This window comes from Streptomyces sp. NPDC104814, assembly GCF_055583185.1.
This window is the reverse complement of sequence record NZ_JBVJOL010000012.1, coordinates 55,903-170,056: the sequence shown is the minus strand read 5'-3', so window position 1 is coordinate 170,056 and position 114,154 is coordinate 55,903. Positions and strand designations below refer to the sequence as shown.

The 114,154-nt window shown below is 71.3% G+C and carries 97 protein-coding genes and 4 tRNA genes (2 of these 101 running past the window's edge); 53 read left to right on the top strand and 48 right to left on the bottom strand.

The genetic code is table 11. From position 1 onward, the window contains the following. From ACZ64A_RS31955 to ACZ64A_RS31925, 7 genes are all read right to left on the bottom strand, one after another. Positions 1–559, bottom strand: partial view of an MFS transporter gene (locus tag ACZ64A_RS31955; protein ID WP_469815369.1) — the 5' end (the start) only. 947 nt of this gene lie to the left of the window's left edge; 559 of the gene's 1,506 nt are visible here — the first part of the coding sequence; the start codon lies at positions 557–559; the stop codon falls past the left edge of the window. Positions 560–605: 46 nt separating this feature from the next. Continuing rightward, positions 606–2,801, bottom strand: a complete 2,196-nt coding sequence (locus tag ACZ64A_RS31950; RefSeq protein ID WP_469815368.1) for an ArnT family glycosyltransferase — start codon at positions 2,799–2,801, stop codon at positions 606–608. After that, positions 2,798–4,144, bottom strand: coding sequence for a bifunctional glycosyltransferase family 2/GtrA family protein (locus ACZ64A_RS31945; protein WP_469815366.1), 1,347 nt, complete (start codon positions 4,142–4,144; stop codon positions 2,798–2,800). Before ACZ64A_RS31945 ends, ACZ64A_RS31950 begins: the two co-directional genes overlap by 4 nt. A 14-nt stretch (positions 4,145–4,158) precedes the next feature. Further along, positions 4,159–5,715 (bottom strand): ATP-binding protein, encoded by a 1,557-nt coding sequence (locus ACZ64A_RS31940; protein ID WP_469815365.1) that lies wholly within the window; start codon positions 5,713–5,715, stop codon positions 4,159–4,161. Beyond that, positions 5,712–6,452 carry a response regulator transcription factor gene (locus tag ACZ64A_RS31935; RefSeq protein ID WP_469815364.1) on the bottom strand — a complete coding sequence of 247 codons (741 nt, stop codon included), beginning with the start codon at positions 6,450–6,452 and terminating at the stop codon, positions 5,712–5,714. The genes ACZ64A_RS31940 and ACZ64A_RS31935 overlap by 4 nt, the downstream gene beginning before the upstream one ends. A 140-nt stretch (positions 6,453–6,592) precedes the next feature. Further along, entirely contained in the window at positions 6,593–6,973 is a 381-nt protein-coding gene (locus ACZ64A_RS31930; protein WP_469815363.1) for an antibiotic biosynthesis monooxygenase family protein, read from the bottom strand. 168 nt (positions 6,974–7,141) lie between these two features. Next, a complete protein-coding gene (locus ACZ64A_RS31925) occupies positions 7,142–8,014 on the bottom strand; it encodes a DUF2797 domain-containing protein (RefSeq protein ID WP_469815362.1) in 873 nt (290 codons plus the stop codon). Between the two features lie 199 nt (positions 8,015–8,213). Here ACZ64A_RS31925 and ACZ64A_RS31920 point away from each other — a divergent pair, with 199 nt between their 5' ends. Beyond that, positions 8,214–8,984, top strand: coding sequence for a GAF and ANTAR domain-containing protein (locus tag ACZ64A_RS31920; protein ID WP_469815361.1), 771 nt, complete (start codon positions 8,214–8,216; stop codon positions 8,982–8,984). Positions 8,985–9,020: 36 nt separating this feature from the next. Then, a complete protein-coding gene (locus tag ACZ64A_RS31915) occupies positions 9,021–9,758 on the top strand; it encodes a GAF and ANTAR domain-containing protein (RefSeq protein WP_469815360.1) in 738 nt (245 codons plus the stop codon). Positions 9,759–9,893: 135 nt separating this feature from the next. On the opposite strand, the gene ACZ64A_RS31910 is transcribed toward ACZ64A_RS31915, so the two are convergent. Beyond that, positions 9,894–9,966 (bottom strand) — tRNA-Arg (locus ACZ64A_RS31910). A 215-nt stretch (positions 9,967–10,181) separates the two neighbouring features. Continuing rightward, positions 10,182–10,272: transfer RNA gene (locus ACZ64A_RS31905), tRNA-Ser, on the bottom strand. Between the two features lie 159 nt (positions 10,273–10,431). On the opposite strand from ACZ64A_RS31905, the gene ACZ64A_RS31900 reads away from it, so the two are divergent. Beyond that, positions 10,432–10,929 (top strand): SSI family serine proteinase inhibitor, encoded by a 498-nt coding sequence (locus ACZ64A_RS31900; protein ID WP_469815358.1) that lies wholly within the window; start codon positions 10,432–10,434, stop codon positions 10,927–10,929. A 359-nt stretch (positions 10,930–11,288) separates the two neighbouring features. After that, positions 11,289–16,433: a response regulator gene (locus ACZ64A_RS31895; RefSeq protein ID WP_469815357.1), complete on the top strand. Its 5,145-nt coding sequence runs from the start codon at positions 11,289–11,291 to the stop codon at positions 16,431–16,433. Between the two features lie 53 nt (positions 16,434–16,486). Here the strand turns inward: ACZ64A_RS31895 and ACZ64A_RS31890 are convergent, their stop codons facing one another. Next, positions 16,487–17,065 (bottom strand): TetR/AcrR family transcriptional regulator, encoded by a 579-nt coding sequence (locus ACZ64A_RS31890; protein ID WP_469815355.1) that lies wholly within the window; start codon positions 17,063–17,065, stop codon positions 16,487–16,489. A gap of 129 nt (positions 17,066–17,194) precedes the next feature. Between ACZ64A_RS31890 and ACZ64A_RS31885 the strand changes: the two genes are divergently transcribed. Continuing rightward, complete coding sequence (locus ACZ64A_RS31885; protein ID WP_469815353.1) at positions 17,195–18,460, top strand: MFS transporter; 1,266 nt, start codon at positions 17,195–17,197, stop codon at positions 18,458–18,460. Between the two features lie 104 nt (positions 18,461–18,564). Here ACZ64A_RS31885 and ACZ64A_RS31880 read toward each other — a convergent pair whose 3' ends face one another. The 3 genes from ACZ64A_RS31880 to ACZ64A_RS31870 form a co-directional block, all read right to left on the bottom strand. Then, the gene (locus ACZ64A_RS31880) at positions 18,565–20,208 is read right to left on the bottom strand and encodes a long-chain fatty acid--CoA ligase (RefSeq protein ID WP_469815463.1); all 1,644 of its coding nucleotides are present in this window, start codon (positions 20,206–20,208) and stop codon (positions 18,565–18,567) included. Between the two features lie 158 nt (positions 20,209–20,366). Further along, a complete protein-coding gene (locus ACZ64A_RS31875; protein ID WP_469815352.1) occupies positions 20,367–20,915 on the bottom strand; it encodes a SigE family RNA polymerase sigma factor in 549 nt (182 codons plus the stop codon). Between the two features lie 271 nt (positions 20,916–21,186). Continuing rightward, the gene (locus tag ACZ64A_RS31870; protein WP_361637974.1) at positions 21,187–21,513 is read right to left on the bottom strand and encodes a hypothetical protein; all 327 of its coding nucleotides are present in this window, start codon (positions 21,511–21,513) and stop codon (positions 21,187–21,189) included. A 382-nt stretch (positions 21,514–21,895) separates the two neighbouring features. Here ACZ64A_RS31870 and ACZ64A_RS31865 point away from each other — a divergent pair, with 382 nt between their 5' ends. Next, complete coding sequence (locus ACZ64A_RS31865; protein ID WP_469815351.1) at positions 21,896–22,765, top strand: bifunctional DNA primase/polymerase; 870 nt, start codon at positions 21,896–21,898, stop codon at positions 22,763–22,765. A 113-nt stretch (positions 22,766–22,878) separates the two neighbouring features. On the opposite strand, the gene ACZ64A_RS31860 is transcribed toward ACZ64A_RS31865, so the two are convergent. Next, positions 22,879–22,965 (bottom strand) — tRNA-Ser (locus tag ACZ64A_RS31860). A 63-nt stretch (positions 22,966–23,028) separates the two neighbouring features. Continuing rightward, complete coding sequence (locus ACZ64A_RS31855; protein ID WP_469815349.1) at positions 23,029–24,573, bottom strand: S1C family serine protease; 1,545 nt, start codon at positions 24,571–24,573, stop codon at positions 23,029–23,031. Between the two features lie 280 nt (positions 24,574–24,853). On the opposite strand from ACZ64A_RS31855, the gene ACZ64A_RS31850 reads away from it, so the two are divergent. The 3 genes from ACZ64A_RS31850 (at position 24,854) to ACZ64A_RS31840 (ending at position 27,669) form a co-directional block, all read left to right on the top strand. Further along, positions 24,854–25,681, top strand: coding sequence for a glycerophosphodiester phosphodiesterase (locus ACZ64A_RS31850; protein ID WP_469815347.1), 828 nt, complete (start codon positions 24,854–24,856; stop codon positions 25,679–25,681). Between the two features lie 178 nt (positions 25,682–25,859). Beyond that, positions 25,860–26,498, top strand: a complete 639-nt coding sequence (locus ACZ64A_RS31845; protein WP_469815345.1) for an ATP-binding protein — start codon at positions 25,860–25,862, stop codon at positions 26,496–26,498. Positions 26,499–26,703: 205 nt separating this feature from the next. Beyond that, positions 26,704–27,669, top strand: a complete 966-nt coding sequence (locus tag ACZ64A_RS31840) for a DUF5926 family protein (protein WP_469815344.1) — start codon at positions 26,704–26,706, stop codon at positions 27,667–27,669. A 244-nt stretch (positions 27,670–27,913) separates the two neighbouring features. Here ACZ64A_RS31840 and ACZ64A_RS31835 read toward each other — a convergent pair whose 3' ends face one another. Both ACZ64A_RS31835 and ACZ64A_RS31830 read right to left on the bottom strand, forming a co-directional pair. Further along, positions 27,914–28,585 (bottom strand): hypothetical protein, encoded by a 672-nt coding sequence (locus tag ACZ64A_RS31835; protein WP_469815343.1) that lies wholly within the window; start codon positions 28,583–28,585, stop codon positions 27,914–27,916. A gap of 56 nt (positions 28,586–28,641) precedes the next feature. After that, the gene (locus ACZ64A_RS31830; RefSeq protein WP_469815342.1) at positions 28,642–29,316 is read right to left on the bottom strand and encodes a bifunctional DNA primase/polymerase; all 675 of its coding nucleotides are present in this window, start codon (positions 29,314–29,316) and stop codon (positions 28,642–28,644) included. Positions 29,317–29,945: 629 nt separating this feature from the next. On the opposite strand from ACZ64A_RS31830, the gene ACZ64A_RS31825 reads away from it, so the two are divergent. Next, complete coding sequence (locus tag ACZ64A_RS31825) at positions 29,946–31,340, top strand: PP2C family protein-serine/threonine phosphatase (RefSeq protein WP_469815341.1); 1,395 nt, start codon at positions 29,946–29,948, stop codon at positions 31,338–31,340. A gap of 109 nt (positions 31,341–31,449) precedes the next feature. Then, on the top strand, positions 31,450–32,934 hold the full coding sequence (locus ACZ64A_RS31820; RefSeq protein ID WP_469815339.1) for an aminopeptidase P family protein: 1,485 nt from the start codon (positions 31,450–31,452) through the stop codon (positions 32,932–32,934). A 35-nt stretch (positions 32,935–32,969) separates the two neighbouring features. On the opposite strand, the gene ACZ64A_RS31815 is transcribed toward ACZ64A_RS31820, so the two are convergent. Beyond that, positions 32,970–33,416 (bottom strand): ATP-binding protein, encoded by a 447-nt coding sequence (locus ACZ64A_RS31815; protein WP_469815337.1) that lies wholly within the window; start codon positions 33,414–33,416, stop codon positions 32,970–32,972. A gap of 203 nt (positions 33,417–33,619) precedes the next feature. Between ACZ64A_RS31815 and ACZ64A_RS31810 the strand changes: the two genes are divergently transcribed. The 9 genes from ACZ64A_RS31810 to ACZ64A_RS31770 all read left to right on the top strand — a co-directional run bounded on the left by ACZ64A_RS31810 (position 33,620) and on the right by ACZ64A_RS31770 (position 43,449). Next, positions 33,620–34,420 (top strand): hypothetical protein, encoded by an 801-nt coding sequence (locus tag ACZ64A_RS31810; RefSeq protein ID WP_469815335.1) that lies wholly within the window; start codon positions 33,620–33,622, stop codon positions 34,418–34,420. A 145-nt stretch (positions 34,421–34,565) separates the two neighbouring features. Beyond that, entirely contained in the window at positions 34,566–35,306 is a 741-nt protein-coding gene (locus ACZ64A_RS31805) for a YcnI family copper-binding membrane protein (protein WP_469815334.1), read from the top strand. Between the two features lie 84 nt (positions 35,307–35,390). Beyond that, positions 35,391–36,047 (top strand): SCO family protein, encoded by a 657-nt coding sequence (locus ACZ64A_RS31800; RefSeq protein WP_469815332.1) that lies wholly within the window; start codon positions 35,391–35,393, stop codon positions 36,045–36,047. After that, the gene (locus tag ACZ64A_RS31795; protein ID WP_469815330.1) at positions 36,044–36,535 is read left to right on the top strand and encodes a copper chaperone PCu(A)C; all 492 of its coding nucleotides are present in this window, start codon (positions 36,044–36,046) and stop codon (positions 36,533–36,535) included. The genes ACZ64A_RS31800 and ACZ64A_RS31795 overlap by 4 nt, the downstream gene beginning before the upstream one ends. A gap of 10 nt (positions 36,536–36,545) precedes the next feature. Beyond that, positions 36,546–38,474, top strand: coding sequence for a copper resistance CopC/CopD family protein (locus ACZ64A_RS31790; protein WP_469815328.1), 1,929 nt, complete (start codon positions 36,546–36,548; stop codon positions 38,472–38,474). A gap of 7 nt (positions 38,475–38,481) precedes the next feature. After that, the gene (gene efeB / locus ACZ64A_RS31785) at positions 38,482–39,786 is read left to right on the top strand and encodes an iron uptake transporter deferrochelatase/peroxidase subunit (RefSeq protein ID WP_469815326.1); all 1,305 of its coding nucleotides are present in this window, start codon (positions 38,482–38,484) and stop codon (positions 39,784–39,786) included. Positions 39,787–39,902: 116 nt separating this feature from the next. Continuing rightward, positions 39,903–40,838: a prephenate dehydratase gene (gene pheA / locus ACZ64A_RS31780; RefSeq protein WP_469815324.1), complete on the top strand. Its 936-nt coding sequence runs from the start codon at positions 39,903–39,905 to the stop codon at positions 40,836–40,838. Positions 40,839–41,377: 539 nt separating this feature from the next. Further along, positions 41,378–42,655 carry a serine--tRNA ligase gene (serS, locus tag ACZ64A_RS31775; RefSeq protein WP_469815322.1) on the top strand — a complete coding sequence of 426 codons (1,278 nt, stop codon included), beginning with the start codon at positions 41,378–41,380 and terminating at the stop codon, positions 42,653–42,655. Then, positions 42,652–43,449 (top strand): HAD family hydrolase, encoded by a 798-nt coding sequence (locus ACZ64A_RS31770; RefSeq protein ID WP_469815320.1) that lies wholly within the window; start codon positions 42,652–42,654, stop codon positions 43,447–43,449. The genes serS and ACZ64A_RS31770 overlap by 4 nt, the downstream gene beginning before the upstream one ends. A 290-nt stretch (positions 43,450–43,739) precedes the next feature. Here the strand turns inward: ACZ64A_RS31770 and ACZ64A_RS31765 are convergent. From ACZ64A_RS31765 to ACZ64A_RS31740, 6 genes are all read right to left on the bottom strand, one after another. After that, positions 43,740–43,826: transfer RNA gene (locus tag ACZ64A_RS31765), tRNA-Ser, on the bottom strand. 262 nt (positions 43,827–44,088) lie between these two features. Continuing rightward, positions 44,089–44,436 carry an SGM_3592 family protein gene (locus tag ACZ64A_RS31760; protein ID WP_469815462.1) on the bottom strand — a complete coding sequence of 116 codons (348 nt, stop codon included), beginning with the start codon at positions 44,434–44,436 and terminating at the stop codon, positions 44,089–44,091. Next, positions 44,385–45,104, bottom strand: coding sequence for an ABC transporter permease (locus tag ACZ64A_RS31755; RefSeq protein WP_361630397.1), 720 nt, complete (start codon positions 45,102–45,104; stop codon positions 44,385–44,387). Before ACZ64A_RS31755 ends, ACZ64A_RS31760 begins: the two co-directional genes overlap by 52 nt. Before the next feature lie 10 nt (positions 45,105–45,114). Then, entirely contained in the window at positions 45,115–46,026 is a 912-nt protein-coding gene (locus tag ACZ64A_RS31750; RefSeq protein ID WP_469815318.1) for an ABC transporter ATP-binding protein, read from the bottom strand. Next, positions 46,023–46,931: an ABC transporter permease subunit gene (locus ACZ64A_RS31745; RefSeq protein WP_469815316.1), complete on the bottom strand. Its 909-nt coding sequence runs from the start codon at positions 46,929–46,931 to the stop codon at positions 46,023–46,025. The genes ACZ64A_RS31750 and ACZ64A_RS31745 overlap by 4 nt, the downstream gene beginning before the upstream one ends. Next, positions 46,921–47,901 (bottom strand): ABC transporter ATP-binding protein, encoded by a 981-nt coding sequence (locus ACZ64A_RS31740; protein WP_469815461.1) that lies wholly within the window; start codon positions 47,899–47,901, stop codon positions 46,921–46,923. Before ACZ64A_RS31740 ends, ACZ64A_RS31745 begins: the two co-directional genes overlap by 11 nt. A gap of 273 nt (positions 47,902–48,174) precedes the next feature. Here ACZ64A_RS31740 and ACZ64A_RS31735 point away from each other — a divergent pair, with 273 nt between their 5' ends. The 5 genes from ACZ64A_RS31735 to ACZ64A_RS31715 all read left to right on the top strand — a co-directional run bounded on the left by ACZ64A_RS31735 (position 48,175) and on the right by ACZ64A_RS31715 (position 53,490). Next, positions 48,175–49,017 (top strand): M24 family metallopeptidase, encoded by an 843-nt coding sequence (locus ACZ64A_RS31735; protein ID WP_469815314.1) that lies wholly within the window; start codon positions 48,175–48,177, stop codon positions 49,015–49,017. Beyond that, positions 49,014–50,771, top strand: a complete 1,758-nt coding sequence (locus ACZ64A_RS31730) for an SDR family oxidoreductase (RefSeq protein ID WP_469815312.1) — start codon at positions 49,014–49,016, stop codon at positions 50,769–50,771. The genes ACZ64A_RS31735 and ACZ64A_RS31730 overlap by 4 nt, the downstream gene beginning before the upstream one ends. 163 nt (positions 50,772–50,934) lie before the next feature. Then, a complete protein-coding gene (locus tag ACZ64A_RS31725; RefSeq protein ID WP_469815310.1) occupies positions 50,935–51,498 on the top strand; it encodes an RNA 2'-phosphotransferase in 564 nt (187 codons plus the stop codon). 68 nt (positions 51,499–51,566) lie between these two features. Further along, entirely contained in the window at positions 51,567–52,478 is a 912-nt protein-coding gene (locus tag ACZ64A_RS31720) for an LLM class flavin-dependent oxidoreductase (protein WP_469815308.1), read from the top strand. Between the two features lie 124 nt (positions 52,479–52,602). Then, a complete protein-coding gene (locus tag ACZ64A_RS31715) occupies positions 52,603–53,490 on the top strand; it encodes a Cof-type HAD-IIB family hydrolase (protein ID WP_469815307.1) in 888 nt (295 codons plus the stop codon). Positions 53,491–53,759: 269 nt separating this feature from the next. Here the strand turns inward: ACZ64A_RS31715 and ACZ64A_RS31710 are convergent, their stop codons facing one another. The 4 genes from ACZ64A_RS31710 to ACZ64A_RS31695 form a co-directional block, all read right to left on the bottom strand. Next, entirely contained in the window at positions 53,760–54,815 is a 1,056-nt protein-coding gene (locus ACZ64A_RS31710; RefSeq protein WP_469815305.1) for a M23 family metallopeptidase, read from the bottom strand. 152 nt (positions 54,816–54,967) lie between these two features. After that, positions 54,968–58,471 (bottom strand): thiol reductant ABC exporter subunit CydD, encoded by a 3,504-nt coding sequence (gene cydD / locus ACZ64A_RS31705; protein ID WP_469815303.1) that lies wholly within the window; start codon positions 58,469–58,471, stop codon positions 54,968–54,970. 12 nt (positions 58,472–58,483) lie between these two features. Continuing rightward, the gene (gene cydB / locus ACZ64A_RS31700; protein WP_469815301.1) at positions 58,484–59,488 is read right to left on the bottom strand and encodes a cytochrome d ubiquinol oxidase subunit II; all 1,005 of its coding nucleotides are present in this window, start codon (positions 59,486–59,488) and stop codon (positions 58,484–58,486) included. 20 nt (positions 59,489–59,508) lie between these two features. Beyond that, the gene (locus ACZ64A_RS31695) at positions 59,509–61,017 is read right to left on the bottom strand and encodes a cytochrome ubiquinol oxidase subunit I (protein WP_469815300.1); all 1,509 of its coding nucleotides are present in this window, start codon (positions 61,015–61,017) and stop codon (positions 59,509–59,511) included. A 211-nt stretch (positions 61,018–61,228) separates the two neighbouring features. Here ACZ64A_RS31695 and ACZ64A_RS31690 point away from each other — a divergent pair, with 211 nt between their 5' ends. Continuing rightward, a complete protein-coding gene (locus ACZ64A_RS31690) occupies positions 61,229–61,624 on the top strand; it encodes a cyclophilin-like fold protein (protein ID WP_469815298.1) in 396 nt (131 codons plus the stop codon). Between the two features lie 175 nt (positions 61,625–61,799). Here ACZ64A_RS31690 and hisC read toward each other — a convergent pair whose 3' ends face one another. Beyond that, positions 61,800–62,879 (bottom strand): histidinol-phosphate transaminase, encoded by a 1,080-nt coding sequence (hisC, locus tag ACZ64A_RS31685; protein WP_469815296.1) that lies wholly within the window; start codon positions 62,877–62,879, stop codon positions 61,800–61,802. A gap of 468 nt (positions 62,880–63,347) precedes the next feature. Between hisC and ACZ64A_RS31680 the strand changes: the two genes are divergently transcribed. The 3 genes from ACZ64A_RS31680 to ACZ64A_RS31670 all read left to right on the top strand — a co-directional run bounded on the left by ACZ64A_RS31680 (position 63,348) and on the right by ACZ64A_RS31670 (position 66,982). Further along, positions 63,348–64,463 (top strand): LacI family DNA-binding transcriptional regulator, encoded by a 1,116-nt coding sequence (locus ACZ64A_RS31680; protein ID WP_469815294.1) that lies wholly within the window; start codon positions 63,348–63,350, stop codon positions 64,461–64,463. A gap of 304 nt (positions 64,464–64,767) precedes the next feature. Beyond that, positions 64,768–65,901: a metallophosphoesterase gene (locus ACZ64A_RS31675; protein ID WP_469815292.1), complete on the top strand. Its 1,134-nt coding sequence runs from the start codon at positions 64,768–64,770 to the stop codon at positions 65,899–65,901. 217 nt (positions 65,902–66,118) lie between these two features. After that, a complete protein-coding gene (locus ACZ64A_RS31670) occupies positions 66,119–66,982 on the top strand; it encodes a hypothetical protein (protein ID WP_469815291.1) in 864 nt (287 codons plus the stop codon). 276 nt (positions 66,983–67,258) lie between these two features. Here ACZ64A_RS31670 and thiC read toward each other — a convergent pair whose 3' ends face one another. Continuing rightward, positions 67,259–69,043: a phosphomethylpyrimidine synthase ThiC gene (thiC, locus tag ACZ64A_RS31665; protein ID WP_469815289.1), complete on the bottom strand. Its 1,785-nt coding sequence runs from the start codon at positions 69,041–69,043 to the stop codon at positions 67,259–67,261. 242 nt (positions 69,044–69,285) lie between these two features. Between thiC and ACZ64A_RS31660 the strand changes: the two genes are divergently transcribed. Then, a complete protein-coding gene (locus ACZ64A_RS31660; RefSeq protein ID WP_469815288.1) occupies positions 69,286–70,791 on the top strand; it encodes a YibE/F family protein in 1,506 nt (501 codons plus the stop codon). A gap of 172 nt (positions 70,792–70,963) precedes the next feature. Here the strand turns inward: ACZ64A_RS31660 and ACZ64A_RS31655 are convergent, their stop codons facing one another. The 4 genes from ACZ64A_RS31655 to ACZ64A_RS31640 form a co-directional block, all read right to left on the bottom strand. Next, positions 70,964–71,410, bottom strand: coding sequence for an SsgA family sporulation/cell division regulator (locus ACZ64A_RS31655; protein ID WP_469815286.1), 447 nt, complete (start codon positions 71,408–71,410; stop codon positions 70,964–70,966). Between the two features lie 100 nt (positions 71,411–71,510). Continuing rightward, entirely contained in the window at positions 71,511–72,236 is a 726-nt protein-coding gene (locus ACZ64A_RS31650) for an IclR family transcriptional regulator (protein WP_469815285.1), read from the bottom strand. Between the two features lie 332 nt (positions 72,237–72,568). Further along, positions 72,569–72,781 carry a DUF5326 family protein gene (locus tag ACZ64A_RS31645; RefSeq protein WP_361630335.1) on the bottom strand — a complete coding sequence of 71 codons (213 nt, stop codon included), beginning with the start codon at positions 72,779–72,781 and terminating at the stop codon, positions 72,569–72,571. Positions 72,782–72,932: 151 nt separating this feature from the next. Then, complete coding sequence (locus ACZ64A_RS31640) at positions 72,933–73,250, bottom strand: cupin domain-containing protein (RefSeq protein ID WP_361630332.1); 318 nt, start codon at positions 73,248–73,250, stop codon at positions 72,933–72,935. A 57-nt stretch (positions 73,251–73,307) separates the two neighbouring features. On the opposite strand from ACZ64A_RS31640, the gene ACZ64A_RS31635 reads away from it, so the two are divergent. The 6 genes from ACZ64A_RS31635 to ACZ64A_RS31610 all read left to right on the top strand — a co-directional run bounded on the left by ACZ64A_RS31635 (position 73,308) and on the right by ACZ64A_RS31610 (position 78,086). After that, entirely contained in the window at positions 73,308–73,685 is a 378-nt protein-coding gene (locus tag ACZ64A_RS31635; protein WP_469815282.1) for a phage holin family protein, read from the top strand. 6 nt (positions 73,686–73,691) lie between these two features. Further along, a complete protein-coding gene (locus ACZ64A_RS31630) occupies positions 73,692–74,183 on the top strand; it encodes a low molecular weight protein-tyrosine-phosphatase (RefSeq protein WP_469815280.1) in 492 nt (163 codons plus the stop codon). Beyond that, on the top strand, positions 74,180–75,352 hold the full coding sequence (locus ACZ64A_RS31625) for a cystathionine gamma-lyase (protein ID WP_469815278.1): 1,173 nt from the start codon (positions 74,180–74,182) through the stop codon (positions 75,350–75,352). Before ACZ64A_RS31630 ends, ACZ64A_RS31625 begins: the two co-directional genes overlap by 4 nt. A gap of 230 nt (positions 75,353–75,582) precedes the next feature. Next, positions 75,583–76,488, top strand: coding sequence for a LysR family transcriptional regulator (locus ACZ64A_RS31620; protein WP_469815276.1), 906 nt, complete (start codon positions 75,583–75,585; stop codon positions 76,486–76,488). Between the two features lie 108 nt (positions 76,489–76,596). Continuing rightward, positions 76,597–77,079 (top strand): NUDIX domain-containing protein, encoded by a 483-nt coding sequence (locus ACZ64A_RS31615; RefSeq protein WP_469815274.1) that lies wholly within the window; start codon positions 76,597–76,599, stop codon positions 77,077–77,079. Positions 77,080–77,219: 140 nt separating this feature from the next. Continuing rightward, positions 77,220–78,086 carry a GNAT family N-acetyltransferase gene (locus ACZ64A_RS31610; RefSeq protein WP_469815272.1) on the top strand — a complete coding sequence of 289 codons (867 nt, stop codon included), beginning with the start codon at positions 77,220–77,222 and terminating at the stop codon, positions 78,084–78,086. 75 nt (positions 78,087–78,161) lie between these two features. Here the strand turns inward: ACZ64A_RS31610 and ACZ64A_RS31605 are convergent, their stop codons facing one another. Both ACZ64A_RS31605 and ACZ64A_RS31600 read right to left on the bottom strand, forming a co-directional pair. Beyond that, complete coding sequence (locus ACZ64A_RS31605; protein ID WP_469815270.1) at positions 78,162–78,584, bottom strand: GlcG/HbpS family heme-binding protein; 423 nt, start codon at positions 78,582–78,584, stop codon at positions 78,162–78,164. A 157-nt stretch (positions 78,585–78,741) separates the two neighbouring features. Beyond that, a complete protein-coding gene (locus ACZ64A_RS31600; protein WP_469815268.1) occupies positions 78,742–79,950 on the bottom strand; it encodes an MFS transporter in 1,209 nt (402 codons plus the stop codon). Positions 79,951–80,094: 144 nt separating this feature from the next. Here ACZ64A_RS31600 and ACZ64A_RS31595 point away from each other — a divergent pair, with 144 nt between their 5' ends. Then, positions 80,095–80,559 (top strand): MarR family winged helix-turn-helix transcriptional regulator, encoded by a 465-nt coding sequence (locus ACZ64A_RS31595; protein WP_469815266.1) that lies wholly within the window; start codon positions 80,095–80,097, stop codon positions 80,557–80,559. Between the two features lie 23 nt (positions 80,560–80,582). Continuing rightward, complete coding sequence (locus tag ACZ64A_RS31590; RefSeq protein WP_469815265.1) at positions 80,583–81,035, top strand: GNAT family N-acetyltransferase; 453 nt, start codon at positions 80,583–80,585, stop codon at positions 81,033–81,035. A gap of 160 nt (positions 81,036–81,195) precedes the next feature. Here ACZ64A_RS31590 and ACZ64A_RS31585 read toward each other — a convergent pair whose 3' ends face one another. Together ACZ64A_RS31585 and dnaB are read right to left on the bottom strand one after the other, a co-directional pair. After that, the gene (locus ACZ64A_RS31585) at positions 81,196–82,581 is read right to left on the bottom strand and encodes a serine hydrolase domain-containing protein (RefSeq protein ID WP_469815263.1); all 1,386 of its coding nucleotides are present in this window, start codon (positions 82,579–82,581) and stop codon (positions 81,196–81,198) included. Between the two features lie 73 nt (positions 82,582–82,654). Then, positions 82,655–84,133 carry a replicative DNA helicase gene (dnaB, locus tag ACZ64A_RS31580; RefSeq protein ID WP_469815261.1) on the bottom strand — a complete coding sequence of 493 codons (1,479 nt, stop codon included), beginning with the start codon at positions 84,131–84,133 and terminating at the stop codon, positions 82,655–82,657. A 460-nt stretch (positions 84,134–84,593) separates the two neighbouring features. Between dnaB and ACZ64A_RS31575 the strand changes: the two genes are divergently transcribed. Beyond that, on the top strand, positions 84,594–85,931 hold the full coding sequence (locus ACZ64A_RS31575; protein WP_469815259.1) for an MATE family efflux transporter: 1,338 nt from the start codon (positions 84,594–84,596) through the stop codon (positions 85,929–85,931). Between the two features lie 204 nt (positions 85,932–86,135). Here the strand turns inward: ACZ64A_RS31575 and rplI are convergent, their stop codons facing one another. The 4 genes from rplI to rpsF form a co-directional block, all read right to left on the bottom strand. After that, positions 86,136–86,582: a 50S ribosomal protein L9 gene (gene rplI, locus ACZ64A_RS31570; RefSeq protein WP_361630287.1), complete on the bottom strand. Its 447-nt coding sequence runs from the start codon at positions 86,580–86,582 to the stop codon at positions 86,136–86,138. Positions 86,583–86,600: 18 nt separating this feature from the next. Next, entirely contained in the window at positions 86,601–86,837 is a 237-nt protein-coding gene (gene rpsR / locus ACZ64A_RS31565) for a 30S ribosomal protein S18 (protein ID WP_003949403.1), read from the bottom strand. Positions 86,838–86,918: 81 nt separating this feature from the next. Further along, positions 86,919–87,497: a single-stranded DNA-binding protein gene (locus ACZ64A_RS31560; RefSeq protein ID WP_469815257.1), complete on the bottom strand. Its 579-nt coding sequence runs from the start codon at positions 87,495–87,497 to the stop codon at positions 86,919–86,921. A gap of 77 nt (positions 87,498–87,574) precedes the next feature. After that, positions 87,575–87,865, bottom strand: a complete 291-nt coding sequence (gene rpsF, locus ACZ64A_RS31555) for a 30S ribosomal protein S6 (RefSeq protein ID WP_014673750.1) — start codon at positions 87,863–87,865, stop codon at positions 87,575–87,577. 274 nt (positions 87,866–88,139) lie between these two features. Here rpsF and ACZ64A_RS31550 point away from each other — a divergent pair, with 274 nt between their 5' ends. From ACZ64A_RS31550 to ACZ64A_RS31540, 3 genes are all read left to right on the top strand, one after another. Then, complete coding sequence (locus ACZ64A_RS31550) at positions 88,140–88,454, top strand: hypothetical protein (RefSeq protein ID WP_469815255.1); 315 nt, start codon at positions 88,140–88,142, stop codon at positions 88,452–88,454. Positions 88,455–88,623: 169 nt separating this feature from the next. Next, complete coding sequence (femX, locus tag ACZ64A_RS31545; RefSeq protein WP_469815253.1) at positions 88,624–89,745, top strand: peptidoglycan bridge formation glycyltransferase FemX; 1,122 nt, start codon at positions 88,624–88,626, stop codon at positions 89,743–89,745. An 87-nt stretch (positions 89,746–89,832) separates the two neighbouring features. Next, positions 89,833–90,864, top strand: a complete 1,032-nt coding sequence (locus ACZ64A_RS31540) for an alanine racemase (protein WP_469815251.1) — start codon at positions 89,833–89,835, stop codon at positions 90,862–90,864. A gap of 82 nt (positions 90,865–90,946) precedes the next feature. On the opposite strand, the gene ACZ64A_RS31535 is transcribed toward ACZ64A_RS31540, so the two are convergent. Continuing rightward, complete coding sequence (locus ACZ64A_RS31535) at positions 90,947–92,449, bottom strand: glycosyltransferase family 87 protein (protein WP_469815250.1); 1,503 nt, start codon at positions 92,447–92,449, stop codon at positions 90,947–90,949. A gap of 130 nt (positions 92,450–92,579) precedes the next feature. Beyond that, positions 92,580–95,285, bottom strand: a complete 2,706-nt coding sequence (locus tag ACZ64A_RS31530) for a transglycosylase domain-containing protein (RefSeq protein WP_469815248.1) — start codon at positions 95,283–95,285, stop codon at positions 92,580–92,582. A gap of 385 nt (positions 95,286–95,670) precedes the next feature. Between ACZ64A_RS31530 and ACZ64A_RS31525 the strand changes: the two genes are divergently transcribed. The 4 genes from ACZ64A_RS31525 (at position 95,671) to ACZ64A_RS31510 (ending at position 99,467) form a co-directional block, all read left to right on the top strand. Next, a complete protein-coding gene (locus ACZ64A_RS31525; protein WP_469815246.1) occupies positions 95,671–96,348 on the top strand; it encodes a PadR family transcriptional regulator in 678 nt (225 codons plus the stop codon). Positions 96,349–96,392: 44 nt separating this feature from the next. After that, on the top strand, positions 96,393–97,475 hold the full coding sequence (locus ACZ64A_RS31520; RefSeq protein ID WP_361630263.1) for an inositol-3-phosphate synthase: 1,083 nt from the start codon (positions 96,393–96,395) through the stop codon (positions 97,473–97,475). A gap of 87 nt (positions 97,476–97,562) precedes the next feature. Continuing rightward, the gene (locus ACZ64A_RS31515; protein WP_469815244.1) at positions 97,563–98,825 is read left to right on the top strand and encodes an MFS transporter; all 1,263 of its coding nucleotides are present in this window, start codon (positions 97,563–97,565) and stop codon (positions 98,823–98,825) included. Positions 98,826–98,942: 117 nt separating this feature from the next. Then, on the top strand, positions 98,943–99,467 hold the full coding sequence (locus tag ACZ64A_RS31510; RefSeq protein WP_469815242.1) for an LppU/SCO3897 family protein: 525 nt from the start codon (positions 98,943–98,945) through the stop codon (positions 99,465–99,467). A gap of 99 nt (positions 99,468–99,566) precedes the next feature. Here ACZ64A_RS31510 and ACZ64A_RS31505 read toward each other — a convergent pair whose 3' ends face one another. Continuing rightward, positions 99,567–101,033 carry a CCA tRNA nucleotidyltransferase gene (locus ACZ64A_RS31505; protein ID WP_469815240.1) on the bottom strand — a complete coding sequence of 489 codons (1,467 nt, stop codon included), beginning with the start codon at positions 101,031–101,033 and terminating at the stop codon, positions 99,567–99,569. Between the two features lie 255 nt (positions 101,034–101,288). Between ACZ64A_RS31505 and ACZ64A_RS31500 the strand changes: the two genes are divergently transcribed. The 7 genes from ACZ64A_RS31500 (at position 101,289) to trxA (ending at position 111,132) form a co-directional block, all read left to right on the top strand. Further along, a complete protein-coding gene (locus ACZ64A_RS31500) occupies positions 101,289–103,694 on the top strand; it encodes a DUF6049 family protein (RefSeq protein ID WP_469815239.1) in 2,406 nt (801 codons plus the stop codon). Positions 103,695–103,738: 44 nt separating this feature from the next. Next, positions 103,739–106,060 carry a murein biosynthesis integral membrane protein MurJ gene (gene murJ, locus ACZ64A_RS31495; protein WP_469815237.1) on the top strand — a complete coding sequence of 774 codons (2,322 nt, stop codon included), beginning with the start codon at positions 103,739–103,741 and terminating at the stop codon, positions 106,058–106,060. A gap of 136 nt (positions 106,061–106,196) precedes the next feature. Next, positions 106,197–107,918: a protein kinase family protein gene (locus ACZ64A_RS31490; protein WP_469815235.1), complete on the top strand. Its 1,722-nt coding sequence runs from the start codon at positions 106,197–106,199 to the stop codon at positions 107,916–107,918. Between the two features lie 27 nt (positions 107,919–107,945). After that, on the top strand, positions 107,946–108,671 hold the full coding sequence (gene sigM / locus ACZ64A_RS31485) for an RNA polymerase sigma factor SigM (protein ID WP_469815233.1): 726 nt from the start codon (positions 107,946–107,948) through the stop codon (positions 108,669–108,671). After that, on the top strand, positions 108,668–109,663 hold the full coding sequence (locus tag ACZ64A_RS31480; RefSeq protein ID WP_469815231.1) for an anti-sigma factor family protein: 996 nt from the start codon (positions 108,668–108,670) through the stop codon (positions 109,661–109,663). Before sigM ends, ACZ64A_RS31480 begins: the two co-directional genes overlap by 4 nt. A gap of 126 nt (positions 109,664–109,789) precedes the next feature. Then, complete coding sequence (gene trxB / locus ACZ64A_RS31475) at positions 109,790–110,761, top strand: thioredoxin-disulfide reductase (protein WP_469815229.1); 972 nt, start codon at positions 109,790–109,792, stop codon at positions 110,759–110,761. Between the two features lie 44 nt (positions 110,762–110,805). Beyond that, positions 110,806–111,132 carry a thioredoxin gene (gene trxA, locus ACZ64A_RS31470; protein WP_469815227.1) on the top strand — a complete coding sequence of 109 codons (327 nt, stop codon included), beginning with the start codon at positions 110,806–110,808 and terminating at the stop codon, positions 111,130–111,132. Positions 111,133–111,195: 63 nt separating this feature from the next. Here trxA and ACZ64A_RS31465 read toward each other — a convergent pair whose 3' ends face one another. From ACZ64A_RS31465 to ACZ64A_RS31455, 3 genes are all read right to left on the bottom strand, one after another. Beyond that, complete coding sequence (locus ACZ64A_RS31465; RefSeq protein WP_469815225.1) at positions 111,196–111,813, bottom strand: GNAT family N-acetyltransferase; 618 nt, start codon at positions 111,811–111,813, stop codon at positions 111,196–111,198. A 302-nt stretch (positions 111,814–112,115) separates the two neighbouring features. Continuing rightward, positions 112,116–113,213, bottom strand: a complete 1,098-nt coding sequence (locus tag ACZ64A_RS31460; RefSeq protein WP_469815223.1) for a ParB/RepB/Spo0J family partition protein — start codon at positions 113,211–113,213, stop codon at positions 112,116–112,118. Next, positions 113,210–114,154, bottom strand: partial view of a ParA family protein gene (locus ACZ64A_RS31455; protein WP_469815460.1) — the 3' portion only. Its footprint extends 129 nt past the window's final position; the window shows 945 of its 1,074 coding nt (coding positions 130–1,074); its start codon lies beyond the right edge, outside the window — the gene reads right to left on this strand; the stop codon is at positions 113,210–113,212. Before ACZ64A_RS31455 ends, ACZ64A_RS31460 begins: the two co-directional genes overlap by 4 nt.

Here is a 114,154-nt window from a genome sequence, read left to right as displayed (position 1 = left end):
CCAGGGCGAGCACCGCGACCGGCAGGTTGACCAGGAAGATGGCGCCCCACCAGTAGTGGTTCAGCAGGAAACCGCCGATGACCGGTCCGGCGGCGAAGCCGAGGGAGTTGACCGCGGCCCAGATGCCGATGGCCTTCGGCTGCTGCTCGGGGGTGAAGATCTGCATCACCACGGCCAGCGTGGTCGTCACGAGCAGCGCGCCGCCGACGCCCATGCCGGCCCGGGCGGCGATCAACTGGGCGGTGGAGTCGGCGAGTCCGGCGGTCAGTGACCCGGCGCCGAACAGGACGAGCCCGGTGACCAGCATCTTCTTGCGTCCGTACCGGTCGGCGGCGTTGCCCGCGGTGAGCAGCAGGCCGGACTGCACGAGCGAGTAGGCGTTGATCATCCACTGGATGTCGGAGGTCGACGCGTCCAGCTCGCGGGTGAGCGAGGGGATCGCGACGTTGAGGACGGTGTTGTCGAGCAGCACGGTGAGCTGGGCGAGGCAGATGACACCGAGGATCAGCCAGCGCTGCGGGTGGGCGGAGACGGCCGGGGAAGGGGGGAGGGCTGACATGTTGTACACCGTATAGCGATCGCTATACGGTGTACAACAACATTTCTCAGCCGCTGGCCTTCCGGGTCAGGTCGTAGAAGGTGGCCGAGCCGGCCGTCACCTTCTTGAAGGTGCTCTCCACCCATGCGGTGATCTGCGACGACGTACCGTTGCCACCGCCCATGCCGCCTCCTGTGCCGCCGCCCGCGATGAAGTAGTGGATCCTGCCTTCTTCGACGTACTGCTTGAACTGGGCGAGCGTCGGTGACGGGTCGGTGCCGTTGAAGCCGCCGATCGCCATCACCGGATCCCCGGTGGACAGCTGGTAACTGGCCGCGTTCTGCGAGCCGACGGATGCGGCGACCCAGGTGTACTTCGAGGCGTCCGTCTCCAGCAGCTTCCTGGCCTCGGCGGAGACGTTCGCGCCGTTGAGCAGTCCGCCGGCGCCTCCGCCCATGCCGCCTTCGGCGCCCGTACGGCCACCGGGGAAGCCGTTGCCGTTCCGAGCGCCCGGCATCTGGCCCTGACCTTGGCCCTGACCCGGATTCTGGCCCTGCCCCTGGCCCGGCATGCCGCCGCCCGGGAAGCCGTTGCCCTGGCCCTGCGCACCCTGCCGGCCCTGCTGCCCCGGCATCCCCCCGCCGGGGAAGCCGCCGCGCACACCGCCGCCGGGTCCGCCGCGGCCGCCCATCATGCTCGCGCCCGCCGGGCCCGCCGTCGGGATGGAGCCGGTGTGCGCGGAGGCGACGGTGCTCAGCGTGTACGCCGTCGGCCCGGCCAGCGCCGCCAGCGTGGCCACGGACGCGGCGGCGAGCGCGAGTTGCCGCGGCACACGGCCCGCGAAGATCAGGCCGAGCGCTCCGGTCAGGCCGCCGACCAGCACCAGCCACTTCAGCCAGGGCAGGTGGTCCGGCGTGCGGTCGAGCAGCACGTACCCCCAGACAGCCGCCGCCACCGCGGACGCGGCGAGCGCGAGCGCGGCCCAGGTCTCCTTGCGCCGCTCCCACAGCAGGGCGGCGCCCATGCCGGTCACGGCCGCGAGGTACGGGGCGAGCGCCACCGTGTAGTACTGGTGGAAGATGCCCGCCATGTAGCTGAACACGGCCGTCGTCATCAGCAGCGAGCCGCCCCAGACCAGGAACGCGCCGCGCGCCACCGACGTACGGCGGGCCCTACGCGTCGCCCACAGCGCCGCCGCCAGCAGGATCAGTGCCGTCGGCAGCAGCCAGGAGATCTGGCCGCCGACCTCGGAGTTGAACATCCGGTTCCAGCCGGTCGCGCCCCACATGCCGCCGCCGGTGCCGCCGCCGGGTCCGCCGCCCCCGCCGACGCTGCCCGTCTCGTCGCCGCTGATGCGGCCGAGGCCGTTGTAGCCGAAGGTCAGCTCGAGGAAGCTGTTGTTCTGCGAGCCGCCGATGTACGGGCGCGAAGACGCCGGCCACAGCTCCACGATCGCGACCCACCAGCCGCCTGAGACCACCAGCGCCAGGGTGGCGAGGGCCAGTTGGGCCAGCCGTTTGCGCAGCCGCACCGGCGCGCAGACCGCGTACACCAGCGCCAGCGGCGGCAGGATCAGGAACGCCTGGAGGGTCTTGGCGAGGAACGCGCAACCGATCGCGACGCCCGCCCACACCAGCCACTTCGTCCGCCCGTCCTCCAGCGCCCTGACGACCAGGTAGCAGGCGGTCGCCATGAGCAGCGCCAGCATCGCGTCCGGGTTGTTGAAGCGGAACATCAGCGCCGCGACCGGGGTGAGCGCGAGCACCGCCCCCGCGAGCAGGCCGGCCACCGGCCCGGACCGGCGCCGTACGGCCGCGTACACGACGGCGACCGTGGCCACGCCCATCAGCACCTCGGGGACGAGGATCGCCCAGGAGTTCAGACCGAAGATCCGCACCGACAGCTCCATCGGCCACAGCGAGGCCGGGGGCTTGTCGACGGTGATGGCGTTCGCGGCGTCGAGTGAGCCGAAGAAGAACGCCTTCCAGCTCTTGCTGCCGGCCTGGACCGCCGCCGAGTAGAAGGAGTTGGCCCAGCCGGAGGCGCTCAGGTCGTACAGGTACAGCAGACCGGTGGCCAGCAGCAGGCCGAGGAACGCGGGACGTGCCCAGCGGGGGTCCTGCGACCGGTCCCGCGGCCGGTCCGGGGGCTCCGCGGTGGCCGGGGGCGGCGCGGTGGCCGGGGCGGCGGCCGGCGCGGGGCCGGGGGGAGCGGTCGGGGGCGGTCCCCAGGCGGCCACGTCGTCGGCGCGGTGGGTGGTCATCGGCGGTCCCTCGGGTCGGTGTCGTACGGGCGCACCGGCTGCGGCTGCCGGGTGGCGTCCCTCCAGGCGGGGTCCGCGGCGTCGGCGGCGCGGACGGGCGCGGGCTCGCGGTCCGGGAACACCCACGCGCGGAAGAGCAGGAAGCGCAGCACGGTCGCCGCGAGGTTGGCGGCGATCAGCACGGCCAGCTCGGCGGAGTGCGCGGGCTGCGCGGTGGCCGCACCGAGCGCGGCCAGCGAACCGCTGGTCAGGGCCAGCCCGATACCGAACACGACCAGGCCCTGCGCCTGGTGGCGTACGGCCCCGCCACGGCCGCGCACCCCGAAGGTGAGCCGGCGGTTGGCGGCCGTGTTGGCGATCGCGGAGACCAGCAGGGCGAGCGCGTTGGCGAGCTGGGAGCCGGTGAACGTCCGGAAGCCGCTGTAGAGCAGCAGGTAGAAGACGGTCGACAGGCCGCCGACCACGAGGAAGCCGACGAGCTGGCGGGCGAGTCCGGTGGGGACGTCCTTGATGTCGCGGTCGCGCGGGTCGTCGCCGAAGGGCCGGGTGAGCCGGTCCAGCGGCAGCGATCCGGTGGCCAGCGCCCGGCCCACCCGCCATACGCCCCTGAGGTCGTCGGTCGCGGTCTTCACGATGTGCACGGTCGAGTCGGGGTCGTCGACCCAGTCGACCGGCACCTCGTGGATCCGCAGTCCGGCGCGCTCGGCGAGCACCAGCAACTCGGTGTCGAAGAACCACCCGCTGTCCTCGACGAGCGGCAGCAGCACCTGGGCGACGTCACGCCGGATGGCCTTGAAGCCGCACTGGGCGTCGGTGAAACGGGCCTGGAGCGAGCCGCGCAGGATCAGGTTGTAGGTGCGGGAGATGAACTCCCGTTTGGCGCCGCGCACGACGCGCGCGCTGCGGCTCAGCCGGGAGCCGATCGCGAGGTCGGAGTGGCCGGAGATCAGCGGTGCGACGAGCGGAAGCAGCGCGTTGAGGTCGGTGGACAGATCGACGTCCATGTAGGCGAGGACCGGGGCGTCGGAGGCGGACCAGACGGTCCGCAGGGCCCGCCCGCGGCCCTTGAGCTCCAGCCGGACCGCCCGCACCGGAGCGAGGGTCTCCGCCAGCCGCGCCGCCACCCGGGGGGTGGTGTCGGTGGACGCGTTGTCCGCGATGGTGATGCGGAACGCGTAGGGGAAGGTCCGGGTGAGGTGCTCGTGCAGTCGCTCGACGCACGGCCCCAGGTCCTTCTCCTCGTTGTGGACGGGGATCACTACGTCCAGGACAGGCGTTCCGGCGGGGGCGGCCGGGAGATGCTCCCGCGCCGGCAGGGTGCCGGGAGAAGAGTCGGTTCGCATGCGAACGACTGTGGTCAGGCGCCCTGTTGCACCCGTGTGGCGGCGCTGTGCTGGGCCTGTGAGTCCGGCGCCGGGTGTGCGCCGGGCGCGGGCAGGTGCACGGTGAACACGGTCCGTCCGGGCACGCTGTCCACGGTCACGGCACCGCCGTGCGCGCCCGCGACGGCCTGCACGATGGCGAGGCCGAGCCCGGTGGAGCCGGTGGCACGGGAGCGCGCCGAGTCGCCGCGAGCGAATCGTTCGAAGACGTGCGGGAGCAGGCCGGGTGGAATGCCCGGGCCGTCGTCCTCGACGTCCACGCACAGCCACGGCCCGGCCGCCCGCACGCGCGCGGTGACCGTCGTACCGGGCGGCGTGTGGGTGCGGGCGTTGGCGAGCAGGTTGACCAGCACCTGCTGGAGCCGGGCGGGGTCGGCGGAGACGACGGCGGGTTCGTCGGGCAGCTGCAGACGCCACACGTGGTCGCGTCCAGCGGCCCGGGCGTCGCTGACGGTGTCGACGACGAGCGGGACGAGGTCGGTGTGCTCGAACCGCAGGGGCCGGCCTGCGTCCAGGCGGGCGAGCAGCAGCAGGTCCTCGACGAGCAGGGTCATCCGCCCCGCCTCGGACTCGATACGGCCGAGCGCGTGCCGGGTGTCGGGGCCGACCTGTTCGCGCCCGCGCCGGGTCAGCTCGGCGTACCCGCGGATGGAGGCGAGCGGGGTGCGCAGCTCGTGGCTGGCGTCGGCGACGAACTGCCGTACCCGTGTCTCGCTGCGCTGACGGGCGTGCAGGGCGCCGTGCACATGGTCGAGCATGCGGTTGAGGGCGGCGCCGACCCGGCCGACCTCGGTGTGCGGGTCGCACTCGGACTCCGGGACGCGTTCGGATAGGTTCACCTCGCCGGAGTGCAGGGGGAGTTCGGAGACGCGGGTGGCGGTCGCGGCGACCTTGCGCAGCGGGCGGGTGGCGACACCGACCAGCACGGAACCGGCGATCCCGGCGGCGACCAGCCCGGCGGCGGTGACGCTGACCTCGACGAGGATCAGGGTGGTGACGGTGGAGTCGGTCTGGCCGGTGGGAACGGCGACGTAGAAGGAGCCGTTACGGCCGCTCTGGTACTCCACCTGGTACTTGCCGAGCCCCGGGAGGTCCACGGTGTGCGGGTTCCCGTCACGCGGTACGGCGCCGAGCACCGCGAGCTGACCGGAGTCGAGGTGCACCGCCTCGGCCGTCCTGTCCTCCCGGGCCTTGCTGACCACGCCCCGGGTGACCCGTCCTCCGACGACCGTCGCCCCGACCGTGCCGAAGCCGACCTGCGGTCCCCGGGTGACGAAGTCGAGCGGGTCCTGGCCGTTCATGAGATGCGGCCCGGGTTCTCCGTCCGCCGGGCCCGCCGCCCGCATCGAGATTTCTCCGAGCTGCTTGTTCAGCTGCTCATAGAGGTGTCCGCGCAGCGCCAGCGTCGTCACCGTGCCGATCACCGTGCACACCACCGCGATCAGCACCACCGACGCGACGACGAGCCGCGTCCGCAGCGTGCGCGGCTGTCGCCCCCGCCACCGCGGCCGCGGCCGTCGCCGTCCGTTCATGACACCGCGGGCTTGATCAGGTAACCGGCACCGCGCCGGGTGTGGATCATCGGCTCGCGCCCGGCGTCGATCTTGCGCCGCAGGTAGGAGATGTACAGCTCGACCACGTTGGCCTGGCCGCCGAAGTCGTAGGACCAGACCCGGTCGAGGATCTGCGCCTTGCTGAGCACGCGCCGCGGGTTGCGCATCAGGAAGCGCAGCAGCTCGAACTCGGTGGCGGTGAGGTGGATGTGGTCGCCGCCCCGGGACACCTCGTGGCTGTCCTCGTCGAGCATGAGGTCGCCGACGACGAGCACGGAGTCCGAGCGCCGGTCGGCGGCGCCGGAACGCCGGATCAGCCCGCGCAGCCGGGCCACGACCTCTTCCAGGCTGAACGGCTTGGTGACGTAGTCGTCGCCGCCCGCGGTGAGGCCGGCGATCCGGTCCTCGACGGCGTCCTTGGCGGTCAGGAAGAGGACGGGCACGTCCGGCAGCTCACGGCGCAGCCGCCCGAGGACGGACAGCCCGTCCATGTCGGGCAGCATCATGTCGAGCACGACGGCGTCGGGCCGGAACTCCCGTGCGGTCTGGAGGGCGCCGTGCCCGTCCCCCGCGCTGCGGATCTGCCAGCCCTCGTAGCGCAGCGCCATCGACAGCAGTTCGGTGATCGACAGCTCGTCGTCCACCACAAGCACCCGGACGGGGCTCCCGTCCGGCCTCAGCAGTTCGGTGCGCCCCTGGGGCGAGGTCGTGGTCATGGTGACCACCCTGTCCGGGACCTCTGAGAGGAGGCTTTCGCCCGTCTGTGATTTTCCTGAGAAACGCACAGGGGGCTGACAGGAAGGGCCTCGGTCCGGGCGGTGGGGTCAGCCGGTGGTGAGGTCGGCCGGTGACAGGGTCAGCCGGTGGCGGGCCGTTCGTAGCTGTGGCTGCGCTCCACCTTGGCGACGTGCAGGGTGTACCGGTCGTACCACTGCACGCGCCCGCGCCGCTGGGCCCGCTGGTGTTCGAGGTCACCGCGCCAGGCGTCGAGGGCGGCGCCGTCCCGGAAGTAACCGACGGTGATCGACAGCCCGCCGCTGCGGGCGTGGTCCATGCCGAGATACCCCGGCACCTTGCCGACGAGTTCCTCCATCCGCTCGGCGGTCTCGGCGTAGCCCTCCTCGTCCGCCGTCCGCACGGAGGTGAAGACCACGGCGTAGTAGGGCGGTTCATGCGCGGGCACGGGGAGGGGACCCTGCTGGGGGAGGGACTGGGAAGGGGGCTGAGGATCACTCATGCGTCCAGCCTGATCGCTCCCGGCGGCGTCCACCAGTCCTTTTACCCAACGGTCGAACAGACCTTGCCCCACGGTCAGACCGTGCCCCACGGTCAGACCTTGCCCAACGGTCGAACAGCATCGGAACACCCCGTTCGGACACCATCGGAACACTCCGTTGGGGCACCATCAGAACAACCCGTCCTGCGCAGGCGTCTCCCCCCGCAACGCCACCACCGGCACGGACAGTTCGCCGCCGGTCGCCGGCAGCAGCCCCCACCCCGGCAGCAGCCGCGTGTCGAGGACGACGTCGCCGCGCGGGGTGCGCAGATGCAGGTCCGGCCCGGCCGCCGCGACCAGCTCCCCCCGCACCACGCCTCCCGCGACCAGCCCGCGCACCTCCCCCAGGGGCGCCGACAGCCGGCCCAGCCCGAACGCCTCCGCGTGATCGGCGACCCGGCACGGTTCGCGCGCCAGCGACTCCGGCCACCCGACGAGCGCCCCCGCCCGCGCGTGCAGGGCCACGACCTCGGCGGCCCGCTCGTCCTGGTCGCGGGGCAGCCACGCCCGCACGGCCCGCTTCTCGGCGTACGGGATGCGGTCCGGGACACCCAGCGCGGAGCGCAGCAGTTCCTCCGTCCGGCGCGCGGCCATCAGCGGCCCCGCCCCGAGCCAGCTGAAGCAGACGGCCCCCTGCTCCAGCAGCCGGGCGCCCCCGCGCTCGACCGCGGTGATCCCGACCTTGACCAGGCCGGGACCGAACCAGGCCAGATACACGTGATACGGCCGTGGGTCGTCGGCCATGGTGTCCGCCGCCACGGAGTGCGCCCGCTCCAGCCGCGCGCACTCCTCGCACCGCGCGCCCGTACTGCGGGCCGAAACCACCGTCCGCCCCGGACACGGATGCCCCCGCGCCCCCACGCAGGTGCGCGCACCCCCTTCCTCCACGCCGAAGGCCACCGTCTTTCCCCAGGTCAGCGCGGAGCGCCGGCCCCCGTCCCACACCAGCTCGGGGCCGCGGTCCGCCCACCGCATCCCCGTGCATCGCCACACCTGTGCCATCACCGCCGAGCGTAGAGGCAGCCACTGACAACACCACCGCGCGGAGGGGACCGCGCAGGTTTCCCGCGATGGGCCCGGGGAGACCCGGACGGCGTGGCACACCCTGCTCCCCACGCCGGTCGCTTCCGTCGCAGAAGCCCGGTCGGTGCGGCAAGATCGGTCGAACCGGCGCGGGACACAACCGTGGGGAGGTGAGAGCGTGGCGGTGACCGGAGACAACGCATTCGAGGACGACGACTTCGAGCAGCAGACCGACGTCCGGCGCGCCCGCGTCGCCCGGGAGCTCATCACCGGCGTCCGCGGCCTGCCCCCCGCCGAGGTGCCCGACGCGCTGTGCCGTGGCTGCACGACCCTCCTGCCGTGGGTGTCGGGCCTGTCGGTGTCGGTGAACGGTCAGGGCCCGGACACCGGGATCGTGCTGTGCGCGAGCGATGCCGTGGCCGCTCGTGTCGCGGAGATCCAGTACACCCTCGGCGAGGGTCCCCGCGAGGAGGCCGTCCGGCTGCGCGCCCCCGTCTTCGCCACCGCTGTGACCCGGGCTCCCGACACCCGCAGGTGGCCGCTGTTCTGCGCGCAGGCCGCCAGGGAGGGCGCGCTGGCCGTCTTCTCGCTGCCGCTGACGGTCGCGGGCAGCGCACTCGGCACCCTGGATCTGTACCGGCGCGTGACGGGGTCGCCGAGCGCCGACGAGGTGGGCATGGCACTGCTGGTCGCCGACGCGGTCACCCTGGCCGTCATCGCGCTGGACCACGCTTCTGCGGGAGCCGACGGAGTCGTAACGTGGCTTCAGGGGGCGGAAGCAGACCGCGAGGAGGTCCACCAGGCCACCGGGATGATCATGGTGCAGCTCGGCATCGATGCGAGTGAGGCCGTACTGCTTCTCCGTGCCCGCGCCTTCGCTCAGGGCCGGACCACGGCCGAGATCGCGCGGGCGGTCATCGCCCGCACCCTGGACATCCGCCATGACTGACCGCAGTACACCGCCGACACCGCCTGGGAGGCGAGCATGAACCGCGAGCGAGAGCTGGCGCAGGCGTTCGTCGACCTGGCCGACACGTACGCGGAGGAATTCGACCCCCTGCGTCTCTTCGACCGCCTGGTGCACACCTGCCGTGGGCTGCTGGACGTGACCGCGGCTGCGGTGATGATGGCCGACGCGCGCGGCACGCTGACGACGATGGCCGCCACGGAGGACGGGGCGGCGTTCATCGAACTGCTGCAGATGCAGACGGGACGCGGCCCCTGCATGGACTGCTTCCGCACCGGCCGGGCCCGGGACATCCCCGACATCACCGCGGAGTCCGCGCGCTGGCCGCAGCTCGTCGACGCCATGGCCGAGGCCGGTTACCGGTCCCTGCACACCGTGCCGCTGCGACTGCACGAACGGCCGCTGGGTGCGCTCACCCTGCTGAACACCCACGTCGGTGCCCTGCCGGAGGACGACGCGCATCTCGCGCAGGCGCTGGCCGACTCCGCCGCGCTCGCCCTGATGCACTGGTCCACGGAGCCGGCCCGGGGCGACGACGTCATCACGCGCGTGCAGGGCGCCCTGGTCGCCAAGGCCACCCTGGAGATCGCCAAGGGCATGCTCGCCGCCTACGCGGACATCTCCATCGCGGAAGCCGGCCGCCATCTCAGCGAGCACGCCGCCCGCCGCCGCGTCAGCCTCTCCAAGACCGCTCACGACCTGGTCAACCGCACGACGGACCCGGGCACGATCATCCTCGGCACCCTGCGCGGCTGACCGACCACCCGCCCCCGACGCGGATCACCTCGTCCGCGCCGGGACCGGGCGGAGCCGGATGTGGCCGGGCGAGGCCGACGGCAGGTTTTCTGAAACGCCGAAGGCCCCGGATCTCTCCGGGGCCTTCGATCTGTGTGCACTCGGCAGGATTCGAACCTGCAACCTTCTGATCCGTAGTCAGATGCTCTATCCGTTAAGCTACGAGTGCTTGTTCTTTTGTTTTGCCCCCGCTCCCGTTCCTTTCGGCCCGCTCGCGGCGACAGGAAGAACATTACATGACTGCCGCCGACATGTGAAATCCGTTAGGCACACCCTGCCTGACCTGCAGAAATGCCCACTGCGCATGATCGGCCGGCAGTGAGCGCGGCGCCCGGGAACGACGAAGCCCCGGTCCTTGCGGACCGGGGCTTCGGTGATCGAGCGCGGAGGCGGAGGGATTTGAACCCTCGATGGGCTTTAAGGCCCAAACCGCATTAGCAGTGCGGCGCCATAGACCGGACTAGGCGACGCCTCCAGCACAGCCGCCCGCGCGAGCGCGAGTGGTGCGTGCAGATGATGACACAGTCGAGCGTCGTGTCACCAATCGGCTCCCACGGTACTAGGCAGTCGGGCCGGAGGGCAAAGCCCTTGCCGTGCGGCGCAACGTCCCGCCGCGGGCCGCGTTAGACAGGTCATGTCACACGCCACCCAGTCGGTGCCCGGCGTACTGCGCCGCCTCCTCGTCCTCACCGCCGTCACCGTCGCCGCCGGCTCGCTGTCCGCGGCACCCTCCCTCGCGTACGGCCAGAGCGGCGCCGGCTCGCTGATGCCTCCGCCCGTACGGGACGAGGACCGGCCCGGCAGCGGTGATCACCTCGTCGTCACCGTCCAGGGCGCCGGCCCGGGGCGGGACGGGACGTACGAGGTGTTCTGCCACCCGGACGGCGGCACCCATCCGGACGCGGCCGGTGCCTGCCAGGCGCTGGACCGCAACACCCGGTGGGGTCAGGAGACCTTCGCACCGGTGCCCGAGGGCACCATGTGCACCATGCAGTACGGCGGTCCGGCCACGGCCCATGTGACCGGCACCTGGGCCGGACGCCCGGTCGACGCACGCTTCGACCGCGGCGACGGGTGCGAGATCGGACGGTGGGACCGCTTCGTGCCGCTGCTGCCCGATCTGCGGGACTGATCCGCGACCGCTCAGGACCGGGGCGGCACAGACGGAGACTCGCGCAGGAGTCACCCGGCACAGATGAAGGACTCACGAAGGAGTCCGCACAGCAGTCACCCGTCGCACACCGGACTCGCACGGGACCGGCACGGACCAGCGCGGACCGGCATGGGGCCGCCACGGGACCGGTGCCGGAACGGGGCAGGCCCCGGCGGCCGTACACGGCGGGGCCGCCGCCGGGGCGCCCGGGCAACCGGCTCATCCCGCATCGCAGACGCAACGGCTCCCCGTAGACTCCCCGGCGTGACACGCCGCGGGCCGGTTGGCAAGATGGCCCGAGCGGTCGGCAAGGTGCGGTAACAGGGAGGAAGCGTCTCGTGAGCAGCAGGCCATCCCGAGGCGCTGCTCGCCTCGCAGCCATACTGGACGCGCTGCCCGACGCGTTGGTCCTGGTCAACGCCAACGGCACCGTCGTCAACGCCAACACCATCGCGCTGGAGGCGTTCGAGACCCCGGGCACCGCCCTCGTCGGGCGCGGGCTGCTCGACCTGCTGCCCGGCTTCGACTCCAAGCTGATCCCCGGCTCGATGCGCCGGCCCGACCACATCGACCCGCGGGCGCGGACCAAGCCGACGCGGATGATGGCCCGGCGCACCGACGGCACCGAGTTCCCGGTCGAGGTCACCAGCGCGAATCTGGAGAACGGCCAGCAGGCCTACGACGGTTACGGCTACACCGGCGACGAGCTGCTGATGCTCGTCGTACGCGACCTGTCCGGGACCATCGACACCGAGGCGGAACTGGCGCGCTCGCAGCGGCAGACCGAGATGATCCTGCGGGCCGCCGCAGAGGGCGTCGTCGGCACGGACACCGACGGGCGGATCGTGCTCGTCAACCCGGCCGCCGCGCAGATCCTCGGCTACCGCGCCAGCGACCTCGGCGGCAAGGAGCTGCATGACCTCGTCCTGCACTCGCGCGCCGACGGCACCCCCTTCCCGTACGACGAGTCGCCGCTCGCCGACACCCTGCGCTCCGGGCGCAAGCACCGGGTGCGCGGGCAGGTGCTGTGGTCCAAGAGCGGGGAGCAGGTCTCGGTCGACCTGACCACCGCGCCGGTGCGCGACGGCGACCAGCTCGTCGGCGCCGTCATGACCTTCACCGACCGGCGGCCCTACGAGGCCCTGGTGGAGGCGAAGGCGACGCTGGAGAAGGCGCACGCCGAGGAGCTGGAGCGGCTCTCCGAGGAGCACGCCTCCGACCTGACCGCGCTGCGCCAGAGCCATGTCACGGAGCTGGAGGAGCTGCGCGAGAAGCACGCCGAGGAACTGGCCGCCGGCGAGGAGCGCTACGCGGCCCTCGGGGAGCGCGAGAAGGATCGTTACGAGGCTCTGAACGCGCGCTACGACCAGCTGGTGACCCTGCTGGGCACGTCCCTGCGCGGACCGCTGGACGAGCTGCGCCGCGAGCTGTCCGCGCTCGCCGCGGACGACGCCGGGCAACTGTGGCCCGAGGCCAACCAGGTGCTCCACCATCTCAGCGCCGGCTACGCCCGGATCACCACCCTCATCGACAACGTCCTCGGCTACCAGCGGCTCGACGCCGCCGGGCAGCAGATCACGCGGACCAAGGTCATGCTCGACGCCGTCGTCGCCTCCGGGGTGGACGGGGCCGTGGAGCTGATCGGTCCGGGCCGGGTGCAGTTCGCCGTGCACGCCCCGCCCATCGAGGCCGAGGTCGACCCGCGGCTGCTCGCGACCGCGCTCGCGCATCTCGTCGCGGACGTCGCCGGGGTCGACGCCACCGGCAACGCGCCCGTCTCCGCGGGCGGTTACATGGACAGCACCGTCGTCGTGGCGGCGGCGCAGCGCGGCGAGGTCGCGCGGATCGAGGTGCGCGGGCCGTACGCCGGGGGTGACCCGGTGCACGAGCCGATCGTGCGCGGGATCGTGCGCGCCCACGGCGGCGTGCTGCAGACGCACGAGGTGCCGGGCATGAGCGGCAGCGCGTACGTCCTGGAGGTCCCGCTCGGCGGCGGCGCCGGAGCCGTCACGGCCGACCCGGCCGGGGGCGTGGAGCCGGTCGGCCCGGTGCCGGAGGATTTCCCCGCCGACGGTCACACCGCCGGTGGCGGGCGGCGGCGGGCCCGGCGTTCGTCGACCGACGCGTTCCTGGAACTCGAGGGCGCCGAGGAGCCGTCCGGCTCCGCCGCCGAGGGCCCGGGCGGTACGGGGCGGCGGCGACGGCGTGCGGTCGCGCCGCCCCAGGAGGAGCCGGCGCCGAACCCGAGCGCGGCGCTGGAGCCGGCCGGCAGCGGTACGGGGCGGCGACGCCGCGCCGCCGCGACCCCGGACACGACGGGCGCCCCGGCCGAGGGCGCCGTGATGACCGCGGCCGAGCATGCCGCCGGGACCGCGGCCGTCGGCACCGGGCTTGGCGGGACCGTGCCGCCGCAGGGCGTGCCCGCACCGTCCGGACGGCGCGCCCGGCGTGCCGTCGACGGTGAGCAGAACGCCCTGCCGCCCGCACTGCCCGCCGCCACCGCCGACGGGAGCGACGCGGGGGACGCCGGGGACGCCCCGCAGCCGACCGGTCGGCGCCGTCGTGCCCTCGCGGCCGCGCAGGAACGCGCCGCCGCGCAGGAGGCCGCGCCGCGCACCGTCTTCGCCCTTCCGCCCGCCGACGCCGACCGCCCGGCCGACACCGGCCCGGAGGCTCCGGCGGCCGGTCCAGTCGGGGTGGCGGGCGGCCCAGCCGGGGTGGCAGGGAGCCCCGCCGGGGTGGCGGGCGGTCCAGCCGGGGTGGCAGGGGGCCCCGCCGGGGTGGCAGGCGGTCCCGCCGCCGCAGCCGGCGGTCCCGTTGCCGCAGCCGGTGGTCCTGTCGCCCCCGCCGGCGGTGCGGTCACGCCGGCCGCCGGTCCGGTCGCTCCGGCCGGTGGTCCAGTCGCACCTGTCGGCGGCCCCACCACTCCGGCCGGCGGTCCCTCAGCAGCGGCCGGTGGTCCCGCCGCACCGTTCGCCGGGCCCGAAGCACCCTTCGGCGGGCCCGACGCGCCCGGTGCCGGGGCCCAGCCCGGTGCTGCGCAGGCCGTGCCGATTCCGGTTCCGGGACCCGGTGTGCCCGCGGACGTCCTCATCGCCCACGGCCGCCACGACGGCGCGCCGCACGACGGCTCCGGTGAGCACACGCCTCCGCAGCCGCAGCCGACGAACACTCCGACCGGCCGACGCCGCCGCGCGGCCGCCCAGCCCGCGGACACTCCTGGAGCCGCGGCGCCCGGTGGCGTTGCCGACGCTTCCGGTACGGCGACGACCCCCGAGGGTCCCGCCGCTCCGGGCGCCAGTGCGGCTCCGGTGGCTCCGGGCGGTACGGCGCAGGCGGCGACCCCGGGCGGCCCCGGGACCCCCGCCCCCACCGGTCCCGCAGCTCCCGGCGTCCCGGTCGACCCGGCCGTACCGCCCCAGGGCGCTGCCGGTCGGCCCGGTGCCCAGGACGCGGCCGTGCAGCCGCTCCCCGCACCGGCGTCCTCGGGGCAGCCGGCTCCGGGTCGGCCGATCCCCGCCCAGTCCGCGCCCGGTCACCCCGGTCAGCCCGCCCCGGTGCCGGCCGGCCCGCTCGCCGCTCCGGGCGCCCCGGCGCAGCCCGCCCCGGCACACGCCGCCCACGGCACTCCCGGCATGCCCGTGCCGCCGCCGCAGACCGCCGTCACCGCCCCGCACGCCCAGCCCGGCCTGGCCGAGCAGCCGGACCCCGATCGGACAGGTGGCCGGACGGGCGCGGCGCACCCCATCCCCCCGCAGGCCACCGTCGGGGCGGCACCGGCCCGGCCCGCGCCCGGCCTTCCGCATCCGCTCCCCGCACCGGGAGCCGCCGCCCAGCCGCTGCCCGCCGAGGCCGCCCCCGGGCAGGGCACCCCGCCGCAGGGCACCCCCGCCCCGCAGCAGTGGCCGGCCGCCGAGGCCACCCCGGCCGCCGGAGTCACCCCGGGCGCCCACGCCACGCCCGGCGCCGGCACCGCCGTACCCCCGGCCGCGCCCACCGCCGTACCCCCGCACGCCACCGCAGCGCCGTCCGCTCCCGGCGCGGTCCCGGTGCCGCCGAACGCGGCCGGTGCGGGCGACGCGGGCACCCCCGTGCCCCCGGCGGACGCCACCGCCGTACCGCCCGCAGCCGTGCCGCCCACGGGCGCTCCCACGCCCCCCGCCGGCACCCCCGCCTCCCGGGCCGCGCAGCCGTTGCCCGCCGAGGCTCCCGGGCTGGTGGATCCGAACTCCACGCAGGGCCGGGCGATCAGCGTGCGCACGCTGGGGCAGGGCGTGCCGTTCACCCGGCAGGCCGCCCAGGCGCAGATTCCGGGCGCCGCGCAGCCCGTGCGTCCCGGCACGGCCACCCCGCCGCCGCACGGGCCGGGCGGCAGCGGGCGGCGCCGGAAGCTCGGCACGCCGCCCGATCCCGCCACGCGCGCCGGTGCCGCGGAGCAGCCGGGCCGTCCGCACCCCGCGGCCGACCCGTCGACGCCCGCCGGGCCCGCCGCCCGTCCGGCATCCGCCGCCCCCACCCCGCCGGGCGCACCCGCCCAGCGGCCGGCACCCGCCGCTCCCGCCGGCCCCGGCGCCCCCGTGCCGCAGCCGTCGCTCGCCGGGCAGGCGCGGCTGGTGCCGCCGGGGACCGAGGGCGCGGGTCGGTCGTACGCCATAGGGGCGCCGGACGAGAACGCCGCCGAGGGTCCCGAGCCGCTGGACGGTCCGGGCGGCGCGGTGGAGGTCGCGGACGCGCCGCCGCCGCTGCCGATGGACGACGAGCTGCCGCCGGAGCCGCTGGACAATCCGCGCCGGCTGCTGGTGTGGCCCGCGCCGGACATGAGCACCCAGCAGGCGCTCAGCGACCGCGGTTACCGGCCGGTGATCGTGCACTCGCGCGAGGAGGTCGACGCGCAGATCGCGGCGTTCCCCGCCGCGCTGTTCGTGGACCCGCTGACCGGGCCGATCACCCGGACCGCGCTGCAGCAGCTGCGGCAGGCCGCGGTGGCCGCCGAGGTGCCGGTGATGGTGACCGCGGGTCTCGGGCAGGCCTCGCGGGAGGCCGCGTACGGCGCCGACCCGGCCGTCCTGCTGAAGGCGCTCGCGCCGCGGGACTCGGAGCAGCATCCGCCGCGGGTGATGCTCATCGAGGAGCACGCGGAGATCGCGCTGGCGCTGACCGCGACGCTGGAGCGGCGCGGGATGCAGGTCGCGCGGGCCGCGAGCGACGCGGACGCGGTGGCGCTGGCGGGGCAGTTCCGGCCGAACCTGGTCGTGATGGACCTGATGCAGGTGCACCGGCGGCGGGCCGGGATCGTGGACTGGCTGCGCGCGAACGGGCAGCTGACCCGCACCCCGCTGGTCGTCTACACGGCCGCCGTCGACCAGGCCGACCTGCCGCGCCTCGCGTCCGGCGAGACGGTGCTGTTCCTGGCGGAGCGGTCCACCAGCACGGAGGTCCAGACGCGGATCGTCGACCTGCTGGCCCGTATCGGAACCAACTGACCCTTCCTGTTGCCGGGGGCCTGCGGTTGCCGGAGGGCTCCCGCGTCCGGGCTCTACGGCGTGATCAGCCTGCGTGCCGCCTCTTTGACCGAGGCGCGCAGGCGGGCCCGGTCGGGTCCGTCGGCGCCGACGAGGATGCGGCTCATCTGCGGGACGACGGTGACCCAGTTGGCCATGGCGATGAGCAGGAACAGCAGGTCGGCGGGCGGGATCGCGTCGCTGATCACGCCGCGTTCCTGTCCGTCGCGCATCGCGGCGACCTTCGCGGCGTAGTGGTCCTGGCGTTCGGCCTCGTCGGGCAGCTCGGCGGTGCCGTACTCGATGCCCTCCCAGTACAGCAGGCGCAGGAGTTCCGGGTGGGCGGCGTGGTAGTCCATGAGGCGGTCCAGCCAGCCCTCGATGTCGTCCGGATCGACGGGTACGGCGGCGGCGAGGTCGACCATGGAGCGGCCGAGGACCTGGGAGAACAGCTCCGACTTGTTGCCGAAGTAGGCGTAGATCAGCTGCTTGTTGGCCTTCGCCTCGCTCGCGATGCGGTCGATGCGGGCGCCCGCGATGCCGTGCCGGGCGAACTCGGCGACGGCTGCCTCGTAGATGCGGGCCTTGGTGGCCTCCGGGTCCCTTGCTGCCATGGGCGACAGGGTAACCCCTGAAGTAACCAACTGTTTGGTTGACAGGGAATCGAGCGGCCCTCCAGACTGTTCACCCATCATCCAACCAACCAGTTAGTTGTGAGAGCCGGCTCGAAGGAGTCCCTCCCCATGTCCTCGACCTCCCGGTCCGCGACCCCCGCGTCCGCGGCACCCATGTCCTCGGCCCCCGCCTCCGCGGCATCCGGCGCCGACGCCGCCCGCCGCCCCGCGGGTTCTGACGCAGGCCCCCGCACCCCGTCGTCCGCGCTCTTCCTGGTCCTGATCGCCGTCTGCACCGCGGTCACGGCCGCCAACATCTACCTCGCCGCGCCCCTGCTCCCGCTGATCGCCCGCGACTTCGGCTCCACGCCGCCGGCGATCGCCTGGGTCGCCTCCGTCGCCCAGCTCGGCTACGCCGTCGGCCTGCTGTTCTTCGCCCCGCTCGGCGACACCGCCAACCGCCGCCGGCTGGTCACCGTCCTCACCGTCCTCACCGCCCTCGCGCTGGCCGCCGGTGCCGCCGCGCCCGGCACCGGGGCGCTCGCGGCCGCGGTGTTCGTCGCCTCAGCGGCGACCGTCATCCCGCAGCTCCTGGTGCCGCTGGTCGCCGAGCGGGCGCCCGCCGACCGCCGCGCGTTCCATGTGGCCGCCGTCATCGCGGGTCTGTTCACGGGCATCGTCGCCGCCCGCGTGGTCGGCGGCCTGGCCGGGCAGGCGTTCGGCTGGCGCTGGGTGTTCGCGGGCTCGGGCGTCCTCACGCTCACCCTGGGCCTCGCGACCGCGGTCGTCCTGCCGTCGACCCGCAAGGGCGGCGCCGGCTTCCTCGCCGGGATCGCCGCGCTGCCGGGGCTGGTGCGCCGCTCGCCGGACCTGTGGCGGGCGTGCGTGCGGCAGGCGGGGATGTTCGGGGCGTGGAGCGCCCTGTGGACGTCGCTCGCGCTGCTGCTGACCGGTCCGGTCTACGGCCTGTCGACCGCGACGGCCGGGCTGTTCGGCCTCTTCGGGCTCGCGGCCAGTGTCGTCGCGCCGCTGGCCGGCGGCCTGGTCGACCGGTTCGGCGCGGCGAAGGTCGTCCGTACGGCGTACCTGGGCGCGGCGGTGTCGGTGCCGCTCTTCTGGCTCGGCGGGCATGTCGTCGCCGCGCTCTTCGCGGCCGCGATCGCCATCCACGCGGCCCTGGTCGCCTCCCACGTCGCCAACCAGACGCTGGCGCTGACCACCACATCCACCCCGGCCGCCGCCAACACCGCCTACGTGGTCAGCGGCTTCGCCGGCGGCGCGCTCGCCTCGGCCCTGGCGGGCCCGGCCTTCGGCCACTTCGGCTGGGGCGGGGTGTGCGCGGTGGCGGCGGCCTGGCTGGCGGTCGGCTGGGGCGCCACGGCGGTACGCCGGTGAGGTCCTCGCCGGCGGTGGGGCTCCCGCCGCCGGACGCCCGAGCGGACGGGCGCGCCATCGTCGTACGACGGTGACGCGCCCGTCCGCCGTGAAGCCGCCGGTGTTCAGAGCCGGGTGACGTCCAGCTCGCCCTCCGCGTACTTCCTGCGGAGCACCTTCTTGTCGAACTTGCCGACGCTCGTCTTCGGGACCGTCTCGACGATGGTCCAGCGCTCCGGGAGCTGCCACTTGGCGATGTGGCCCTCCTCGGCGAGGAAGGCGCGCAGCGACTCGAAGTCGGCCGTCGCGCCCTCCTTCAGGACGACCGTGGCCAGCGGGCGCTCCCCCCACTTGTCGTCGGGGACGGCGACGACGGCGGCCTCGGCGACGTCCGGGTGGGACATCAGCGCGTTCTCCAGCTCGACCGAGGAGATCCACTCGCCGCCGGACTTGATGACGTCCTTGGCGCGGTCGGTCAAGGTGAGGAAGCCGTCGGGGGAGATGGTGCCGACGTCACCGGTCTTCAGCCAGCCGTCCTCGCTGAACTTGTCGGCGGGGCGCAGCGCCTCGGCGTCGGGGCCGTTGTAGTACGCCCCCGCGATCCACGGGCCGCGCACCTCCAGCTCGCCCGCCGACTCGCCGTCCCAGGGCAGGCGCTCCCCGCCGGGGCCGGTGAGGCGGGCCTCGACGGAGGCGGGGAAACGGCCCTGGGTGAGCCGGTAGCCGAACTCCTCGTCGGTGCCGACCGCGTGGGCCGGGGGACGGGCCACCGTGCCGAGCGGCGAGGTCTCCGTCATGCCCCAGGCGTGACACACCCGCATGCCGAGCTGGTCGAACGCCTCCATGAGGGAGGGCGGGCAGGCCGAGCCGCCGATGGTGACCTGGTGCAGGGACGACACGTCACGCGGCCGGGCGTGCAGTTCGGCGAGGAGGCCCTGCCAGATGGTCGGGACGGCGGCCGCGTGGGTCGGCTTCACGCTCTCGATCATCTCGGCGAGCGGAGCCGGCTGCAGGAACCGGTCGGGCATCAGCAGGTTGACGCCGGTCATGAAGGTGGCGTGCGGCAGGCCCCAGGCGTTCACATGGAACTGGGGCACCACGACCAGGGAGGTGTCCTGGTCGGTCAGGCCCATGGACTGGGCCATGTTGACCTGCATGGAGTGCAGGTAGATCGAACGGTGGCTGTAGACCACGCCCTTGGGGTCGCCGGTGGTGCCGGAGGTGTAGCACATGGCGGCGGCCTGCCGCTCGTCCAGCTCGGGCCAGTCGTACGCCGTCGGCTTCCCGGCGAGCAGCTCCTCGTACTCGTGGACCTGCGGCGCGGCGTCCGCGAGCAGCGTGCGGTCGCCCGGGCCGGTGACCACGATGTGCTCGAGGGTCTTCAGGTGCGGCAGCAGCGGGGCCAGCAGCGGCAGCAGGGAACCGTTGACCACGACGACCTTGTCGGCGGCGTGGGCGACGATCCAGGTCAGCTGCTCGGCGGGCAGGCGCAGGTTGAGCGTGTGCAGGACCGCGCCCATGGAGGGGATGGCGAAGTACGCCTCCACGTGTTCGGCGTTGTTCCACATGAGAGTCGCGACCCTGTCGTCGTCGCGTACCCCCAGGTCCTCGCGCAGGGCGTGGGCCAGCTGGGCGGCGCGGGCGCCGATCTCGGCGTAGGAGCGGCGCTGCGGTGCCCCCTCGCCCGTCCAGGTGATCACCTGCGAGGTGCCGTGGACCGTCGACCCGTGGGTCAGGATCCTCGAGATCAGCAGCGGTACGTCCTGCATCGTGCTCTGCACGGCGTCCTCCCGGGCGACGTCGCCTACGCGGTGGTAACGGTTGCGCTGATTCTGCGCACATACCGCGCGGTATGTCACTAGGGAGCGGTGATCGATCACTGCGCCGTAGGTCACGGTGCTCCGTGCGGGCGACGACTCCGGGCGGCTCAGCGCGCCGGAATCAGCTCCGGGTCCTCCCGGAGCTTGCCGAGCGCCCGCGACACCGCCGACTTCACCGTCCCGACCGACACGCCGAGCACCTCCGCCGTCTGGGCCTCGCTGAGATCCTCGTAGTACCGCAGGACCACCATCGCCCGCTGCCGCGCCGGAAGCTTCATGATCGCCCGCCACATCGCGTCGTGCAGCGCCTGCCGCTCGGCCGGGTCGTCGTCGCCGGGGACGCCCTCGGGCTCGGGCAGCTCGTCCGTCGCGAACTCGTCGACCTTGCGCTTGCGCCACTGCGAGGTGCGGGTGTTCACCAGCGCCCGGCGCACATAGCCGTCCAGCGCCCGATGGTCCTCGATGCGCTCCCAGGCGACGTACGTCTTGGTGAGCGCGGTCTGCAGCAGGTCCTCCGCGTCGCTCGGGTTGGCGGTGAGCGAGCGGGCGGTACGCAGCAGCGCCGACTGGCGGGCCCGGACGTACGCCGAGAAGGACGGGTACGGCGGCGCCCACGCCGCGGCCGTCGAAGCGCTGGTGCAGACGGGTGTGGTCATGTCTCCACGCTAGGAGCGGACGGCGTGGCCGCGGATCGCCCGCAGGTCCCGAAGCGCCGTCCCCCTCAGGTTGTAGGGGTGGGGCTCACCCCACCTCCCAGAGGTGGACCCAGGGGTGGACGTCCCCTGCGGGACGAACCCCGAGGCCGCCCGCGCACACGCCTGCGCGGCGGTGCGTGAGCACCGCCGCGCAGGCCTTGTGAACCACCCCGGAGCACACCTCGAACGGGCACCCGAGGGGGCCGGCGGCTGACGCGCCGGCCCCCTCAGCTCACCACCACAGCGGGGAGAAGCTGACGGCGACGTTCTCGTTGCCCTGGTTGACCGCGGTGAACGCGGAGCCGTTCACCTGGGCCGTGTTGCTCTGGTTGGAGGCGCCGGAGCCGATCGCCTGCTGCTGTGTGGTCGAGGAGTTGCCGGTGTTGTGGCCGCCGACGCCGCTGCCCACGATGCCCTGGACGGCGTTGGTGACGGCCGCGCTCGATCCGTCGTCCGCGATGGCGCCGTTGTCGGCCGTCGCGACGCCGGCGAAGAGGGCGGCGGCCAGCGGGAGGGCGGAGACAGCGGCGAGAACGCGGGCGGTACGGATGCTTGCCATGTGTGTTCCTCCATCGGGACCCACGCACCGGCCGGACGGCCGGTCACGCGTCAAGTACGGCTGATTCCGGGGCAGTTGGCCGTCCGCCCCGGGGGTTGTGCACGACGTCGCGAGACCAGAGTTGCCCACCGAATCCCCGGCGAACCAGCCCGGAAGCCACGATTCGCCCTCAAGCGTGATGACAAGTCGATAAACCCCTGACATCACCGTTCATGACCCCTTCATACGCAGGTCGGACACCGCGGGCCGATCCACCCCAAGCCCCACAAGAGGTGAACCGTTCCCTCACCTTTCCGGCCATTCCGCCGACCCACGGCGTGTCGCCGGCCCGGCGAGCAGGTCCCCTCTTCCCATCTTCGAACAGGCGTACGAAAATGAATCCATGGCCCCCACCGACCGGCAGGCCAGGACGCTGGCCCTCGCCCACGCGCTGTCAGCCGCCGAGCGCGGCCTGCCCGTCATCCCCCTGTCCCGGACGAAACTCCCGGCCCTGCGCTCCCCCCACCGCGAGGACCCCGCGGGCACCCCGCCCTGCCACGGCGAGTGCGGCCGCTTCGGCCACGGCGTCCACGACGCCTCCACCGGCCCCGCCCGCATCCGCGCCCTGTTCGCCGCCGCACCCTGGGCCACGGGTTACGGCATCGCCTGCGGACTGCCCCCGCACCACCTGATCGGCATCGACCTCGACACCAAGACCGGCACGGACTCCACCACCGCCCTGCGCGAACTGGCCCTGCGCCATCTGTTCACGATCCCGCCCACGGTCGTCGTCCTGACCCCCTCCGGCGGCCGCCACCTCTGGCTCACCGGCCCCCCGGACACCGCCGTCCCCAACTCCGCGAGCCGCCTCGCCCCCGGCATCGACATCCGCGGCGCCGGCGGCTACCTGGTCGGCCCCGGCTCCCGCACCGACCACGGCGCCTACGCCGTCGCCCCCGGCAGCGCCCACCTGGCACCGGCACCCTGCCCGCCCTCACTGCTCCGCCTGCTGCTGCCGCCCCCGCGCGACGGCCACCCGCCCCACCGGCCGGCGAACGCGCACGGCCAGGGCCTGATCCACTTCGTCCTCGCCGCACACGAGGGCCAGCGCAACACCCGCCTGTTCTGGGCCGCCTGCCGCGCCTACGAGAACGGCCTCGCCCCCACCCTCCTGACCCCCCTCCTCACGGCGGCCCGCACCACAGGCCTGACCGAACGCGAAGCACGAGCCACAATCGCCTCAGCAGCCCGCCTGACAGGCCATGCACCGTGAGGGCCCCCCGTGCGCGGGACGGCGTCCGGCCCCGGCCGCGGCCGCGGCCGCGGGCAAACGAAAGGCCCCCGACCAACTACTGAGGTCGGGGGCCGTTCTCACTGCTCGTCACGCGGAGGCGGTGGGATTTGAACCCACGGTGACATCGCTGCCACGACGGTTTTCAAGACCGTTCCCTTCGGCCGCTCGGGCACGCCTCCCCGCGCCACCCGGTGGGGCGGCGCGGGGACAAGACTAACCGGTCGGCAGGGGCCGTGGGCGGGTCAGCTGTCGCCGACGCGGGAGCCCAGGGTCAGTTCGACCGTGTGGGACTTGCCGTCGCGCTCGTAGGTGATCGTCACCTTGTCGCCCGGCTTGTGGGTCCAGATCTCGCCGATCAGGGTGGGCCCGGAGTCGATCACCCGGTCGTCCAGCTTGGTGATCACGTCGCCCGCCTTCAGGCCGGCCTGGGCCGCGGGACCGCCCGGCTCCACCGACGAGGCGCCGCCCGCGCCCTGTGAGGTGATCGTCGCGCCGCCACTGGACTCCTCCAGCGACACCGACGCGCCGATCTTGGCGTACACCGGCTTGCCCGTCTTGATCAGCTGCTGGGCGACGTACTTCGCCTGGTTGATCGGGATGGCGAAGCCCAGGCCGATCGAGCCGGACTGGCCGGAGCCGCCGAGGCCGCCGCTGCCGGTGGACTGGATCGCGGAGTTGATGCCGATGACGTTGCCGCCCGCGTCCAGCAGCGGCCCTCCGGAGTTGCCCGGGTTGATCGAGGCGTCCGTCTGCAGGGCGCTCATGTACGACGCCTGGCTGCCGGAGCCGTCGCTGGAGGCCACCGGGCGGTTCTTCGCGCTGATGATGCCGGTCGTCACCGTGTTGGACAGGCCGAAGGGCGCGCCGATCGCGATCGTCGCGTCGCCGACGGCGACCTGGTCGGAGTTGCCGAGGGGCAGCGGCTTGAGGTCCGACGGCGCGTTCTTGAGCTTGATGACGGCGACGTCGTAGCCCTGGGCGTGGCCCACCACCTCGGCGTCGTACTTCTTGCCGTTCGGGAAGGTCGCGGTGAGCTTGCCGCCGTTCACGGCGTCGGCGACGACGTGGTTGTTGGTGACGATGTGGCCCTGGGTGTCGAAGACGAAGCCGGTGCCGGTGCCGCCCTCGCCGTTGGTGGACTCGGCCTGGATTGTGACCGTGCTGGGCAGCGCCTTGGCGGCCACGCCCGCGACCGTGCCGGGGTCGCGCTTGACGTCGCCGCCGCTGGTGGCCGCGGAGACCGTGGTGGAGCCATTGCTGTCGTTGTCCTTGGCCAGCGTGTAGCCGAGGCCGCCGCCCAGGCCGCCGGCGACCAGCGCGGCCACCAGGATCGCGGCGACCAGGCCGCCGCGGCCGGACTTGGGCTTCGGTGCCGGCTGCGGCGGGTACGGCGCGCCCCAGCCGTGGCCGGCCGTCGGGTCACCGCCGCCGCTGCCGCCGGCGGCGTACGCCGGGGTGGCGGGGGGCGGCGGCGGCCAGCCGGCCTGCGGGGCGGATCCGGGGGTGCCCGCAGCGGCGTCCGGGGTGCCGGGGTGGTGCGGTGCGGCGCCGGCGGGGGCCGCCGCCGGTGCCGCGGGGGGCTCCTGGGGTGCCTGCGCCGAGGGCTGCTCCGCAGTGGGCGCGGCGCTCGTCGGCGGCTGGTCCGGGCGCGCCGGGACCGGGTGGGCCGGTGCGTCGGCCTGAGGGGCCGGGGCGGGCGGGTGGGCGGAGGCTGCAGGAGTTTCCACCGGCACGGGAGGTGCAGACGGGGCCGGGGGTACCTCAGTGCCCTCGTTCTCGGTGCTCACAGCTCTTCTCCTCGATCCACGGCTGTCGTTGTCGGTCACGGGTCACAGGTCACGGGCTTTGGACCCACACGGGCCGCTGTGCATGTGCATTTGTATGCCGTCAGCTTTTCCCACGAGCCGTCAGGGGGCCATAAGCGGTGGCTGTGGGTTCCCGGCAACCCTTTGACCACCCTTTATATAGGACCTGTCGGACTAAAGGGGTGTATCACCGATACGCTTACCGTGCTTTCACCGCGCCCGCGGTGCCCCGCGTACCCCGACGCGGTGGCACCATGACGCGGTGACCCACGCACGACCGCACCCCATCCAAGTCGTCGCCCACCGCGGGGCTTCCGAGGACGCGCCGGAGCACACGCTCGCCGCCTACCGCAAGGCCATCGAGGACGGCGCGGACGCCCTCGAGTGCGATGTCCGCCTGACCGCCGACGGGCACCTCGTGTGCGTGCACGACCGCCGCGTCAACCGTACGTCCAACGGCCGCGGCGCGGTCTCCGCCCTGGAGCTCGCCGACCTGGCCGCGCTGGACTTCGGCTCCTGGAAGAACCGCGAGGCCTGGCGCGGGCGGGACGAGGAGCCGGACTGGGAGTTCCGGCCGGAGGACCGCGAGGCGACGTCCGTACTGACCCTGGAGCGGCTGCTGGAGCTCGTGGCCGACGCGGGGCGGCGGGTCGAACTGGCCATCGAGACCAAGCACCCGACCCGCTGGGCCGGGCAGGTCGAGGAGCGGCTGCTGCACCTGCTCAAGCGGTACGGCCTGGACGCGCCGGCCTCGCCCGAGGAGTCGCGGGTCCGCGTCATGAGCTTCTCCGCGCGTTCGCTGCACCGCGTGCGTGCCGCCGCGCCGACTCTGCCGACGGTGTATCTGATGCAGTTCGTCTCACCGCGGTTGCGCGACGGGCGGCTACCGGCGGGGGTGGGGATCGCGGGCCCGTCGATCCGGATCGTGCGCGGTCATCCCGGGTATGTGGAGCGGCTGAAGCAGGCCGGCCGGCAGGTGCACGTGTGGACGGTGAACGAGCCGGAGGACGTGGAGCTGTGCGCCCGGCTCGGGGTCGACGCCATCATCACCAACCGCCCGCGCGCGGTGCTGGATCAGTTGGGGCGCTGACCGGCCTGTCCCGGTCACGGGCCCGGACTTGGTCACAGTCACCACAGCTAGTGACACAGACCTCTTGACCCTCATGCGCTTGCTGTCCCATCCTCACCTCTCGGCCACACCGAAGAAATCCAGCCACTTGCTTACGGGGAGTGCTCCGGCGCGTTCGGTCCGTGTTCGACGGCGGTGAATGCGTCCATGGACGATGATTGGCCGGTTTCCGGTACAGGCCAATGGGGCAAACACACCGTGGCGTGGGGCGAAGGAGGTCTCGGGGGTGGCGTTGGTGGTGGCACAGGAGGTGCCCACGTCGTCGAGCATGGCCGTACCCCATGGCCCTGCGGGCGTGGGGAACGCACGGCACCGGATGCGTGACCAGTTGCGCAGCAGCGGTGTGGCCGAATCGGTCATCGACGATGCCGTACTGATCCTTTCGGAACTCTTGAGCAACGCGTGCAAACACGGCCGGCCCCTGGGCGACGCGCTCGCCGGAGACGGTGACGTGCGGGCCGCGTGGCGGGTGGACCCGAGCGGCCGGCTGCTGGTCGAGGTGACCGACGGCGGCGGACCGACCCGTCCGGCCCCGGCCACGCCCTCGGTGACCGCGCACGGCGGTCGCGGCCTGAACATCATCACCGCGCTCGCCGACGACTGGGGCGTACGGGACGGCGTACGCGGCGAGGTCACGGTGTGGGTCGTCGTCCACGACGACGTCTACGACCCGGACGCCGGGCGCCGCCGCGAGGACTTCGCCACGCGCGTGGCCGCGCCGCCGGTCGCGGCGATGGCCGACCTCGACTTCACGGACGCCTTCGACGACCTGGACTGACGCGCGGCCCCTCCGGGTGCAGGCGGTCGCACCCCCGGGCCCCGCTTGCCTTCGGGCGATCCCGCACCGGTGTTGTCCACAGCCCGTCGGCGCCGCGTTGTCCACAGCCTGTCCGCGCCGCGTTGTCCACAGGTCGGCGTCGGTCATGGCGTGAACGGCTAGGCTCGCGCCGTATCAGACGAGCCGTATCCGGGAGACACGCACCATGGCCAAGAAGCGACCCCAGACGAAGGCCGCGCGCCCTCAGCTGAGCGAGGGAGAGATCCCGGTTGTCGGCGCCCGCGAGCCCTGCCCCTGCGGCAGCGGCCGGCGCTACAAGGCCTGCCACGGCCGGGCCGCGGCGCAGGCGGTGACCGAGCTGGTGCACCGCCCGTTCGAGGGGCTGCCCGGCGAGTGCGACTGGGTGGCGCTGCGCGAACTCGTCCCGGCGGCCACGGTCGAGCTGCCCCTGGAGGACGCCCTGCCCGAGGGTGTCCCGTCGGTCACGCTGGCCACGGTGCTGCCGATGGCCTGGCCCGCGCTGCGCCGCGACGACGGGTCGGTCCTGCTCGGCCTGCAGAACGACACGGCGTCCGGTGACATCAGCCGCGATCTGGCCGACACGCTGCTGCGCGCCCTTCAGGCGGAGCCGGGCTCGCCGGTGCAGGGCCGTCGTGCCCCGGCCGACGGGCCGCGGCTGCAGGACCTGCTCGATGCGAAGGGCGCGTTCGAGCCGGTGGTGCACAGCGGTTTCGAGTTCTGGGTGCCGGACGCGGAGAACGCCACGCCGGAGGTCGCCGCCTCCCTGGAGCGGGCGAACGCCGCGGCGATCCCGACCGTGCGGCTGTCCGGCGTCGACGCGGCGTACTGGTGCGAGACCCCGGACAAGAACCACCTGCGCTGGGTCATGCCGCACCCGGAGGAGCGGCTTCTGGACGCGCTGGCGCGGCTGCACGCGGCGGGCGGTTCCAGCCTCGGCGAGGGCACGCGCCTGGTGGGTTCGTTCCGCGCCCACGGTCTGACCGTGCCGGTGTGGGACCTGCCGTCGTCGGTCACGGCGGCGGACGTGGAGAAGCCGGCCGCCGAGTTCGCCGAGCGCCTGGCCGAGGCGCTGGCCGTGCAGGAGCCGCTGACCGCCCAGGAGCGCCGGGCCCGTGGTGGGCTGACCAACCGGCAGGTCACGCTCAGTTGACCTCTGCGCGCCACCAGGGGTGACGCCCGTCACAGCACGGGCGGCGGCAGGGCCTCACGGATGTCCGATTGGCCCGGTCGCGGCCCGTCGGCGAGTGTCCGAATACCCCAGGGAAACGCGAGATCGAATTTGCGTGGGGCCGATCTCTTGTTACGGTCTGAGTAGCCCGGTTGCTGGTGCATCCCCCGTCGCCAGCAACCGGGTCTTTCCATGCGCGACGCCGTGCACCCTCCGGCGTCGCTTTTCAACTCCCTGACTCCTGCGGCGAGTTGCTACCGGTCCGCAGCAGCAGCGACCCGCCGCCCCCCGCTCGCGCGAACTCCGCGACGGCCGTGTAGGCGTCCGGAGTGCCACGGGTCGGCTCCCGGGGCGTCTCGCAGGTCCCCGGCTCGTCCTCGGCGCCCACAGGGCAGCGCAGTTGCACCGCGTGCCCGCCGGGCCCCATCAGGCTCAGCACCGACTCCAGCACCCTGCCGGTGGTGTTGCGGTAGTAGGTGCGCGCCCAGGTCTCGGCGCCCTGGGTCAGCACGCAGGTCTGGGCCTCGATGCCGTCGGGCGAGGTGACCTCGGGGCCGCAGCGGGCGGCGGTGGCCAGGCCGAGTCCCAGCAGGAGCGGGGACCGGGTGGGCGTGGCGGGGGGTGCCTGCCGCGTCGCGGAACCGGCGCCGCCGCGAGCGGAGGAGCCGGCACCGGATGCGGAGCCCTCCCGGGGGGAGGAGGCGTCGGCAGTGCCGGAGGCGACGGCGGAGGCACGCGCGCCGGTCGCTTTCTCGTCGTCGTAGGTGACACCGGCGTACGACGGTGACCGTACGACCGAGTGGCCCGCGTCGCCCACGCCGCCCGCGGACGCCACGGCCAGCGGCAGGGCGACCGCGCACGCCACGACGCCCACGAGGGCTGCAAGGCGGAGGTTCATGAAAGGGACGATAACGACAGCGACCGGGCGCACGGATCCGGTCGCGTCCGACACCCCTACAACTCGGGCGCGCTCACACCCGTACGAGTGAGGGCGTCGACCACCGCGTCCACCACGGCCTCGACGTCCGGCACCCAGGGGGCGGCCGAGCCGGGCAGCGGGGCGCGCTCCCAGCGGACGGCGCCGCGGCCGGTCCCGGAGGGCGGCAGCGCGATGTAGCCGCCCTCGCCGTGGAAGCGCAGCGAGCCGGGGACGAAGTCCTTGGCGTACAGCAGCTCGCCCAACTGCTCCAGGGAGTAGGGGCGCACGAGGATCGACCAGCGGGTGTCGGAGGCGACCACCGGACCGAGGCGCATGCCCTCGCGGTCGAGTGCGGCGAGCGCGCGGGCGGCCGGCAGGGCGGGCAGGCTCACCGCGCAGGGCGCACGGCCGCCGGTGGCGAGGACGATCGGCGCGGTCGGCCGGTTGGTCCACCACCAGCGCACCATGCGCTCGTCGGTGGTGGCGGCGAGCAGGCCGGGGTCGAAGGGGTGCGCCCCGGGCACCGTGCACTCCGGGTCGGGGCAGGCGCAGCGGGAGCGCCCCTCGGGGTCGGCCGCCACACCGGGCAGCACGGGCCACCCCCACTGGGTGGCGAATGTCAGGGCCGCGCCGATCAACTCAGACCCCTCGTCCTTCCGCCGGGACAGACGGGACAGGAGCCTGCGTCGCCTTCCGGGGATCTCGCGCATGAGCGCTCGTTCCTTTCCGTTGCACGCCTGGCAACACCGAGGACCATGTCACACCATGTGTCGATCTCTGCACTGTGCGTACCTGCTGGCGCATCACACCCCGGCCTGACGCGCGGGGAACCCCTCTGGGCCGAGCTTCGGCGGCTTTCGTGCGACCGCTGACGTCCATACCGCGTCCAGCACAAGCATGGGCGTGGCGTGGGGTGGCGAAGTATGGCGTTTGCCGTTGCGCGTTGTTCGCTTCGCCTCCGCCACGGGAGGATGGGGCTGGGTCGTCGGTGGCTAAGACGCCCGGTCCGGACACCAGGTTCCGGGTGGCCCCCACCACCCCGGCCCATACCGAGTACGTACCCATCACGACCGCTGTGACGCTCCGTGGAGCAAGCCCAGTCGACCGCAATCACCCGATACCCGAGGCAGTTTTCAGCCAACTTCGCTATTACGCAAGGGGTTACCGACGGAAGCCCCGCAAAGCCCGTGAACACCACGGACACCAGGAATCCCAGCAGGACAATGCTGGACATCCCCTCACGAGTGCGTGTACATGTGGAGACACTGCTAGCGGCGCAGAAGACATGGGGGTTTGCGATGCTTTTCAGCAGTACGCACCGGTCGGAAAGCCGGTTGCCATGAACGCCCCTCATCCTCAGAAAGTGGCTGGAATCGATGCAGCGGTTCCAGCCCCCGCGCACACTGCCGCGCCCGCGCCCGCCCCGGCGGGCACCGCCCCTGTGCCGCCGCCGCACGCCCCCGGCGCCCTGCTCCAGGACCGGCTCGCCGGCTGGGTCTCCGATCTGACGACCCTGCACGAACTCACCGAGCGCCTGGCCCGCACGCGGGCCCTGGACGACGCCCTGCAGGAACTGCTGCGCGCCGGAGCCGCCCTGGTCGGCGCCCGGCGCGGACTGGTCGTCCTCGAACCGGCCGACCGGCAGGGCCCCGACACCACCATCGGCCTGGGGCTCGGACGCGCCGATCTCGGCCACATCGAGACCGTGCCGCGCAGCGCCACCTCCTTCGGCCGCATCCTCGACGGACTGCCCGGCGGGGACCACGAGATCACCGAGCCCGACCTGCTCGCCGGGGACGGTCTCGACCCCCGCCACCGCGAGGTCGCCGCCCGCCTCGGATACGCCGCCAGCTACGCCCTCCCCCTGTCCGCCGAGGCCGGCGGCCGCCTCGGCGCCGCCGTCTGGCTCTATGACGAGCCGGCCGAACCGGTCGAGCGCCAGCGCCATCTGATCGGCCTGTACGCCCGCTACGCCGCCGAACACCTCGCCCGCCTGCTGGAGGTGGAGCGCACGCGCGCGTGCGTGGCGACCATCGCCGAGGAACTGCTGCCGTCCCGGCTCCCCCGCGTCGCCGGTGTCCAGCTCGCCGCCCGGCACCGCACCGGGCCGCGCGGCGGCGGCGACTGGTACGACGCGCTGCCGCTGCCGGACGCCGCCCTGGGCCTCGCGGTCGGCGCGGTCACCGGCTCCGGGCCGAGCGCCGTCGCCGCGATGGGCCGGCTGCGGGCGTCCCTGCGGGCGTACGCCGTGATGGAGGGCGAGGACCCGGTCGCCGTCCTGTCCGACCTGGAGCTGCTGCTGCGGCTCACCGAGCCCGCCCGCTCGGCCACCGCGCTGTTCGCGTACTGCGAGCCCGCGCTGCGCAAGATCACCCTCGCCGGGGCCGGGCACTGCCCGCCGCTGCTGGTCGGCCGGCGGCGCACCGAGTTCGTCGAGACGTCCGTCTCCGCGCCGCTCGGCATGCTCGCCTGCTGGGAGGCGCCCAGTGTGGAGCTGCAGGCCGAGCCCGGCGAGACGGTGCTGCTCTACACCGACGGGCTGCTGCACCGTACCGGCGACCCGGTCGACCGTGCCTTCGCGCGGCTGCACGCGGCGGCCGCCGGGGTGCCCCGCTCGCTGCGGGACGATCCGGACGCGCTCGTGGACCACGTGCTGCGCACGGTCCTGCCGGACGGGCTGGACGCGGTCGATTCGGAGGAGGACGTGGTCCTGCTGGCGGCGCGGTTCGAGTAGCCGCCCGGAGCCAGGCCGGCAGGTCACCTCGTGTAATGGGTCATAGCGCCCTGGGCCCCCTTCCGTACGACCGTACGATGGAGGCGGTCCAGTGCCGTACCCAAGGAGGATGACCGTGGCGGAGGAGCTTCCGACTGAGCCCGACATTGCTGCTACCGCAGCGGGCCCGGAGACCGACGAGCCGATCAAGCAGCGGAAGAACGGCCTCTACCCGGGCGTCTCCGACGAGCTGGCGGAGAACATGAAGTCCGGCTGGGCCGACACCGAGCTGCAGGACCTGCAGCCGATCGCCCAGGCCGCCGAGACCGCCGCGCGCCGCGCGCAGCTGTCCGCCCGTTTCCCCGGCGAGCGTCTCGTCGTCCCCGCGGGCAACCTGAAGGTCCGCTCCAACGACACGGACTACCCCTTCCGGGCGTCCGTCGAGTACGCCTACCTCACCGGCAACCAGACCGAGGACGGCGTCCTGGTCATGGAGCCCCGCGCCGGGGGTCACGAGGCGACGCTCTACCTGCTGCCGCGCTCCGACCGTGAGAACGGCGAGTTCTGGCTCTCCGGCCAGGGCGAGCTGTGGGTGGGCCGCCGCCACTCCCTGACCGAGTCCGAGAAGCTGTACGGCATCCCGGTCGCCGACGTCCGTGAGCTGGCCGACGCGCTGCGCGAGGCCACCGGCCCGGTCCGCGTCGTCCGCGGTCACGACGCCGGCATCGAGGAGGCGCTGACCGACAAGGTCACCGCCGAGCGCGACGAGGAGCTGCGCGTCTTCCTCTCCGAGGCCCGGCTGGTCAAGGACGACTTCGAGATCGGCGAGCTGCAGAAGGCCGTCGACTCGACGGTCCGCGGCTTCGAGGACGTCGTGAAGGTCCTGGACAAGGCCGAGGCCACCAGCGAGCGCTACATCGAGGGCACGTTCTTCCTGCGCGCCCGCGTCGAGGGCAACGACGTCGGCTACGGCACCATCGCCGCGGCCGGCCCGCACGCCTGCACCCTGCACTGGGTGCGCAACGACGGCCCGGTCCGCTCCGGCGACCTGCTCCTGCTGGACGCCGGCGTCGAGACGCACACGTACTACACCGCCGACGTCACGCGCACGCTGCCGGTCGACGGCCGCTTCTCCGAGATCCAGAAGAAGATCTACGACGCCGTGTACGAGGCCCAGGAGGCCGGCATCGCGGCGGTCGGGCCGGGCGCCAAGTTCCGCGACTTCCACGACGCCGCGCAGCGCGTCCTCACCGAGAAGCTCGTCGAGTGGGGTCTGGTGGAGGGCCCGGTGGAGCGGGTGCTGGAGCTCGGTCTGCAGCGCCGCTGGACCCTGCACGGCACCGGTCACATGCTCGGCATGGACGTCCACGACTGCGCCGCCGCCCGCACCGAGACCTATGTCGACGGCACGCTGGAGCCGGGGATGGTCCTCACCGTCGAGCCGGGCCTGTACTTCCAGGCCGACGACCTGACGGTGCCCGAGGAGTACCGCGGCATCGGTGTTCGTATCGAGGACGACATCCTGGTCACCGAGGACGGCAACCGGAACCTGTCCGCCGCGCTGCCGCGCCGCTCGGACGAGGTGGAGTCCTGGATGGCGCAGCTCAAGGGCTGACGCACCGGGTGCTCGCCGAGGGCGCGCCGCCGGGGTCAGACGGCCACCAGCGGCGCGTCCTCGCGCCATTTGAGGATCTTGTCGAAGCTCACGACCGCGCCGCCGCGTCCGGGCTTGTTGCCGACGTGGACGTGGTCGGCGAGTTCGCGGATGAGGAAGAGGCCCCGGCCGTGCTCGGCGTCGTCGTGCGCGCGGCGGGGCGGACCGGCGGCGGTGAAGCCCGGGCCGGCGTCGGCGACCTCGATGCGGCACATCTCCCCGTCGAGGTAGGCGGTGACGCGGTAGGCCTCCGCGCAGTCGCCGGGGCCTCGGTGCCCGCCGTGCTCGACGGCGTTGGCGCAGGCCTCGCTCAGGGCGACGGACAGGTCGTAGGAGATGTCGGGGTCGACGCCCGCCGTCTCCATCGCGCCGAGCAGCAGGCGCCGGGCCAGGGGCACGCTCGCGGCTTCGCGCCGCAGATGGAGTGACCACCAGATGCTCATGCTCCAGCCTCCCGGCCGCGGCTCGACATACCGATACGTATTGCCGCCCGCGCCGGGATGTAAGCCAGGAATTGACGTGATGCCGCCCATATGGGGGATGCGCGGACGACGGCAATCGGTGTATGTGGGGCCCGAGTGCGCATTCGGCATCTTGCGGACCTGCCGTATGGCGGCGGTGAGAGCAGTGCGATGATGGCCCCGCCATGACTGCCCCCCACTCGCGCTCGGTGCGCGCCGGACGTGACGTCCGGCTTCTGCGGGCCGCGGTGTTCGCCGCGGTCTGCGTCGTGCTGGCCGCCGGGGGGCACGCGCTGGCATCCTGCGCCACGGTCCCGCTGTGGACGCTGGGCGCGGGTTTCCTCGGGGTGTTCCTCGTCGCGGCCGCGCTGGCCGGCCGGGAGCGTTCCCTGTGGGGCATCGCCGCCCTGCTCGGGGCCGGGCAGACCGTGCTGCACACGCTGTTCGGGCTGGGCCAGCACACGGCCGGGACCACCTCCACGGCCTCGGACGCCTCCCTGGTGGCGCAGGCGGCGCGGCTCGTGTGCGGGGCCGGGGCGGCTCCGCTCAGCCCCGTCCAGGCCCAGCGGATCCTGGCGACCGCGCGTGTCCAGGGCACTCCGGCGCATCATCCGGCCGACGCCCTGTCCACCGCCGTCGGCTCCCCCGCCGCCCTGCTGCCGTCGCTGCCGATGCTGCTCGGGCACGTCCTCGCGGCGCTCGCCGCGGGCTGGCTGCTGCGCCGCGGCGACACCGCCCTGCTGCGGATCATGGAACTGGCCGCGCTGTCGGCGCACGAGGTCGCGGAAGGGGCGCTCGTCCGGTCCCTGCGCGCGGCGCTCGCGCTGGTGCGCGCCCTGCTCGCCGGGCTGCCGACGGCGCCCGCCACGGGGCCGCGCCCGGCGCGCACCGCGCTGTTCGCGCCGCCCGCCCCGCACACCCTCGCACTCCAGCACACGGTGATCCGGCGGGGCCCGCCCGCCACCGCGCTCACCCTCGCCGCCTAGCGCGACGCGACCGCCACTCCACGAGAGAACGAGAGGACGGCGCCGTCGTGCAGCGCAGCACGCACGCGTGCGCGTGCGTATCCCTCTTCCTCACCGGCCGGTCCTTCGCACCGCCGGACTCACTCGAAGTGGAGTGCACCCTTCCATGAAGGTTTCCCGTGCAGCCGTCCCCGTCGTTCTCGCCGTGGCCGGTCTGACCGTCCTGTCGACGCCCGCCTTCGCGCACGTCTCCGTGCAGCCCGAGGGCGCCGCCGCCAAGGGCGGTTACGCCGTCGTCGACTTCAAGGTGCCCAACGAGCGCGACAACGCCTCGACCACCAAGGTCGAGGTCAGCCTGCCCGCCGACCACCCGCTGGCCTCGGTGGCCCCGCAGGCGATCCCGGGCTGGAAGATCGACGTCACCAAGGCGAAGCTGGCCAAGCCGCTCACGATGCACGGCGAGAAGATCACCGAGGCGGTCTCCAAGGTGACCTGGACCGCCGAGGGCGAAGGCATCAAGCCGGGCTACTTCCAGAAGTTCCCGCTCTCCGTCGGCCAGCTGCCCGAGGACACCGACAAGCTCGTCTTCAAGGCGCTCCAGACGTACTCCAACAACGAGGTCGTCCGCTGGATCGAGATCCAGCAGGACGGCCAGGCCGAACCCGAGAACCCCGCCCCGGTCCTGAAGCTCACCGCCGCCTCGGACGACGAGCACGGCGCGTCCGGTGCCTCCGACGCCTCCGACGACAGTGCCGGGGGCGCCGAGAAGACCGCCGCCGGGACCAAGGCGTCCGGCGGCTCCGACACCGACACCACCGCCCGCGTGCTCGGCATCGCGGGCATCGTCGTCGGCGCGGCGGGTGTGGCGTACGGCGTGTTCGCCGGCCGCCGGCGCACCGCCGCCTGACCTCCGCCCGTCCGTGGCGTGTGCGGGGGCCGCATCCGTGGCCCCCGCACACGCCCGGTGATCGACCTTTTGGGATCCCTCTCCATGCGCACCAAGACCTTCGCGGCGGCCGGCCTGCTCGCCGCCGCCGTACTGACCCTGACCGCCTGCGGCGGCGGTGGTGACGACAACGCCGGGCCCGTCTCCGTCGTCTCCGAGGAGTCCGGCTCGGGCAAGGCCGGCACCGTCCTCGACCAGCCGTTCGAGAAGCCGGACCTGGTCCTGACCGACACCCACGGCAAGACCTACGACCTCCGCAAGGAGACCGCGGGCCGGCCGACGCTGATCTACTTCGGCTACACCCACTGCCCGGACGTGTGCCCGCTGACGATGAGCAACATCGCCGTCGCCAAGAAGCAGCTGCCCAAGGCCGAACAGGACAAGCTACGGGTCGTGTTCGTCACCACCGACCCCGGCCGTGACACCCCGGCCGAGCTGGGCAAGTGGCTGAACGGCATCGACAGCCAGTTCGTCGGGCTGACCGGGAACTTCGCCACCGTCCAGGCGGGCGCCCGCACCCTCGGCATCTCCATCGAGCCGACGAAGAAGGACAAGAACGGCAAGCTCGTCTCCGTGCACGGCACGCAGGTCTTCGCCTTCTCCCCGAAGACCGACCGCGGTTACCTGTACTACGGCGAGGACACCACCGTCGACGACTACACCAAGGACCTCCCCAAGATCATCAAGGGGGAGAACCCGTGAGGGCCTGCGCCGCCGGTGCCGCCGCCCTGACCGGCGCCCTGCTCCTGACCGGCTGCGGCTCCTCCGGCTCGGGCTCCGGCTCCGGGGCGGGCTCCGGTTCGGACGCCGGGCCCGGGAAGGCCGTGCTGTCCGTCAGCTCCGCCTACATGCCCCAGCCCGTCTCGGACATGGCGGCCGGCTTCCTGACCATCGCCAACAACGGCGGGGCGAAGGACGAACTGACGTCCGTCACCAGCGACATAGCCGGCAGCGTCACCGTCCACGAGACGGCGGGCGGAGCGATGCGCGAGGTCGCCGCCCTCCCCGTCCCGGCGCACGGCCGGGTGGTGTTCGCCAGCGGCGGCAACCATCTGATGTTCGACCAGCTGAAGCGCAAGCCGAAGCAGGGCGAGAACGTGACCGTCGCACTGCACTTCGCCCACTCCGGCACCGTCCAGGTCCGGATGCCGGTGAAGGCCCCGACGTACAACCCCGCGACCGGACACTGAGGGAGCCACCGTGACCCCGACCATCGCCCCCCGCGTCCGGACCCTGGTGCTGCTGTTCGTGGCCGCGCTCGGCGCGCTGCTCGCCGGTGCCGCGCCGGCCTCCGCGCACGCCGCGCTGACCGGCAGCGACCCCCAGCAGGGGGCGGTGGTCAGGCAGGCGCCCGCACGGGTCTCGCTGACCTTCTCCGAGAAGGTCGCCCTGAACGACGACGCGCTGCGCGTCCTCGACCCCAAGGGCAAGCGCGTCGACGACGGCAAGCCGTCCGAGGTCAGCGGCACCACCTACGCCGTGGCCCTGCACAGCGGGCTGCCCGACGGCACGTACACCGTCACCTACCAGGTCGTCTCCGCGGACAGCCATCCCGTCTCCGGCGCCTACACCTTCTCCATCGGCGCCCCCTCCAAGACCTCTGTCTCCGTCGGCGGGCAGGGGGCCGGGGGCGGCGTGGTCGGCGCGCTGTACGGGCTCGGCCGGTATGTGTCGTACGCCGGTTTCATCGTGCTGACCGGCGGCGCCGCGTTCGTGCTGGCCTGCTGGCGGCGCGGCACCGGGGTGCGGGCCGTGCAGCGGCTCGTGGTCTCCGGCTGGGTCGCCCTGACGGGGGCCACCCTGGCCCTGCTGCTCCTGCGCGGCGCGTACACCACCTCCGGCAAGGCGGCCGACATCGTCGACCTGGACCTGCTCGGTCAGGTGCTGCAGACCAAGTCCGGTGCGGCGCTGGTCTCCCGGCTGCTGCTGCTCGCGGCGGCGGCGCTGTTCATCGCGGTCCTCTTCGGCGCGTACGCCCGCCCGTCGCCCACCACCACCCTCAGTGACGGCGCTTCGCGCCGACAGCACGACTCAGGGGACGAGGAGGAGAAGCGGGATCTGACCTTCGGTCTGGCGATCGGCGGCACCGTCGTCGCGGCGGGTCTCGCGGCGAGCTGGGCGATGGCCGAGCACGCCTCCGTGGGGCTCCAGGCGGGTCTGGCCATGCCGGTCGACGTCGTCCACCTGCTCGCCGTCGCCGCCTGGCTCGGCGGGCTGACCGCACTGCTCGTCTCCCTGTACTTCGCGCCGGCCGACACCCCCGTCGAGGCCGCCGCCGTGCGCCGCTTCTCCACCGTCGCCTTCGGCAGCGTCCTCGCCCTCGTGGCCACGGGCGTCTACCAGTCCTGGCGGCAGCTCGGCTCCTGGTCGGCCTTCACCGACACCCGCTATGGACAGCTGCTGCTCGTCAAGATCGGGCTCGTGGCGGTGCTCGTCGGGCTCGCGTCGGTCTCCCGGCGGTGGACGGCCCGGCTGAGCGACCCGGTCGTCAGGCAGAGCAAGAAGAAGGAACGCGTCACCGCTCCCGCCGCCGACTCCCCGCGCGCCGCGCAGCTCGCCCGGCAGCAGGCCGCCATGGAGGCCGCCCGCCGCAAGCAGCAGCGCGACGCCGATCCGGACCGGTTCGGACTGCGCCGCTCCGTCCTCGCCGAGGCCGGTGTCGCCGTGGTGCTGCTCGCGGTGACCACCGTGCTCACGTCCACCGAGCCGGGCCGCACCGAGGAGGCCGCCAAGGCTGCCACCTCTTCCTCCGCTTCGTCCTCTTCGTCCTCGGCGGTCGCCGGGTCGGGCGCGGTCACGCTGGACATCCCGTTCGACACCGGCGGCAAGGACGGCAAGGGCGTCGTCAGCATCGACCTCGACCCCGCCCGCGCCGGTGCCAACGAGATGCACGTCTACGTCACCCGCCCCGACGGCCGCGCCTACGACGTGCCCGAGCTGAAGATCGCCTTCACGCTCACCGCCAGGAACATCGGGCCGCTGCCCGTCGTCCCGGACCACATCACCACCGGACACTGGTCGGCGGACGGGGTGCAGATCCCGATGGCCGGCGACTGGAAGGTCGCCGTGACCGTACGGACCTCCGACATCGACCAGGTGACCGTCTCCAAGAACGCGCAGATCGGCTGAGTGCACCATGCCCGACCAGTCCCCCTCGCCCGCCCGGTCCGCCAAGGGCACCCGGTCCACCAAGGGCACCATGGCCTCGGCGCTACCGGATCCGCAGCCGCAGGGCGTCTCACGGCGCCGGCTGCTCGGCACCGCCGGTGCCACCGGGCTCGTGCTCGGCGCGGCCGGTGCGGCGGCGGGTTACGCGGCCGCACCGGCGCAGGCCACGCCGCTCACCTCGCTCGGGGACGGTCGCGCGATGTTTCACGGGAAACATCAGCCCGGTATCACCGAGGGTCTCCAGGCCCGCGGCCACCTCGCCGCGTTCGACCTCGTCCCGGGTGCGGGCCGCAAGGAGGCCGCAGCCCTGCTGCGCCGCTGGTCGGCGACCGCGGAGCGGCTCATGGCGGGCGAGCCCGCGGCCCACGACGACACCGGCGTGGCCCGGGACGCCGGACCGTCCTCGCTGACGGTCACCTTCGGCTTCGGGCACAGCTTCTTCGGGAAGACCGGGCTGGACAAGCAGCGGCCCGTCGCGCTGGACCCGCTGCCCGCCTTCTCCTCCGACCAGCTCGACAAGGCCCGCAGCGACGGCGACCTGTGGGTGCAGATCGGGGCCGACGACGCCCTGGTCGCCTTCCACGCCCTGCGCGCGATCCAGAAGGACGCCGGCTCGGCCGCCCGGCTGCGCTGGCAGATGAACGGCTTCAACCGCACACCGGGCGCCACCGCCCACCCCATGACGGCCCGCAACCTCATGGGCCAGGTGGACGGCACCCGCAATCCGAAGCCGGCGGACCCCGACTTCGACCGGCGGATCTTCGTGCCGGCCGGTGGGGAGCCCGCCTGGATGGCGAACGGCTCCTATGCCGTCGTACGCCGGATCCGCATGCTCCTCGACGACTGGGAGAAGCTGGCGGTGCGCGACCAGGAGGCGGTGATCGGGCGGCGCAAGTCCGACGGGGCGCCGCTGTCGGGCGGCACCGAGACCACCGAGATGGACCTGGAGAAGACCGACGCGAACGGCGAGTACGTCGTCCCGATCAATGCGCACGCGCGCATCACGCGGCCCGACCGCAACGGCGGCGCGGCGATGCTGCGGCGGCCGTTCTCGTACCACGACGGCTTCGACGCGCACGGGGTGCCGGACGCGGGGCTGCTGTTCATCTGCTGGCAGGCCGACCCGCTGCGCGGCTTCGTACCGGTGCAGCGCAAGCTGGACCGCGGGGACGCGCTGTCCCGGTTCATCCGCCACGAGACCAGCGGGCTCTTCGCGGTGCCGGGCGGCGCGGCGAAGGGGGAGTACGTGGGACAGCGGCTGCTGGAGGGGTGAGCGGGATACCGGACGGGGTGCCTCCGCAGCGCCGTTTTCCGGGTTCAAACCACTCGGTCGAGTGGCGTGCGTGAGACGCCTGAGCCGGGGCGTCCTGCGGCCATTAGGGTGAGAGCATGCCAGCGAGCTATGCGTATCTCGGCCCGGAGGGGACCTTCACCGAAGTCGCCCTGCGCACCCTCCCGGAAGCCGCCACCCGGGAGCTGATCCCGTACGTGTCGGTGCAGTCCGCGCTGGACGCGGTGCGGGCCGGTGAGGCCGAGGCAGCGTTCGTGCCGATCGAGAACTCGGTCGAGGGCGGCATCACGACGACGCTGGACGAGCTGGTCGCGGGCGCCCCGCTGATGATCTACCGCGAGGTGCTGCTGTCGATCACCTTCGCGCTGCTGGTCCGGCCGGGCACCAAGCTCTCGGACATCAAGACGGTCTCCGCCCACCCGGCGGCCCAGTCACAGGTGCGCAACTGGCTGCGGGCGAACCTGCCCGACGCCGACTGGGAGTCGGCCGCCTCCAACGCGGACGCCGCCCGCCTGGTCCAGGAGGGCCGCTACGACGCCGCCTTCGCCGGGGAGTTCGCCGCCGCGCGCTACGGCCTCGAAGCGCTGGAGACCGGCATCCACGACTTCCCGGAGACCGCGCAGACGCGGTTCGTGCTGGTGGGACGCCCTGCCCGGCCCGCCGCTCCGAGTGGCGCCGACAAGACCTCCGTCGTGCTGTGGCAGCGCGACGACCACCCCGGAGGGCTGCGCGATCTGCTCGGCGAGTTCGCCACCCGGGGCATCAACCTGATGCTGCTCCAGTCCCGGCCGACCGGCGCCGGCATCGGGAACTACTGCTTCTGCATCGACGCCGAGGGCCACATCTCCGACCGGCGGATGGCGGAGGCCCTGATGGGACTGAAGCGGATCTGTCTGCAGGTGCGTTTCCTCGGCTCCTACCCGCGGGCCGAGGCCGGCCCCGAGGACGTGCGGCCGCCATTGCTCGGGACGTCGGACGAGGAGTTCGTCGCGGCGGCGGACTGGGTGGCGCGCTGCCAGGACGGGCGGTTCTGAGGGACGCGCGGGCCTGCGGGATCGACCCTTCCCAAGGGCACAGGCCGGTCCTACCTGCATATCTTCGTTATCCACAGAAGTTATCCACAGGTGGGCTTCTCGACCTGGGGACAAGTCGACAGACAAGCCCCACTCAGTCGACAAATCGGCCTACAGGACCCAAGTGCGCCCACAGGCGCACGGGTCACACTTCGTCCACCTGTTTCCTTTGAACAATCCTTTGGAGCGAACACTTTCCACTCGAAAGTGCGGCTAAATGACCTGCAGGCCGGGAATCCTCAGGTCCGCTTACCGTCACGGAGTGATCAATTCCGAAGTCCACAGATCTTTCTCACACCCTGTGGATAACTTTCCCCGGGTTGTGGATCCCTGTGGACGGGACGGGCTCCAAGTGCCGCCGCACGCAAGCGAATCGGGCCCGCCGAGCACCCGCCGGACACATTGCGCAATTCGCCCATAACGCACGGTAAGGAACTATTCGGCGCGCCTTGCGAATAGTGAGTCGTGAGCCGTCACCCGGCACCGGTAGCCTTGACCGCGTGATTGACCTTCGCCTGCTTCGTGAGGACCCCGACCGTGTGCGCGCCTCCCAGCGCGCCCGTGGAGAGGACGTCGCGCTCGTCGACGCTCTCCTGTCTGCCGACGAGCGGCGCAGGTCCTCCGGCGTCCGCTTCGACGAGCTGCGCAACGAGCAGAAGTCGCTCGGCAAGCTGATCCCCAAGGCCACCGCCGACGAGAAGGCCGACCTGCTCAAGCGGGCCGAACAGCTCAAGGCCGACGTCAAGGCCGCCGAGGCCGAGCGCGACTCCGCCGACACCGAGACCCAGGAGCTGCTGCTCCGGCTCGGCAACCTCGTCCACCCCGAGGTTCCCGTGGGCGGCGAGGAGGACTTCGTCACCCTCGAGACGCACGGCGTGATCCGCGACTTCGGTGCCGAGGGCTTCGCACCCAAGGACCACCTGGAGCTCGGCCAGATCCTCGGCGCCATCGACACCGAGCGCGGCGCCAAGGTCTCCGGCTCCCGCTTCTACTTCCTCACCGGTGTCGGCGCTCTGCTGGAGCTGGCCCTGGTGAACGCCGCGCTGGCCCAGGCCACCGCCGCCGGCTTCACGCCGATGCTCACCCCGGCGCTGGTGCGCCCGCAGTCCATGGCCGGCACCGGCTTCCTCGGGCAGGCCGCGCAGGACGTCTACCACCTCGACAAGGACGACCTGTACCTGGTCGGCACGTCCGAGGTGCCGCTGGCGGCGTACCACATGGACGAGATCATCGACGCCGACCAGCTGCCGCTGCGCTACGCCGGCTTCTCGCCGTGCTTCCGCCGCGAGGCCGGCTCGCACGGCAAGGACACCCGCGGCATCTTCCGCGTGCACCAGTTCGACAAGGTCGAGATGTTCTCCTACGTCCTCCCCGAGGACTCGCAGGCCGAGCACCAGCGCCTGCTGGAGTGGGAGAAGCAGTGGCTGACCTCGCTCGAGCTGCCCTTCCGCGTGATCGACGTCGCCTCCGCCGACCTCGGCGCCTCGGCCTCCCGCAAGTTCGACTGCGAGGCGTGGATCCCGACCCAGGGCAAGTACCGCGAGCTGACCTCCACCTCGGACTGCACCGAGTTCCAGTCCCGCCGGCTGTCCATCCGCGTCCGCGAGGACAAGAAGGTCCGCCCGCTGGCCACGCTCAACGGCACGCTGTGCGCCGTACCGCGCACGATCGTGGCGATCCTGGAGAACCACCAGCTGGCCGACGGCTCCGTCCGGGTGCCGGAGGTGCTGCGCCCGTACCTGGGCGGCCGGGAGGTCCTGGAGCCGGTGGCCAAGTGAGTTTCCCCTACGGGCTCGTCGCCACCGACCTCGACGGAACGCTGCTGCGCTCCGACGAGTCGATCTCGCAGCGCACCCGTGACGCGCTCGCCGCGGCCACCGCGGCGGGCGCGGCCCACATCGTCGTCACCGGCCGCGCGGTCCCCTGGACCCGGCACATCCTCGACGACCTCGGCTACCGCGGCCTCGCGGTGTGCGGCCAGGGCGCGCAGGTGTACGACGCCGGGGAGCACCGCCTGCTGACCACGGTCACCCTGGACCGGCAGCTGGCCGGGGTGGCCCTGGCGAAGATCGAGGCGGAGATCGGGCCGCTCTATCTGGCGGCCAGCCGTGACGGCCTGGACGGCGAGGTGCTGGTCGGCCCGGGGTACGCGCTCACGGGTTCGCTGCCCGCGACGCCGTTCGCGGACGCGTCCGATCTGTGGAGCGCCCCGCTGAACAAGATCTACATCCAGCATCCCGAACTGTCGGACGACGAGCTGGCCGAGGCGGCCCGGCGTGCGGCGGGCGGCTTCGTCGGCGTCGCCATGGCCGGTGCGGGCATCGTCGAGCTGCTGCCGCTCGGTCTGTCCAAGGCGACGGGGCTGTCGCTGGCGGCACGCCGGCTGAAGCTGAAGGCGGCCGACACGATCGCCTTCGGCGACATGCCGAACGACGTGCCGATGTTCGCCTGGGCGGCGCGGGGTGTGGCCATGGCCAACGCGCATGAGGAACTCAAGGCGGTCGCCGACGAGGTGACGACCTCCAACGAGGAGGACGGCATCGCGGTGGTCCTGGAGCGGTTGCTGCCGTAGCGGGGGTCGCGCCGTCGGGGGTGCGGATTCCGTCGCCGGGGGCGGACTCCGTCCCGGGGGCTGATTCCGTCGCCGGGTGCGGGTGGTGGCGGGCTGGTCGCGCAGTTCCCCGCGCCCCTGGGACGTTGCACTTGCTGCCCTCTGAGACGTGGGCGCTTTGCCGCCGACGGAACTGCACTTCCCTGGGGGCGCGGGGAATTGCGCGACCAGCCATCGACGCACCCGCACCCGACAACACACCGGCACGAACAACGGTGCCCAGCCACCCCAGCCCCAGTGGCAACGTCTCGCGGAGGATGCACGGATCGAACGTGCGCGGGCCTTCCGACCCGACCACGGTTTAGCAAACCGGTGCCTTACCACTCGGCCAATCCTCCGGGTGGGCGGCCCACGCGAGAGCGACATCGCGTGCTCGAAGCGGCCGCCCCGGGCAGCTCCCCGTGCGGCGGGGCCCGACGGTGGCGTAACTACACCGTGGTCCGCCGCGGGCTGCCCTGTCGGGAGCTGGACGTACTGCCGTGCATGGACATCGCCCCGCTCCTCTCCCAGCCGGCGGCGCCGGACGCAATCGCCCGGCGGTGGGGACAGCAACCACTGTGCCGGTACGGCGACTTGGGCGCCACCGATTAATCCCGCGCGCTACCGGCGGCGCCACCTGCGCCGGCGGACCTTGCTGAAGAACCAGCCCGCGGGCGGCTCGTCCGAGCGCCACGGCTGCGGCTCGGGCGCCTCACGGCGCCAGCGGGCGGCGAGCATACGGGCGCGGGCGGACGGCTCGGAGGTCTCGGCGGACCGTATGAAGTCCTCGTTCAGCACGAGGTCGTCCCAGTCGTCTGCCATGCCCGTCCTCCCGTCCTTCTTCCGCCCGCTCCTCGTTTTCCGTTTCGCCCAGTGTGCCCGCGCGGGCGTGAAGCCCCCGTCAAGGCCGGCTGTGCCTACTCCTCGCCCGCCAGTGTCAGCGCCCGCAGCTTCTGCCCGGCGTACCAGGTGGCCAGGACGGTGACCGCGATCAGCAGGACCGTCGCCGTCGTCAGCCCGACGTCGGAGGTCACCAGGTCACCGCCGGCGACCTTGTGGGCCACGGCCAGGGACCACTGCTGGATGCTGAGCGTGCGTGCGCCCGGCACCAGGGAGCCGAACAGCGCCTCCCAGACCAGGGCGTAGACCAGGCCGAAGACCACCGCGTGCCGGGAGACCGTGCCCAGCAGCAGGAACACGGCGGCGTAGGCGATGGAGGAGACCAGCGCGGCGACCGTGTAGGCGACGGCGATCTGCTGGCCGTTGCCGTTGAGGATCAGGCCCGCGACGAGGGTCGGCACGGCGGAGAAGACCATCGTCACGGCGATCGCGACGATCAGCTTGGTGACGATGATGGTGGGCCGCTTGAGCGGCTTGGACAGCAGGTACACGACCGAGCCGTCGTCGATCTCGGGGCCGATCGCGCCGGTGCCGGCGATGACGCCGATGATCGGCACCATCGTGGCGAGCGCGAACCCGCCGAGGACGTCGGACGCGGTCTGGTCGTCGGCGCCGGTGAGGGCGCGCACGGCGACGGAGATCACGATCAGCAGCAGCGGCAGCGCGCCGAGGATGAGGGCCCGGCGGCGGCCGAGCAGGGCCCGATAGGTGAGCCGGGCGACAGTGGGGTCGTACATCTTCGGCCTCCTACGCCGCGACCAGGTAAGAGAACACGGACTCGAGCGACTCGTCGGACGGCGAGACCGTCAGCAGCCGGATGCCGTTCGCCTGGGCGACGCGCGGCAGCAGGGCCGTGAACCGGGCGAAGTCGACGGCCTGGATGCGCAGCGCGCCCTCGGCGTGGTCGACCTCGATGCCGGAGGTGGACGGGTCGGAGATCAGCGCGGCCGCGAGGGCGCGGTCGTCGCTGGAGCGCACGAGGTAGCGGTGCGGCCGGTCGGTCATCAGGCGGCGGATCTTGCGGAAGTCGCCGCTGGCCGCGTGGCGTCCGGCGACGATCACCTCGATGTGCCGGGCGAGCTGCTCGACCTCCTCGAGGATGTGTGAGGAGAACAGCACGGTGCGGCCCTCGTCGCCCATGCGTCGCAGCAGTTCCATCAGCTGCATGCGCTGGCGCGGGTCCATGCCGTTGAACGGCTCGTCGAGCAGCAGCAGCGAGGGGTCGTGGACGAGGGCGCTGGCCATCTTCACGCGCTGCCGCATGCCCTTGGAGTACGTGGCGATCCTGCGGTCCTGCGCGTACTCCATCTCGACGGTGGCGAGGGCCCGCTGGGCCTCCTTGTCGCCGAGGCCGTGCAGTTCGGCGTTGGCGACGACGAACTCGCGGCCGGTGAGGAAGTCGTACATCGCCTCGCGCTCGGGGACGATGCCGATGTGCCGGTAGATCCGCTCGTTGCGCCACACGGCCTGCCCGTCGAGGGTGACGGTGCCGGTGGAGGGGGCGAGGAAGCCGCCCATCATGTTGATCAGGGTGGACTTCCCGGCGCCGTTGGGGCCGAGCAGGCCGGTGACGCCGGGACCGATGGTCATGGTGACGTCGTTGACGGCGACCACGTTGCCGAACCAGCGGGAGACGTGGTCGAGGCTGAGTGTGGTCACAGTCCCACCTTCTTGTAGCGGCGGTTCAGCAGCCCGTAGCTCGCTGCGATCAGGCCGAGGGTGACGAGGACGTAGATCGCTCCCTGGGCGTGGGAGGGTCCGTCGCCGCCGGGGAAGGCGGACGGGGCGCCGAGGAACGCGGACTGCACCCCGTCGATCAGCGTGGTCGGCGAGAACAGGCCCAGCCAGGCGATCGCTCCGGTGCTGTTCTGCGCGTAGGCGATGCCCTGGACGACGGAGACGGCGCCGTAGGAGATGGTCAGGACGGCGATCACGGCGGCGATGCCGAAGCCGCGGCGCGGTGTGACGGAGGCGATGACCAGGCCGATTCCGGCGAAGAGCAGCGACAGCAGTGCCACGGAGACGAGTCCTTGTCCGAATCCCTCGGTCTGGTCGGCGAAGTCCAGCTTGGCGAGCAGGGCGCCGACGTAGAGCACGAGCAGCGGGGTGGCCGTGAGCAGGAACAGCGCGGAGGCCAGCGCGGCGAACTTCGCGCGGACGTAGTCGGCGGTCTCGATGGGCCGTGAGAAGTACAGCGGGACGGTCTTGAAGCGCAGGTCGCGCGAGACCGACTGGGGGGCCTGCGAGGCGACGTACAGGCTGATGACGGCCTGCATGATGATCGCGTAGCGGGTGTAGTCGACGGGCAGGTCCTTGGCCTTGGTGGCGACGGCGACCGCGACCATGATGGCGGCGGGCACGCACATCACCACGAACAGCAGCATCGGCAGCACCTTGGACTTGGCCGATCGGCCGAGGCCGTAGGCGCCGCGCAGGGACTGCGTGTACAGCGAGCGGCGGGCGTAGGCGCGACCGAGGCGCGGGCCGTCGTAGCTGCGGTAGCCGATGTCGTGGATGCGGGACTGGTCCCGGGACGACGGGGCGAGGGGGTGCTCAACGGCCATGGCTCACGGCCTCCTTCCGGCTGTCGTCGCCGCGGTGGTCGTCGCCGTGGGTGAAGACTTCGGAGATGTGGTGCCGGCGCTGTTCCATGCGCACCAGACCGAGGCCGAGGTCGGCGACCACGTCCCGGACCAGGTCGTAGGTCTCCTCGCCCTGCGCGGTCAGCAGCAGGGTGTGGCCGGCGCCGGGCAGGCCGCTGCCGTCGTCGTGGGTGGTCACCCCGCGCGCGTGCAGTGCCTCGCGGACCGCGCGGGTGCCGTCGGGGTGCTCGTCGCTGTCGGTGACCTCGATCGCGAGGGTGGTCGTGGTCTGGGTGAAGTCGGTGGTGGAGCTGGAGCGCAGGAGCTTGCCGCCGTCGACCACGACGACGTGGTCGCAGGTGCGCTCCAGCTCGCCCAGCAGGTGGGAGGTGACCAGGACGGAGATCCCGAAGTCGGTGTGCACACGGCGGATCAGGCCGAGCATCTCGTCGCGGCCGACGGGGTCGAGACCGTTGGTCGGCTCGTCGAGGAAGACCAGCTGCGGGTCGTGCACCAGGGCCTGGGCGAGCTTCACGCGCTGCTTCATGCCCGTGGAGTAGCCGCCGATGGGGCGGTAGCGCTCCTCGTACAGGCCGACGTGGCGCAGGGTGTCGGCGGTGCGCTCGCGGGCCGCGGTGGGCGGCAGGCCGGACATGCGGGCCATGTGCACGACGAACTCGGTGGCCGAGACGTCGGGCGGCAGGCAGTCGTGTTCCGGCATGTAGCCCACGCGTTCACGGATGGCGGCGCCCTTGGTGGCGACGTCGAGGCCGAGCACCTCGGCGCGGCCCTCGCTCGCCGGGGACAGACCCAGCAGGATCTTGATCAGGGTGGACTTGCCGGCGCCGTTGGCCCCGACGAGTCCGGTCACACCGGGCCCGATGTCCACGGACAGCCGGTCGAGCGCGGTCACCCTCGGGAACCGCTTGCTCAGGCTTTCGGTCGCGATCACAGTCACGTCCCGAACACTAGTGACGCAGGCCACGGGAAGCGTCAGACCGCAGAGCCGTCCTGGTATCAGACTCCAGTCGTACGGGCCCGTAGGGGATGTGGTGCCTGAGGGCTACGGGCGGCCCTTCCGTCCCGGTGAACGAAACGCCCCCGCGCGCACCCCTTCTCCGCTCCGCTCCTCACCTATTGACTCCGCGTCTAACAAGTGCCAGATTCGCTCAGGTCAAGTTACGGGCACGTACCGCAGTCGAAGAGGACCGCTGGAGGCGTTGGGATGACGACCGCAGTGACCCGCGAGATCTCCGCTGAGCTGCGAGGTTTCCAGCGGGTGCAGCGCCTGGCCTACGAATGCGCGGAGGCGGTGGCGGCCCGGTTGCAACCGGGAGTGACCGAACGCGAGGCGGCGCGGATGCAGCGCGAGTGGCTCCGGGACCGCGGGGTGCGCGACTGGTTCCACATGCCGTTCGCCTGGTTCGGCGACCGCACGGCGTTCGTGAACTTCCGTGTGCCGCTGCAGTTCTTCCCCACCGACCGCCGACTGGAGCCCGGGATGCCGTTCATCCTGGACATGGCCCCGGCGTACGAGGGGTACACGGCGGACATCGGCTACTCGGGCTCGCTCGGGCCGAACCCGGTGCAGGACAAGCTGATGGCGGACCTTCAGGCGCACCGCGAGCTGATCCTGCGCGAGGTGCGCGAGCGGCGGTCGCTGCGCGAGATCTACGAGGACGTGGACCGGCTCATGGTCCGCCAGGGTTACGCCAACCGGCACCGCGCCTACCCCTTCGGCGTGATCGCGCACAAGGTGGACCGGGTGCGCGAACGCCGTTTCGCGCCCCGGCTGTTCGGTTTCGGCACGCAGTCGCTCAAGGGGCTGCTCTCCGACGCGGTGCACGGTCACCGCGAGGGCTGGTCGCCGCTGTGGTCGCCGTACCGCTTCTCCGACCATCCGCCGCAGCCGGGCCTGTGGGCGGTCGAACCCCATCTGGGCTTTCGGGGTACGGGCGCGAAGTTCGAGGAGATCCTGGTCGTCACCGACTCCAAGGATCCCGCGCAGAGCGCCTTCTGGCTGGACGACGATCTGCCGCACGTGCGGCGCTGGGCGGAGGACAAGTGACGGTCATGGGTGCTCGTGAGCGCCGGGTACGCGCCGGAGACGTGGAACTGTGCGTGGCCGAACTGGGTGATCCGGACCGGCCGACGGTGATCCTCGTGCACGGCTATCCGGACAGCAAGGAGGTCTGGTCCGAGGTGGCCGTCCGGCTCGCCGACCGCTTCCACGTCGTGCTGTACGACGTGCGCGGCCACGGCGGGTCCACCGCGCCGAAGCCGCTGCGCGGCGGGTTCACGCTGGAGAAGCTCACCGACGACTTCCTGGCAGTGGCCGACGCGGTCAGTCCCGGCCGTCCGGTGCACCTGGTGGGGCACGACTGGGGGTCGGTCCAGTCGTGGGAGTTCGTCACCGTCCAGCGCACCGAGGGCCGCATCGCCTCCTTCACCTCCATGTCGGGGCCGTCCCTGGACCACTTCGGCCACTGGATCAACAAGCGCCTCACCAAGCCCACACCCCGCCGGGTCGGTCAGCTCCTCGGCCAGGGCGCCAAGTCCTGGTACGTCTACCTGCTGCACACACCGAAGGTGCCCGAGCTGGCCTGGCGCGGTCCGCTCGGCAAGGCCTGGCCCGGCATCCTGCGGCGCGTCGAGCACACCCCCGACGGCGACTACCCCACCGCGTCGCTGCCCTCCGACGCCGCGCACGGTGCGTGGCTGTACCGCGACAACGTCCGCGCCCGGCTGCGCAGACCCCGCAAGGACGCGTACGCGCACGCGCCCGTGCAGCTCATCACGCCGGTGCAGGACGCGTTCTTGTCCGAGCGGCTCTACGACGACCTGGAACTGTGGGTTCCGCAGCTGACGCGCCGCACGCTGCCCGCCAAGCACTGGATCCCGCGGACTCGGCCCGACCAACTCTCCGCCTGGATCACCGAGTTCGTCACCTCCGTCGAGAACGGCCGGCAGCAGGTCCGGGCCGACGGCCGCCACGCCGACCGCTTCGGCGGACAACTCGTCCTGGTCACCGGGGCGGGCAGCGGCATCGGCCGGGCCACGGCGTTCGCGTTCGCCGAGGCGGGCGCGCGGGTGATCGCCGTCGACCGGGACGCCGAGGCGGCCGCGCGCACCGCCGAGATGTCCCGGCTGGTGGGCGCACCGGACGCCTGGGCGGAGGCAGTTGACGTCTCCGACGAGCAGGCGATGGAGAAGCTCGCACAGAAGGTCGCCGTCGAGTACGGCGTCGTCGACGTGCTCGTGAACAACGCCGGAATCGGGCTGTCCGGCAGCTTCTTCGACACCACACCGGAGGACTGGGGCAAGGTTCTCGGCGTCAACTTGTGGGGTGTCATCCATGGTTGCCGTCTCTTCGGACGCCAGATGGCCGAGCGCGGCCAGGGCGGTCACATCGTCAATGTGGCGTCCGCGGCCGCGTACCAGCCGTCCCGGGCGCTGCCCGCGTACAGCACGTCCAAGGCCGCCGTGCTGATGCTCAGCGAGTGCCTGCGGGCCGAACTCGCCGAGCGGGCCATCGGGGTGAGCGCGATCTGCCCGGGCTTCGTCAACACCAACATCACGTCCACGGCCCGTTTCGCGGGTGTGGACGCGGAGGAGGAACGGCGACGGCAGAAGCGCACGGCGCGTCTGTACGGCGCCCGAAACTACCCGCCGGAGAAGGTTGCTGACGCGGTGTTGGACGCCGTGGTGAACAACGCCGCCGTGGTGCCGGTGACCCCGGAAGCGCGTCTCTTCCACGCCATGTCGCGCTTCCTGCCCGGGGCGTTGAGGGCGCTGGCACGCGTGCAGCCACCTGTGTCGTAGCAACTGGCCGTGTTACGCATAGGGTTGGCCAACAGCGTTTGCAGCACGTGTGGTTGTCCACAGAATGGCCAAATAGCCTGTGGATAACCGCACTTGGTTGTGGATCAAACCTGCGCACGAAAAAAATGTGCGTGATCCAGCTCTCTCGCGTCATCATGACGACATGAACAAAAACGACACAGACGACAGACGCGTCGTGCGGGTGTCGAAGTACCTGTCGAAGCATCTACGGCACCAGCCGGACCGCATCGGCCTGGTGCTGGACGCGGGCGGCTGGGTCGAGATCGACACGCTCCTCGCCGCGGCGGCCCGGCACGGCTTCCCGATCACCCGGGAGGAGCTGGAACACGTCGTGGCCGTCAACGACAAGCGGCGCTTCGCGATCGAGGGCGGCCGGATCCGTGCCAGCCAGGGCCACAGCGTCGACGTGGACCTGGGCCTGCCGCCGGCCACCCCGCCGCCGTACCTCTACCACGGCACCGTCGCGCGGCATCTGGACACGATCCGCGTCGAGGGACTGCGGCCGATGAACCGTCACGACGTGCATCTCTCGGCCGACCGGGAGACCGCCGGCCGCGTGGGCGCGCGCCGTGGCCGGCCCGTCGTGCTGTCGGTCGACGCCGGCGCCATGCACCGCGACGGTCATGTCTTCCACGTCAGCGCCAACGGAGTGTGGCTGACCCGGACCGTACCGCCCCGCTACCTGCGCTTTCCCGAGGGGCACTGACAGCGGCCGGCGCCGGGCAGCGGTGATCGTTTCACGTGAAACACGGGGTGCCCCTACCCTCGGGGGTTATGAGTCTGCGCCTGAGCACCGTGATCCTCCCCTACCGCTGCTGGCACGAAGGCGGCCGTTCGGCCTGGACGCGGGCCGAGGAGCTGGGTTTCCACACCGCGTACACCTACGACCACCTCTCCTGGCGCAGCTTCCGGGACCGGCCGTGGTTCGGCGCGATCCCGACCCTGACGGCGGCCGCGTCGGTCACCGACCGGCTGCGCCTGGGCACGCTGGTGACCTCGCCTAACTTCCGGCACCCGGTGACCCTCGCCAAGGAGCTGATCTCTCTGGACGACATCTCCGGTGGCCGGGTCACCCTGGGCATCGGCGCGGGCGGCAACGGCTTCGACGCCACGACGCTGCTGCAGGAGGGGCAGGAGCCGTGGACACCGCGGGAGCGCGCCGACCGGTTCGCCGAGTTCGTGCCGCTGCTGGACCGGCTCCTCACGGAGGAAGCGGTCACGTACGACGGGACGTTCTACTCGGCGCGTGAGGCACGCAACATCCCCGGCTGTGTCCAGCGGCCCCGGCTGCCCTTCGCGGTGGCGGCGACCGGACCGCGTGGGCTGAAGCTCGCCGCCCGCCACGGGCAGGCCTGGGTGACCACCGGCGACCCGAAGCTGTACGAGAACGGCACCCCCGAGCAGTCGGTCCAGGCCCTGCGCGGCCAGATCCAGAAGCTGTCCGAGGCGTGCGCCGCCATCGGACGGGACGTGTCCGGGATGGACAAGGTCCTGCTCACCGGCTTCACCCCGGACCGCGACCGCCCGCTGGAGTCGCTGGACGCCTTCGTGGACTTCGCCGGCCGCCACCGGGAGCTGGGATTCACCGAGATCGTCCTCCACTGGCCGATCCCGGACTCGGTCTTCGCCGCGGACGAGAAGGTCTTCGAGGACATCGCCATGGAGGCGCCGGCACAGCTGGGCTGAGAGGCGGAGCCTTGACGTCGGAATCGGGGACCTCGGCCGCGGGAGGCAGGGCCAAGGCCCCCGGCATGGGGGAAACCCTCAGATGCCCTCAGATGTGCACAGTGCCGCACGGTCGTGCGGGCATATGCGGGACAATGGCCCGGTGACCTCAGCGACCCGACAGCCCGAGACCCCGGCCTCCGCTCTCCCGCCGCGGTTGATCGCCACCGATCTCGACGGCACCCTGCTGCGCGACGACAAGTCCGTCTCACCGCGCACAGTCGCCGCCCTCGCCGCCGCCGAGGAGGCGGGCATCGAGGTCTTCTTCGTCACCGGCCGCCCGGCCCGCTGGATGGACGTGGTCAGCGACCACGTGCACGGCCACGGCCTGGCGATCTGCGGCAACGGCGCCGCCGTGGTCGACCTGCACGGCGGCCCCGGCGCCCACCGCTTCGTGAAGGTGCGCGAGCTGGCCCGGGAGAACGCGCTCGACGCCGTACGCCTGCTGCGGGACGCCGCGCCGGGCACCGTGTACGCCATCGAGCAGACCTACGGCTTCAACCAGGAGCCGGATTACCCGAAGCTGCACATGGAGATCCCCGACGTCCTGCTGACCGCCGAGGAGCTGCTCGGACCGAACGGTCCGCTGCCCGACGAGCCGGTGCTCAAGATCCTCGCCTACCACCCCTCGATCGACCCGGACGCCTTCCTCACCCTGGCCCGGCTGGCCATCGGCGAGCGCGCCAACGTCACCCGGTCCAGCCCCAGCGCGCTGCTGGAGATCAGCGGTCCGGACGTCTCCAAGGCCAGCACCCTCGCCCTGTGCTGCGCCGAGCGCGGCATCTCGCACGAGGAGGTCGTCGCTTTCGGGGACATGCCGAACGACGTCGAGATGCTGACCTGGGCGGGCCGGTCCTACGCCATGGGCAACGCCCACCCGGACGTGATCGCCGCGGCCTCGGGCCGGACGGTCGCCAACAACGACGACGGCGTGGCCGTCGTGATCGAGCAGCTGCTGGCCGAACGGGGCTGAACCGGCCACCGGGACCACCGGGCGGCGACTGAGCCGGGCAGCCGGGACCACCGGGCAGGGAACCGAGCCGGGCAGCGGCGAGCACCCGGCGGGGGACTTGGCCCGGCAACGGCGACCGCCCGGCGCCGGACTTGGCCCGGCAACGGCGACCGCCCGGCCCGGGACCGAGAGCCCCGCAGCGACGACCGCCCGGCGGGGGACTTGGCCCGGCAGCCGCGACTGCCCGGCGCGGGACCGAGGCCCGCAGCCGGCCCGCGCGGCGCCCGGCGTCAGCCGATCGGTACGCCGCGTTCGGCCAGCCAGGGCAGCGGGTCGAGCGCCGACCCCATGTCGGGCGTGATCCGCACCTCGAAGTGCAGATGCGGACCGGTCGAGTTGCCGGACGTACCGGACTGGCCGATCCACTGCCCCGCGAGCACCTGCTGCCCCGCGTCGACGCCGACGGCGGCCAGATGGCCGTACTGCGTGTAGTAGCCGCCGGGGTGCTCGAGCACGATCTCGATGCCGAAGGCGCCGCCGCACGCCACCCGCACCACCCGTCCCGCGCCCGCCGCCCGTACCGGCGTGCCGATCGGCACCGCGAAGTCCTGCCCGGTGTGCCGGTGCGCCCAGTGCGAGCCGTCGCTGCCGAAGCCCGCCGACAGCCGGTACGTCTCCACCGGCGCGACCCACGCGCGCGTGCCGTCGAGCGGCGGCTGGTCGAGGCGGACGGCACCGCGGCAGCTGCCCGCCGCGACCGACGCGTCGGCCTGTCCCTGGAGCCGGGTCCGGGCGTCCTCGAGCTTCGCCTCGATGCCCTTCTTCAGCTCGGCGAGTGCGGCGGTGCGCTGTTCCAGCGCCTGCCAGGTGACCGCCGCCCGGGCCTCGTCGGCGCTCAGCCGGGCCTCGGCCCGCCGGTTCCGGTCGATCGCGCGGGTCACGGTCCCCTGGACCCGGGTGAAGGCGTGCTGTCCGCGCAACGCCTCCTCGGGACGGTCGCTCAGGAGCAGTCGCGCGGTCATCGGCAGCCCGCCGCCGGTGCGGTACTGGGCCCGTGCGATACGGCCCAGGTCCTGGTGCAGCACCCCCAGCTGCTGCCGCTGCCGCTCCAGGAGTGCCTCGGCGCGCAGGGCCCGCACGCGCTGGGCGTCGGCCTCCCGGCGGCCCTGCTCGTAGTGCTGGGTCGCCGTGGCCGCGGCCTGGTAGAGCCGTGCGACCTCGGCGCTGACGGCGGCGCCGTCGCCGTCACCGGGCCCGCCGTCGTCAGGGGCGGGAGCCGCCGCGAGCACCGCCAGCGTGCCGAGCAGGGTCGCGACGAGCAGCGGGCGACGGCGAAATGAGCGCATGCCGGCGATCCTCGCGCGGCACGGGCCACGCCGCCCGGTCCGTGTCGTACGACCGGGGGAGCGGTGTGCTGCGGACGGGTAGGAACCGGGGGTCTCCGGCGTGTCGGGTGGCGGGCCCGTGCCGGGGCGCTCTCTGAAGGCTGTCGCGGCCGTCAGCGCGCTGTCACCAGCAGTTCCGCCTCCGCCTCCCGGGCGGCCATCCGCCGCAGCGGACCCTCCTCGGCGGTCAGCCGGGCATAGGGGCCCCGCTGCACGACACGGCCCCGGTCGAGCACGATCACCTCGTCCACGGCCTCCAGACCGGCGAGCCGGTGTGTGACGAGCAGGGTCGTACGGCCCTCGGTGGCGGCCAGCAGATCCGCGGTGAGGGCGTCGGCGGTCGGCAGGTCCAGGTGTTCGGCGGGCTCGTCCAGGACGAGAACGGGGAAGTCGGCGAGCAGGGCACGGGCGAGGGCCAGACGCTGCCGCTGCCCGCCGGAGAGCCGGGCGCCGTGCTCGCCGATCAGCGTGTCGAGACCGTCGGGCAGGCTGTCCGCCCAGGTGAGCAGCCGGGCCCGGGCCAGCGCGCCGCGCAGGTCGGCCTCGGTCGCGTCCTTCTTCGCCAGCAGGAGGTTCTCGCGCACCGAGCTGTCGAAGAGGTGCGCGTCCTGGGCACAGAGCCCGACGAAACGGCGTACGTCGTCGCCGTCGAGTGCGCGGGCGTCCGTGCCGGCCAGGGTGTACGAGCCGGCCGCCGGATCCAGGAAGCGCAGCAGCACCTGCGCGAGGGTCGTCTTGCCGGACCCGGAGGGGCCGACCACGGCGATCCGGCGTCCGGGGCTCAGGGTGAGGTCGACACCGGTGAGCGCGTCCCGGTCCTGGCCGGGGTGACGGGCGGTCAGGCCCTGCACGAGGACCGGGAACGGCGTGGCGGGGGCCGTGAGCGGCCGCTCCGGCTCCTCGACGGGCGCGGGGCTGTCCAGCACGTCGTACACACGCTCGGCGCTCCGGCGTACCCGCTGCCGGTACTGCACGGCGAGCGGCAGGGACGCGACGGCCTCGAACGCGGCCAGCGGCGTCAGAACGACGACGGCCATCGCGACGCCGCCGAGCCGTCCGGCGGCGACGGCCTGGGCGCCGGTCAGGGCGGAGGCGGCGACGGTCAGCCCGGACAGCAGCGCGGTGAGCCCGTCGCCGAGCGCGGTGGCGCCGGCGGCGCGGGCGGCGATGGCGGTGAGCGTCCGGTCGGCGCGGGCGGCCTCGGCGGTACGGGCCGGCAGGGCACCGGCGACGGTGAGTTCCGCGGTGCCGGTGAGCAGGTCGGTGACCCGGGTGGCCAGCTCCCCGCGGGCGGGCGCCAGCCGGCGTTCGGCGCGGCGGGCGACGGCGCCGGTGAGCGCGGGAACGGCCACGCCGGCCGTGAGGAGACCGGCGGCGAGGACCGCACCGGCCTCGGGCAGCAGCCAGGCGGTGAAGCCGACGGCGGCGGCCGACACGAGCGCGGCGGATCCGGCGGGCAGCAGCCAGCGCAGCCAGTAGTCCTGCAACGCGTCGACGTCACCGACGAGCCGGGCCAGCAGGTCGCCCCGACGCCGGGCACGCAGTCCGGCGGGGGCCAGCCGCTCCAGGCGCCGGTAGACCGCGACCCGGGTGTCCGCGAGCATCCGCAGCACCGCGTCGTGCGACACCAGGCGCTCCGCGTACCGGAACACCGCACGGCCGATACCGAAGGCGCGGGTCGCCGTCACGGCCACCATCAGGTACAGCACGGGCGGCTGCTGCGCGGCCCGGGAGATCAGCCAGCCGGAGGTGGCCATGAGACCGACGGCGCTGCCCAGCGCGAGGCTGCCGAGCAGCAGCGCCAGCAGCAGCCTGGCGCGCCGGGCGCCGGACATCGCGCGGACCCGGGCGAGCACGCTCCCCCGGCTCATCGTGTGCTCCGCCATGGGACCGGCGGGGTCGGCCTCGGCAGCCGCGCGCGGGGCGCCTTCCCAGCTCGCCGCGAGGGCGGCCGGTTCCCCGGCGGCCTGCGGCCGCACCGCGTGATCCGTGTGCTCCAGCCGCACGATGCGGTCCGCGACCTCGAGCAGCGCCGGCCGGTGGACGACCAGCAGCACCGTGCGGCCCACGGCGAGGCGGCGCACGGCCGCGACGACCTCCGCCTCGGTCCGTCCGTCGAGTGCGGCCGTCGGCTCGTCCAGCAGCAGCACGGGCCGGTCGGCGAGGAACGCCCGGGCCAGCGCGAGTCGCTGCCGCTGCCCGGCGGACAGCCCGGCTCCGTCCTCACCGAGCAGGGTGCCGAGCCCGTCGGGCAGAGCGTCCACGAAGTCCAGCGCCCCGGCATCGGCCAGGGCCTGCCGTACGGCGGTGTCGCCGGCGTCGGGGCGGGCCAGGCGGACGTTGTCGGCGACGGTGCCGGCGAACAGCTGCGGCCGTTGCGGCACCCAGGCGATCCTCGACAGCCACTGCTCCAGATCGAGGTCGGCGAGATCGGCTCCCCCGATCCGCACCCGCCCGCCCGTCGGCCGTACGAAGCCCAGGAGGACGTCGAGCAGGGTGGACTTGCCCGCCCCGCTGGGGCCGACCAGGGCGACCGTCTCCCCCGGCGCGACGGTGAAGGAAGCGTCCGTGACCGCGTCCGCGGAGCGGCCGGGGTAGCGCACGCAGACACCGTCGAGGGCAATGCTTCCGGCGGGCACGGCTCGCGTGCCCGAATCGGGCAGCGCAGTCTCCAGTACGGCGAAGATCTCCTCCGCCGCCGCCAACCCCTCGGCGGCCGCGTGGTACTGGGCGCCCACCTGCCGCAGCGGCAGATACGCCTCGGGCGCCAGGACGAGGACGACCAGGCCGTCGTAGAGCGTCATCTCGCCGTGGACGAGCCGCATGCCGATCGTGACCGCGACCAGGGCCACGGACAGCGTGGACAGCAACTCCAGGGCGAAGGAGGACAGGAAGGCGATCCGCAGGGTCCGCATGGTCGCCTGGCGGTACTCACCGGTGATCCGCCGGATCGAGTCGGCCTGCGCCTTGGCCCGCCCGAACACCTTCAGCGTGGGCAGCCCGGCGACGACATCGAGGAAGTGCCCGGACAGCCGGGACAGCAGCCGCCACTGCCGGTCCATCCGGGACTGGGTCGCCCAGCCGATCAGCATCATGAAGACCGGGATCAGCGGCAGCGTGGCGACGATGATGGCCGCAGACACCCAGTCCTCGGTGACGATCCGCGCCAACACCGCCACGGGCACCGCCACGGCGAGCCCCAGCTGCGGCAGATAGCGCGAGAAGTAGTCGTCCAGCGCGTCGATGCCGCGCGTGGCGAGCGTGACCAGCGATCCGGTCCGCTGACCGCTGAGCCAGCCCGGCCCGAGCCGGGAGGCCCGCTCCAGCAGCCGGCCGCGCAGCTCCGACTTCACCGCCGCGCTCGCCCGGTGGGCGGCGAGTTCGGTGAGCCAGGAGACCAGGGCGCGGCCGCCGGCGACGGCGACCAACAGCAGCAGGGGGGTGCGCAGTTCGGGCACCGGCATGCCGTGCTGGAACGCGCCGACGACCGTCTCGGCGATGAGCATCGCCTGGGCGATGACCAGCACCGCCCCCAGGGCGCCCAGGCCGACCACCGCCAGCAGGAAGCGGCGGGTGGCCCGGGCGTACCGGAGCAGACGCGGATCGATTGGTTTCACGTGAAACACACCTCAGTGCGCGGGCTCGGCGATGTGCTGGGTGCCGATGCGCTTGCGGAAGACCCAGTAGGTCCAGGCCTGGTAGAGCAGCACGACCGGCGTGGCGATCGCCGCGCACCACGTCATGATCTTCAGGGTGTAGGGGCTCGACGAGGCGTTGGTGACCGTCAGGCTCCAGTCCGGGTTCAGCGTGGACGGCATGACGTTCGGGAACAGCGTCAGGAACAGCATGGCCACGGCGGCCACGATGGTCACCCCGGACAGGGCGAACGACCAGCCCTCCCGCCCCGCTTGGTTGGCCACCAGGGCCGCGACCAGCGCCGCCACGGCGACCACCAGGGCGACCAGGCTCTTGCCGTCACCGCTGTCGGCCTGCGTCCATCCCAGGAAGACCAGTGCCAGGACGGCGGTGACGAGACCGACCTTGAGGGCCAGCTTCCGGGCGCGTTCCCGGATCTCGCCGACCGTCTTCAGCGCCGTGAACACCGCCCCGTGGAAGGTGAACAGGGTCAGCGTCACCAGGCCGCCGAGCAGGGCGTACGGGTTGAGCAGGTCACCGACGGTCCCGGCGTACTCCAGATTCCTGTCGATCTTCACGCCGTGCACGATGTTGCCGAACGCCACGCCCCACAGGAACGCGGGGATCAGCGAGCACCAGAAGATCGCCGTCTCCCAGTTGCGCTGCCATGTCTCCTCGGGCCGCTTGGCGCGGTACTCGAAGGCGACACCGCGGACGATCAGGCAGACCAGAATGACCAGCAGCGGCAGATAGAAGCCGGAGAACAGGGTGGCGTACCACTCGGGGAACGCGGCGAAGGTCGCGCCGCCCGCCGAGAGCAGCCACACCTCGTTGCCGTCCCAGACGGGGCCGATGGTGTTGATCAGCACCCGGCGCTCGGGCCGGTTGCGGGCCAGCAGCTTGGTGAGGACGCCCACCCCGAAGTCGAAGCCCTCCAGGAAGAAGTAGCCGGTCCACAGGACGGCGATCAGGACGAACCAGACGTCGTGCAGTTCCATGTCTGTGCAACTCCCTCGGCCTAGTAGGAGAAGGCCATCGGCTTGTCGGCGTCCCGGGAGTCGCCGCCGATCTTGGTGGGCGGATTCAGGTCGTCCTCGGTCAGCTCGGGCGGGCCGGCCTTGACGTACTTGACGAGCAGCTTCACCTCGATGACGGCGAGGATCGCGTACAGGGCGCCGAAGACGGACATCGAGGTGATGACCTCGCCCTGGGAGACACCGGGGGAGACCGCGTCACGGGTCTGCAGGACGCCGTAGACGACCCACGGCTGGCGGCCCATCTCGGTGAAGATCCAGCCCCAGGAGTTGGCGATCAGCGGGAAGGCCAGGGTCCAGATCGCGATGCGCCAGAACCAGGTGGTGAGCTTCGGGCTGAGCGCCTTGTTCTTGAACAGGACCAGGTGCGGCACCTCGTCGTCGCCCACCCTGAGGGCCTGCGGCAGCATGAACTTCTTGCGGGTCAGCCACAGGCCGGCGATGCCGAGGGCGAAGGACGCCATGCCGAAGCCGATCATCCAGCGGAAGCCCCAGAAGGTGACCGGGATGTTGGGCCGGTAGTCACCGGGCCCGAACTTCTGCTGCTCGGCCTTGTTGACGTCATTGATGCCGGGGACGTACGAGCTGAAGTCGTCGTCGGCCAGGAAGGACAGCAGGCCGGGGATCTCGATGGCCACGCTGTTGTGGCCCTTCTCCACGTCGCCGTAGGCGAACACGGAGAACGGGGCCGGCCTCTGCCCGTCCCACAGGGCCTCTGCGGCGGCCATCTTCATCGGCTGCTGCTTGAACATGACCTTGCCGAGGGTGTCGCCGCTGACCGCGGTGAGAAGGCCGGCGATGACGACGGTGATCAGGCCGAGCCGCAGCGAGGTCTTCATCTCGCGGATGTGCTTCTTGCGGGCCAGGTGGTACGCGGCGATGCCGACCATGAAGGCGCCGCCGGTCAGGAAGGCCGCGGAGAGGGTGTGGAAGGCCTGGCTGAGCGCCGTGTTCTGGGTGAGCACCGCCCAGAAGTCGGTCAGCTCCGCCCGGCCCTTCGCCTTGTTGATCCGGTAGCCGACCGGGTGCTGCATCCACGAGTTGGCGGCGAGGATGAAGTACGCCGACAGGATCGTGCCGATCGAGACCATCCAGATGCAGGCCAGGTGGATCTTCTTCGGCAGCTTGTCCCAGCCGAAGATCCACAGGCCGATGAAGGTCGACTCGAAGAAGAAGGCGATCAGGGCCTCGAAGGCGAGGGGCGCGCCGAAGATGTCGCCGACGAAGCGGGAGTAGTCCGACCAGTTCATGCCGAACTGGAACTCCTGCACGATGCCGGTGACGACCCCCATCGCGATGTTGATCAGGAAGAGCTTGCCCCAGAACTTGGTGGCCCTGAGGTACTTCTCCTTCTCCGTGCGCACCCACGCGGTCTGCAACCCGGCCGTGAGCGCGGCGAGAGAGATCGTCAGCGGGACGAACAGGAAGTGGTAGACGGTGGTGATGCCGAACTGCCAGCGCGCCAGGGTCTCCGGCGCCAAAGCCAGGTCCACGTCGTCAGTCTCCTTACCTCGCCGTGGTACGGCTGCCGTTTGCCCCTGTCTGTGACACACAACACGGGAGCAACCGGGACACGCTTGTGAATGCATTCACATTCACAAGCCATTATGACGCACCGATTTTCGACTTTCGGAGGGGGGTCCCCCCTTGACCGCCGAGGCAGACTCTTGGCAGAGAGTTCAACATTGTGTTGAATTGCGCGCCATGCAGACGCACAGCACCACGACTCAGATCCGGATCTCCTGGCCCGCGGGACACCTCACCGCGACCCTCGACGACACCGCCACCACACAGGCCCTCGCCAAGGCCCTGCCTCTCGTCTCCGTCGCCCGCACCTGGGGCGAGGAGGTCTACTTCGACACCGGTGTCTCGGTTTCACGTGAAACCACGGCCCAGCAGGTCGTCGAGCCGGGCACCGTGGCCTTCTGGACGGACGGCGACGCGCTCGCCCTTCCCTACGGGCCGACGCCGATCTCGCGGGGCGACGAGTGCCGCCTGGCCAGCCCGTGCAATGTGATGGGGCGCCTGGACGGGGACGCCCGCACGCTCGCCACGGTGCGCGACGGCGACCCCATCCGCGTGGAACTGATCGAGGGCTGACCCAGCTCATCAGCTGACCCAGCCCTCGACCGACACCGGACAGCTCACCCGAGCCGCGGCCGCACCCGCGGCGCCACCCTTGATCTGTCCGACCAAAGCCCCATGGAGCCTTCGGCTCCCGGAGCCCCACGACTCCTTGCTCCCGGAGTCCTGCGACCCCCTCGGTCCCGGAGTCCTACAGCTCCTTGCGGAAGTTCTCCGCCACCTTCACGAAGATGTCGTTGGCCTCGGCCTCCCCGACCGTGACCCGCACCCCTTCGCCCGCGAAGGGCCGGACGACCACGCCGGCCTGCTCACACGCCTCCGCGAAGGCGAGCGTGCGCTCGCCCAGCCGCAGCCACACGAAGTTGGCCTGGCTCTCGGGCACCGTCCACCCCTGCGCCCGCAGCGCGTCGACCACCCGAGTGCGCTCGCAGACCAGCGAGCCGACCCGGCCGAGCAGCTCGTCCTCCGCCTGCAGCGAGGCGACCGCCGCATCCTGGGCCAGCTGGCTCACGCCGAACGGCACCGCCGTCTTGCGCAGCGCCGCCGCGACCGGCTCATGGGCGATCGCGAAACCGACCCGCAGCCCGGCGAGGCCGTACGCCTTGGAGAAGGTGCGCAGCACGCACACATTCGGCCGCTCCCGGTAGATCTCCACGCCGTCGGGCACCTCGGGGTCGCGGATGAACTCCCGGTACGCCTCGTCCAGCACCACCAGCACATCGCTGGGCACCCGGTCCAGGAAGCGCTCCAGCTCGGCCCGTCGCACCACGGTGCCGGTGGGGTTGTTCGGGTTGCAGACGAAGATCAGCCGGGTCCGGTCGGTGATGGCGTCCGCCATGGCGTCGAGGTCGTGCACATCGCCCTCGGTCAGCGGCACCTGCACCGAGCGCGCCCCGCTGATCTGCGTGATGATCGGGTACGCCTCGAAGGAACGCCAGGCGTAGATCACCTCGTCGCCGGGGCCGGAGGTCGCCTGGATCAGCTGCTGGGCCACGCCGACCGAGCCGGTGCCGGTCGCCACGTGGGAGAGCGGGACCCCGAAGCGCTCGGAGAGCTCGTTCATCAGGCCCGTGCAGGCCATGTCGGGGTAGCGGTTGAACTGGTGGGCAGCGGCCGTGACGCGCTCCATCACGCCGGGCAGCGGCGGATAGGGGTTCTCGTTGGAGGACAGCTTGTAGGCCACCGGGCCGTCCGCCGCGGCGGGCTTGCCCGGCTTGTAGGTGGGAATACCCTCCAGCTCGGCGCGCAGCTTCGGGCTCGTCTCGCTCACCGCAGTCCTCCTCGCGATCACCGGCGGCCCGTCACTGCCGCCGGCTTCCAATACTGCTCACCTTATGAGGATTGGGCCGCGCTGCGAACCGGTCTGCAGGACCTCGTGCGCCATACCTCCGGGCGGAGAGACCTCTACGAACCCGGGGGCATCCAGGGCATCGCCGTACGAAGACACACGAAGGGGCCGGGCGGGCGTACGAGGCGGGGGGCGCGCCGTACATATATCTATGCGCCGGTAGCTCGCGCCGTGGCGCGCATCCCTCGTCAAGGTGAGTTGAGACCTCTTCGAAACATCAGGTGCTTGGCAGGCTTATCCGCGGCGACGCATCGTGTCTTACGGAGAAAACGGTTAACTTCCTTGTTTTCACAGGCACTTGAGGGCTGTACGCCATGCAGAAACGTGCCTGTCAACGGGTGCATATGCGTCCGCACTACCCCACGTCATGAGCCCTACTATCACCTCGCCATGACAGCAGCAGGGAAGCACCAGGTGAGCCGCGCGGAAACCTCACGCCGAGGCAGCCGGCCGGGCCGGGCGGGTATCAGAGACGTGGCCGCCGCCGCCGGAGTCTCCATCACGACCGTCTCCGACGCCCTGAACGGCAAGGGCCGGCTCCCGGACGCGACCCGGCGCCACGTCCGCGAGGTCGCCGACCGGCTGGGCTACCGCCCCTCCGCCGCCGCCCGCACCCTCCGTACCGGCAAGTCGGGCCTCATCGGTCTGACCGTCACCACGTACGGGGATGAACCTTTCACCTTCACCGAGTTCGCGTACTTCGCCGAGATGGCCCGAGCCGCCACCTCCGCGGCGCTCGCCCGGGGCTACGCGCTGGTCATCCTCCCCGCGACCTCCCGCCACGACGTGTGGTCCAACGTCGCACTGGACGGCACGGTCGTCATCGACCCCTCCGACCAGGACCCCGTCGTCACGGAACTGGTCCGGCAGGGATTACCGGTGGTCTCCGACGGCCGCCCCGTCGGGTCCCTGCCCGTCACCGCCTGGGTCGACAACGACCACGAGGCCGCGGTCATGAACATCCTCGACCATCTCGCCGACGCCGGCGCCCGCCGCATCGGCCTGCTGACGGGGACCACGACCGACACGTACACCCATCTGTCGACCACCGCCTATCTGCGCTGGTGCGAGCGGGTCGGCCAGGATCCGGTCTACGAGGCCTACCCGGCGCACGACCCGTGCGCGGGCGCCGTCGCCGCGGACCGCCTCCTCGCCCGGCCCGACCGCCCCGACGCCGTCTACGGCCTGTTCGACCCCAACGGCACCGATCTGCTCGCCGCCGCCCGCCGCTACGGTCTGCGAGTGCCCGAGGACCTGCTGCTCGTGTGCTGCAGCGAGTCCACCGTCTACGCGAGCACCGAGCCGCCCATCACGACCCTGTCGCTCAAGCCCCGCCGTATCGGCACGGCCGTGGTGCAGCTGCTCATCGACGCCATCGAGGGCGTGGAATCGGACCAGCCGGTCGAGCAGGTGATACCGACCGAGCTGATCATCCGGACCTCCTCGCAGCGCCGCCCCCAGCGCACGACGGTCAGCCCGCCGCGCACCCCGGAGGGGGACGGGTAGCCACGGCGCACGCCGGCCTCCGTGGGTGGGTACGCCGCGTGCCCCGGAAGGGCACGGGTGACCCGCCGTGCGCCTCACTCCGGGGGTGGTGAGGCGGGCGTGGCGCCCCCGTGGCGTCGTGGAGGGGAGGGGACCAGGTGGGGAAAGCCCTTCCCAAACGGGGCGAAAGCCGCGGTGAACAGGAGTCTTGTTCCGATTCACCACCCCTGGGTCATCACACGGCACGATCCGCATTCCTATGATGGGCCCACGACACCGCGGGCCGCTGCGACCAGGCAGTCCGAAGCGGTGCAGATGCGGCGCGATGGTGGAGGGGTCGATGACTCAGGGGGCCGGTCAGGGACCCGAGGTGGAGCGGACGGCGACGTTGCGCGACTTCCGCGTGCCGGCGTACGTCCATGAGACCGGTCCGTTCGGCCACGGCGCCCACCCCGGCGAGGCCGTCCACCCCGGCCACCCAGGCGAGGGCGTGCGGCCCGTCGAGGACCCGTTGCAGGTGCCCGAGGGATACACGCCCACCGAGCGCGATCTGCCCGTCATCAACCGCGGTGACACCGTGCAGGTGACCGTCGACCCGGTGGCCACGCCGGCCCCGGCCGCGGCGCAGCCCGGTGCCGGTCCCGGTCCCCTCTTCGTCGTCGGTGACGTGCACGGCTATCTGGACGAGCTGATCGCCGCCCTGCAGGAGAAGGGGCTGATCGACGCGGCGGGCCAGTGGTGCGCCGGCACCGCCCGGCTGTGGTTCCTCGGCGACTTCACCGACCGCGGACCCGACGGCATCGGGGTCATCGACCTGGTCATGCGCCTGTCCGCGGAGGCCGCGGCGGCCGGCGGCTACTGCAAGGCCCTCATGGGCAACCACGAGCTGCTGCTGCTCGGCGCCAAGCGGTTCGGGGACACGCCCGTCAACTCCGGCGCGGGCACCGCCACCTTCCAGGCGGCCTGGCTGCTCAACGGCGGCCAGAAGACCGACATGGACCGTCTTCAGGACCACCACCTGCAGTGGATGGCGCGCCTGGACGCGGTGGAGGAGGTCGACGGTTATCTGCTCGTGCACTCCGACACCACCGCCTACCTCGACTACGGCGACTCGATCGAGGCCGTCAACGACACGGTCCGCGAGACGCTGACCCGTAACGACGCGGACGAGTGCTGGGATCTGTTCCGCAAGTTCACCAAGCGCTTCTCCTTCCGTGACGAGGGCGGCGCCGACGCCGTGCGCTCGCTGCTCGATACGTACGGCGGCACCCGCATCGTTCACGGGCACAGCCCGATTCCGTATCTGCTGGGCGAGGTCGGCTCCGAGGACGGAGAGGACAGCGCCGGTCCGCTCGTCGAGGGCCCGCACGTCTACGCCGACGGGCTCGCCATCGCGATGGACGGCGGTGTGACGATGGCAGGAAAACTGCTGGTCCAGGAACTCCCGCTGGGCGGCTGAGCGTTCACGCGCGCCGCCCAGCGGCCGGTTCTCCCCCGCCGGCCGGCGGCCGGCCCGGACGGGCTCAACACCCCGGGGACGTCGGCAATTTGTGGAAACCCCCTGTCACCGCGAGCCGTCGCCGCTCTACCATCGGCTTATCCGTAGCAGGCTCCCCTCCGTTTCTGCCCGACGGCTCGTCGCCATGCGAGCCCCAAGCCCTACGGAGCATCGGGGGATGCACATGAACAGCGTTCCGCAGCACCTGCTGAGCGAGGACCGTCAGGACTACGAACGGATCCTCGATGAGGCGCTGCGCTCCGCCGCCCACCGTCCCGAACTGTCCGCCGCCGGACAACGGCTCACCCTCGAACAGCTGCGCGCCATGGCGCTCAGCGCCACCTCGCTCATCACCGCCTCGGCCGCCACCGAGTACCAGCACTACGTCAAGGTTCGCGAGGAACTGCGTCAGCCGGCCCCGGCCGCCGCCCCTACGGCCGAGCGCCCCTCCGCGTCCGCCGACCCCGCCCGGACGGGGCTGGCCGCCACCATGGGCGAGATGGCCGAGAGCACCGGCGCGGGCGCCGTCGCCGTGGTCGCCGTCCTCGCCCCCGTCCTGGCCGGCACGGCCGCCGCGATATTCCTGCTCGTGGGGTACGTCCTGAAGATGCTCGACCCCGAGCCGGCCTTCGCCCGGACCATGCTGACCGCCGGATGGGTCTTCGGCGCCCTGACGGCGGCCGCGATCCTCGTCGCCACCGTGGGGTTGCTGCTCACCGCTCTGCGCAACCGCCCCTCACTGGATCCCGGCGCCCACGGTGAACCACCGCAGGAGCTGACCCAGGCCCGCGACGCCTGGCACGAAGCCCTGCTGGAGCGCGGCATCGTGCCGTTCCTGCGCGACGCCCTGGCCGAGCCCGGTACGAGGCCCGCGTATCCCGTGTCCCCGTCGGTGCCGTCCAGCCGCATCCCGCGCCTGGGTTACGACCGGCCGGGATTCACCAGTCCCGACGACGGCCCCGCCGCCGGCCCGCGCCCGAGCTTCACGAGCCCCGACTTCAGCAGCCCGGACTTCGGCGGCCCGGAGCACCAGCCGGAGTGAACCGCCGGCGCACGCCCCACGAACGGCGGGCGCATACCGGGACATCGGCCAGGCCGCACGGGACGGCACAGCGGCTCGATCGCGCTCGGGGACGGCTTCTCGACGCCGGCCGGCGGTCGCTGACCAGCACGTCGCACCATGGCGCCGAACCGGACGAGCGGTACTCCGTGCACGCCGGCACGGAGTACCGCCCGCAGGTCCGCGTCTGCCCGCGTCAGGGCGGGCAGTGGGATAAGCCGCGTACGGGGCCGACCACGAAGGCCGCGTCAGTCCGCGTCAGTCCGCGATCGGCAGATACACGCGGTTGCCCGCTGCCGCGAACTCCCGCGACTTCTCCGCCATTCCGGCCTCGATCTCGGCCTTGCTGCCTCCGTGCTCACGGCGGATGTCCTGCGAGATCTTCATCGAGCAGAACTTCGGACCGCACATCGAGCAGAAGTGGGCCGTCTTGGCCGGTTCCGCCGGCAGGGTCTCGTCGTGGAACTCCCGCGCCGTGTCCGGGTCCAGGGCGAGGTTGAACTGGTCCTCCCACCGGAACTCGAACCGGGCGTCGGACAGCGCGTCGTCCCACTCCTGCGCGCCCGGGTGCCCCTTGGCGAGATCCGCCGCATGGGCGGCGATCTTGTAGGTGATGACACCGGTCTTGACGTCGTCCCGGTTGGGCAGGCCCAGGTGCTCCTTGGGCGTGACGTAGCAGAGCATCGCGGTGCCCCACCAGGCGATCATCGCGGCGCCGATACCGGAGGTGATGTGGTCGTACGCCGGTGCGACGTCGGTGGTCAGCGGACCGAGCGTATAGAACGGAGCTTCATCGCAGATCTCCTGCTGAAGGTCGATGTTCTCCTTGATCTTGTGCATCGGGACGTGTCCCGGGCCCTCGATCATGGTCTGTACGTTGAAACGCTTGGCGATCGTGTTGAGTTCCCCGAGCGTGCGCAGCTCCGCGAACTGCGCCTCGTCGTTGGCGTCCGCGATGGAGCCGGGCCGCAGGCCGTCACCGAGGGAGTACGTCACGTCGTACGCGGCGAGGATCTCGCAGAGTTCCTCGAAGTTCTCGTACAGGAACGACTCCTTGTGGTGCGCCAGACACCACGCGGCCATGATCGAACCGCCGCGCGAGACGATGCCCGTCTTGCGGTTGGCGGTGAGCGGCACGTACGCCAGGCGCACGCCCGCGTGGACCGTCATGTAGTCCACGCCCTGCTCGGCCTGCTCGATGACCGTGTCCTTGTAGATCTCCCAGGTCAGTTCCTCGGCCCTGCCGTCGACCTTCTCCAGCGCCTGGTAGAGCGGCACGGTGCCGATGGGGACGGGGGAGTTGCGCAGCACCCACTCGCGGGTGGTGTGGATGTTGCGTCCCGTGGACAGGTCCATGACCGTGTCGGCGCCCCAGCGGGTCGCCCAGGTCATCTTCTCCACCTCCTCCTCGATGGAGGAGGTCACCGCGGAGTTGCCGATGTTGGCGTTGACCTTCACCAGGAACCGCTTACCGATGATCATCGGCTCGATCTCCGGGTGATTGACGTTGGCCGGCAGCACGGCCCGGCCCGCCGCGATCTCCTCGCGGACCACTTCGGGCGACACGTTCTCCCGAAGGGCCACGAACTCCATCTCGGGCGTGATCTCGCCACGGCGGGCGTACGCGAGCTGCGTGACCGCCTGGCCGTCACGGCCGCGGCGGGGCTGGCGCGGGCGTCCGGGGAAGACCGCGTCGAGGTTGCGCAGCCCACCGCGCGGCGAGGTGTGCTTGATCCCGTCGTCCTCCGGACGGACCGGGCGGCCCGCGTACTCCTCGGTGTCGCCGCGGGCGATGATCCAGTTCTCCCGCAGCGGCGAGAGGCCCCGGCGGACGTCGGTATCCGCCAGCGGATCGGTATACGGGCCGGACGTGTCGTACAGCGTGACCGACTTCCCGTTGGTGAGGTGCACCTGACGGACCGGCACGCGCAGGTCGGGGCGCGAACCCTCGACGTACGCCTTGTGCCAGCCGATGGACTTCCCGGCCTCCTGAGCCGACTCGCTCTGAACGGAGGCAGGCGTGCGTGCGTCCTTGTTGGTCATGAGACCTACTCCCTACGCCGGCATTACCCGGTAACAGGTTCGGCGGTCGACGCAGCGGTCACCGTCTGCCGACATTTCGTGGCGGAACACACTGTGTTCCACGTGAAACATCGCGAAGACGGAGGTCAGCGCCCTCTCAGCCCGGTGCTCCGAGCTCCCGCGTGTGCAAAGGTGCCTCCACGCTAGCGTCAATTCAGGCGCGGTGAACAGGGGGCCCCTCCCGTTCTTGCGATGATCGGTCGGTGACCACCACACACCACCCCCCGTATCCGCCGTCCGAGCCGCCGCGCGGCCAGGGCCCGACCGACCACGGCCAGAACGCCGAGGGCGGGCATGGGCATGCGCCGGGGGCCGAGCACGGGCATGCGCCGGGGGCGGCCGGACACGGACACGGTGCCGCGCATTCAGCGGGAGGAGGGCACGGGCATTCGCACAGTCACGGGCCCGCCGCTCCTGTCTCCCGGCATCTGCGCAAGGTCATCGCGGCGATCCTCATCCCGTTCGCGGTGGCAGTGGTCGTCGGGCTCGGGGTGCTGTGGCCCGGGGGCGCCCCTTCCCACCAGCGCAGCGGTGTCGGCTTCGACCGGCAGACCCAGCAGGCCACGGTCACCCAGGTGGTGGAGGTGAGCTGCAAGTCCGTCAACGCCTCCGGTGGGCCGCCGACCGGTGACACCTCCGCAGGCGCAGGATCCTCGGCGCGGCAACAGGCGAGCGGCGCCTGCAAGAAGGCCACCGTCCGGGTCGACTCCGGCAAGGACAAGGGCCGGACGTTCACCGAGATCGTGCAGCCCGACCAGACGCGGCAGCTGCACCAGGGCGAGAAGGTCGTGGTCGCCTACGAGCCCTCGGCGCCGAGGGACCTGCAGTACTCCGTCACGGACGTCGACCGGCGCTTCCCGATGGCCCTGCTGGCCGGCATCTTCGCGCTCGCCGTCATCGTCGTGGGGCGGATGCGGGGCGTGATGGCGCTCGTCGCACTGGCCATCAGCTTCATGGTGCTGAACTTCTTCATCCTGCCGGCGGTGCTGCAGGGCGAGAATCCGTTGGTGGTCGCCGTCGTGGGCTCCAGCGCGATCATGCTCATCGCCCTGTACCTGTGCCACGGACTGTCGGCCCGGACGTCCGTGGCGGTGCTGGGCACCCTGATCTCCCTGCTGCTGATCGGCGTCCTCGGTTCCCTGTTCATCGGCTGGGCCGCGCTGAGCGGCAACACGGACGACAGCACCGGCCTGATCCATGGCCTGTATCCGTCCATCGACATGAGCGGCCTGCTGCTCGCCGGCGTCATCATCGGATCGCTCGGCGTGCTCGACGACGTGACGGTCACCCAGACCTCCGCCGTCTGGGAGCTGCACGAGGCCAACCCGTCGATGGGCTGGCGCGGGCTGTACCGGGCGGGTATCCGGATCGGCCGCGACCACATCGCGTCCGTCGTCAACACCCTGGTCCTCGCCTACGCCGGCGCCGCGCTGCCTCTGCTGCTGCTCTTCTCCATCGCGCAGAGCAGCGTGGGCACGGTCGCCAACAGCGAGCTGGTCGCGGAGGAGATCGTGCGCACGCTGGTGGGGTCGATCGGCCTGGTCGCCTCGGTGCCGGTCACCACGGCGCTCGCGGCCCTGGTGGTGGCCGCCGACCGGACGGGACCGGCACCGGCCGGCCGGAGCGCCGGCGGTGGCACGGGCGCGGGCACCGGCTCGATCCCGGTGCCCGCGAGCCGCGGCGGCCGGGGACGGCGTCGCAAGCGCTGAGACCCCGGGCGCGGGGCGCCGGGCGTCGGGCGTCGGGTGCGGGGAGCACGCGGGGCGCCGGCATCGCCGTACTGCCGCCGCCGTACCGGTATCGCCGCCGCGCTGCAGAATCGTTCCTGCGACCCCCGCCCCGCAGCGGTGAACCGTTACGCCACCTTGGTGACGCCGCGCGTCAGCCCGCGCTCTGCTCCTCCGCGAGGATGCGGTCGAGCGCCTCCTCCAGATGGGCGTCGAAGTCGGCGAGCGCACCCTCCTGGCCGAGCGGCACCAGCTTGTCGGTGCGGTCCAGGAACGCCACGATCGGCGGTGCCGACGAACGGAACAGCGCGTGGTCACCCCCGACCTGGAGCCGGATCAGCACCTCACCCAGGGTGTCGGCTTCGACCGGTGCGATTCGGACATCGCCCTCTCCGCACGGCCGCCCCACCCCGTCGAGCAGCAGCTCACGACCGAACGCCCAGGTCACCGGCGCGTCCCCGGGAAGGTGGAAGGTCAGCCGTACGGCATAGGGATCACAGGTCTCATAGCGCAGTTCCACCGGGATGCGGAACGAGAGCTCCTCGGAGACGAGAAAGCTCATCATGACCTCTGCCTGTACTGCCTGCACGGACTCGCGCATTCGCCTACCCCGTCACTTGCCGTCGACTGGCTGGGAATGAACCCCTTGACACTGGAGGCATCTTGCTGAACGTGTACGCGAGATCACAAGGAGTAAGTTTTCAGATACTGATAGACAGGGCCAGCGAGCCCAGCAGGCGCCCGATCTCGTCCTGCAATTTCCGCGCCGCGGGCATCAGCCGGTCGGCCTGGTGTACGGGCAGTGAGATCGCCATCGTGGCGGCCGTGGTCCCCACCGTGATCGGCACCGCCGCGCACACCGTCCCCAGGGCGTACTCCTGCCGCTCGATCACCGGCTCCATCCGCCGCATCCGCTCCAGCCGCCGCAGCAGCGCATGGTTGTCACACACCGTGTACGGCGTGACGGCCTGCACCGGGTAGCGGGCCAGGTGGTCGCGGCGGGCGCCTTCGTCCAGCTGGGAGAGCAGGCACTGCCCGATGGCGTGGGCATGCCCGGTCTCACGGAAGTCGGCCCACTCCTGAACCGCCGGGTTGCCGGGTGTGTCCGAGACACACATGACCTCGATCTCGCCCTCGCGGTACATCGCGTAGTACACGGGAACACCGATGGAATCGCGCCACTGCGCGAGGGTGTCCACGATCGTGCTGCGACGTTTCTCCTCCGCGCCGCTGCTGCCCAGCCGTTCGGCCGACTCACCGAGGAAGAACAGGCCTTTCTCCCGGCGGAGATAGCCCTCGTGGACCAGGGTGCGCAGCAGGTGGTAGGCGGTGGGCAGCGCCAGTCCGGTCTCCCGGGCCAGTTGCTTGGCGGGGGCGCCGTAGGGGTGTTCGGCGACGGCTTCCAGCAGACGCATCGCGCGTTGCACGGAGCTGATCAGAGTCGTCGCGGCGGCAGGCTGCCCGGTACGGGCCGCGGGGGCCGGCCGCTGCAGCGGGGGTGCGGTCGCGCGGGGCCGCGTGGGGGGTGCGTGCGGCTCTGCGGATGCGGTGTCAACCGTGGCCAAGGGTCACTCCCGAAGCGCGAGGGGGAGCCCGTGCGGGAAACACGGGTGCGGGGGTGTCCGCCATGCGCGGGGGATCGGCCCCGCGTCGGATTCCGGACTCTAACCGTCCGCCGCCGTGGACAGAATGGCTGTCCGGAAAACTTCCCTCCCCCGAGGGAACCGGTCATTTCCCTTGGCGATCACCGGCCGGGTCGCTACCAGTCGCTGCGCGAGGACGAGCCGGCGGTGAACTTTCGCACGATGTAGATCAGGCCGCCGACCAGGGCCACGAAGACCAGCAGCTTGAAGAGCAGTCCGATCACGAACCCGACGACCGTGGCCAGCACGCTGCCGAACACGACGAGCGCGATGACCGGCACCGCGACCCACTTCACCCACCACGGCAGTCCCGCGACAATCTCTCGCATCGTCTTCGCCCTTTCCTCACCGGCCCGTTGACGGGTGCCGGACCCTTCCGGATGTCCTGCACTCGATGCTAGGGCCGGCGGGGGCACCCGCGGGGGCCTCGCATCCCCGGTCCTCCCCTGACCCGTCCCCTAGGGAACCCCGAGGCCGGTCTCAGCCCTCCGGCGGGGAGAACACGACGAGAACGCGCAGGTCCTCGCTGATGTGGTGGAACTTGTGGGCGACCCCGGCGGGCACGTACACCACGCTGCCGCGTGCCACCTCCGTCGTCTCCAGACCGACGGTGATCGCGGCGCGGCCGCTGACGACGAAGTACACCTCGTCCTGGTTGTGCGGCTTTTGCGGGTCGTGCTCTCCCGCGTTGAGCGCGTACAGGCCGACGGACATGTTCCGCTCACGCAGGAACTGCAGATAGGCGCCTTCGTTGGCGGCGCGTTCCGCCTCGAGTTCGTCCAGCCGGAATGCCTTCATCGCCTTGTTCGCCCTCGCCTCTGCTCCTGGCCGTGTCCGTCTGCCACGATCAGACACATGAAGAATTTCGTAGTCAAGACGATCGCCAACGCGGGCGCCCTGCTGGTCGCCGTATGGCTGCTTGACAAGATCACCCTGACCGGATCGAGCACCGGCAAGAAGGCCGGCACGCTGATCATCGTCGCCCTGGTCTTCGGCCTGGTCAACTTCCTGGTGAAGCCGGTCGTGAAGGTGCTGACCTTCCCCCTGTTCATCCTCACGCTCGGGTTGTTCACCCTGATCGTCAACGCGCTCATGCTGCTGCTGACCTCGTGGGTGTGCGGCAAGCTCGACCTGAGCTTCCATGTCGAGGGCTTCTGGACGGCCGTCCTCGGCGGCCTGATCATCTCGGTCGTGTCCTGGGCCCTGCACGTCGTGCTGCCCGACGAGGACTGAGGCACCATGACCTACCGCGTCTGCTTCGTCTGCACCGGCAACATCTGCCGCTCCCCGATGGCCGAGTCGGTCTTTCGTGCCCGCGTGGAGGAGGCCGGCCTCGGTGGTCTCGTCGAGGTCGACAGCGCCGGCACGGGCGGCTGGCACGAGGGCGACGGAGCAGACCCCCGCACCGTCGCCGTCCTGCGGGATGCCGGGTACGACAGCGCCCATACGGCGCGGCAGTTCCAGCCGTCCTGGTTCGCCCGGCTCGATCTGGTGATCGCCCTGGACGCCGGGCACCTGAAGGCGCTGCGCCGCCTCGCGCCCACCGAGCAGGACGCGGCGAAGGTACGGCTGCTGCGCTCCTACGACCCCGCGGCCGGGGACGACGTGGACGTACCGGACCCCTACTACGGGGGCGTGGAGGGTTTCACGGAGTGCCTTGAGATGGTGGAGGCGGCGAGCGAAGGACTGCTTGCCGCGGTACGGGAGCAGATGGAGGGACGGGCGGCATGAGCGAGGCGGGCGGGAGCCGGGACGACGGCACGCACGGGGTGCGTGAGAGCCGGGGCGACGGCACGCGCGCGGTGCGGGCGGGACTGCCCGAACCGGTCAAGCACGAACCGACGCTGCCGGGGCCGGTCTTCGCGGCCCACTTCCATCTCCCGGGTGATCCCACGGGGCCGTACACCTACGGCCGTGACGAGAATCCCACGTGGACGCTGCTGGAGCGGGCCATCGGCGAGCTGGAGGCGCCCGACGAGGACGGTGTGGAGACGCTCGCCTTCGCGTCCGGGATGGCCGCGATCTCCGCGGTGCTGTTCTCCCAGCTGAGGGCCGGGGGCGCGGTCGTGCTGCCGAACGACGGCTATCAGGCGCTGCCCCTGGTCCGCGCCCAGCTGGAGGCGTTCGGCGTCGAGGTGCGCACCGCGCCGACCGGCGGCGACGCGCAGCTGGACGTGCTCGACGGCGCGCGGCTGCTGTGGATCGAGTCGCCGTCCAACCCCGGCCTCGACGTGTGCGACATCCGTCGGCTGGCCGAGGCGGCACACGCGCGCGGTGCCCTCGTCGCCGTCGACAACACCCTCGCCACACCCCTCGGCCAGCGTCCGCTGGAGCTTGGCGCCGATTTCGCGGTGGCCAGCGGGACGAAGCAGCTCACCGGGCACGGCGACATCCTGCTCGGATACGTCACCGGCCGCGCCGGCGAGGCCATGACCGCCGTGCGGCGCTGGCGCAAGATCGCCGGTGCGATCCCCGGGCCGATGGAGGCCTGGCTGGCGCACCGCTCGCTGGCCACGCTCCAGTTGCGCGCTGACCGGCAGAACGCCACGGCGCTGAAGGTGGCCGAGGCGCTGCGGACGCACCCCGACGTCACCGGGCTGCGGTATCCGGGGCTGCCCGACGACCCGTCGCACAAGGTCGCCGCCCAGCAGATGCGGCGCTTCGGGTGCGTCGTCTCCTTCACGCTGCCCACGCGGACGCGTGCCGACCGTTTCCTGGACGCGCTGCGGCTGGTGGATGACGCCACCAGCTTCGGCGGGGTGCGTTCGACGGCCGAGCGGCGCGGCCGGTGGGGTGGCGACGCGGTGCCGGAGGGCTTCATCCGGCTGTCGGTCGGCGCGGAGGACCCCGAGGACCTGGTCGCCGATCTGCTGCGCGCCCTCGAGGAGTCGGCCGGCTGACCTGCTCGCGGACGCCGCACCAGGTGTCCGGCTCCCCGCGACGGACGGTCCGAGCCTCCCCCCTCGTGGCTCGGACCGTCCGCGGTTCCTCAGTCCAAGAACCGCGCGAACCAGGCTAGTTGACTCCCTGTCAGTGTCCAATCACGGTAGCGACAGAGACCTATCGACATATTTATAGTGGTGGCGCGGCCGGGAACCCCGAACAGGCGGCGAGAAGGGGAGGGCACGCCATGGATCTGGCCTTGCTGCGCACCTTCGTGACCGTGCACCGCGCCGGGTCCTTCACCCGGGCGGCTGCCCTGCTCGGCCTGTCGCAGCCGGCCGTGACCTCGCAGATCCGCACCCTGGAGCGACAGCTGGGCCGTCCCTTGTTCCTGCGTCAGGCGCGCGGGGTGACCCCGACGACCATCGGTGACGAACTGGCCCACAAGGCCGCTCCGCATCTGGACGCCCTGGTGGAGATCGCCGAGACAGGGGTCGACGAGGAGACATCGTTACGCAGCCTGCATCTGGCCGGGCCACCGGAGTTCATCGCGGAGCGGGCCCTGCCGGCACTGACGGAACTGACCGGAGCCGACGGACAGGGGCTGGCTCTGCGGGCATCCTTCGGCACCGCCGAGGAGACCCTGGAAGGGCTGGCGGCGGGCCATCACGATCTGGCCATCAGCACCACCCGGCCCCGCGGCACCCTGCTCACCGCCACCCCGCTGTGCGACGAGGAGCACGTCCTGGTGGCCGCTCCGCACCGGGCCGGACAGGTCCACCGCGACGAGCTGCGCCACGCGGACGCACGGGCCCTGGACAGCCTCCCCGTCGTGGAGGTCCACGAGTCGCTCCCGTTCGTCTCCCGCTACTGGGCCTCCGTCTTCGACTCCCGGCCCGCACCCTCCGGCGCGGTCATCGTCCCCGACCTGCGCGCGGTCCTCACCTGTACGGCGGCGGGGGCCGGGCTCGCCGTTCTGCCCCGCTATCTGTGCGCGGGTCCCCTGGAGCGCGGGGAGATCGTGGCGCTGCACCATCCGCCGGTGCCTCCGCTGCGGACCTACTTCCTCGCGGCGCGTACGGGCACGCTGGCCATGCCGCACATCGCGCGGGCCCACGAGCGGCTTCAACGGGCCGCGGCCGACTGGAGCTGACTCTCCCCGATACATCACCGTGCGAGTTCGCTTGATGACGTTTCGCGATGTTTCACGTGAAACCGGCGGGGATGTTTCATGCGGAACGCGCCGGGCCACATTTCTCCCATGACCGTCCGACCCGTGGTCAAGCGCACCGCCCGCGCCGTCCTCCTGGACGGTGACGACCTCATCCTGATCAAGCGCACGAAGCCTGGCGTGGACCCCTACTGGGTGACGCCCGGCGGCGGGGTGGAGCCCGAGGACCCGACCGTCGTCGATGCTCTGCACCGCGAGGTGCACGAGGAGCTCGGCGCCAAGATCACCGACGTGGTGCCCTGCTTCGTGGACACCGTGGAGCACATGGGCGAGGACGGTGGTGCGACCGGTGTGAAGGTGCAGCACTTCTTCGTCTGCCGCCTGGAATCCATGGACCTCTCCCAGCGGCACGGCCCCGAGGTGGACGAGCCCGCCGGCGAGTACGAAATCGTCCGGGTGCCGTTCACCCGCGTCGGTATTGCCTCCGTGCACCTCGTTCCGCTGTCGCTACGGCACTACCTGGACGGAAACATCGAGGGCGTTCGCGCCATGCACGCGCCCGACCTGGGTTGACGGGTCCTGCCGCCTGTTTCACGTGAAACGTCGCGCGGCTGTCCCTGATCTGTCCGCCGGACCACAACATGGCCAAAAGCACGTACGTGTGCCGTGAAACAGGTGGACGCAGGTGCCTGCCGTCGGACAGCCTGACCTGCGTGCCGACTGTTTCCCTCGCCGCTCTGCCCATCCGCCGTCTGACGCTTCGCGATCTCACCGCCTGCGCTGACCTGTCCGAGAACCGCGGCTGGCCGCGGGAGGAACACAAGTGGGGATTCCTCCTCACCGCGGGGACGGGGTACGGCATCGATGACCCCGACGGCGGCCTCGTCAGCGCCTGTGTCGTCACCGAGTACGGACCACGCGAGCGTCCCGTTCTCGGTGCCGTCGGAATGGTGCTGGTCGCCGCACGCCACGCCCGGCAGGGCATCGGCCGCCGGATGATGCGCCATGTCCTCGCGGAGATGGGCACGACACCGCTCACCCTGCACGCCACACCGAACGGCCGCCCGCTCTACGAGGAGCTGGGCTTCAAGACCACCAGCCGGGCGGAAATGGTGGTCGGGCGCCTGACTCCGGACGTCACGGTGAGCACCGTGGCTACCCGGGCGGCCACGGCCGAGGACCTGCCGGCCCTCCTCCGTCTCGACGAGGAGGTGTTCGGTGCCGATCGCACGCCCATCCTGACGCGGCTGCCCGCCTTCGCCGACCAGCTGCGCGTCGCGGAGGAAGGCGGCCGGATCACCGGCTACGCCGCTGCGTGGCCCAACATGAACACCCATGTCGTGGGCCCGCTCATCGCTCAGGACACCGCGACGGCGAAGGCGCTGATGACCTCCCTCGCCGCGGGCACCGACCGTCCGCTGCGCACGGACATCGACGTCCGGCACGAGGAGCTGCTGTCCTGGGCCAAGCAGCACGGCATGGCCTCCGTCGCCTTCAACTCCGTCATGACCCATGGCATCACCGAACTGCCGGGTGACTGGAGCCGGCGGTTCGCCCCGGTGACGGTGGCAGCGGGCTGAACCACGCGGTCAGCGTCAGCGCACGACAACGCCGGTCCCCGTGGGGACCGGCGTTGTGCTGTGCGGTGCTGTCGCTCAGGCAAGCGCCTCGACGGCCGCGGTGGCGAAGGCGTGGTCCTGCTCGGGCGCGCCGCCACCGACGCCGATCGCGCCGATCAGACGCCCGTCGCGGTGAACGGGCAGGCCACCCGCGATGAACAGCAGCGGCCGGTCGAGGGCGGTGGGCAGGGTGTGGAAGAGGCTGCCGGGCTGGACGGCGTCCACCAGATCGGCGGTCGGGGCGTCGAGCTGGAGCGCGGTGTAGGCCTTGCGAGTGCTGGTCTCCCCCGAGATCAGTACGGCCCTGTCGTCCCGCCGGAAGGCGAGGAGATGGCCGCCGGCGTCCAGCACGCTGACGCTCACGGTCACGCCGGCCGTCTCGGCGGCCCGGCGGGCGGCGGCGACGAGGATCTCGGCGTCCTGGGTGGTCAGCGGGGTCACAGCGGTGGTGGTGCTCACAGGGGGTCTCCTTGGTGAAGCGTTGTGCGGTGGTGCGAGAGAGCGGGGTGCGAGAGAGCGGGGGTGCCGCTCCGGTGACGCCCGAGGGCGTTTCTCCATGGGCGGGTCCTGCCGGCGCCGGGACGGCCCTGGCCCGGTGCCGGTGAGCCCGCGGAGGTCAGTGGTGGACGACGGCGCGCTGCTCGACGGCCGACGAGCCGGCGACCACGGTGCTGGGCGCTTCGGCCCGGCGCTCGAGGGCGGCCGACAGCACGGCCAGGACGAGGGCGCCCGCGGCGAGGACGGCTCCCACCCAGTTGGGGGCGGTGTAGCCGAACCCGGCCGAGATGACGAGTCCGCCGAGCCAGGCCGACAGGGCGTTGCCGAGGTTGAAGGCGCCGATGTTCACGGCGGAGGCCAGTGTGGGGGCGCCATGGGCCTGGTCGAGGACGCGCTTCTGCAGCGGCGGGACGGTGGCGAAGCCCAGCGCGCCGATCAGGGCGATGGTGACGGCTGCGAGGATCTTGTTGTGCGCGGTGAGCGTGAAGAGCGTCAGGACGACGGCCAGGGCGCCCAGGGAGACGTACAGCATGGGCATCAGGGCGCGGTCGGCGAACTTGCCGCCCACGAGGTTGCCGCCGACCATGCCGAGACCGAAGAGCACCAGCAGCCAGGTCACGGAGCCGTCCGCGAACCCGGTGACGTGCGTCATCATCGGCGCGATGTAGGTGATGGCCGCGAAGACGCCGCCGAAGCCGAGGACGGTCATCGCCATCGCGAGCAGGACCTGGACGTTCTTGAACGCGGCCAGCTCGTGACGCAGGTGCACACCCTCCGGCTTGGGCATGTCGGGGACGAGCTTGGCGATACCGAGCAGGCCGACGACACCGAGGGCGGCGACGATGCCGAAGGTGACGCGCCAGCCGATGTGCTGGCCGACCAGGGTGCCGAGCGGCACGCCGACGACGTTGGCGACGGTCAGGCCGGTGAACATCATCGCGATGGCGCCGGCCTTCTTGTCGGGGGCGACCAGCTCGGCGGCGACCACCGAACCGATGCCGAAGAAGGCGCCGTGGGCGAGTGAGGCGACCACACGGCCGATGAGCATGATCCCGAAGGCGGGGGCGAGGGCGGAGAGCAGGTTGCCGGCTATGAAGAGGGCCATCAGCAGCATCAGCATCCGCTTGCGGGGGATCTTGGTGCCGAGGACCGTCATCAGCGGGGCGCCGAACATGACACCGAGCGCGTAGCCGGTGACCAGGAAGCCGGCCGTCGGGATGGAGACCCCGAAGTCGCCCGCGACCTCGGGCAGCAAGCCCATGATCACGAACTCGGTCGTTCCGATTCCGAAGGCCCCGATCGCGAGGGCCAAGAGCGCGAGAGGCATGGAGGGGTACACCTTCCGAGACGATTGCATGTGCGCTTTGCGTGCGTCCACAATAGTTGCAGACGCGGGATAATTGCAAACGCGCTCTATTGCACGGGTGCCCTATCCTGGAGAGAGCCGCTCCGGGACGGAGGAAGAACACCGATGACAGCGACCGACCCCGCGCTCACCGCTCTCGCTCAGGGCTGGTGCGCACTCTCCCTGCTGCACGGGAGGATCGAGACGCACATCGAGCGCGCCCTGCAGGCTCGCCACGAGCTGAGCGTGCGCGAGTACTCGCTGCTCGACGTGCTCAGCCGGCAGCACGACGGAGACGGCGGACATCTGCAGATGAAGCAGGTCGCCGACGCGGTCGTCCTCAGCCAGAGCGCCACCACCCGCCTGGTGACCCGGCTCGAGGATCGCGGTCTGCTCGAGCGTTATCTGTGCCCGACCGACCGTCGCGGCATCTACACCAACGTCACCGAGGCCGGTCTGAAGCTCCTGGAAGAGGCACGGCCCACCAACGACGCCGCGCTGCGCGAGGCCCTCGACGAGGCGGCGAAGACCCCGGAGCTGGGGCCTCTGGTGCACGTCGTGGAAACCCTGAAGGCCCCGCTGCCCGCCTGAGGAGCGGGCCATAGGGTGCGGGCATGGGAGATCTTGAGATACGGGCCGCCGGCCCCGACGACGTCCCGGCCATCGTGGCCATGCTCGCGGACGACCCGCTGGGTGCCCAGCGCGAGTCCCCCGACGACCTCACGCCGTACCTCAGCGCGTTCGAGAACATCGCCGCGGACCCGAACCAGCATCTGGTCGTCGCCGTACGCGAGGGGCGCGTCGTCGGCACCCTGCAACTGACGCTGATTCCCGGCCTGTCCCGACGAGGGGCCACCCGGTCGATCATCGAAGCGGTGCGGATCCACGCCGACGAGCGCGGCAGCGGGCTGGGCACGCGGCTCATCGAGTGGGCGGTGGAGGAGTCCCGGCGCCTGGACTGTCGGCTGGTGCAGCTGACCTCGGACAAGACCCGGACCGACGCCCACCGCTTCTACGAGCGGCTGGGGTTCGAGGGCTCACACCTCGGCTTCAAGCTGCCGCTGTGACCTACACGGCGTGAGCCGACGCTGCATGGCACCGATACGGCGGGTGCCGACGAGGTGAGATCGACGCGGCTTGGGGGCCGTTCCACGCGTGTTTCACGTGAAACAGCCCCCGCTCCCTCGCCCCTTCCGCCCACGCACACCCGCCCGCAGTGACGCGGCGTCAGCCGATGCCCCGCCACCCCTGCGGGTCGACTCCTCCCGGCACCGACGCGCTGTCGTCGTACGGCTGCCGCGTGAAGGCGAACGAGCCGAGGTCGAGGTGGTCGACGGAGCCGTCCGGCCGCCGCACCGCCCGCAGGACCTCGCCGGCGTAGTAGCCCTCCAGCCCGGTCCAGGTGCCGTCACCGTTCGGCCGGAAGCGTGAGCGCCGGCCGTTGCCTGTCAGAGGCTCCAGCGACGCCAGCCCATCGGCCGTCAGTCGCAAGGCGAACCCGTGCGTACCCCAGTACCAGGGACCGGTCAGGTCCAGCGGCACCGGGTCGGCCTCCCGCAGCGGTCGCCAGGGCTCGGGGATGCGCGGTTCCGCCTCGGCGACGATCCCCACGAGATCCGCGGTCACAGCGGCCACGAGCGGACCCGAGGTGCAGTTGGCGAGCACGACCGCGGCGACATCGTCGTCCACGCTGAACTGGAGGCCGGCCAGGAACCCCGGAAGCGATCCGGAGTGCCCGGTCAGCAGCCGCCCCCGGTGGTGCCGGATCTCCAGGCCGAGTCCGTAGGCGTAGCCGTCCGCCACGTTCGCCGCCTCGGACGGGGCCGCGGGAGTCCGCATCTCGCGCAGGGAAGGGGCACCGAGGACCCGGTCGTCGCCCTTGGCCAGGAAAGCGGCGAAGCGCGCCAGGTCCCCCGTGGTGGACCACAACTGTCCCGCCGGGGCCATCCGTCCCAGGTCCTCCACCGGTTCGGGCAGCATGACGTCCGCCCAGGGGTGCACGGCCCAGCCTCCGGCGTGCGGTGCACTGGGACGTACATCCGTGCGGCGAAGGTCCAGAGGTTCGAGCACTTCGCGTCGCAGCACGTCCTCCCATGCCTCCCCTCGCACCTGCTCGACGAGGGCTCCGAGCAGGGTGAATCCGGGATTGGAGTAGTGGAACCGCTGTCCGGCCGGATGCCGGAAGGGCTGCTCCCCCAGAACGTCGGCGAGTTGCGGTCGCAGCGACCCCGGGGTGCGCTCCCACCACGGCGCCGGTGACTCGGCCGCCAGCCCGCCGGTGTGCGCGAGCAGATCACGGATCGTCACCTCGCCCGCACCTGTGCCGGGCAGGTGCTTCTCCAGCGGGTCACCGAGGTCGAGCAGCCCCTCGTCCCGCAGGCGCAGCACCAGAACGGCCGTGAAGGTCTTGGTGATCGATCCGATCCTGTACTGCACGTTCTCGTCGGGCCCATGACCGTCCACCGAGGTACGCGCACCGTGCCAGACGGTACGTCCGCCGCGGACGACGGCCGCGACGAGCGAGGGGGCCCTGCCGTCCGCCTGGGCCACGGCGATCCGGTGCAGCAGGGCTCGCCGGGTGGCGGGCAGCAACTCTTCCTGAGATGTCGTCATGGGCCCAGTCCACCCCCCAGGTCACCCCACGTCGAGCGCATTTCGCCGGGCGCGGCACCGCCCGGCGGGTGTCTCAGGTCTGCGCCATGTCCACGAAGCGCGAGTAGTGGCCCTGGAAGGCGACCGTGATCGTCGCCGTCGGGCCGTTACGGTGCTTGGCCACGATCAGGTCGGCCTCGCCGGCGCGCGGCGACTCCTTCTCGTAGGCGTCCTCGCGGTGCAGCAGGATGACCATGTCGGCATCCTGCTCGATCGAGCCGGACTCACGCAGGTCCGAGACCATCGGCTTCTTGTCGGTGCGCTGCTCGGGGCCACGGTTGAGCTGGGAGAGCGCGATCACGGGGAGCTCCAGCTCCTTGGCGAGCAGCTTGAGGTTACGGGACATGTCCGACACCTCCTGCTGACGGCTCTCGGCGCGCTTGGATCCGCCGGACTGCATCAGCTGGAGGTAGTCGATGACGACCAGCCGGAGGTCGTTGCGCTGCTTCAGACGGCGGCACTTGGCGCGGATCTCCATCATCGACAGGTTCGGGGAGTCGTCGATGTAGAGCGGAGCCGCGGACACGTCGGGCATCCGGCGCGCCAGACGCGTCCAGTCCTCGTCGGTCATCGTGCCGGAGCGCATGTGGTGCAGCGCGACACGGGCCTCCGCGGACAGCAGGCGCATCGCGATCTCGTTGCGCCCCATTTCGAGGGAGAAGATCACGCTCGGCAGGTTGTGCTTGATCGACGCGGCGCGCGCGAAGTCCAGCGCCAGGGTGGACTTACCCATGGCGGGACGGGCCGCGATGACAATCATCTGGCCGGGGTGCAGCCCGTTGGTGAGCGAGTCGAAGTCGGTGAAGCCCGTGGGCACACCGGTCATCTCGCCGCTGCGCGAGCCGATCGCCTCGATCTCGTCGAGGGCACCCTCCATGATGTCGCCGAGCGGCAGGTAGTCCTCACTGGTGCGCTGCTCGGTGACGGCGTAGATCTCCGCCTGGGCTCGATTGACGATCTCGTCGACGTCGTCGTCGGCCGCGTATCCCATCTGCGTGATGCGCGTACCGGCCTCGACCAGGCGGCGCAGGACCGCGCGCTCGTGCACGATCTCCGCGTAGTACTCGGCGTTGGCCGCCGTCGGGACCGTCTGGACGAGGGTGTGCAGATACGACGCGCCGCCGACCTTGTTGATCTCACCCCGCTTGGTGAGTTCGGCGGCGATGGTGATGGGGTCGGCCGGCTCGCCCCGGGCGTAGACGTCGAGGATCGCCTGGAAGATCGTCTCGTGCGCGGGCTTGTAGAAGTCGTGGCCCTTGAGGATCTCGACGACGTCGGCGATCGCGTCCTTGGACAGCAGCATGCCGCCGAGGACCGACTGCTCGGCCTCCAGATCCTGTGGCGGCACCCGCTCGAAGGCCGAACCGGCGCCGTCCCAGGCGCCGCTGTCCCGCCCCCGGTCGTGCTGATCCTCACGCGTCCGGACCGCGTCACCGCGCCGGCGGGAAGCGGGCAGACGATCACTCGGACCGCTGTCGGCCCACGGATCGTCCAAGGGCTCGGAAATACTCACCGAGCCACCTCCTCCCGTCCGCCGAGCGGACCTCGCCGTGCCCTCTGTTCTAAGGCACGGCACTGACAAACCGAGAAGCCCGACTCCACTTGCAACGCGTCGGTTTTGTGGCGGTTCTGCACACGAGCGGACGGAGCGGGCGCCGGACCACGGTAGGCCCCGCGGGGGCGTCAGCCAATCTGGTTATCCACAGGCCATGTGGACGACGGCCCCGATGCTGTGGAGAACCCCGCGAAACCTGTGCACGACCCGGTGGACAGCGCTGTGAACAAGCTCGCTCCACCACCGAGGAAACCGCGCTGACCTGCGACTTCGACATCCACGGGCTGTGCAGAAGAAAAACTTCCCCGGTCGGCCCAAGATCACTTCGAACACTGCGCGAGAAGTCGCCCACCGAACCGGCAAGTAAGGGTCTCTAGGCAATTGCATCTCTTACCTGTGGACGATTAGATTGGTGCTCATGACACAGGCTCCCGCGACCTCCAGGGTCACCCGCCGCCGCCACGACCGCGAGATCATCGCCCTGGCCGTTCCGGCCTTCGGCGCCCTCGTCGCCGAGCCTCTCTTCGTCATGGCGGACAGCGCCATCGTCGGCCATCTCGGCACCGCCCAGCTCGCCGGACTCGGCGTCGCCTCCGCCCTGCTCACCACCGCCGTGAGCGTGTTCGTCTTCCTCGCCTACGCGACCACCGCCGCCGTCGCCCGACGCGTGGGCGCCGGTGATCTCCCGGCCGCCATCCGCCAGGGCATGGACGGTATCTGGCTGGCGGTGCTGCTCGGCGCCGCCGTCATCGCCCTCGTCCTTCCGCTGGCCCCGGCGATCGTCGACCTCTTCGGCGCGTCGTCCACCGCGGCACCGTACGCCACCACCTATCTGCGGATCTCCGCGCTCGGCATCCCCGCCATGCTCGTCGTGCTCGCCGCGACCGGGGTGCTGCGCGGGTTGCAGGACACGAAGACACCGCTCTACGTCGCCATCGGCGGCTTCGTCGCCAACGGCGTACTGAACGCGGTCCTCGTCTACGGCGCCGGTCTAGGCATCGCGGGCTCGGCGTGGGGAACCGTCATCGCGCAGTGCGGCATGGCCGTCGTCTACCTCACGGTGGTGATCCGCGGTGCCCGCCGGCACGGCGCCTCCCTGCGGCCGGACGCCGCGGGCATCCGCGCCTCAGCCCAGGCGGGCGTCCCCCTCCTGGTGCGCACGCTGTCTCTGCGCGCCATCCTGATGATCGCCACCGCCGTGGCCGCCCGCCTCGGTGACGCCGACATCGCCGCCCACCAGATCATCCTGTCGCTGTGGAGCCTGCTCGCCTTCGCCCTCGATGCCATCGCCATCGCCGGGCAAGCGATCATCGGCCGCTATCTCGGCGCGGGCGACACCGACGGCGCCCGAGCCGCCTGCCGGCGGATGGTGGAGTGGGGTATCGCGGTCGGCGTCGTCCTCGGCGTCCTGGTGGTGCTCACCCGTCCGCTCTTCCTGCCGCTGTTCACCAGCGACTCCTCGGTGACGGACACCGCGCTGCCCGCGCTGCTCATCGTGGCGCTCTCCCAGCCCGTCTCCGGCGTCGTGTTCGTCCTGGACGGGGTGCTGATGGGAGCCGGCGACGGACCCTATCTGGCCTGGGCGATGCTGGTGACACTGGCGGTCTTCGCCCCCGCCGCGCTTCTCGTCCCGACGCTGGGCGGCGGGCTGACCGCGCTGTGGGCGGCGATGACGCTGATGATGACCGTACGGCTCCTGACCCTCTGGCTGCGCGCCCGCTCGGGTCGCTGGCTGGTGACTGGCGCGACGCGCTGACCGTTTCACGTGAAACAGCGCTGCCCCAGGGCATACGGCCGCCCCGGGCACACAGCCCCAGGGCGCACGAGCCATCGGTCGTTTCACGTGAAACACCCTCCCGGGCCCCGCCTCGGAACCGGTTCCCGGCACGCGAAAGGGGCCGCACCCTCACAGGTGCGGCCCCTTTCACTGGCTCGAGCGAGCGCAGCGATCACGCGGTGATCAGCCCGCGACGACCTCGATGTTGACCTTGGCGGCAACCTCGGGGTGCAGACGCACGGACGTCTCGTGGGCGCCCAGGGTCTTGATCGGCGAACCGAGCTCGATACGGCGCTTGTCGACCTCGGGGCCACCGGAAGCCTTGATCGCGGAAGCGATGTCGGCCGGGGTGACGGAGCCGAAGAGACGGCCGGCGTCGCCGGAGCGAACGGCCAGGCGGACCTTCACACCCTCGAGCTGGGCCTTGATCTGGTTGGCCTGCTCGATGGTCTGGATCTCGTGGATCTTGCGAGCACGACGGATCTGCTCGACGTCCTTCTCGCCACCCTTGGTCCAGCGGATCGCGAAGTTCCGCGGGATCAGGTAGTTGCGAGCGTAACCGTCCTTGACGTCGACGACGTCGCCCGCGGCACCGAGGCCGGAGACCTCGTGGGTCAGGATGATCTTCATGATTCGGTCACCCTTCCCTTAGCGCGCGGTGGACGTGTAGGGCAGCAGCGCCATCTCACGGCTGTTCTTGACGGCCGTGGCGACGTCACGCTGGTGCTGCGTGCAGTTGCCGGTCACGCGGCGGGCACGGATCTTGCCGCGGTCGGAAATGAACTTCCGCAGCATGTTCGTGTCCTTGTAGTCCACGTACGTGACCTTGTCCTTGCAGAAAGCGCAGACCTTCTTCTTCGGCTTGCGCACAGGCGGCTTCGCCATGGTGTTTCTCCTGTGTGATCAAGAAGTTTGGGTACGACCCACCCTCGACCGGGACCGGTCCCGAAAGACCGGGCCCAAGGCCTAGAAGGGGGGCTCGTCCGAGTAGCCGCCACCGCCGCCGGAGCCACCGCCCCAGCCGCCGCCGCCCTGGTTGCCACCGGCGGGAGCGCCGGTGGCCCACGGGTCGTCGGCAGGAGCGCCGCCACCCTGCGGGGCGCCGCCGCCGGGGCCGCCGCCCCAGCTGCCGCCGCCCTGCTGGCCGCCACCGCCGCCGTAACCGCCCTGGCCACCGCGGCCGGCGGTCTTGGTGACCTTGGCCGTGGCGTTGCGCAGGCTGGGGCCGACCTCGTCGACGTCCAGCTCGAAGACCGTGCGCTTGACACCCTCACGGTCTTCGTACGACCGCTGCTTCAGCCGGCCCTGCACGATGACGCGCATGCCTCGCTGGAGCGACTCGGCGACGTTCTCCGCCGCCTGACGCCAGACCGAGCAGGTCAGGAAGAGGCTCTCGCCGTCCTTCCACTCATTGGTCTGACGGTCGAAGGTGCGGGGGGTGGACGCGACACGGAACTTCGCGACCGCCGCACCGGAAGGGGTGAAGCGCAGCTCGGGGTCGTCGACAAGATTGCCGATGACCGTGATGACGGTCTCGCCTGCCATGGGGGAACCTCTCGGCGGGTTTGCTGCTGGCTGCTTGTGGTGCTGCTCGGAATCCCGAGATCAGCTGAGCGGAAGGCTCAGTGGGTCTCGGGACGGAGGACCTTGGTCCGGAGGACCGACTCGTTCAGGTTCATCTGCCGGTCGAGCTCCTTGACGACCGCGGGCTCAGCCTGCAGGTCGATGACCGAGTAGATGCCCTCGGGCTTCTTCTTGATCTCGTACGCGAGACGACGACGGCCCCAGGTGTCGACCTTCTCGACCTTTCCGCCGCCGTCACGGACGACAGAGAGGAAGTTCTCGATCAGCGGGGAGACAGCGCGCTCCTCGAGATCGGGGTCGAGGATGACCATCACCTCGTAGTGACGCATGTGGAACCCACCTCCTTTGGACTCAGCGGCCACGGTCGTTCCGTGGCAGGAGGGTTGTGATGCGTACGCAACGGTATCGGCCGCCACTGACAATCGAGGTCAGTCGGCGGAATCGCCCTGGCCTGTCTCGAAGAGGCCTGGGCAGACACCGGTGCAGACGGTACAGACTACCCGCACACCGGCTTCCGGTTGAAATCAGGCCGGGGAGGCCGTCAATCTGTACACATCGGGTGTGTATGGCGCTACGATGCGCCGTCTTCCGCAGGAGGTGCCCATGGCACAGGCATTGCGACCCAAGACCCCCTCCGGCCTTTTCGCCACGGACGGAAAGACCCATCCCCTCCAGGACACGCTGCTCGTCGTGACGCTGGTCCTCGGTCTCCTGGCCTTCATCACCGGCCTGGTCGCCGACGACCTGCACCTGCTCAGCTCCTGGGCCGGTCTGGTGGGCATCCTCACCGGTGCCTACGGCCAGTGGATCTCGGTGACCACGCGTGAGCGCTTCGGCCTCATCGTGGGCCTGGGCGCATCCGGTGTCGGTTTCCTGCTCGGCATGGCGCACGGCGGCCTCTTCGGCGGCCTCTTCTGACGCCACCCGGCTCTACCTTCTTCAGCACCACGTATCTCACCCGGCCGCCGCGCGGCCGGGCGAGATGTCCCGTGCGCCCAGCAGGGGCGCTCCGCGGGCGCAGTAGGCTTCGGCACCAGAGCCGGAGCCCCTGACCCATGGGGACACACCAGCCCGAGGAGCGCCCCGAATGACCCTGACCCTGAGGACCATCAGTCGCGAGCAGCATCTGGCCTTCATCCAGACCCTGCCGGCGGCGAGTCACATGCAGGTCCCGGCATGGGCGGACGTGAAGGCGGAGTGGCGCTCCGAGAGCCTCGGCTGGTTCGACGACCGCAGCGGTGAGCTGGTCGGCGCCGGCCTGGTGCTCTACCGCCAGCTCCCGAAGATCAAGCGCTACCTGGCCTACCTGCCCGAGGGCCCGGTCATCAACTGGTTCGCGCCGAATCTGCAGGAGTGGATCGAGCCGATGCTCGCCCATCTGAAGCAGCAGGGCGCCTTCTCGGTGAAGATGGGCCCGCCGGTGGTCATCCGGCGCTGGAACGCCGACACCATCAAGAAGGGCATCCAGGACCAGGACGTCAAGCGCCTGCGTGACCTGGAGGCCGACTTCATCGAGCCGCGCGCCTTCGAGGTGGCCGACAAGCTGCGCCGTATGGGCTGGCAGCAGGGCGAGGACGGCGGCGCCGGTTTCGGTGACGTCCAGCCCCGCTACGTCTTCCAGGTGCCGCTGGCGAACCGGTCCCTGGAAGAGGTCCACAAGAACTTCAACCAGCTGTGGCGCCGCAACATCAAGAAGGCGGAGAAGGCCGGCGTCGAGGTCGTCCAGGGCGGCTACCACGACCTCGAGGAGTGGCAGCGGCTGTACGAGATCACCGCCGTGCGCGACCACTTCCGGCCGCGCCCGCTGTCGTACTTCCAGCGCATGTGGTCGTCCCTCAACAGCGAGGACCCCAACCGCATGCGGCTGTACTTCGCCCGCCACAACGGTGTGAACCTGGCGGCGGCCACGATGCTGATCGTCGGCGGTCACGTCTGGTACTCCTACGGCGCCTCCGACAACATCGGCCGCGAGGTCCGGCCGTCGAACGCGATGCAGTGGCGGATGCTGCGCGACGCCTACGCGCTCGGCGCGACCGTCTACGACCTGCGCGGCATCTCCGACTCGCTCGACGAGTCCGACCACCTCTTCGGCCTGATCCAGTTCAAGGTCGGCACCGGCGGCCAGGCCGCCGAGTACCTCGGCGAGTGGGACTTCCCGCTGAACAAGCTGCTCCACAAGGCGCTGGACATCTACATGTCGCGCCGCTGACGCCCGGTTCAGTGCTTCGATACCTCTGACAGACCCCTGCGACACCTCTGACACCCCGCAACCACGAGAAAGGTTCCAGGTCCGGCCATGGCGCTCACGCTCTACGTCGACACCGCGCGCTGGCGGGCGCACCACAAGCACGTGCAGGAGCAGTTCCCGGGGCTGGTCCCGGTCTGCAAGGGCAACGGCTACGGCTTCGGTCACGAGCGGCTGGCCGAGGAGGCCACGCGCCTGGGTGCGGACCTGCTCGCCGTCGGCACGACGTACGAGGCCGCCCGGATCAAGGACTTCTTCGGCGGCGACCTGCTGGTGCTGACCCCGTACCGGCGCGGCGAGGAGCCGGTGCCGCTGCCCGACCGGGTGGTGCGTTCGGTCTCCTCCATCGACGGCGTGTACGGCCTGGTCGGCGCCCGGGTGGTCATCGAGGTGATGTCCTCGATGAAGCGGCACGGCATCAGCGAGCAGGACCTGCCGCAGCTGCACGCCGCCATAGAGAACGTCCGTCTGGAGGGCTTCGCCATCCACCTGCCGCTGGACCGCACCGACGGCTCCGACGCCGTCGAGGAGGTCATCGGCTGGATGGACCGGCTGCGTGCGGCGCGGCTGCCGCTGCACACGATGTTCGTCAGCCACCTCAAGGCCGACGAACTCCAGCGGCTGCAGCAGCAGTTCCCGCAGACCCGGTTCCGCGCCCGGATCGGCACGCGGCTGTGGCTGGGCGACCACGAGGCCACCGAGTACCGTGGCGCGGTTCTGGACGTCACGCGCGTGTCCAAGGGCGACCGCTTCGGCTACCGCCAGCAGAAGGCGGCTTCCGACGGCTTCCTCGTCGTCGTGGCGGGCGGTACCTCGCACGGGGTGGGGCTGGAGGCCCCGAAGGCGATGCACGGCGTCATGCCGCGCGCCAAGGGCGTCGCACGCGCCGGCCTCGCCACGGTGAACCGGAACCTTTCTCCGTTCGTCTGGGACGCCAAGCAGCGCTGGTTCGCCGAGCCGCCGCACATGCAGGTGTCCATCCTGTTCGTGCCCTCCGACGCGGCCGAGCCGAAGGTCGGTGACGAGCTGGTGGCCCATCTGCGGCACACCACCACGCAGTTCGACCGGCTCGTGGACCGCTGAGCCGGCAGGGCGAACGCCGAAGGCCGTACACGGGAGCGCCCGTGTACGGCCTTTGTCATACGCCCCCGGGGGGGGTGTTCGCTCAGAGCGAACCCCCGGCCGGGTCACGGCCGTTGCCCCACTCCACCGCCGGGGCGTCGAAGTGGGCGGCGTGCCGCGGGGGATGGGCGGCGGGCCCGAGGACGAACACGTCCTCGGCGCCGTCCAGGACGCCACCGGACGGGTCGTCGTCACCGGCGCGGCGTACCACGTCCCGCTCCGGCATGAGGATGTCGCGCACGACGACGGCGCACAGGTACAGCGTCCCCAGCAGGTGCACGCCGATCGCCCAGTGGTAGCCGTCGGTCGGCAGACCCTTGTGGGCGTCTCCGCTGGTGGTGTAGGCGAGGTACATCCAGATGCCGAGGAAGTACGCCACCTCGCAGGCCTGCCAGATCAGGAAGTCCCGCCACTTGGGCCGGGCCAGCACGGCCAGCGGTACCAGCCACAGGACGTACTGCGGCGAGTAGACCTTGTTGGTGACGATGAACGCGGCGACGATCAGGAACGCCAGCTGGGCGAAGCGGGGGCGGCGCGGTGCGGTGAAGGTGAGCACGGCGATGCCCAGGCAGCACAGCAGCATCAGCGCCGTGGCGAGCGTGTTGACGGTGTCGGTGCTCAGCGGATGACTGGAGTTCTGGGCCATGATCAGCCAGAACGAGCCGAAGTCGACGCCCCGCTCCTGGCTGAACCGGTAGAACTTCGACCAGCCCTCGAAGGCGAAGAGCATCACCGGCAGGTTCACCACGAGCCAGGACACGGCCGCGCCGGCCACCGCCTGGCCGAAGTGCCGCCACTTGCCCGCGCGCCAGCACAGCACCAGCAGCGGGCCGAGCAGGAAGACCGGGTAGAGCTTGGCGGCCGTGGCCAGCCCCAGCAGGACGCCGAAGGCCACGGATCGGCCCCGGGACCACATCAGCATCGCGGCGGCCGTCAGGGCGACGGCGAGCAGGTCCCAGTTGATGGTGGCCGTCAGGACATAGGCGGGCGCCAGAGCGACGAGCAGGCCGTCCCAGGGCCGGCGGGCGTGCGTACGGGAGACGCAGACCGCGATGACGGCCGCGCAGACCATCAGCATCCCGGCGTTGACCATCCAGTACCACTGTTCCTGGTGCTGGATGCTGCCGCTGCCGGGCGTCAGCCAGGCCGCCACCTCCATGAACACGCCGGTCAGCACCGGGTACTCGAGGTAGTCCATGTCCCCGGGCAGCTTGTCGAAGTACGGCACGAGTCCGTCGGCGAAGCCGCGGCCCTGGTACAGGTGCGGAATGTCGGAGTAGCAGGCGTGGGTGTACTGCGAGCTGGCTCCGAAGAACCAGGCGCCGTTGTAGCAGGGCGCCTTCTGCACCAGCCCCAGGGCGAACATGCCGATGGCCACCAGAGCGACGATCCGGACGGGCGTCCACCAGGACGCCCCGATCAGGGCGCGCCGTCCCAGGGGGCCGCCGATCAGCTCACTGCCGGCCGCGGCGATCTTGTCGTCCCGGGTCGGCAGTACCGGGTCCGGCTCGTGCACGCTCGTCGGCGTCGATTCTGCGCTGGGCATGGGGCACATCCTGCCGTACACGGCTGGGAAAACGCCGAGGGCCGCCGCACCTGAGTCGGTGCGGCGGCCCCTGTTTCACGTGAAACGTCGGGATGTTTCACGTGAAACACCCGTGTCGGGTGGTCGGTGGCTATCCGGCCTGGCCTCCGAAGAGCCCGCCGCCCCCGCCACCGTTCTGGTTGCCCCGCGGGTTGCCGACACTGTCGGACGGCGACGGCGAGGTCGACGCGCCACCGTCCGTGCCACCGGTGTCGGTGCCACCACCGTTCGCGCCGCCGGTGGTCTGGTTACAGGTCCAGTCCCAGGGCTTGCAGGACTTGCTCACGGATGGTGACGGACTCGGAGCGCTGTTACTGGGTGACGGCGTCGGCGACGGGCTCTCCGACTCCGACTCCGACGCGGACGGTGTCGGGGTCGGCGAGGGCTGCTCGTTGACGATCTCGCCGATGGGTTCCGGTGTCGGGAACGGCACGGCCGGCTGGCCCTTCAGCGCCTCGGCCATGTAGTCGTGCCAGATCTCCGCCGGGAACGAGGCACCGTGGATCTTCTCCTGACCACCGGTGCCGAACATCTTCAGAAACGTCCGGTTCTTGTTCGACGCGTCGTCGTCGTACCGGAACATGGTGATCGCCGTGGACAGCTGCGGGGTGTAGCCCACGAACCAGGCCGACTTGTTGCCGTCGGTGGTACCGGTCTTGCCGGCCACGTCACGGCCGGGGAGCTGGGCGTTGGTACCCGTGCCCTTCTCGACCACGGTCTTCAGCACATCGGTGACGTTGTCGGCGACCTTCGCGCTGAAGGCCTGGTTGGTCTTGGTCTTGTGCTCGAAGGTCACACCGTCCTTGCTGACGACCTTGTCCACGGAGTACGGGTCGCGCTGCTGGCCGCTGGCGGCGAAGGTGGCGTAGGCGCCGGCCATGCGGATGGCGCTGGGGTCGGAGATGCCGATCGAGAAGGAGGGGTAGCTCGTACCGGCCAGGCTGCTCTCCAGCAGGCCCGCGTCGACGGCGGCCTCCTTGACCTTGTCCAGGCCGACGTCCATGCCGAGCTGCACGAACGCGGAGTTCACGGACTCCCGCATGGCTTCGCGCAGATCGATCATGTACTTGGGCTTGTCGCCGTACGACTTCTGGCCGTCATTGGTCTGCAGCCACTCCTGGCCCTTCTCGTTCGTCCAGACGTTGCCCTGGTAGTCGAGGATCTTGAGCTTGTTCTTGCCGCTGTACAGGCTCTTGGGCGAGACGATGGTGCGTTCGTCCTGCGCCTGGTCGGGGCCGAGATCGGGATTGCGCACGCCCCACTTCATGGCGGCCGCGAGCACGAACGGCTTGAAGGTCGAACCCACCTGGGCGCCGGTCGCGTCGGCGTTGTTGGTGAAGTGCTTGGTCGCGTCCTCACCGCCGTAGATCGCCTTGATGGCGCCGGTGCCCGGGTCGACGGACGCACCGCCGAACTGGACGTGGGTGTCGTACTTCGGGCGCAGCTTCGGCTTGATGTTGGCCTTCTGCACCCTCGTGACGGACGTCTCGAGCTCCTGGACCTTCTTCTTGTCGAAGGTGGTGTAGATCGACAGGCCGCCCTCGCGCAGCTTCTGCTGGTCCACGTGGGTCTCGTTGCTGTGCGTGACCAGATAGCTGTTCGCGAGGTCGACGAGGTATCCGATCTGACCGCTCAGCCGGGTGTTCGAGCGCGGGTTCTGGACCGTGGGCAGGGTCCGGTACTTGTCGCGTTCCGCGGGGCTGAGGTGGCCGTACTCCACCATCTTGTTCAGCGTGTCCTGCATCTGGCTGAGGGCACGCTTCCTGTTGGCGTCGGGGGTGGCCGCCGGGTCGATCGAGGTCGCACCGGCCGGGTCGTAGTAGGTGGCGCCCTTGAGCATCGCGGCCAGGAACGCGCACTCACCCGGCTTCAGGTCGACGGCGTCCTTGTTGAAGTAGGCCCGTGCCGCCGCCTGGATGCCGTAGGCGTTGCGCCCGTAGTAGGCGGAGTTCAGGTAGCCGGCCATGATGTCGTCCTTCTTGACGGTGGCCCCTACCTTGATCGAGACGAAGATCTCCTTGAACTTCCGCGTCAGGGTCTGCGACTGGTCGTTGAGCATCGCGTTCTTGACGTACTGCTGGGTGATGGTGGAGCCACCCTGCGTCTCACCGCCGCGTGCCATGTTCAGCACGGCTCGGGCGATGCCCTTGGGGTCGATGCCGCTGTCGGTCTCGAAGGTCTTGTTCTCCTGCGAGATCACGGCGTACTGCATCGCCTTGGGGATCTGCTGGAGGTTGATGATCTGCCGGTTGGTCTCGCCGCCCGTGGCGACCATCTGGCTCTTGTCGGACCAGTAGTAGACGTTGTTCTGCGAAGTCGCGGTCTTGGCCAGGTCCGGGACGCTCACCATGGCGTATCCGATGCCCGCGACGGCCACGATGCTTCCGAGGAAGCCGAGGAAGAGACCGGTGACGAGCTTCCAGGACGGCATCCAGCGGCGCCAGCCGTACTTGCCCGCGCGCGGGTAGTCGATGATCCGCTTCTTGCCGGGATCGACCGCCCGTCCACGGCCCCGCCCCGGACCGGCGGGTTCGGGACGGCGCCCGCCGCGGCCCGGATCGGCCGCTCGGCGCCGGCTGCCGCCCCTCTGCGCCGCTCTGCGGGCTTCGGCGCGGCCGGCGTACTGCCGGTCCTCACCTTCCGCCCCGTAGGCACCCGACCCGTATGCGTCGGACGGAGACCCTGTGGCGCCTCGCGGGGCCGCACGGCGGCCGGAGGACGCACCGGACGTACCGCGTCGGCCCGCGGCACGTCCGCCTCCCTGCGGCTGTGGCGGTTTGCGACGGTGCTCGCTCATCGAACGATTACTCCTAGGGCAGGCGCACCCGTGCGCGCCTGGAAACGGCGGCTGGTTTCCGGTCCCCCCGAAGTACGGATGTGGTCGGTTTCGCATTCACCCGTACTGCACCGAGGACGACGACGCCCTCAGGCGTCACTCGGTTCCCGGTGGTCTGCATGGCGCACAGACTACGCACCGTCAAAACACGTCGAGTCCTGAAGTTCACCCCAAATCAGGCAACTCAGTTGTGACGAATCAGTGATGTGATCCCGTTCACCGTCGCTCCTCTTGTCGCACCCGGATGGTCGTTCTATCGTCGTGATGTATCGAGTCGATACATCAGCTCGGCATAAAGACCGTCATCGGTGCCCGTCACACGGGCCGCGGCAGAGAGGAGGCGACGATGAGCCGGCGTTCCGGCATCCTCGAGTTCGCCGTCCTCGGCCTGCTCCGCGAATCCCCGATGCACGGCTATGAGCTGCGCAAACGACTCAACACGTCACTGGGTGTGTTCCGTGCGTTCAGCTATGGGACGCTCTACCCCTGCCTCAAGACGCTGGTCGCCAACGGCTGGTTGACGGAGGAGACGGGGCCGGGCACCGAGGACGCCCTGGCCGCTCCGCTCGCGGGGCGCCGCGCCAAGATCGTCTACCGGTTGACGGCGGAAGGTAAGGAGCACTTCGAGGAGCTCCTGTCGCAGACGGGGCCCGACGCGTACGAGGACGAGACCTTCGCCGCTCGCTTCGCCTTCTTCGGGCAGACCTCGCGCGACGTCCGTATGCGCGTCCTCGAAGGCCGCCGCAGCCGGCTGGAGGAGCGGCTGGAGAAGATGCGCGCCTCACTCGCGCGCACCCGGGAGCGCCTCGACGACTACACCCTCGAGCTCCAGCGCCACGGGATGGAGTCCGTGGAGCGCGAAGTGCGCTGGCTGAACGAGCTCATCGAGAGCGAGCGGGCCGGAAGGGACATGCGTTCCTCCGGGGGGGCCGCTCAGCAGGACAGGACATCTGGAGCGTCGGGCGGCCTGCCCCGTACCGGGGACGCCCCCGGGACGGATACGCCCGACGACACCGCCACGTGAGCGCCCACCTCGGGTCTCACTCGTACACACAGGGAGCAACCGGAATGGGTTCGGTTCGCGTAGCCATCGTCGGCGTGGGCAACTGCGCCGCCTCGCTGGTGCAGGGAGTCGAGTACTACAAGGACGCCGACCCGGCGTCCAAGGTGCCGGGCCTGATGCACGTCCAGTTCGGCGACTACCACGTCAAGGACGTCGAGTTCGTCGCCGCCTTCGACGTCGACGCCAAGAAGGTCGGGCTCGACCTCTCGGACGCCATCGGCGCGTCCGAGAACAACACCATCAAGATCTGCGACGTGCCCACCACCGGTGTCACCGTCCAGCGCGGTCACACCCTCGACGGTCTCGGCAAGTACTACCGCCAGACCATCGAGGAGTCGGACGCCGAGCCCGTCGACGTCGTCCAGGTCCTCAAGGACAAGCAGGTCGACGTCCTGGTCTGCTACCTGCCCGTCGGTTCCGAGGACGCGGCGAAGTTCTACGCCCAGTGCGCCATCGACGCCAAGGTCGCCTTCGTCAACGCCCTGCCGGTCTTCATCGCCGGTACCAAGGAGTGGGCGGACAAGTTCACCGAGGCCGGCGTGCCGATCGTCGGTGACGACATCAAGTCCCAGGTCGGCGCCACCATCACGCACCGCGTCATGGCGAAGCTGTTCGAGGACCGCGGTGTCATCCTGGACCGCACCATGCAGCTGAACGTCGGCGGCAACATGGACTTCAAGAACATGCTCGAGCGCGAGCGCCTGGAGTCCAAGAAGATCTCCAAGACGCAGGCCGTCACCTCCCAGATCCCCGACCGGGACCTCGGCGAGAAGAACGTCCACATCGGCCCGTCCGACTACGTCGCCTGGCTCGACGACCGCAAGTGGGCCTACGTCCGCCTCGAGGGCCGCGCCTTCGGTGACGTCCCGCTGAACCTGGAGTACAAGCTCGAGGTCTGGGACTCCCCGAACTCCGCCGGTGTCATCATCGACGCCCTGCGCGCCGCGAAGATCGCCAAGGACCGGGGTATCGGTGGCCCGATCCTGTCGGCGTCCTCGTACTTCATGAAGTCCCCGCCGGTGCAGTACTTCGACGACGTCGCCCGCGAGAACGTCGAGAAGTTCATCCGCGGCGAGGTCGAGCGCTGAACTGAGCGCCGATAGCTCCTGCCAGGGCCGGAAGGGTCCCTGGGGCACCGTGCCCCGGGGACCCTTCCGTGTGTGAGGCTGTGCCGCATGGCCGTCGTCCGTGATCTTCGCGTTCTGCTCCGCTTGCAGGACTTCCGGCGCCTGCTCGCGGTACGGCTGCTCTCCCAGGGCGCGGACGGGATCTACCAGGTCGGTCTCGCCACCTACGTCGTGTTCTCGCCGGAGAAGCAGACCTCGCCCGCGGCGATCGCTTCCGCCATGGCGATCCTGCTGTTGCCCTACTCGGTGGTCGGCCCCTTCGCCGGCGTCCTGCTGGACCGCTGGCGGCGCCGGCAGGTCCTCGTCCACGGCAACCTGCTGCGTGCCCTGATGGCAGGCGTGACGGCCACCTTGATGGTCGCTCACGTCCCCGACCGGCTCTTCTACGTCTCCGCGCTGTGCGTCACCGCCGTCAACCGGTTCGTGCTCGCGGGCCTGTCCGCCGCGCTGCCCCGCGTGGTCGACGCCGAGCGCCTGGTGATGGCCAACTCCCTCTCGCCGACCGCCGGAACGCTCGCGGCGACCGCCGGCGGCGGACTCGCCTTCGCCGTACGGCTGCTGGCCGCGGGCTCCGACGCCGCGGTGGTGGTGCTGGCCGCGGTCCTGTACCTGTGCTCCGCGCTCGCCTCGCTGCGCCTGGCCGTGGGGCTGCTGGGCCCCGACCGGGCGCTGGTGCGGCCACGGCTCGCCAGGGCGGTCAGGGGCACCGCACGCGGCCTCGCTGCCGGCGCACGTCATCTCGCCGCGCCGCAACGCCGTGAGGCGGCCTGGGCGTTGTCAGCGGTGACGCTGATGCGGTTCTGCTACGGCGCCCTGACCGTCACCGTGCTGATGCTGTGCCGGTACGCGTGGACCTCCGACGCGGACCGGGGGCTGGCTTTGCTGGGTCTGGCCCTCGGCGTCTCGGGCGCGGGCTTCTTCGCGGCGGCCGTCGTCTCCCCGTCCGCGGTGGGTCTGCTCGGGCCGGTGCGCTGGATCCTGGTCTGTGCGGCCTGCGCGGCGGTGCTGGTGCCGGTGCTGGGGCTGACGTTCGCCCAGGGTCCCGTCCTCGCCGCGGCGTTCGTGCTGGGACTGGTCACCCAGGCGGCGAAGATCGCCACGGACACGGTGGTGCAGTCCACGGTCGACGACGCCTTCCGCGGGCGGATCTTCTCCCTCTACGACGTGCTGTTCAACGTCGCGTTCGTGGGTGCGGCCGGTGTTGCCGCGCTGATGCTGCCGCCTGACGGGCGCTCGGTTCCGCTGGTGGTCACCGTGTCCCTGATCTATGGGGCGGTTGCCTTGGCTATGACCCGTTTTAGGCGCCGGTAAGTGTCACATCCGAGCCACAGAGTGAACTCGGGAAAGCAAAGTGGCCACAAGGACCCAGTAATTTACGTGGGTCTTATCTAGCGCCCTGCGCACCCACGTTCGAGGGGGACCCCCAAAGTGACCACTCCGCCGCCCCACGGCCAGAACCCGTACGCCCAGACGCCTCCCCCGCCCGTGGGTCAGCAGCCTGGTCAGCCCGGCATCCCGCCGCAGGGCGCTCCCTACGCCCCGTTCCCGAACCAGGGTGCCCCGGGCGGTCCCGGCGCCCCGGTCCCGCCGCCGGCTCCGGCCGCTCCGGCGAAGAAGGGCGGGAAGAAGGTCCTGAAGGTGATCTCCGGCATCGTCGTCGCGATCATCATCGCCCTGGTGAAGTTCGGCGGCGTCTTCGGCATCAGCTGGTTCATGAGCCGCAACGACGCGGAGTCGACGTCGGTCGGCGCCTGCATGCACAACAAGGGCACGGACACCGACGCGAAGCTCGAGGAAGTCGACTGCTCCTCGACCGACGCGCAGTACAAGGTCGTGAAGAAGTTCGAGTTCTCCAGCGACGAGAACAAGTGCCAGGGCGTCGCCCCGGTCTGGTACGTCCAGTCGGGCGGCGCGCACGACGTGGTGCTGTGCCTGGACGAGGTCAAGAAGTAAGGCAGCACGGACGCAAGGGGCGGTGTTTCACGTGAAACACCGCCCCTTCGACGTTCCCGGGGTCGTGTTTCACGTGAAACACGACCCCGTTTCCTTGGTTCAGCCCTGCGCGGACCACCAGTCCTTGAGGGCCGCCACTGCCTGCTCGTGCTCCATCGGACCGTGCTCCAGACGGAGTTCCAGCATGTGCTTGTAGGCCTGGCCGATCACCGGGCCGGGACCGACGCCCAGGATCGTCATGATCTGGTTGCCGTCGAGGTCCGGGCGGATCGCGTCCAGCTCCTCCTGCTCCTGCAACTGGGCGATGCGCTCCTCCAGGCCGTCGTAGGCGCGGGACAGCGCGGCCGCCTTGCGCTTGTTGCGGGTGGTGCAGTCGGAGCGCGTCAGCTTGTGGAGGCGGCTCAGGAGCGGGCCGGCGTCACGCACGTAACGCCGCACGGCGGAGTCCGTCCACTCGCCCGTGCCGTAGCCGTGGAAGCGCAGGTGGAGCTCGACCAGCCGGGAGACGTCCTTGACCAGCTCGTTGGAGTACTTCAGCGCCGTCAGCCGCTTCTTGGTCATCTTCGCGCCGACCACCTCGTGGTGGTGGAAGGAGACCCGGCCGTCCTTCTCGAAGCGGCGCGTCCGCGGCTTGCCGATGTCGTGCAGCAGCGCGGCCAGCCGAAGGGTCAGGTCGGGGCCGTCCTCCTCCAGGGCGATCGCCTGCTCCAGAACGATCAGCGTGTGGTCGTAGACGTCCTTGTGCCGGTGGTGCTCGTCGCTCTCCAGCCGCAGCGCCGGCAGCTCGGGCAGGACGCGCTCGGCGATCCCGCTGTCCACCAGCAGGGCCAGGCCCTTGCGCGGGTGGTCGGAGAGGATGAGCTTGTTCAGCTCGTCCCGCACCCGCTCGGCGGAGACGATCTCGATCCGCTCGGCCATCTCCGTCATCGCCGTCACGACCTCGGGCGCGACCTCGAAGTCGAGCTGGGCGGCGAAGCGCGCGGCCCGCATCATGCGCAGCGGGTCGTCGGAGAACGACGCCTCCGGGGTGCCCGGGGTGCGCAGGACACGCGCCGCCAGATCCACCAGACCGCCGTGCGGGTCGATGAACTCCTTCTCCGGCAGCGCGACGGCCATCGCGTTCACCGTGAAGTCACGGCGGACGAGGTCCTCCTCGATGGAGTCGCCGTAGGACACCTCCGGCTTGCGGGAGGTGCGGTCGTAGGCCTCGGAGCGGTAGGTGGTGATCTCGATCTGGAAGTTCCCGTCGGCGTCCCCGACGCGGGCCGACTTCTGCGCACCGACCGTGCCGAAGGCGATCCCGACCTCCCAGACGGCGTCCGCCCAGGGCCGCACGATCTTCAGGACGTCCTCGGGCCGGGCGTCGGTCGTGAAGTCCAGGTCGTTACCGAGGCGGCCCAGCAGCGCGTCCCGCACCGAGCCGCCGACCAGAGCGAGCGAGAAGCCCGCCTGCTGGAAACGGCGGGCGAGGTCGTCGGCGACGGGGGCCACCCGCAGCAGTTCGCTCACCGCGCGCTGCTGCGCCTGGCTCAGGGCAGTGGGAGTGTCTTCGTTGGCGTTCGGCACAACAGAACAGGGTACGTGCCCCGGCGGGCGGCGCAGAGAAGCGCTCCTCTATATAAGGATCCATGCTTATAGGGATCCATGTCAGGATCTGTGCCGCGGGTGCGCCGTTTGCCGTCCCGGCGCACGGACCCTGACCGATCTCTGCGCCGCTGATCTTGTGGCGCAGACCGCGGCACTTCCACTCAGCGCGCATCGTTACCATGCGTGGACGCACATTCCGACGACCACTGACGACGACGAGGGACGGGCGAGCGCGTGGCCGACGCGGCAGACATCCAGGGGACCAGTCCCTCACCTGCCCGCCGCTGGTTGCGGCGCACCGCCGCCCTGCTCATGGGAGTGCCCCTGCTGGCCGGCGTGCTGCAGCTGCCCGCCGCGCCGTCCGCACAGGCCGCACCGCATGCGGCGCCCGACGCCTCGGGCTCGCGCACGGTGTCCGTGGCTGTGGACTCGCTCACCCCCAGCGCCCTCTCCGACGGGGACACCCTGACGGTGTCCGGCACGGTGACGAACAACGGCCGGCAGGCGGTCACCGACGCCCATGTGGGGCTGCGGGTCGGTCCGGAGCTGTCCACCCGCTCCGACATCGACGCCGCCGCCGAGCGCGGCGCCTACACGCCCGGCGCCGACGGCTCGGAGATCGGCGGCACGTACCTCACGAAGTTCGCCAAGCTCACGCCCGGCGTCGCCGAGCACTTCAGCATCTCCGTACCGGTGGACAAACTGGACCTCGGCGGTGACGGCGTCTACCAGCTCGGCGTCTCGCTCTCCGGCAAGACGGCCACGCAGTCGTGGGAGCAGGTCCTGGGCATCCAGCGCACCTTCCTGCCGTGGCAGCCCGACGAGGCGGACACCAAGACCAAGACGACCGTCCTGTGGCCGCTGATGTCGTCGGTGCGGATGACGGCCGAAACGAGCCCCGGCGAGCAGCAGACGCCGGTCTTCCTCAACGACGACCTGGCCAAGGAGATCGCCCCCGGCGGCCGCCTGCAGCAGATGGTCGCGCTGGGCAAGGGCCTCGACGTCACCTGGGTGATCGATCCCGACCTGCTGTCGTCCGTGGACGCGATGGCGAGCAGCTACAAGGTGCGGAACCCGGACGGCACCACGGCCCCGGGCCGCAACCAGGCCCTCGCCAAGCAGTGGCTCGCCGAGCTGCAGCAGGCGGTGACGGGCAAGGAGGTCGTCGCCCTGCCGTTCGGGGACCCGGACCTGGCCTCCCTCGCGCACAACGGCACCGGTGTGACCGGCTCGCTCAGCCAGCTCAAGGCGGCCACGGACGTCGCGACGCTCACGGTGCAGACCGTGCTCCACGTCACGCCGAGCACCGACTTCGCCTGGCCCGTGGCCGGCGCCGTCGACCCGTCGATCGTGAAGGTCGCCACCTCAGCGGGCGCCGACAAGGTCATCGCGCGCAGCGACAGCCTGCGGGAGACCGCCGGGCTGCCGTACACGCCGTCCGCCGCCCGTCCCGTCGGCGGCGGCACCACGGCGGTCGTGGCCGACGCCCGGCTGTCCACACAGTTCCAGGGCGACCTGACGACGGCCTCGGCCTCCTCCCTCGCGGTGCAGGAGTTCCTCGCGCAGAGCCTCGCGCTGAACCAGCAGTCCGACAAGGAGCGCAGCATCGTCGTCGCGCCGCAGCGGATGCCGACCGCGAGCCAGGCACAGGCGATGGCGGAAGCCGTGGCGGCGCTGCAGGGCAGCACCTGGTCGCAGCCGCAGCAGCTCACGGCGGCCGCGAAGGCCAAGCCCGACCCGGACGCCACCACGACCATCCCGTGGGGGTCGGCGTACCCGTCGTCGCTGCGCCGGCAGGAGCTGCCGCGCTCGGCCTTCGCGCAGATCGCGACCACGCAGGACAAGCTCGACAACTTCCAGGTGATCCTCACCGACCCGTCCCGGGTCGTGACCCCCTTCGGGCGGGCCATGAACCGCGAGATGTCCACGTCGTGGCGCGGCCGGTCGGGGGAGGCACGGGCGTTCCGCCAGGGCGTGGAGGACTACCTGGACACGCTCGCCCACCAGGTGAAGCTGATCGACAAGTCCGACACCAAGCTCTCCGGGCGCAGTGCCACCATCCCGGTGTCCGTGCAGAACAACCTGCTGCAGGGCTCCGACCACCTGGTGCTGCGCCTGACCTCGACCAATCCGACCCGCCTCAAGATCAACGGCGGGGCCTTCGACGAGCAGCCGGTCAAGGTCTCCGGCGGACACAGCCAGACGGTGAAGTTCACCACGTCCGCGAACGTCAACGGCCAGACCACGGTGATCGCCCAGCTCTTCACGGAGGACGGCCGCAAGTACGGCTCCCCCGTCTACTTCGATGTGAAGGTCACCGAGATCACCGCCACGGTGATGCTGGTCATCGGTGGTGGCGTCCTACTGCTCGTCCTGGCCGGCTTCCGGATGTACACCCAGCGCAAGCGGGCCGCGGCCCGTGCCGCCGAGGACGCCGGATCGGCGCAGCAGGCCGGCGCCGCCGACGAGGCGGGCGAGACGGCCGCCGCCGCAGAGAACCCGGACGGGCCCCGGGACCGTCTCACGCAAGAGTCCGCCGCCCACCCGGGGGCGGACGGTACGCAGCCGAGTGACCCGACACCGGACACCGCAGCGGAAAACCCCGACCCGTCCGGGACGGGTGAGAGAGTGGACCGTTGAGGATGTCGTGGCCGGTGGGCCCGGGACGATGAGGTGGGGTAACCATGAACGCGCCGTACGACGGTGACCGCGGCCAGGCCGTGGGCGGCTCGGGCCACCCCGAGGGCCCGCCGCCGGAGAACGGCCCGGTACCGCCGCAGCACCCCGCGGACATGTACCTCCAGGACGCCTACGAACAGGACCCCTACCGCGGGCAGGACCTCGCCGCGCAGGACCCGGTCGCCGAGGCGCTCTACGACCGTGCCGCGCACCCGCCGCCCCCGCCGGGCACCTTCCCGCCGCCGCAGCAGCTGTACGCGCAGCCGCAGCAGTCGCCGTACGCCCCGGACCCGCACGTGTGGGCGCAGACGCCCGCGCCGGAGCCGGACGGCCCGACGCAGTACCTGCCGTTCGGCGACGACCCCCGCACCACCCAGTACGTCGGGGTGGACGACCTGGTCAGCCAGGCCGGCGAGGGGCGCCACGAGCCGGACGCCTTCGCCCATCTCTTCCGCGACCAGCAGCAGAGCGCCGGCCACCCGTCCTACGAGCACCAGCCGTCGGTGCCGGGCCCGGCGGCCGCGCCGGGGACCGGCCAGGGGACCGCGGGTCCGCACCAGGCGCCGCCCGCGCCCAGCGCCGAGCAGACGCTCCATCTGGGCGTCACCCCTGCCGCGCCCGTCGCCGCGGACGCCTCGGCCGACGTGGAGGCCACTGCGGCCGTGCCCGCCGCGCCCGCCGCACCGGCGAAGAAGGGCGGCCGCGCCGCAGGTCTGCTGAAGTCGAGCGCCGTGATGGCGGCGGGCACGATGGTCTCCCGCCTGACGGGCTTCGTCCGCTCCGCGCTGATCGCGTCGGCGCTGGGCATCGGTGTCCTCGGTGACACCTTCCAGGTCGCCTACCAGCTGCCGACGATGATCTACATCCTGACCGTCGGCGGCGGTCTGAACTCCGTCTTCGTGCCGCAGCTGGTGCGCTCCATGAAGGAGGACGAGGACGGCGGCGAGTCCTACGCCAACCGGCTGCTGACCCTGGTCATGGTGGCGCTCGGCCTGCTCACGGTGGCGGCGGTCCTCGCGGCGCCCCTGCTGATCCGGGTGCTGTCCGACTCGGTCGCCTCCGACCCGGCCTCCAACGAGGTCGGGATCACCTTCGTGCGCTACTTCCTGCCCTCGATCTTCTTCATGGGCATCCACGTCGTGATGGGACAGATCCTCAACGCTCGAGGCAAGTTCGGCGCGATGATGTGGACGCCGGTCCTGAACAACATCGTCATCATCGTGACGCTGGCCATGTTCATCTGGGTCTACGGCACCGCCGAGCACTCCGGCATGAAGGTCACCAACATCCCGCCGGAGGGCCAGCGCCTCCTCGGTGTGGGCGTGCTGCTCGGTCTGGTCGTGCAGGCCCTGGCGATGATCCCCTACCTGCGGGAGACCGGGTTCCGGCTGCGGCTGCGCTTCGACTGGCGCGGCCACGGCCTGGGCAAGGCCGTCACCCTCGCCAAGTGGACCTTCCTCTTCGTCCTCGCCAACCAGGCCGGCGCGCTGGTCGTCTCCCAGCTGTCCACCTCGGCCGGCAAGGCCTCCCCGGTCGACGGCACCGGCTTCGCCGCCTACGCCAACGCCCAGCTGATCTGGGGTCTGCCGCAGGCCATCATCACGGTGTCGCTGATGGCCGCCCTGCTGCCGCGCATCTCCCGCTCGGCGGCCGAGGACGACACGGGCGCCGTCCGGGACGACATCTCGCAGGGCCTGCGCACCACGGCCGTCGCGATCGTGCCCATCGCCTTCGGGTTCCTCGCCCTCGGCATCCCGATGTGCACGCTGATCTTCGGCTCCTCGGGCACCAGCGAGGCCACCAACATGGGCTACATGCTGATGGCCTTCGCCCTCGGCCTGATCCCGTACTCCGTGCAGTACGTCGTCCTGCGCGCCTTCTACGCCTACGAAGACACCCGCACCCCCTTCTACAACACGGTCATCGTGGCCGCCGTCAACGCCGGCGCCTCGGCCCTGTGCTACTTCCTGCTCCCGGCCCGCTGGGCGGTGGTCGGCATGGCCGCCGCGTACGGCCTGGCCTACGCCATCGGTGTCGGGGTCGCCTGGTCCCGGCTGCGCAAGCGCCTCGGCGGCGACCTGGACGGCGCCCAGGTCCTGCGGACCTACGCGCGGCTGTGCATCGCCTCCCTCCCGGCCGCCGCGCTCAGCGGCGCCGCCTGCTACGGCATCGGGCACACGCTCGGCCAGGGCGTGGCCGGCTCCTTCGCGGCCCTGCTGGCCGGCGGAGTCGTCCTGCTCGGCGTCTTCTACGCCGCCGCCCGCCGTATGCGCATCGAGGAACTGAACTCGCTCGTCGGTATGGTGCGCGGACGACTGGGCCGCTGAGAGGGGGTAGGCGCACAACCAACGGACGCCACCGCGTGTCGTGCATAGCGGCGGACTGTGGGCACAATTGGTTTCGGCGTCGGACGGCGCGCTCGTCGTCGCACGGCGCGCAAAAGATGGGGAGGCAGGAACGACGGTGGCGGAACGGAGCACGGCTGCCGTCGACGTGGCAGACAACAGCGACGACGAGTCGCTGACCGCACAGGCGGACCAGTCCACGGCCGACGGGGTGGCCCAGAACCGGGAGCGGGACACGGACATCGACGAGGCACAGGGGAGTGGCGGGACGCCGGAACGTCCCGGGAAGGTCTCACCGCCCGAGCTGCACAGCGGTCACAAACTGGCCAGACGCTACCGGCTCGAGGAATGCGTCACCCGTCTGGACGGATTCAGCAGTTGGCGCGCGGTCGACGAGAAACTGCGCCGCGCCGTCGGCATCCATGTCCTGCCGGCCGACCACGCGCGGGCCCGCTCCGTGCTGGCGGCGGCCCGCTCCTCCGCACTGCTCGGCGACCCCCGCTTCGTGCAGGTTCTGGACGCCGTCGAGGAGAACGACCTCGTCTACGTCGTCCACGAGTGGCTGCCCGACGCCACCGAGATGACCACCCTGCTGTCCGGTGGGCCGCTCGAGCCGCACGACGCCTACCAGATGGTCAGTCAGATCGCCGCCGCCATGGCCGCCGCCCACCGTGAGGGCCTCGCCCATCTGCGTCTGAACCCCAACGCCGTCCTGCGCACCTCCACCGGTCAGTGGCGTATCCGCGGCCTGGCCGTCAACGCCGCGCTGCGCGGGATCAGCTCCGACACCCCGCAGCGCACCGACACCGAGGCGATCGGTGCTCTGCTGTACGCGGCGCTCACCCAGCGCTGGCCGTACGAGAACGACGCCTACGGCCTGTCAGGGCTGCCCAAGGACCTTGGTCTGATCCCGCCCGACCAGGTACGGGCCGGTGTCCACCGCGGCCTGTCCGAGCTCGCCATGCGTGCCCTCGCCAACGACGGCGCCACCGCCTCACGGCACGAGGCTCCCTGCACCACCCCGGAGGAACTGGTCAAGGCGATCGGCGAGATGCCCCGCATCCGCCCGCCGGAGCCCACGTTCACCGCACCGCCCGAGTACCAGCGCACGACGTACCAGCAGGGCTCCTACGGCCGTCCCTCGGCACATCCCGGCGTCACGCAGCCGGTGCCCGCTCCGCCGCCCCCGCTGCAGAGCCGTACCGGCAAGGCACTGAAGTGGGCCGTGTCCGCCCTGCTGATCGCCGCGCTGGGCCTCGGCAGCTGGCAGCTCGCGGACGCCCTGATGGACCGCGGCGGCACGTCCGACCAGACCGACCAGACGCAGACCACGGACGGCAACGGCAAGGGCGACGACCAGACCCGACCGGTCAAGCCGATCGCCATCAAGCACGCCGAGGAGTACGTGGCGGAGGGCTCCCCCCAGGCCCCCGGTGACGTGGACAAGACCTACGACGGTGACAGCTCCACGTACTGGCGCACCAAGCGCTACAACGAGGGACCGGTCCTCGCTCCCTACAAGCCGGGCGTGGGCATCGTCTACGACCTCGGCTCGGAGCAGGAGGTCCAGAGCGCGTCGATAGCGCTCCGGTACCCCGGTGACCACACCACCGTGCACCTGTACGCCACGGATTCCCTGACGCCGTCCACGTCGGTCGACGGCATGAAGGAGATCGGCAAGGCCACCACGAGCGACACCTCGCTCACCGTGAAGGCGTCGAAGTCACTGAAGACGCGGTACGTGCTGTTGTGGATCACGGCGGTGCCCCAGGCGCCCTCGGACGGCTACAGCAGTGCGGGCTGGAAGCAGGCCATCACCGACGTGGAGTTCAAAGGCTGACATCTCACCGAGGGGGGAGGGGGCCGGATGGCGGACGGCAGCGGATACGACGGCGTGAGCGATCAGGATCTACTCACCCGCCATGTGGACGGCGACCCCGACGCCTTCGGTGAGCTCGTGCGGCGACACCGGGACCGGCTGTGGGCGGTGGCCCTGCGGACGCTCGGCGACCGCGAGGAGGCCGCCGACGCGGTGCAGGACGCCCTCGTGTCCGCCTACCGGGCCGCCCACACCTTCCGCGGACAGTCGGCGGTCACGACGTGGCTGCACCGGATCACGGTGAACGCCTGCCTCGACCGCGCCCGCAAGGCGGCCTCCCGCAAGACCTCACCGGTCGACGACACCGAGCGGCTGGAGCAGCTGCTGGAGCCGCACGAATCCGCCTCGGCGCCCGCGGAACGCAACGACCTGCACCGCCAGCTCCTGGAGGCGCTCGGCACCCTGCCGGCCGACCAGCGTGCCGCCCTGGTGCTGGTCGACATGCAGGGGTATCCCGTCGCCGAGGCCGCCCGCATCCTCGATGTGCCGACCGGGACGGTGAAGAGCCGCTGCGCCCGGGGCAGAGCCAGACTGGTTCCGCTGCTCACCCATCTGCGGCCCGAGAACACCTCCGGCAGCGGAAAACCGGACGCGGGACGGAACCGGGTGCACGGGACATCCGTCCCACCGGCAGCGGAATCCGACGACCCGGGTTCCGGTGAGGCAGGACCGAGCGACTCAGCTGCTGTGAAGGGCGGAGGTGGGCGAGCGTGACATCCACGACGGACATGGCCGGGCACCCGGATGTCGCCGAGATCTCCGACCTCGCCGAGGGACTGCTCCCGCCGGCGCGGACCACGGACGTCCGGCGGCATCTGGAGTCCTGCGAGCTGTGCGCGGACGTGTACGCCTCGCTGGAGGAGATCCGGGGGCTGCTCGGCACCCTGCCGGGTCCGCCGCGGATGCCGGCCGATGTCGCGGGCCGCATCGACGCGGCACTCGCCGCCGAAGCCCTGCTGAGCGCGACCACTCCGGAGGAGCACTCCGAGGAGCCGGCGTCTTCCTCGGTCTCGTCTGCGTCCGATGCCTCGGCCTCTTCCGCGGCCGATCCCTCGGGGCCTTCCTCGTCCGATGCCTCGGTCGCCGCTTCGCTCAGCGAGCACGACGCGCATGTTTCACGTGAAACGGCGGCTGTCTCCGATCGCCCCGCCGGCCACGCTCGCACCGTCACCACCGGCCCCGGCCGCAAACAGCGCGCCCGCCGCAGCCGCCGTACGGTCGGGCTGATCGGCGCCGCCTGCGCGGCCGCCGCTGTGGGGCTCGGTGCTCTACTGGTGTCCTCGCTGATGGGCGGCACCTCCGGAACGACGGCACAGCAGCACCGGACGACCGCTGCGGACACCTTCTCCGAGGCCAAGCTGGGGCAGCAGGTCGACCGGCTGCTCGCCCAGCAGCAGAAATCCGCCGACGGCTCGCGCACGCCGCACAGCTTCGGCGCCGACTCCCGGACCGGCACGGAGCGGCCCAGGGTGTTCCGCTCCCAGCCCACCGTCCCCGAGTGCATCCGCCAGGGTCTGGGCCGCGGCGACGCCGCCCTGGGCACCGAGGCCGGCATCTTCCAGGGCAAGGACGCGCTGCTCGTGGTGGTGCCGGATGCAGCCGACGTGAACCGGGTCGACGCCTACCTCATGGACGCCACCTGCGTCGCTCATCCGTCGGCCGGCCCCGCCAAGGTTCTGCTCAAGAACTCGTACACCCGTCCCTGAGCACAGCCCGCCCGTGTGCACCGACACGGCGGGAATGCACGCCCCTTAGGATCCGTTGGGTGGGGTGAGAGTTCTGAACGGGCTCCACCGGCCGTACGACGCAGTCCAGAGACGAGGAATCAAGCCGTGAGCGACGTCCGTAACGTGATCATCATCGGCTCCGGGCCCGCCGGCTACACGGCGGCGCTGTACACCGCGCGCGCGTCGCTGAAGCCCCTGGTGTTCGAGGGCGCCGTGACCGCGGGCGGTGCTCTGATGAACACCACCGAGGTGGAGAACTTCCCGGGCTTCCGCGACGGCATCATGGGCCCCGAGCTCATGGACAACATGCGCGCCCAGGCCGAGCGCTTCGGTGCCGAGCTGATCCCGGACGACATCGTCTCCGTCGACCTGACCGGTGAGATCAAGACCGTCACCGACACCGCGGGCACCGTCCACCAGGCCAAGGCCGTGATCGTCACCACCGGCTCGCAGCACCGCAAGCTGGGCCTGCCGAACGAGGACGCGCTCTCCGGCCGCGGTGTCTCCTGGTGCGCCACCTGTGACGGCTTCTTCTTCAAGGACCAGGACATCGCCGTCATCGGTGGCGGTGACACCGCGATGGAGGAGGCCACCTTCCTCTCGCGGTTCGCCAAGTCCGTGACCATCGTCCACCGCCGCGACACCCTGCGTGCCTCCAAGGCCATGCAGGAGCGCGCCTTCGCCGACCCGAAGATCAAGTTCGTCTGGGACAGCGAGGTGGCCGAGATCCAGGGCGAGCAGAAGCTGTCCGGTCTGAAGCTGCGCAACCTCAAGACCGGCGAGCTCTCGGATCTGCCGGTGACCGGTCTGTTCATCGCGATCGGCCACGACCCTCGCACCGAGCTGTTCAAGGGCCAGCTGGACCTGGACGAGGAGGGCTACCTCAAGGTCGCCGCGCCCTCCACCCGGACGAACCTCACCGGTGTCTTCGGCGCCGGTGATGTGGTCGACCACACCTACCGCCAGGCGATCACCGCGGCCGGCACCGGCTGCTCCGCCGCCCTGGACGCCGAGCGCTTCCTCGCTGCCCTCGCCGACAACGAGCAGCAGGCCGAGCCCGAGAAGACCTCCGTCTGATCCCCCTTCCGCCCCACGCCCCGACCGATTAAGGAGAGCCCGCCGTGGCCGACCTGAAGAACGTGACCGACGACTCCTTCGAGCAGGACGTCCTCAAGAGCGACAAGCCCGTCCTGGTGGACTTCTGGGCCGCCTGGTGCGGTCCGTGCCGCCAGATCGCTCCGTCCCTCGCGGCGATCGCGGCCGAGTACGGCGACAAGATCGAGGTCGTCAAGCTCAACATCGACGAGAACCCGGCGACGGCCGCCAAGTACGGCGTGATGTCCATCCCGACGCTGAACGTCTACCAGAACGGCGATGTCGCCAAGACCATCGTCGGCGCCAAGCCGAAGGCCGCCATCGTGCGCGACCTCCAGGACTTCATCGGCTGACGTTTCACGTGAAACATCAAAGGGCCGGCCCTCAGGGGCCGGCCCTTTTCGCGTCTCCGGGGATCACAGCGGCCGCAGCGCCGGCTCCTTCTGCACCGCGCCCAGCAGCCGGTCCAGCGCCAGCTCCACGTCTTCCTTCCACGACAGCGTGGAGCGCAACTCCAGCCGCAGCCGCGGATGCGCCGGATGCTGGCGGACCGTCTTGAAGCCCACGGCCAGCAGATGGTCGGCGGGGAGTATGCAGGCCGGTTCCTTCCAGCGGGCATCCGCGAACGCCTCGATGGCCTTGAATCCGCGGCGCAGCAGATCCTTGGCGACCGTCTGGACCATCACTCGGCCAAGCCCCTGCCCCTGGTACCCCGGCAGGATGAAGGCGGTGATCAGCTGCACCGCGTCCGGTGAGATCGGGCTGGTGGGAAAGGCCGTCGAGCGGGGAACGTAGGCGGGCGGCGCGTAGAGCACATAGCCCACCGGCTTGTCGTCCACATAGACGACACGGCCGCAGGAGCCCCAGTCGAGCAGGACCGCGGAGATCCAGGCTTCCTTCTCCAGAGCCGGTGTACCGGCCTTTACCGCGGCTTCGCCACTGACGGGATCGAGCTCCCAGAAGACACACGAGCGACAACGCTTGGGAAGGTCCTGAAGGTTGTCCAGCGTGAGCGGTACGAGCCGACGCCCCATGAAGGCTGTTCCTCGCTTTCTTCGCCCGCCGAACCACGGGCGGCCGTCAGAGCACTCCGTTCCCTGAGCAGGCTGCCGACGAATCCGCCGACCGCGCCCAGGCCCAGTCCCGCGCTCACCAGTCCGGCCCGGCTCATCGTCGTTCGCACGGCTCCCTGCCTCCCACTCAAAGGTGCCTGCCAGGTGGATGCGCCATACCCCAACGCATCGTATCCACGATGCGATTCCGTCGATACCGGCAGAAAGCAAAGAGCGAGCCGTGTTCCGGTACACACCGGACACGGCCCGCTCCTGCAGGGCGCTCAGTCGTCGGACTCCTCCGCGCCGTCGTCCTGGAGACCCCTGGACAGCACCGGACCCTCGCCTGGGGCGAGCGTGCCCAGGATCCGCTCGAGGTCTTCCACAGAGGCGAACTCGACAGTGATCTTGCCCTTCTTCTGACCCAGGTCGACCTTCACCCGCGTCTCGAAGCGGTCCGAGAGCCGGCTCGCGAGATCGGACAGCGCCGGGGAGAGCCGGCCGCCGGCCCGCGGCCCCTTGGCCCGCTGAGCCTTCTGCGGCCGGGACCCCATGAGGGTGACGATCTCCTCCACGGACCGCACCGAGAGCCCCTCGGCGACGATGCGGTGGGCCAGCCGATCCTGGTCCTCGAGGTCGTCGACGCCGAGCAGCGCCCGCGCATGACCGGCGGAGAGCACACCCGCGGCCACCATGTTCTGCACCTTGGGCGACAGCTTCAGCAGACGCAGGGTGTTGGAGACCTGCGGGCGGGAACGGCCGATGCGGTCCGCCAGCTGGTCGTGCGTGCAGTTGAAGTCCTTGAGCAGCTGGTCGTAGGCAGCCGCCTCTTCGATCGGGTTCAGCTGGGCCCGGTGCAGGTTCTCCAGCAGCGCGTCCAGAAGGAGCTTCTCGTCCTCTGTGGCCCGCACGATCGCCGGGATGGCGTCCAGTCCCGCTTCACGGCAGGCGCGCCAGCGGCGCTCACCCATGATGAGTTCGTACTGGGCAGGGCCGACCTGCCGGACGACGACCGGCTGAAGGAGACCGACCTCCTTGATGGAGGTGATGAGCTCCGCCAGGGCCTCCTCGTCGAAGACCTTGCGCGGCTGTTCCGGGTTCGGCCGGATGTCGTCGAGGGGGATCTCCGCGAAGTGGGCACCGAGGGGAGGCGCGGGCATCTCCGGAGCGGATGCCGTCGGTTCCTCGGTTTCACGTGAAACAGCGGGAAGCGTGGCCAGCTTGGCGGCAGCCACCCCACGATCGCCCGTCAGCACCGGGACGGACGCGGGGGATGCCGACGCGCCACCTCCCAGGGCCGTCGCGGCAGGTGTCCTCTCGGTCGGGGCAGCAGGAATCAGCGCACCGAGTCCACGTCCCAGCCCCCTCCGTCGGTCGCTCACTGGATGCCCTCCACCATGTTCGGGTTGCTCTGGGCGCCGATATGGGCGTGCGCAGCCTCGTAACTGACGCCGACGCCCTTCAACGCGATCTCTCGTGCCGCCTCAAGATAGGACAGCGCACCGCTCGACCCCGGATCGTAGGTCAGAACCGTCTGCCCATAGCTCGGTGCCTCGGAGATACGGACCGAGCGAGGGATGCTCGTCCGCAGCACCTCGTCACCGAAGTGGGTGCGCACCTCTTCGGCGACCTGGGACGCAAGGCGCGTCCGGCCGTCGTACATGGTGAGCAGGATGGTCGACACATGCAGCGTGGGGTTGAGGTGCCCCCGCACCAGGTCGACGTTGCGCAGCAGCTGGCCCAGGCCTTCCAGTGCGTAGTACTCGCACTGAATCGGGATCAGGACCTCCTGGCCCGCGACGAGCGCGTTGACCGTCAGCAGGCCGAGCGAGGGCGGGCAGTCGATGAGGATGTAGTCCAGCGGCTGCTCATAGGCCTGGATCGCTCGCTGCAGCCGGCTTTCGCGCGCCACGAGCGAGACCAACTCGATTTCCGCACCGGCGAGATCGATGGTGGCGGGGGCGCAGAAGAGGCCCTCGACATCGGGGACCGGCTGCACGACCTCGGCGAGTGGCCTGCTGTCGACCAACACGTCATAGATGGACGGAACGTCGGCGTGGTGGTCGATGCCCAGCGCGGTGGACGCGTTGCCCTGCGGATCGAGGTCGATCACCAGCACCCGGCCGCCGTGCAGTGCCAGCGAGGCAGCGAGGTTGACGGTGGTCGTCGTCTTGCCGACGCCGCCCTTCTGGTTGGCGACCACGATCACACGGGTCTGCTCCGGTCGTGGCAGACCTTCGCCGGCGCGGCCCAGAGCCTCCACCGCCAGTTGGGCAGCACGACCGATCGGAGTGTCGTCCATCGGGGGCGGTGTTTCACGTGA

Excerpts from the sequence above, each read along its gene's own strand:
- ACZ64A_RS31630 (WP_469815280.1), top strand. The coding sequence starts at position 73,692 with ATGACCTACCGCGTCTGCTTCGTCTGCACCGGCAACATCTGCCGCTCC.
- ACZ64A_RS31935 (WP_469815364.1), bottom strand. The coding sequence starts at position 6,452 with ATGACCACGACCTCGCCCCAGGGGCGCACCGAACTGCTGAGGCCGGAC.
- ACZ64A_RS31585 (WP_469815263.1), bottom strand. The coding sequence starts at position 82,581 with ATGACGACATCTCAGGAAGAGTTGCTGCCCGCCACCCGGCGAGCCCTG.
- ACZ64A_RS31845 (WP_469815345.1), top strand. The coding sequence starts at position 25,860 with ATGCGTCCATGGACGATGATTGGCCGGTTTCCGGTACAGGCCAATGGG.
- ACZ64A_RS31520 (WP_361630263.1), top strand. The coding sequence starts at position 96,393 with ATGGGTTCGGTTCGCGTAGCCATCGTCGGCGTGGGCAACTGCGCCGCC.
- ACZ64A_RS31890 (WP_469815355.1), bottom strand. The coding sequence starts at position 17,065 with ATGGCAGCAAGGGACCCGGAGGCCACCAAGGCCCGCATCTACGAGGCA.
- murJ (WP_469815237.1), top strand. The coding sequence starts at position 103,739 with ATGAACGCGCCGTACGACGGTGACCGCGGCCAGGCCGTGGGCGGCTCG.
- cydB (WP_469815301.1), bottom strand. The coding sequence starts at position 59,488 with ATGGAACTGCACGACGTCTGGTTCGTCCTGATCGCCGTCCTGTGGACC.
- ACZ64A_RS31625 (WP_469815278.1), top strand. The coding sequence starts at position 74,180 with ATGAGCGAGGCGGGCGGGAGCCGGGACGACGGCACGCACGGGGTGCGT.
- ACZ64A_RS31690 (WP_469815298.1), top strand. The coding sequence starts at position 61,229 with ATGCAGACGCACAGCACCACGACTCAGATCCGGATCTCCTGGCCCGCG.
- ACZ64A_RS31720 (WP_469815308.1), top strand. The coding sequence starts at position 51,567 with ATGAGTCTGCGCCTGAGCACCGTGATCCTCCCCTACCGCTGCTGGCAC.
- ACZ64A_RS31755 (WP_361630397.1), bottom strand. The coding sequence starts at position 45,104 with ATGTACGACCCCACTGTCGCCCGGCTCACCTATCGGGCCCTGCTCGGC.
- thiC (WP_469815289.1), bottom strand. The coding sequence starts at position 69,043 with ATGACCAACAAGGACGCACGCACGCCTGCCTCCGTTCAGAGCGAGTCG.
- ACZ64A_RS31830 (WP_469815342.1), bottom strand. The coding sequence starts at position 29,316 with ATGCGCGAGATCCCCGGAAGGCGACGCAGGCTCCTGTCCCGTCTGTCC.
- ACZ64A_RS31880 (WP_469815463.1), bottom strand. The coding sequence starts at position 20,208 with ATGCAGGACGTACCGCTGCTGATCTCGAGGATCCTGACCCACGGGTCG.
- ACZ64A_RS31560 (WP_469815257.1), bottom strand. The coding sequence starts at position 87,497 with ATGGCAGGCGAGACCGTCATCACGGTCATCGGCAATCTTGTCGACGAC.
- ACZ64A_RS31815 (WP_469815337.1), bottom strand. The coding sequence starts at position 33,416 with ATGAGCATCTGGTGGTCACTCCATCTGCGGCGCGAAGCCGCGAGCGTG.
- sigM (WP_469815233.1), top strand. The coding sequence starts at position 107,946 with ATGGCGGACGGCAGCGGATACGACGGCGTGAGCGATCAGGATCTACTC.
- ACZ64A_RS31745 (WP_469815316.1), bottom strand. The coding sequence starts at position 46,931 with ATGGCCGTTGAGCACCCCCTCGCCCCGTCGTCCCGGGACCAGTCCCGC.
- pheA (WP_469815324.1), top strand. The coding sequence starts at position 39,903 with ATGCCAGCGAGCTATGCGTATCTCGGCCCGGAGGGGACCTTCACCGAA.
- ACZ64A_RS31945 (WP_469815366.1), bottom strand. The coding sequence starts at position 4,144 with ATGCGAACCGACTCTTCTCCCGGCACCCTGCCGGCGCGGGAGCATCTC.
- rpsR (WP_003949403.1), bottom strand. The coding sequence starts at position 86,837 with ATGGCGAAGCCGCCTGTGCGCAAGCCGAAGAAGAAGGTCTGCGCTTTC.
- ACZ64A_RS31640 (WP_361630332.1), bottom strand. The coding sequence starts at position 73,250 with ATGAAGGCATTCCGGCTGGACGAACTCGAGGCGGAACGCGCCGCCAAC.
- ACZ64A_RS31600 (WP_469815268.1), bottom strand. The coding sequence starts at position 79,950 with ATGCCTCTCGCGCTCTTGGCCCTCGCGATCGGGGCCTTCGGAATCGGA.
- ACZ64A_RS31540 (WP_469815251.1), top strand. The coding sequence starts at position 89,833 with ATGGCGCTCACGCTCTACGTCGACACCGCGCGCTGGCGGGCGCACCAC.
- ACZ64A_RS31590 (WP_469815265.1), top strand. The coding sequence starts at position 80,583 with ATGGGAGATCTTGAGATACGGGCCGCCGGCCCCGACGACGTCCCGGCC.
- ACZ64A_RS31575 (WP_469815259.1), top strand. The coding sequence starts at position 84,594 with ATGACACAGGCTCCCGCGACCTCCAGGGTCACCCGCCGCCGCCACGAC.
- ACZ64A_RS31735 (WP_469815314.1), top strand. The coding sequence starts at position 48,175 with ATGACGACCGCAGTGACCCGCGAGATCTCCGCTGAGCTGCGAGGTTTC.
- rpsF (WP_014673750.1), bottom strand. The coding sequence starts at position 87,865 with ATGCGTCACTACGAGGTGATGGTCATCCTCGACCCCGATCTCGAGGAG.
- ACZ64A_RS31915 (WP_469815360.1), top strand. The coding sequence starts at position 9,021 with ATGAACCGCGAGCGAGAGCTGGCGCAGGCGTTCGTCGACCTGGCCGAC.
- ACZ64A_RS31900 (WP_469815358.1), top strand. The coding sequence starts at position 10,432 with ATGTCACACGCCACCCAGTCGGTGCCCGGCGTACTGCGCCGCCTCCTC.
- ACZ64A_RS31835 (WP_469815343.1), bottom strand. The coding sequence starts at position 28,585 with ATGAACCTCCGCCTTGCAGCCCTCGTGGGCGTCGTGGCGTGCGCGGTC.
- ACZ64A_RS31870 (WP_361637974.1), bottom strand. The coding sequence starts at position 21,513 with ATGGCAAGCATCCGTACCGCCCGCGTTCTCGCCGCTGTCTCCGCCCTC.
- ACZ64A_RS31680 (WP_469815294.1), top strand. The coding sequence starts at position 63,348 with ATGACAGCAGCAGGGAAGCACCAGGTGAGCCGCGCGGAAACCTCACGC.
- ACZ64A_RS31940 (WP_469815365.1), bottom strand. The coding sequence starts at position 5,715 with ATGAACGGACGGCGACGGCCGCGGCCGCGGTGGCGGGGGCGACAGCCG.
- rplI (WP_361630287.1), bottom strand. The coding sequence starts at position 86,582 with ATGAAGATCATCCTGACCCACGAGGTCTCCGGCCTCGGTGCCGCGGGC.
- ACZ64A_RS31875 (WP_469815352.1), bottom strand. The coding sequence starts at position 20,915 with ATGACCACACCCGTCTGCACCAGCGCTTCGACGGCCGCGGCGTGGGCG.
- ACZ64A_RS31805 (WP_469815334.1), top strand. The coding sequence starts at position 34,566 with ATGAAGGTTTCCCGTGCAGCCGTCCCCGTCGTTCTCGCCGTGGCCGGT.
- ACZ64A_RS31655 (WP_469815286.1), bottom strand. The coding sequence starts at position 71,410 with ATGCGCGAGTCCGTGCAGGCAGTACAGGCAGAGGTCATGATGAGCTTT.
- ACZ64A_RS31840 (WP_469815344.1), top strand. The coding sequence starts at position 26,704 with ATGGCCAAGAAGCGACCCCAGACGAAGGCCGCGCGCCCTCAGCTGAGC.
- ACZ64A_RS31725 (WP_469815310.1), top strand. The coding sequence starts at position 50,935 with ATGAACAAAAACGACACAGACGACAGACGCGTCGTGCGGGTGTCGAAG.
- ACZ64A_RS31800 (WP_469815332.1), top strand. The coding sequence starts at position 35,391 with ATGCGCACCAAGACCTTCGCGGCGGCCGGCCTGCTCGCCGCCGCCGTA.
- ACZ64A_RS31925 (WP_469815362.1), bottom strand. The coding sequence starts at position 8,014 with ATGGCACAGGTGTGGCGATGCACGGGGATGCGGTGGGCGGACCGCGGC.
- ACZ64A_RS31615 (WP_469815274.1), top strand. The coding sequence starts at position 76,597 with ATGACCGTCCGACCCGTGGTCAAGCGCACCGCCCGCGCCGTCCTCCTG.
- ACZ64A_RS31525 (WP_469815246.1), top strand. The coding sequence starts at position 95,671 with ATGAGCCGGCGTTCCGGCATCCTCGAGTTCGCCGTCCTCGGCCTGCTC.
- ACZ64A_RS31885 (WP_469815353.1), top strand. The coding sequence starts at position 17,195 with ATGTCCTCGACCTCCCGGTCCGCGACCCCCGCGTCCGCGGCACCCATG.
- ACZ64A_RS31620 (WP_469815276.1), top strand. The coding sequence starts at position 75,583 with ATGGATCTGGCCTTGCTGCGCACCTTCGTGACCGTGCACCGCGCCGGG.
- ACZ64A_RS31465 (WP_469815225.1), bottom strand. The coding sequence starts at position 111,813 with ATGGGGCGTCGGCTCGTACCGCTCACGCTGGACAACCTTCAGGACCTT.
- ACZ64A_RS31825 (WP_469815341.1), top strand. The coding sequence starts at position 29,946 with ATGAACGCCCCTCATCCTCAGAAAGTGGCTGGAATCGATGCAGCGGTT.
- ACZ64A_RS31820 (WP_469815339.1), top strand. The coding sequence starts at position 31,450 with ATGACCGTGGCGGAGGAGCTTCCGACTGAGCCCGACATTGCTGCTACC.
- ACZ64A_RS31675 (WP_469815292.1), top strand. The coding sequence starts at position 64,768 with ATGGTGGAGGGGTCGATGACTCAGGGGGCCGGTCAGGGACCCGAGGTG.
- ACZ64A_RS31530 (WP_469815248.1), bottom strand. The coding sequence starts at position 95,285 with ATGAGCGAGCACCGTCGCAAACCGCCACAGCCGCAGGGAGGCGGACGT.
- ACZ64A_RS31930 (WP_469815363.1), bottom strand. The coding sequence starts at position 6,973 with ATGAGTGATCCTCAGCCCCCTTCCCAGTCCCTCCCCCAGCAGGGTCCC.
- ACZ64A_RS31550 (WP_469815255.1), top strand. The coding sequence starts at position 88,140 with ATGGCACAGGCATTGCGACCCAAGACCCCCTCCGGCCTTTTCGCCACG.
- ACZ64A_RS31635 (WP_469815282.1), top strand. The coding sequence starts at position 73,308 with ATGAAGAATTTCGTAGTCAAGACGATCGCCAACGCGGGCGCCCTGCTG.
- ACZ64A_RS31715 (WP_469815307.1), top strand. The coding sequence starts at position 52,603 with ATGCGGGACAATGGCCCGGTGACCTCAGCGACCCGACAGCCCGAGACC.
- ACZ64A_RS31670 (WP_469815291.1), top strand. The coding sequence starts at position 66,119 with ATGCACATGAACAGCGTTCCGCAGCACCTGCTGAGCGAGGACCGTCAG.
- ACZ64A_RS31515 (WP_469815244.1), top strand. The coding sequence starts at position 97,563 with ATGGCCGTCGTCCGTGATCTTCGCGTTCTGCTCCGCTTGCAGGACTTC.
- ACZ64A_RS31865 (WP_469815351.1), top strand. The coding sequence starts at position 21,896 with ATGGCCCCCACCGACCGGCAGGCCAGGACGCTGGCCCTCGCCCACGCG.
- ACZ64A_RS31950 (WP_469815368.1), bottom strand. The coding sequence starts at position 2,801 with ATGACCACCCACCGCGCCGACGACGTGGCCGCCTGGGGACCGCCCCCG.
- ACZ64A_RS31810 (WP_469815335.1), top strand. The coding sequence starts at position 33,620 with ATGACTGCCCCCCACTCGCGCTCGGTGCGCGCCGGACGTGACGTCCGG.
- ACZ64A_RS31645 (WP_361630335.1), bottom strand. The coding sequence starts at position 72,781 with ATGCGAGAGATTGTCGCGGGACTGCCGTGGTGGGTGAAGTGGGTCGCG.
- ACZ64A_RS31710 (WP_469815305.1), bottom strand. The coding sequence starts at position 54,815 with ATGCGCTCATTTCGCCGTCGCCCGCTGCTCGTCGCGACCCTGCTCGGC.
- efeB (WP_469815326.1), top strand. The coding sequence starts at position 38,482 with ATGCCCGACCAGTCCCCCTCGCCCGCCCGGTCCGCCAAGGGCACCCGG.
- ACZ64A_RS31595 (WP_469815266.1), top strand. The coding sequence starts at position 80,095 with ATGACAGCGACCGACCCCGCGCTCACCGCTCTCGCTCAGGGCTGGTGC.
- femX (WP_469815253.1), top strand. The coding sequence starts at position 88,624 with ATGACCCTGACCCTGAGGACCATCAGTCGCGAGCAGCATCTGGCCTTC.
- ACZ64A_RS31535 (WP_469815250.1), bottom strand. The coding sequence starts at position 92,449 with ATGCCCAGCGCAGAATCGACGCCGACGAGCGTGCACGAGCCGGACCCG.